This is a genomic window from Shewanella sp. 0m-8, from assembly GCF_052977265.1.
The window spans coordinates 1-89,816 of sequence record NZ_JBRIMB010000014.1; the positions used below are offsets into that span (position 1 = coordinate 1).

An 89,816-nucleotide genomic window follows, 5' to 3' on the forward strand; every position below is an offset into this window, starting at 1 on the left:
TTTTAAAGTTATCCATAACCACAAATGAAGAGAATACGATGAATGCAATTAGATCATATTTTTACTTAGATTGGTATAACCAGCCATAAGGCTAGGCTAAAGTTTGATTTATAAGCACAAAAAAGCGCGTTAAGTAAACGCGCTTTGGATCAGTACAACTGACTCTGTTGCTATGCAGCTAACTCGGTATCGATGAGTTTATTCCAACCAGGCAGCCAAGCTAACGCTTCCACTTCAGGCTCCATAGTTTCACCAGCATCAATTTTCAGAAAATGACCAAGACGCTTAGCACCTAAGTCTTCAAAGAGAGCCAATAACTGCTCACCTGCGCCGCAGTATGTTTCGTAACTGGAGTCGCCAAGTGCAATTAAGCCAAATTTAAGTTGTGGCAAGTAAGGGGCTTTTGACTGCATCTCATAGAACCAGGGCTGGATATCATCAGGTAAGTCACCTTGTCCAGTTGTTGAACATACTATCAATAGCAGTTCATCTTCTGGTGGTACAAAACCTGATAACTGCTCGGGTTGATGCAGCACAGCATCACGCCCAAGCTCGATTAACGCTTGCTGTAGTGTCTGTGCCACAAACTGCGCGCCACCATAAACTGTTCCAAAAACTAGATTCACTTTTTTCATGTTTTACTTCGCCTAAAAGCTATTTAGTTATATCCTTAACATACTGTATCAATGAATATTGCTGCAAGCTTTGCTGCAATAATAAAAGTTACCTCAAGAAGGACAGGCCGTAATGAAGCATTCTTGTAGACAAAGGCACCGAAAACACCTTCAACGCAGTGCCCATATCCGAAGAATGTGTTACTTCCATTCGGTACAATATCTAAAGTCCAATATGACGCCCCTTAGTCGTCTTAGCGATAACAATCAAAGCGAAGAAATAATCAACAAGTTAACTAAAAGTTCAACTTCATGAGACTGTGCGTATCGAGAGCTTAGTTAATCGTTAACAGGCTCTGGTATCAATTAAGCGATGATGAGTGGCTGCTTGTCATCAGATAAAATATCATCGTGCCAGCCTAAACCTTCAAATAATTGTAACCATTCAGCTTCTAGCTCTGTCTCAATTTGGATCCTCTCCCCTGTTCTAGGGTGATTAAAGCTCAGTTTCTTTGCGATAAGCCATAACCGGTTAATTCCAAAGTGAGAGCGGAAAAACTTATTTTGTTTTCCATCACCATGGGTTGTGTCACCAAGGATCGGGTGACGTAAGTGCGCCATATGACGTCTTAGCTGGTGCTTACGCCCGGTGTGTGGAGAAAGCTGAACTAACGCGAAACGGCTCGTGGCATAACGGCCGGATGAATACGGGATCTCACTATTTAGCAACGGCTGATAACTTGTCACAGCATCTTGCGCAGGCTTGTTAGGATCGACATCTTTATCACCTAGATCATCAAGCTCCTCTTTTAATGCATAATCAAGAGTGCCAGCCTCATGCATATTGCCACGAACAATGGCCAGGTACTCTTTATCGACGCTATGTTCGGCAAATTGCCCACATAGTGCGTTGGCCATTTCACTACTTTTGGCAAACAACAATATTCCCGAAGTTGGCCTATCTAGCCTGTGTACCGGAAATACATGACAGCCAACTTTATCGCGCGTGAGCTGCATGGCAAAAAAACGCTCACGACGAGCAAGATAACTACGGTGAACCAAAAGACCGGCAGGCTTATGAATAGCCACCACATCATCATCTTCATATAACACTTCAATATGAGGGGCGACTTCTTGCTCAACCTCAATATCAAGTTGTTCGTTATCTGCTACTTCTCTTGTCTCTTCACTCATTTTAAATCTCTCTTAACAGCACTATTGTGTTTGACTCAATAGCGCATCTAAATCAGTTAAAATACTAATTAGATTTTGTAACTTAGGCTCACTAGCCCAGACATGTTGTGCCATTGGCGCGATGGCCATCGCTTTTGGTAACGGTATATTATTATCGAGCATATAACGCATTTTGGGTAAAAAAATAAACTGCAACCAGTGCTCAAAGGGCATCACATCGCACGCAAAAGGTGTGGTACTGGCTAATGCCTCTAATGATGGGGCGTGTAAGCTTAATAAATCTTGTTTAGCTAACTCAGCCTCTAAAGCATCCAGTTTCTCGCTTGTTTCAACTTCTATCAAGGTAGCCTCTTTAGTTGATATGAGCTGCATTTAATCGCCATTATTCAGTCCATATTCGATGCCGTTACTTGGTAATCACTCAATAAATGGTCATTTCACACTCTAAACGCTGTCACTTATCGATAGCAACTACATGCCGTTTAGGTTAATACAACTCAGGAAATTTAACGCGCGATGATACCATCTAGCCTGACTTATCCCTATAATATGTGCCAATTAACCTACACTTGAAAACGATATGACAGAAATAACGACCCTCAGCCAATTTTTAAAAACTGCTAACACTCAATTCCAAGTTTATGACATGGGCCGTCGAGTACAACATATCGATATGATGGCATTTCATCAGATTGAAGAGCTTAATTCACCTTACCCATCACCCATTCAAGGTCACGCTCAATTTGCCATCGTATTCTGGGATGCGAGTCAGCAACACTATATTTGGTTTATTAAACTGCCGTTAGATGAACGCGGGCTATTGTCTCCTGCACCACGCACACAGTTTATTAAGATGATTGTCGAAGCGTTAGGCAGAGATCCAACCAAAACGTTAACCGAACAAGAGCAAGAGCAGCTAGCAAATCATCCATTCAATTTTAAGCCAACCCAAGAAAAGCTGGCTGTATTTAACGCATTAGTTAGAAAACAGCTAGGACAAAAAGCGTCACCCCAGTATGAGTTTGCATACCAGTATCTATCGGGGCAACACCCGACAGAAGAATGGCAGAACATTGGCTTACAGGGTATTGCTGATGTCAGTGTTAGAGCCGATGAGCTTGACCATCAAACACATCTAACAAACGGCTTTGATAACTGGGCAACAGAGGTTCAAATTGCCGCATGTCAATGTTTAGAGCACTTGAATATCGATAATGAGCTAGCTCAAAAACTACTCGAAAAGCTGTATAGTGCAGACCAAACTGAAAAAGCTTATTTCCTTAGGGCATTGGCTTCTCAGCCGCAGTTAAGTCAACAAGCCATCGTTCACTTACATGAAACGAACAACTTATCTTTAGACATGCTCATCACCATAGCCGCTCGTAATTGGTCAGCATTAAAAGATGAGCAAACTCTCACTATCTACTTAGAAGCTTTAGCAAAGCAAGAACAGCACTTCTTTAACCAAATTTTTGCTGATATTGTGGCTATTCCATTAATTCGCACTCAGCTACTGGCTCAATTGCGAAATCCTAATCGTAGCGCAGAGCTTGCAGCCGCGATTGGCGGCTTGTTTAAGGTAACGAAAGGATGATGACAGACTTTTTAATCATTGCAGCAGTAATTCTTATTGCAGCTTTTTTTTGGCAACTCAGGCAAATGGCTGAGATTAGTCGTATTTTCGTAAATAAAGAATGCCAAAAACAGAAAGTACAATTACTTGCTATTGCCCAAGAGTCAGCCAAACCGAGTCTAGGGGGCAGCAGTGGTCTCACATGGAAAGTAAAGTATTTGTTTGAGTTTAGCACTGATGGGATTAATCAATACCGTGGCAACTTATGGATGCACGGCAAAAAAATACAAAAAATCCAATGGCCAATTTTCCCTGAACCTGAATGGCATGAAGCGCCAGAGTCGAAAGGTTCTTTAGGTGGTGGTTGTGGTGGCGGGCGCTCTCGTGGCAACTGCAGCTCTGGTGGGTGTAAATAACCCTGCACGTTAGGTTAGCTTTAACGTTAAAGCTGATGTAAATAAACAGAGCCCTATAAAAGAAGTAAAGGCGCGGCCCCAGAGGAGACGCGCCTTTTCTATCATTGTGTAAGCTCATCCTGCTATATGAGTGCTCCCTGCACCATCCATGCGTAACTTTGCTCCTGCATCATCCATGAGTCCTTATCTTCCTTGTATCTTACGATACGCTTCCATTCTTCTTGATAGTCCATTTACCAAGCTTGCTCTATCCTGAGCGTGTCCAACGTCATCCTTGAGAGTCCATTCCATCACTATCCTTAGCGCTCCTACCTTCCTAGGTAGCAAAACCTTCCATCCTGGATTGTTTGGCCGTTCCTTGGTAGTACCAGCAATCAGTCCTTGAAAGCCTCGTCCATGATAGTCATCCATTAAGTGCCGTAGTCTCGACACTCGCTCGTCCGTGAACCTTCCTTAATAAATCATGCTTCCTTGCACATCTAAATAGTAATTCAAAATGTAAGATAAATACGTGACCAAACATTTATTTAACACGCACCTTAACAAACCATTAAACAACCAACCAAGCTAACACATTGTATTTAAATTGTTTATGCTATTTAGATACATTTAAACAGCTTAATTTAGGACTAATTTCTCACGAACCTGTAAGAGATCTCTTACATCAATCGAAGCGAATAATCTGATCTCGCCCAAAATAGAAAGGGCGTACCAATTGGTACGCCCTAGCACAGCTTTATTTTAGCTTTCCCGCTATATATGTGCGATCCTTGCATCATCCTTGGTTAACTTGCTTCCAGCATCTTCCTTGTAAGTCCTTTTATATCCTTGTACTAAACGTACTGAGTCCATTCATTAGCCTATCCTAAGCTAAAATCCTCTTCCTGAGGTTGTCCTATTTGCATCCTGCAAAATCAATCACTTTCTGGTTTCCAGTTTACTCACTCGCTATAGCAATTACTTAACAGTTTTATTAAAAATACAAAGTGGCAACCAAACACTAACAACAAAATAAACCCGAAAAACCTTTAAAAACAACAGCTTGATAACAAATAAAGACTCGTATCTCTATGAGACTTTACTGATATCCCACAATTGCGTGAGAGATCTCTTACAAGAATCCTATCTCAAAGCGAGTTTCTTACTGATTTTTATGAGTTAACGCCCTAAATAGCATTACCCAATCAGCTAAAAAACTGTATAAGGGATACTCAAATGTTGCGGGACGATTTTTTTCAAAAATAAAATGGCCTATCCAAGCAAAGCCATAGCCAATTACAGGTAACAGCCATAACATCCACCATTGACCACTCAATAAGGCATAAATCATCGTTAAGATAACTAGGCTACTACCTACATAATGCAAAGCTCGACAGGTTTGATGCTGATGTTGAGACAAGTAAAAAGGATAAAACTCCCAAAAAGACTCAAAGCGCTTACTCATTGTTCAGCCCTCGATAAAACAGTAGTTCTCCGCTTACTTTTCCAATCGCTGACTGCTCTAGACTTTCAAAGCCATGTGCAGCAAACAAACCAATATGAGATGCCGTGCTGGCAAAAACACCCACGCCATCAAGATGCGGCTGTTCATCACACCAACTTTGAACAGCTTTTACCAGTAAGCTGCCATAGCCTTTGCCTTGCTCGTTATTTGCTATCGCAATAAATTGCAAAATGCCACATTGATTACTCGGCAAATTATCGATTATTTGATTTTCTTTATGAATAAGTGCCTGAGTCGATTGCCAGCCCGTACTTAACAGCATTTTTAAACGCCAATGCCAATAACGCGCCTCACCTAACGGTATTTGCTGAGTCATGATACAAGCAACACCTACCAATCTTTCTCCAGCAAACATACCAATTAGTGCCTGTTCTTGCTGCCAGATCTCATTAAGTTCTTCTCGAATCGCACCTCGAAGTTTTTGTTCGTACTGCGCTTTATCGCCATTAAATAAAGCTTCTAAAAAGAAAGGGTCATCATGATAGGCGTTATATAGAATAGAGGCTGCAATGCGTAAATCTTCAGCGGTTAAGTAAACTGCGCGGCATTCTTCCATGGTTTGATTTTCCATTGTTATTTTCCTTGTTCTCCATCACACAACTCCAATGTAGCAAGCCCTTAGAAAAGTGCAATTAATAATCAATTCCAAAGCGCAATGTCAAAAAATGAGTGACGGTTTTGCCGATAAATCGCTTTATCGTCCATACTGAGATAAAGCGAGAAATCATTAACGCAAGGTAAAATATGTTATGGATACCACCCCACAAGATCTCACCCAGCTCTTTTTACAAATGGGTTTAGAAAGTCATGAAGAAGCCATTGAAAAGTTCATTGCTGAACATGGATTAGCAGCTGACGTACGGCTACATGAAGCGCCGTTTTGGACAGCTTCACAGAAACATTTTTTAGTTGAATCGTTTAATGAAGATGCCCAGTGGACTGAAATAATCGACCAGCTGGACACCCTTTTAAGAAAATAAGCCTATTGCGATCTAAATTTTGCTGTAGGCCATTTCTCCCCAGCCTACTACCGCATTATTACTGATCACCACAGGTGTACATTCATCCTTTGTAGTCTTGCCATCACCATGGGTGCGTTGAGTTCGATAAAAAAGCACGTATACCTCTTTATCTTGCTGAATGTATGCTTCATTAAAATCAGCCGTTCCCATTAGCGTCGTTACTTGGTTCTTAGACATACCAAGAGAGATTTTTGACAAATTGTCGCGGTTTTTATCCTGAACCTTTTCCCATGAACCATTCTCTGATCCGCCATCACCAACGTTGACCACGCAGCCAGTTAGCCCTAAGCTTGCAATCCCAAAAAACACTAAACCTAATAAATTATTTTTCACTTTAACTTCCTGTATTAACATTGTTTTAATTTTATTTAAAAAGCAATTAACATGCCAAACACTAAGTTACTGTTTTAACAATACTTTATTAATTTCATCGTTTTAGCTTCGCTAATAGATTAACGAAAATGCTAACGAGTAAGGAATTTGACGAACCATGAGTCCAATAGAACAAGTACTAGCTGCCGCCAAAAGGCTCGATGATGAAGGCAAAGCCGCAACACTGGCACTCATAAAGACTAAACTCGGCAATAGCATAGCAATGCCTATATTGATCCAAGGGTTGCAACAGTTTAAATCCATGAGTACTGAAGACAAAAAAGCCTTGTCGGCGCTGATATCCACTGCAAAGGTAAGCGATGACAACGCCGCATTAAGTCACTCAGAGCAAGCAAATAAAATCACTCAACTTGAGCAAGATTTTAGCCTGTTAAAAGGTGAGTTCAGTGTTCTAAAACAGCAGTATAGCGAACTAAAGCAGCAACTTAGTGAAGTTAAAACACACCAAAATACCAGTGAAGGAAACAATATCTAATGCATGTGATTGAGTTACGATTTGAATGCTTTGATAACACTACAATCACAGCCGCAGAAAAAGCGATTAATGGCTTACTTGAAGCGTATCGCGCTAATGGGCAAATTTTAGGCCGTGAATTTGCCGTCGCCTTTAACGATGGCGAATTTAAAGTCAGGCTGCTAACGCCAGAGAAAAGTAGCTTATCTAAGCGCTTCAACAGCCCATGGGTTGAAACAGCACTCAGTGAACTGACCGAAGCCAAGCTATTAGCCCCACGAGAGAAGTATATCGGCCAGGACATTAATTCTGAGGTCTCAAGTCAAGAGACTCCTAGCTGGCAGCTGTTATATACCAGTTATGTGCATATGTGCTCACCGCTTCGAAACGGCGATACCCTGCAGCCTATCCCGTTATATCAAATCCCAGCGACAGCCAATGGCGACCATAAACGCCTGATCCGTTGGCAAACTGAATGGCAAGCCTGTGATGAGCTGCAAATGGCTGCTGCAACCAAGGCTGAGTTTGCAGCGCTTGAAGAGTTAACTAGCCACCAAAGTGACCTCTTTAGACGTGGCTGGGATCTACGGGGCAGAGTTGAATACCTAACCCAAATTCCAACTTATTATTACTTGTACCGCGTTGGCGGTGAAAGCCTTGCCGTTGAAAAGCAGCGCCCCTGCCCTAAGTGTGGTAGCAAAGACTGGTTACTCGATGAGCCATTATTAGATATGTTTCATTTTCGCTGCGAGACCTGCCGCATCGTGTCTAATATCTCTTGGGATCACTTATAAAGCTCGATAGCTTTCCTAAAAAAATAGCTTTGCTATAAATTTCCCCATAAAAAAATGGCTCAATTAATATTGAGCCATTTTTCTTTATACAATGAATAAATCGATTACTTGCCGCGTAGATTGCGCCACATTAATTTCATACGCTGCCAAATACCTGGGTGATCGAGCTCTGGCATAGACTCTTCAATCAGCTTTACTGGCGGCGTCACTCTGGGCGTTAATTGCTCAATAAATTCATTCAACGACTTAGCAAGCATAGTACTCTGCGCTTCACCTGGGATCTCAATCCACACACTGCCGTCGGCATTATTCACCGTCAGCATGTTATCAGCTTCATCGAGAACGCCAATAAACCAAGTTTGCTCTTGCTTAAGCTTCTTCTTCATCATTAAGTGACCAATGATATTTTGCTGCAAGTATTCAAAGTCTGTTTGATTCCAAACTTGAATAAGCTCACCAGTGCCCCACTTTGAGTCAAAAAACAGCGGCGCAGAAAAGTGACGGCCATAAAAAGCATTAATTTCAGGGGTCAAGCTAAGCTCTAGTGCTGTTTCAACATTATCAAACTGACCAGGCTCGTCTCTGATCACAGCTTGCCAAAAAACCGCTTCATCGGCATCAGGTTCACTCGTAATGCAGTCAGACTCTTGCTGCTGGGCGTAATATCGAGGCTGCTCACCAAGCTTTTCTACATAGGCTTGTTGATATTTAGATAAAAAAAGATCTAAAGCGGGTAAAGAAGACACTTAAGCCAGTTCCAAAATCAGTTATAATAGGGGTCTATTTTGACATGGAAACCGTATTGATGACACAACATCATGATCCCTATAGTAACGCACCCGAACTTTCAGAATTAACGCTTGGAAAGTCGACAGGTTATCAAGAGCAGTATGATGCATCTTTACTTCAAGGCGTGCCGCGTAAGTTAAACCGTGATGCTATTGGCCTGACTCAAGAATTGCCGTTTCATGGCAGTGATATTTGGACTGGCTATGAGCTTTCCTGGTTAAATGCGAAAGGCAAGCCTATGGTGGCTATTGCTGAGTTTAGTCTCAGTTTTGATAGTAAGAATCTTATCGAGTCTAAATCGTTCAAGCTGTATTTAAACAGCTATAACCAGACTCGATTCGATAGCCTGCAAGCGGTACAAGAGCGCTTAACCCAAGATTTATGCGCCTGCGCCGATGGCGAAGTCACTGTTAAAGTTATCGAGCCGAAACAGTTTAGCCACCAGCGCATTGTAGAGCTACCGGGTACCTGTATCGATGATCTAGATATTGAAGTTGATGACTATAGCTTCAACCCTGACTACTTAGTTGACAGCGTCGATAGTAAAGCGATTGTCGCAGAGACCTTGACATCAAACTTGTTAAAATCAAACTGCCTAATCACTTCACAGCCAGACTGGGGCACAGTGATGATCCGCTATCAAGGGCCAAAGATTGACCGTGAGAAGTTACTTAGATATCTCATCTCATTTAGACAGCATAATGAGTTTCACGAGCAATGTGTTGAGCGAATTTTCGTTGATCTCAAACGTTTCTGCCAATGTGCGAAACTAACCGTTTACGCCCGTTACACTCGCCGTGGTGGTTTAGATATCAATCCGTATCGCAGCGACTTTGAACATCCGGCAGAGAACCAACGTCTAGCCAGACAGTAAGTATCTCGGCTTTAAAAATGCCTGTACAGCATGAGCTGACAGGCATTTTTTACACCCATACCAACCAGTATAATAAAGTGATCTACCTAGAGTGTTTTTTGGCTAACTCATTCAGGCAAAGAGATGGTGGAATGCTTGTTCCCGTATGAAATCAATCAACACAGAAGTAAAAAGCCCCCGTCCCTCAAGCCAGTCCTCTAAGTTCAATGGCTAAATTTAACGTATCCCTAAGCCAGATATTCGCCGGACTTAGCTGCAATTTGTGACTCCATACCATGTAATACTCGATAGGCTCCACATCAAAGGGCAACTCAAATACCTGTAACCCTAACAAGGCTGCATATTCATCAGTATAGGATTTAGAGGCGATAGCTAGTGCATCACTTTTAGAGGCCACTGCCATCATACTTAAAATCGATGATTGCTCACTGTGCATCTGTCTCGCCGGTAAAACATGTTTAGTCAGCAGTTCGGCAACACTTAAGTTATAGCGGCGCATTTTAAAAATAATATGCTTTTCACTAAAATATTGATCCTGGGTCATTGTGCCATTGATCCGTGGGTGATCTTTTCTTGCCACACACACCAATTTATCCTGCATCACCTTCTGACTTTTAAACGATGTCGACTCGGGTAGCCAGATATCCAGTGCTAAGTCGATTTTCTCTAGCTGCAGATCCATCTGCAACTCTTCCTCTATTAACGGCGGTTCACGAAATACAATATTGATTGAAAGGCCATGTAAGACTTGCTCAACCAAGCCTTGCAGAAGTTGTATCGCCGACTCGCTCGCATACACATAAAAGGTACGCTCGCTTGAGTGGGCATCAAATGCTTCAAAACTCGTCGCCACCTGTTCAATCGTTGACATTGCTGGTGCTAATTGTTGATACAGATTCATCGCACTGGCGGTGGGTTTCACTCCTCTTCCCACCCGAATGAACAACGCCTCTCCGACTATTATTTTTAACCGGGCTATGGCGTTACTCACTGAGGACTGCGTCAAGTCGAGCTCCTCTGCAGCCTGGCTAAATGATGACGTTCGATATACGGCAGTAAAAACCCGAAATAGATTAAGATCGAATGCTTTTGCTGTGACATAAGACACTCTCGCTCCCATAAAAGATTAACCCAACATATTACATCCAAGCCTATCGGATCTTGATAGACCGATTCACAGAGCCTAATCACAGGCCCTAATCACAGAGCCGAATCAAACTATGTCATTAACTCAAATCTTCAACATTGCAGGGTGAAAATAAAGTCCAACGCTTTAGTAAACCATGATTAGTCGTCACAAACATAGAGGGCCCACTCATTCATATTATAAATACTAAGTTCTAAGTTAGCGCTAATTATTAATCCTTCCAAGATCAATATACTGGCCTCAATCAAGCAAAAGTCTCGTTACAGCATCACAAGTTAATGCCAGCACAGAGACTTAACACTTTGAACCTATTCAATCTTAAAAGGGTATCCTATGAAACAGACACTACTTGCTATCTCAATCGTCTCTATTTTCTCGTTCAATGCTGCCGCAGCCCAGCACGAACATGATCACATAACAGTGCATTATCAAGGTAAAGATGCGACTAAACACACTATCGCCCACAATCAGGCCGTAGCGGACACCCTTAATTTTACCGATACTCGCGCTTTCGAGCAGTCCTCAAAAAACCTCGTAGCCAAATTTGATAAAGCCACAGCCGACATTCTCAGAGCTGAATTTGCCTTTATCAGCGACAAGACTCCCGACTCAGTGAACCCATCACTCTATCGCCAAGCCCAGCTCAATATGGTACCGAATGGTTTATACAAGGTTAGCGATGGGATCTACCAAGTTCGCGGGACTGATTTATCGAACCTAACCCTTATTCGCAGTGACAATGGCTGGATAGCCTACGATGTCTTGCTAACTAAAGAAGCTGCAAAGGCATCACTTAAATTTGCTTTAGCTAACTTGCCTGAAGACGGCGAGCTTCACGTGGTTGCCATGATTTACTCCCATAGCCATGCCGATCACTTTGGTGGCGCTCGTGGGGTACAAGAGATGTTTCCTAATGTCAAAGTCTACGGCTCAGATAACATCACCAAAGAGATTGTTGATGAAAACGTGCTCGCTGGTAATGCCATGAGCCGCCGAGCCGCTTACCAATATGGTGCAACACTAGGCAAGCATGATCACGGTATTGTTGACGCCGCATTAGGTAAAGGCTTATCAAAAGGTGAGATCACTTATGTGGCACCTGATTACACCTTAAATGGCGAGGGTAAGTGGGAAACACTCACTATTGATGGTCTAGAAATGGTGTTTATGGACGCATCTGGTACTGAGGCTGAATCAGAAATGATCACCTACATTCCATCAAAAAACGCACTTTGGACTGCAGAGCTGACTTACCAAGGAATGCACAATATTTACACCTTGCGTGGCGCGAAAGTACGTGACTCACTCAAATGGTCAAAAGATATTAACGAGATGATTAATGCCTTTGGTAATGATGTTGAGGTGCTGTTTGCCGCTCACTCAGCGCCGGTCTGGGGTAACCAGGAGATCAATGAATTCTTGCGCCTACAACGAGATAACTATGGCTTAGTGCATAACCAAACCTTGAGGTTGGCAAATGATGGCGTAGGCATTCAAGATATTGGCGATGCGATTCAAGATACAATCCCAGAGTCCATCTATAAAACTTGGCACACTAACGGCTATCACGGCACTTATAGCCATAATGCCAAAGCGGTATATAACAAGTATCTAGGCTACTTTGATATGAATCCAGCCAACCTAAATCCGCTGCCAACTCAACAAGAGTCGGCAAAGTTTGTCGAATATATGGGCGGAGCAGATGCTGCGGTTAAACGTGCTAAAAATGACTACGCTCAGGGTGAGTATCGCTTTGTCGCTACGGCACTAAATAAGGTCGTGACCGCCTATCCTGAAAACAATGAAGCGCGACAACTTCTTGCCGATTCTTACGAGCAATTAGGTTATCAGTCTGAAGGCGCAGGGTGGAGAAATATCTATCTTACTGGTGCGCAAGAGCTAAGGGTCGGCATTCAAGCAGGTGCACCTAAGACCGCATCAGCAGATGTCATTAGTGAAATGGATATGCCAACACTGTTCGACTTCCTTGCCGTTAAAATTGACAGTCAGCTCGCCGCAAAGCACGGCTTAGTTAAGATGAATATTATCACCCCAGACACTAAAGACATTCTTTACGTTGAACTTAGCAACGGCAACCTAAGTAACGCCGTTGTCGATAAGGAGCAACAAGCAGATGCCAACCTCATCGTCAACAAAGCGGATGTTAATCGCATTCTACTCGGGCAGGTAACCCTTAAAGCGCTATTAGCAAGCGGTGATGCAAAGCTGACAGGCGATAAAGAAGCCTTTGGCAAAATAGCCAGCAGCATGGTGGAGTTCAATCCTGACTTTGAGATTGTACCGACCCCAGTAAAGTAAGCGGTTAGCTCACTAGCGCAAAGCTCAGTAAGGTAAAGTTCGCTAACAAAAGTGGTTAAACATAAAACGGGGCTATTTGTTGAGGCCCCGCTTTTATTACTCAAAATCCACAAATCACTCTGCTAATATTAATCCGCTAGCATCAATCGGCTAATAGTGACTTTAAGTTAACCTCTGCCGCGTTAATGCTTGCCTGATGGCAGGGGCCAATACTCAGCGCAAAACGATAGTTAGCATCCAAGTGCCCAAGCCAGCAGTGCCAATCTTTAGCAACCGTCATCTGCTGTGGCCGCGCCTTCATTGCGTCTTGCCCATCCCCATGACCTTGAGCTATCGAGAGGCAAATGCTCTGCTTAAGAGGAATGCCCTGTTTAAGGTCAATATTGTGTTTAACTGGAATGTTCTGATTAACAGGAAGATGAGCTGTATCGAGCTCACTTGTAGCAGTCTTTATTGTCGGGCTAATGCTGACTGCTCCATCAAGCTCTAATGACGTTTCAATCAAGGGCGCAAAATCGAAGGCGAAAGATTTCAGCGACAAAGCTAAACCTAAGCCTTTAGCTTTAATGTATGACTCTTTAAGTGCCCATAAGTCGAAAAAGCGCTCGCGCTGTAACGCTGTTGGTAATGCCAACAATGCAGTCTTTTCAGGCTCAGAGAAATAATGACTTAAAATCGAATGAATATTGGTACTACTGCGGCAACGCTCAATATCGACCCCAAACTCAATTGCACCAGTCTGGTTAGCATGCTCAGATCGGAAATTTGATTGAGAATTTGAGTGGGAGTTTGACTGAAAGATCCCCACCAGTAGCCAGTCGCCGCTATGGCTGATATTAAAATGGATCCCGGTTTGTTTAAACTGGGCTGCACTTAGCCTAGGCTTGCCTTTATCACCATACTCAAAACACCATTCATGGGGCTTCAAGCTAGCCTGTTTGGATACTTGTCTAGATAAAAGTGCACGCAGATAGCCTCTCACCATCAAGCCTTGATCTTTAGCTTCTTGCTTGATGTAACGATTAACTTTATCGGCTTCATCTTGCGGTAGCCAAGTCTTAATTAAGGCCGCAGAGTCAGCATCGAGGGTCCCTAACCTTAACGGACAAAAATACAGTTTAATTGAAGTAAATTCAGACAAGACGAGCTCAAATGTAAACTTAGGTAGTAAGGCTATTGTGGCCTGTTTTAATTAAAAACAACAGTCACAAACTAAAATGGCACCACAATAGCCAAAACCACTGAAATCAATCTTTTAACGCATTAACGAAGACTGCACTCTATCGGGAACCACATCGTAACGGCTAAAGCTCATTGAAAACTGCCCCTCTCCTCCTGTCATAGATTTAAGCCTGGTGGAATAATCTGCAACATTTGCCAGTGGCGCTTCCACACTCACCTCGACCATGCCATTAGTTTGCGCCTGTGTACCACACACTATGCCTCTGGATGCGCTAATATCGCCAGTGATATCACCGACCTGATTCTGTTCAACGCAAATCTGCATATCTACAACTGGTTCAAGAATGACTGGCTGCGCCAATGTGACCGCCTCCATAAAAGCCCGCTTGCCCGCCATCACAAATGCGATCTCTTTTGAATCAACGCTATGGTGCTTACCATCTAATATAGTGACCTTAATATCTTGCATTGGGAAACCACCTAAGCCTCCAGCTAACATCGCTTCACGCACCCCTTTCTCTACTGCGGGGATATATTGACTCGGTACAGAACCACCCACCACTTTACTCACAAACTCAAAGCCCGCGCCACGGGATAGAGGCTGAACCAGCAACTCCACTTCACCAAATTGGCCAGAGCCTCCCGATTGCTTCTTATGACGGTAACGATATTTGGCTTCTCCCAAAATCGTTTCGCGATAAGCAACTGCCGGTGTATCGGTATCCATATCAACGTTAAATAAGGTTTGCGCTTTTTCTAGAGCAATTTGAAGATGTAAGTCTCCTTGGCCTTTCAACACCGTTTGCCCCTCAGCGTCACTTCGACTGATCTGTAAACTCGGATCTTCTGCCACTAACTTGTTCAGCACTTCCGATATTTTTTGCTCATCGCCACGTTTTTTGGGTGATACAGCTAAACCAAAAATTGGCAGAGGCAGAACGAGCTCAGCCAAGTGCAACTCATCTTCATCGTGGCTATCATGTAAAACGGTGCCCACCTCTAACTCTTCAACTTTAGCGATTGCACAAATATCCCCAGGGATAGCCTGGCTAACCTCAATATGTTTATCACCTTGTAGCTTCGTCAGGTGAGTCACTTTAAAGGGCTTGCGGCCACGACCAAGAAACAACTTCATCCCTACGTTTATCGTGCCTTGATAGAGACGAAATACGCCCATGCGGCCAAAAAATGGGTCTATCGACACTCTAAATACATGCGCTAATACATGATCGTTGGCTGACTGGCTAACATCAATTGGCTTAGCCTCATTGGCAAAGCCCTTAAAAAATTGCGGCGGGTTTGCCTCTAGCGGACTCGGCATTAATTTAACCAATACCTCAAGTAATGAACTGATCCCAATATCTCTTTCAGCGCTGGTAAAACACACTGGCACTAAATGCCCCATACGTAATGCAGTTTCTAACGGTGCATGCAGTTGCTCTGGTGTTAAAGATTCGCCCTGCTCAAGGTAGAGCTCCATTAATTGCTCATCTTCTTCAAGTACGGTATCGACCAGTTCATCTCTTGCCGATTGCGCCCCAATAAATGCGGTTTCAGTGTGATGGTCGTAATGAAGATAGCAATCAACAACGCCATCACCTGCAGTGTTAGGTAGATTAACGGGTAAGCATCGGTGGCCAAACTGAGTTTGAATACTTTGCAATAACGCCGCCAACCCCGCCTCATTGCCGTCGATATGATTGATCGCAATCAGTACCGCCTTACCTTGACTTCGGGCGGCATCAAAGGCTCTTTTCGTCACAGGTTCAATACCGACTGCCGCATGGATAACCAAGATCACCGACTCTACACCGGGTAACGGCAATAAAGCGCGTCCAAAAAAGTCAGGCAGACCGGGAGTATCGATGAAGTTGATATGGTGAGAGCTGTAATCAAGATTAAGAAAAGAGGGTTCTAAACTGTGACGGTGGGATTTTTCTTGGGCAGTGAAATCAGCATGATTTGTGCCCCTATCGACCCTGCCCTTTAATGTTATCGCTTTAGCGCGAAACAGCAACGCCTCCAATAGCGATGATTTCCCTGAACCTGTGTGTCCGAGCACCGCAAAATTGCGGATTTGCTCAGTCGTAAACGTAGCCATATTGGCCTCCTTTTATCACATTATTAAATCATTCCATATTTCATCAAGACACGTGTTTCACCTTTGTTAATTGCAAGTATAGACCTGTTAAAAAGCTTAATGCTTGACCTAGATCACCCTTTAATCCACCTACTTAATTCACACAACAAAACAACAATCTAACTTACAAGTGTTCGCCGAATCTGGTCGTATCAGCAATTATTAAGTCCCAGGTGATTGTATTGCCTTATCAGCTCAGGTAGTCTGCTCTGCCATTAGCTTGAAATTATCGACGAAATTGTGATGACAGCAGACTTAGAACTGGGGTTCTAGCGCTATTTGACCATGTAGTCCCAACAGATTATTAACGGATACCCGCTAAACTGATGGCAGAAATAAATAGTGCATACATAAAAGAAGTTAACAACAACTCGAATAAGTGTACGCAAGTTGACAACGAAACAAGGCATCGCAATGCCACTACGACTCCTGAGATGCGTCGATTCATTCAAGGATCCGATCTGGGGGTGAGTCAACTCTCAAAAATATTGAATATCAGTGAAGCCACCGTTCGTAAATGGCGCAGACGCGACTCTGTCGAAAATACCCCCAATACACCGCATCACCTCAATACCACGTTAACCCCGCTACAAGAATATGTGGTAGTAGGATTGCGTTATCAATTGAAGATGCCGCTAGACACCTTATTAAAAGCCACGCAGAAATTTATTAACCCTAATGTGTCGCGCTCTGGTTTAGCTCGGTGTTTAAAGCGCTATGGGGTCTCACGGGTCAGTGACATTACTAGCCCTAACGTGCCGATGCGTTACTTTAATCATATTCCGGTCACCCAAGGCAGCGACGTGCAAACCTATACCTTGCATTACGAAACGCTCGCTAAAACCTTAGCTCTTCCGAGCACCGACGGCGACAACGTAGTACAGGTGGTTTCACTCACCATTCCGCCAAAGCTAACACAGCAGCAACCTAGCTCTATTTTACTCGGCATCGATCCCCATAGTGATTGGATCTATCTCGACATATATCAAGATGGCAATACTCAAGCCACCAACCGTTACATGACCTATGTCCTTAAACATGGGCCATTCCATTTACGAAAGTTACTCGTGCGTAACTATCACACTTTTTTACAGCGCTTTCCTGGTGCGACGCCAAATCGCCACACCACAAAAGATAAGCCTAAAACAAACAACAAGACGCCTGATAATCAGGCATCCAGTGGAGACTCATAATGAGCCAGACCTCTAAACCTACACAATCAGCTAAAGCGACTGAGCAAGCACAAGAGTCACAAGCTGATTCACGCTTAAACAAGCGCCTTAAAGATATGCCGATTGCCATCGTTGGCATGGCGAGCATCTTTGCTAACTCTCGTTACTTAAATAAGTTCTGGGATCTTATTAGTGAAAAAATTGATGCTATCACCGAGCTACCATCGACTCACTGGCAACCAGAAGAATATTATGATGCCAATAAGAGTACGCCAGACAAGAGTTACTGTAAGCGTGGTGGCTTCTTACCAGAAGTCGATTTCAACCCAATGGAATTTGGCCTGCCGCCAAATATCCTAGAGCTAACAGATTCTTCACAGCTACTTTCGCTTATCGTGGCGAAAGAAGTCTTGGCCGACGCCAACCTACCTGAAGGTTACGACAGAGATAAGATTGGTATCACCTTAGGTGTCGGCGGCGGTCAAAAAATTAGCCACAGCCTAACAGCGCGCCTGCAGTACCCAGTGCTAAAGAAAGTATTCGCTAGCAGTGGCATCAGTGACACTGACAGCGAAATGCTGATCAAGAAGTTCCAAGACCAATATGTGCATTGGGAAGAGAACTCATTCCCAGGCTCTCTAGGTAATGTAATTGCTGGTCGTATTGCCAACCGATTTGATTTTGGTGGCATGAACTGCGTCGTTGATGCGGCATGTGCAGGCTCACTCGCCGCGATGCGTATGGCGCTCACAGAGCTGACCGAAGGTCGCTCAGAGATGATGATCACAGGTGGTGTCTGTACCGATAACTCACCATCTATGTACATGAGCTTCTCAAAAACCCCCGCCTTTACCACTAATGAAACCATTCAGCCATTTGATATCGACTCTAAAGGCATGATGATTGGTGAAGGTATTGGTATGGTGGCGCTTAAGCGCCTTGAAGATGCCGAGCGTGATGGCGACCGGATCTATTCAGTGATCAAAGGTGTAGGCTCATCATCTGATGGTAAGTTTAAATCTATCTACGCCCCTCGTCCGTCTGGTCAAGCAAAAGCGTTAAACCGCGCTTATGATGACGCAGGTTTTGCACCGCACACACTTGGACTTATCGAAGCCCATGGTACTGGTACGGCAGCAGGCGATGCAGCAGAATTTGCCGGTCTTTGTTCAGTGTTTCGCGACGACAATGACACCAAACAGCACATTGCACTGGGCTCAGTTAAATCTCAAATTGGCCACACTAAATCAACTGCAGGTACTGCGGGGCTTATTAAAGCCGCACTTGCACTGCATCATAAAGTGCTACCGGCAACAATTAACGTTAGCCAGCCAAGTCCAAAGCTTGATATCGAGAACTCGCCGTTTTATCTAAACACTGAAACCCGTCCGTGGTTACCACGTACTGATGGTACGCCGCGCCGTGCGGGTATTAGCTCGTTTGGTTTTGGTGGCACTAACTTCCACTTTGTATTGGAAGAGTACAATAATGAGCATAAACGCGATGATAGTGAGAAGGCTAATTACCGCCAACGCCATGTAGCTCAAAGCTTCTTAGTCAGCGCTAGCGATAAAGCGACATTGATAAAGGAGCTAAACACACTTGCAGCATCAGCAGAGCAAGCTGAATTTAACCTCAAAGATGCTGCTGCAAACTACGCCTTACGTGAGCTTGATACAACTGCGCCACGTCTTGGTTTAGTGGCAAACTCTCGCGAAGAATTAGCCAACCAAATTAAGCAAGCGATTGCAAAACTGTCATCGAGTGATGATGCCGCATGGCAGCTGCCTGGTGGCACGAGCTACCGCACAGCCGCGATTGAAGGTAAAGTCGCCGCATTATTTGCAGGCCAAGGCTCTCAGTATCTGAATATGGGCCGCGAGCTTGCCTGTTACTACCCAGAGATGCGCCAGCAGTTTGTGACTGCCGATAAAGTTTTTGCCGCCAACAACAAAACACCATTGTCGCAAACGCTATATCCAAAGCCTGTATTTAATAAAGACGACTTAACAACCCAAGAAGCGATTCTGACCAATACCGCCAATGCACAAAGTGCTATCGGCGCGATCTCTATGGGTCAGTATGAGCTGTTCACCGCTGCAGGTTTTAATGCCGATATGGTGGCGGGTCATAGTTTTGGTGAGCTAAGCGCCTTATGCGCCGCAGGTGTGATTTCAGCTGATGATTACTACAAGCTGGCTTTTGCTCGTGGTGATGCCATGGCCACTAAAGCTAAAACGAAAGACGGTCAAGATGCTGATTGTGGCGCCATGTTTGCGGTTATCCATAAAGCGGATGATTTAGGTACACTTGAAAACACAATCGCCAAGTTCGACGGCGTAAAAGTCGCTAACTACAACGCCCCAACGCAATCGGTTATAGCCGGCCCAACCGCCACCACAGCGGATGCCGCCAAAGCACTAGGCGAGCTTGGTTATAAAGCGATTAACCTACCCGTATCTGGCGCTTTCCACACCGAACTTGTTGGTCATGCTCAGGCGCCATTTGCCAAAGCGATTGATGCCGCCAAGTTTACTAAAGCGAGCCGTGCGCTTTACTCAAATGCAACTGGCGCACTTTATGACAGCACTGCAGCAAAGATTAAAACCTCGTTTAAGAAACATATGCTTCAATCGGTACGCTTTACCACTCAACTTGATGCTATGTATGAAGCGGGTGCACGCATATTTGTCGAATTTGGCCCAAAAAACATCCTGCAAAAGTTGGTACAAGGCACCCTTGCAGAGCATATGAGCGACATTTGCGCCATCTCAATTAACCCAAGCCCTAAAGGCGATAGCGACCTACAGCTAAAGCAAGCTGCAGTTCAATTAGCGGTTGCCGGTATCAAGCTTGATAATATCGACCCATACCAGGCCGATATCGCAGCGCCAGCGAAAAAGTCACCAATGAGTATTTCGCTGAACGCTGCCAACCATATCAGTAAAGCAACACGGGCTAAAATGGCTAAGTCACTAGAGACGGGCATAGTAACGTCTCAAATCGAACGTGTGATTGAGGAAAAAGTGGTTGAAGTTGAAAAGCTTGTTGAAGTCGAAAAAATTGTAGAAAAAATCGTTGAAGTTGAAAAGATTATTGAGGTTGCAGCCCCAGCGGGTGCAATGCAAGCCAATGCAGTCCAAGCCCGTTCAGTTGTAGATCCAGTTATAGATTCCGGTATAGAGAGCCAATTTGTGTCTAAAAACAGTAAGCCAGCAGCTCATAGCATTAGCCGTGATGCATTAAGTAACTTCTTTGCCGCGCAGCAGCAAACCGCTCAGCTGCATCAGCAGTTCTTGGAGATCCCGCAGCAATACGGCGAGACTTTCACAACCTTGATGACAGAGCAGACTAAACTGGCAAGTTCAGGTGTTGCGATCCCTGAGAGCCTACAGCGCTCTATGGAGCAGTTCCACCAGCTACAAGCGCAAACACTGCAAAGCCATACCCAATTCTTAGAAATGCAAGCGGGTAGCAATATTGCAGCATTGAACCTACTCAATGGCAACCAAGCAACTTATGCGCCTGTCATTCACAATGAAGCTATTCAAAGCCAAGTTGTTACTCAACCTGCGATTGAAGCTCCGGTAAACAGTGCGCCAGTGCAGCCGACTCAAGCTCCACAAGCACAGCCTGCACCTGTAACAGCACCTGCTCCGATTCAGACTACGCCGGTACAATCAGCTCCTGTTCAAACTGCCCCAGTACAAGTTGCTCGTCAAGCAGCGCCAGCTCAAGCTGCTATCGTACCGACTCATACAAGTGCTACAAGCCCAGCTGTCGCTATTAGCGCTGAATCAGCCTTGAGCTCGCAAACAGCCTTGAGCGCTGCAAAAGTGCAAAGCACTATGATGTCTGTGGTTGCCGAGAAGACAGGTTACCCAACTGAAATGCTAGAGCTTGAAATGGATATGGAAGCCGACCTAGGCATTGATTCTATCAAGCGCGTTGAGATTTTAGGTACAGTACAAGACGAGCTACCGGGTCTGCCTGAGCTTAGCCCTGAAGATCTAGCAGAGTGTCGTACCCTTGGCGAGATCGTGGCTTATATGGGCAGTAAACTGCCAGCTGAAGGCTCTGCGCTTTCAACAACTGCCGCCGCGGCGCCTCAAGTAGCTGCTGCACCAGCAGTAAACGGTCTGAGCGCTGAAACAGCCTTGAGCGCGCAAAAAGTACAGGCTACTATGATGTCAGTGGTTGCCGAAAAAACCGGTTACCCAACTGAAATGCTAGAGCTTGAAATGGATATGGAAGCCGACCTAGGCATCGATTCTATCAAGCGCGTTGAAATTCTTGGCACAGTACAAGATGAGCTACCGGGTTTGCCTGAGCTTAGCCCAGAAGATCTTGCTGAGTGTCGTACCCTTGGCGAAATCGTGGCGTACATGAATAGCAAGCTTTCATCAATTCCAGTTACTACTGCTGCGACTGTTACGCTAGTGGCCACAGCAAACGGCCTTTCTGCCGAAAAAGTACAGGCTACTATGATGTCAGTGGTTGCCGAAAAAACCGGTTACCCAACTGAAATGCTAGAGCTTGAAATGGATATGGAAGCCGACCTAGGCATCGATTCTATCAAGCGCGTTGAGATTTTAGGTACAGTACAAGACGAGCTACCGAGTCTGCCTGAGCTTAGCCCAGAAGATCTTGCTGAGTGTCGTACCCTTGGCGAAATCGTGGCGTACATGAATAGCAAGCTTTCATCAATTCCAGTTACTACTGCTGCGACTGTTACGCTAGTGGCCACAGCAAACGGCCTTTCTGCCGAAAAGGTACAGGCTACTATGATGTCAGTGGTTGCCGACAAGACCGGTTACCCAACTGAAATGCTAGAGCTAAGCATGGATATGGAAGCCGATTTAGGTATCGATTCGATTAAGCGCGTTGAAATTCTTGGCACAGTACAAGATGAACTACCGGGTTTGCCTGAACTTAATCCTGAAGATTTAGCAGAGTGTCGCACTCTTGGCGAAATCGTGGCTTATATGGGCAGTAAACTGCCAGCTGAGGGCTCTAGCGCTGCGGCGGTTCTTAATGTTAGTGCCGCTGAAGGCTCTGCGCTTTCATCTACACCAGCTGCAAACGGTCTAAGTGCCGACAAGGTACAGGCTACTATGATGTCTGTAGTTGCCGAGAAAACGGGTTACCCAACTGAAATGCTAGAGCTAAGCATGGATATGGAAGCTGATTTAGGTATCGATTCGATTAAGCGCGTTGAAATTCTTGGCACAGTACAAGATGAGCTACCGGGTCTGCCTGAACTTAATCCTGAAGATCTAGCTGAGTGTCGCACTCTTGGCGAAATCGTGGCTTATATGGGCAGTAAACTGCCAGCTGAGGGCTCTAGCGCTGCGGCGGTTCTTAATGTTAGTGCCGCTGAAGGCTCTGCGCTTTCATCTACACCAGCTGCAAACGGTCTAAGTGCCGACAAGGTACAGGCTACTATGATGTCTGTAGTTGCCGATAAAACCGGTTACCCAACTGAAATGCTTGAGCTAAGCATGGATATGGAAGCTGATTTAGGTATCGATTCGATTAAGCGCGTTGAGATTCTTGGCACAGTACAAGATGAGCTACCGGGTCTGCCTGAACTTAATCCTGAAGATCTAGCAGAGTGTAGAACACTGGGCGAAATCGTGGCTTATATGGGCAGTAAACTGCCAGCTGAAGGCTCTAAGCTCGCTCCAAGTGCAGCTGAGGGCTCTGCTAATACAAGTGCAGCTGAAGGCTCTGTTAAGCCAGCGCCATTGTCTGCAGAACCAAGAGTAGAACTTCCTCCTCATAGCGAGGTAGCGCTAAAAAAGCTTAATGCGGCGGACAAGCTACAAGACTGTTTCGCCGCAGATACAACCCTTGTGATCAATGATGATGGTCATAACGCGGGTGTTCTTGCAGAGAAACTAACAAAACAAGGTCTTAAAGTTGCCGTTGTGCGTCTTGCTGCTGGCCAGCCACAATCGCCACTTTCAAGCGATGTTGCCAGCTTTGAACTTGCCTCAAGCGAAGAATCTGAGCTTGAAACAAGTATTACTGCGGTTATTGCAGAGATTGAAACTCAGGTTGGCACTATTGGTGGCTTTATCCACTTACAACCTGAAGCCAATGCCACTGAGCAAACAGCAGTCAACCTAGATGCGCAAAGCTTTACTCACGTTAGCAATGCGTTCTTGTGGGCAAAACTGTTGCAACCAAAGCTAGTACAAACACCGCTTGTAGATGCAAAAGCTGACGCTCGTCGCTGTTTCATTACCGTCAGTCGTATCGACGGTGGCTTTGGTTACTTAAATACCGATGCATTAAAAGATGCCGAACTTAACCAAGCTGCACTAGCAGGCTTAACTAAAACCTTAAGCCATGAATGGCCACAGGTTTTCTGTCGTGCGCTGGACATTGCAACAGATGTTGATGCAACACACTTTGCTGATGCCATTACTAGTGAACTATTTGATAGCCAAGTTCAGCTGCCAGAAGTAGGGTTAAGCTTAGTTGAAGGCCAAATTAACCGCGTAACACTCATTGCCGGTGAAGCCTGCAATAAAACCGCTCCAGCCGAGCTAAACAGTACAGATAAAATACTGGTGACCGGTGGCGCAAAAGGTGTGACATTTGAATGCGCGCTGTCATTAGCCGCTCGCACTCAATCACACTTTATTTTAGCTGGCCGTAGCGAATTACAAGCATTGCCAAGCTGGGCTGAAGGTAAGCAAACTAGCGAGCTAAAATCTGCGGCGATTGCGCATATTATCTCAACAGGTCAAAAGCCAACGCCAAAGCAAGTTGAAGCGGCTGTTTGGCCAGTACAAAGCAGTATTGAGATCAACGCTGCCCTAACCGCCTTTAGCAACGTTGGCGCTTCAGCTGAATATGTCAGCATGGACGTGACCGACAGCGCGGCAATCACAGCAGCGCTAAAAGGTCGCTCAAGTGAAATCACGGGTCTTATTCACGGCGCGGGCGTGTTAGCTGACAAACACATTCAAGATAAAACCCTTGCTGAGCTTGCACGAGTTTATGGCACTAAGGTCAATGGCCTTAAAGCACTACTTGCTGCACTTGAGCCAAGCAAGATCAAACTGTTAGCTATGTTCTCATCTGCAGCGGGGTTCTACGGTAACACAGGGCAAAGCGATTATGCGATGTCGAACGATATTCTCAATAAGGCGGCATTGCAGTTCACTGCTCGCAACCCTCAAGCTAAAGTCATGAGCTTTAACTGGGGCCCTTGGGATGGCGGTATGGTTAATCCTGCACTGAAGAAGATGTTTACCGACCGTGGTGTGTACGTTATTCCACTTAAAGCGGGCGCTGAATTATTTGCGACTCAGCTATTAGGTGAAACCGGCGTGCAATTGCTAATTGGTACGTCAATGCAAGGCAAAAGCGACACAAAAGCAACTGAGGCTGCTTCTGTAAAAAAGCTTAATGCGGATGAGGTGCTAACAACATCGCATCCGCGTGCTGATGCACAAAATTCACCACTGCAAGCTTTCACCGCAACGCGCCTACTAACCCCAAGTGCGATGGCCTTCATTGAAGATCACCGCATTGGCGGTAACAGTGTGCTGCCAACGGTATGTGCTATCGACTGGATGCGAGAAGTGGCAAGCGACATGCTTGGCGCTCAAGTTAAGGTACTTGATTACAAGCTATTAAAAGGCATTGTATTTGAGACTGATGCGGCGCAAGAGCTAACCCTTGAGCTAACCCCTACAAGCTCTGACCCTGCAACGCTGCAAGCATTGATCAGCTGCAATGGTCGTCCGCAATATAAGGCGACGCTTGTCAGTGACCAAATAAGTAACAAGATCAGTGAGCGCACTAGCAAGCAATTTAACTTAGGTGCCACTCAAGTGATCACCACGGCTAAAGAGCTTTATAGCAACGGGACTCTGTTTCATGGTCCACGCCTGCAGGGCATCGAGTCTGTTGTTCGTTTTGACGAGCAAGGCTTAATCGCAAAGGTTGCCTTACCAGCAGTAAACCTCGCTGATTGTGGCGAGTTTTTACCGCAAAATCATCTGGGTGGTAGCCAGCCTTTTGCCGAAGATCTACTGCTGCAAGCCATGCTCGTTTGGGCACGACTTAAAACCGGATCGGCAAGTCTGCCTTCGGCAATTGGCGAGTTTGTTTCCTACCAGCCTATGGCCTTTGGTGAAACAGGTGTGATTGAGCTTGAAGTGATTAAACACAACACGCGCTCACTTGAAGCCAATGTGATGCTATACCATGACAATGGCGAGTTAAGTGCCATGTTCAAGTCAGCTAAAATCACCATTAGCAAAAGCTTGAACTCAGCGTTTTTGCCTGCTGCGCTAACAAACAAAACGTTAGCAACTGACAGTGAGGCGACATAGTGGAACAAACGCCTAAAGCAAGTGTGATGCCGCTGCGCATCGCACTGATTTTGCTGCCTGCGCCACAAATGAGTGCTGATAACTTATCAGCACTCTTGCCTGAGTTAAGCGCAACTAACATCTTGAGCCAATCGAGTGAATTTGAACTGGTCAAGCTTCTGGTCGATAACGCAACTGAACACTCAAGTGACAGCTTTGATAAGCTGCTAAATACCAGTATTAACGCGATAAATGCCGGTAAATGGGTACAGCTAGCAACTGCTAAGCAATCTCTGTTGATGCTACCGGCCCTTAAAGCTGCCCAGTTGCGCTTGCACCCACATGCAGTGCTAAGTGCGATGCAGCAACTTACTGATATAACTTCAGATATGAGTTCTGGTACCAGAGCTGCGAGTACAACTGAGCGCACCGATACCATTAATGACGTTCTACGCGCGGCTTTTTCCCAGGCAAAACGTGAGCTCAATAGTGACTGTCATATTGAGTCTTACAGCGAGCTCAGCAGCCGCGAACAATTTTCGAAGGTGTATCAACTGATTGAAAAGTTGGCGACTCGCACCCATTACCGAGAAGCAACCAACCAAGGTGTGGCGTTAACCTCCAAACAGGCTAAGAGTCATTTTTGGTTTAGCGGTTTTCATCAAGCGCGGGTTGCAGCAATTAGCTTTACTCATGGCTTAAGCAGTGCCCTTAACTGCACCAGTTATGTGTTAACACAAGGCACAGGCTTTATTGCACCTAAGTCGTTACTGAACGCCAATAGATTGATGTTTATCTTAGCGGGTCACACTCAAACCGAGCTAAAAGCTGAGTTAGATAAGCTAAGTAATGCGTTAAAGCCAATTAGCAGCGCACACGCGCTAGCCTCGAACATGATTACGGATGCTAGCCAACTTGCGCTATTAGGTTTAATGCAAGATAACTTGCAGCACGCCAGCAACTATCTTGAACAGAACCTTGAACAGAACCAGCGACAAAATCAGCAAGCAGCCTATCAAGCGGTGATCCAGGCGAGTTCGATTGATAGCTTACAGCAAGAGCTAAGCGCATTTGATGATGCCTTAGCCAAACAGTTTGAGATCTCGAAAGCACCTGAGCAGCTGCTGCAATATAAAACCCCAGCGGGGAGTTACTTTACCAGTACCCCTTTAGGTTGCACGGAGCAGTCAGGTTTAGCCTTTGTCTACCCAGGCGTTGGTACGGTTTACGCCGATATGCTTAGCGAGCTCCATCAGTACTTTCCAGCGCTTTATGCTCGCCTTGAACGTGAAGGTGACCTTAAGTCGATGTTGCAAGCCGATAGCATCTATCACTTAGATCCTAACGTTGCTCCAGCAATGGATCTTGGCTCGCTGGCCATCGCCGGTGTCGGTAGCAGTTACCTATTAACTCAACTGCTCGTCGATGAGTTTAAGGTTCAGCCTAACTTTGCGCTAGGCTACTCTATGGGTGAAGCCTCTATGTGGGCGAGCCTTGGTGTTTGGACAAAGCCCCATGAATTGATCAGCAAAACTCAAACCGATCCCCTGTTTACTTCAGCGATATCAGGCGAGCTAACGGCAGTCAGACGCGCTTGGCAGCTAAAAGAGCAAGACGCTGATATTGTTTGGAATAGCTTTGTGGTAAGAAGCGAAGCGGCGCCAATTCAGGCCTTACTCGGTCATTACCCTCACGCATACCTAGCCATCATTCAGGGTGATACGTGCGTTATCGCAGGTTGTGAGCAGCAATGCAAAGCGTTACTGGCTGCATTAGGCAAACGTGGCATTGCAGCTAATCGCGTCACGGCAATGCATACTCCACCTGCTATGGAAGAGCATGCTAACGTGACGCGCTTTTACACTGAGCCGCTTAATGATGAACTGCCGTCGGCAATTCAATTTATCAGCGCAGCCAATCTAATTGGCAGCACAGATAAGCCTGTTAATTCACAGCCACTCACCAGTGAAATGCTTGCTCAGTCGATTGCAGACACTTTCTGCCATACCTTAGACTTTACTGCACTTATCCATAGCGCTCAGCGCCAAGGCGCTAAGTTATTTGTTGAGATGGGGGCTGACAGGCAAAACTGTACTCTGATAGATAAAATTGCCAAGCAAGATAGCAAGAGCGCGCAGCAGCCATGCTGCACTGTGCCAATGAATGCCAAAGGCAGCAGCGATGTAACCAGTTTACTTAAAGCGCTCGGGCAATTGATAAGCCATAAAGTGCCGCTATCTTTGCAACCATTTATCGATGGACTTCAACGAGAGCTGGCTCTATGTCAGTTACAAGCTAATCAGGTAGACCAAATTAGCTCTCAAGAAAATCATTTACTTAAAGGGGAAGTCTAATGTCTTTAACAGACAACACTTCTAACCACCCAGTATCAAATAGCTCGGAGCAGCGCACGAGCAAGCAGAGCAAAATTGCCATTATCGGCTTAGCGACACTTTATCCCGACGCCAAGAGTCCTGAAGAGTTTTGGCAGAACTTACTGGATAAACGCGACTCTCGCACCACATTAACGGATGAAAAGCTCGGGGCAAACAGCTGCGACTACCAAGGCGTTCAAGGACAATCAGACCGTTTTTATTGCGATAAAGGCGGCTACATTGACAATTTTAACTTTGATGCCCGTGGCTACAAACTCCCCGAACAAAGCTTACACGGCTTAGATGATAGTTTTCTGTGGGCGCTCGATACCAGTCGCAAAGCCTTACACGATGCAGGGATCAGCCTAGACGATACCAACCTCGCCCGCACAGGTGTGGTGATGGGCGCATTATCATTTCCGACTACCCGTTCAAACGACCTATTTCTGCCGATTTATCACAGTGCAGTTGAAAAGGCGCTACAAGATAAGTTGGGCTGCAAAGGGTTTAAACTCAATCCGACCAATGCCCATAGCCAGCGCGCAGCAAGCGAGAAAAGTCTCTATGCTGCTAACGGCGCAATTGCCCATAACAGCTCAAAATTAGTTGCCGATGCACTCGGTCTTGGCGGCGTACAACTGAGTCTTGATGCCGCCTGCGCAAGCTCTGTTTATTCACTAAAGCTCGCCTGTGACTACTTAAGCACTGGTAAAGCAGACATCATGCTCGCGGGCGCAGTATCGGGTGCCGATCCCTTCTTTATCAACATGGGGTTCTCTATCTTTCACGCCTATCCAGATCATGGTGTGTCAGTACCGTTTGATGCTAGCAGTAAAGGCCTGTTTGCCGGTGAAGGCGCTGGCGTACTGGTACTTAAGCGTCTTGAGGATGCTGAACGTGTTAACGATAAAATTTATGCCGTTGTCAGTGGCGTCGGTTTATCAAACGACGGCAAAGGTCAGTTTGTATTAAGCCCAAATCCAAAAGGTCAGGTAAAAGCATTTGAACGTGCTTACGCCGCCAGCGATATAGCGCCTAAAGATATCGAAGTGATTGAATGTCACGCAACCGGTACGCCACTGGGTGACAAAATTGAGCTGACCTCAATGGAAACCTTCTTTGAAGATAAGCTAGAGGGCAGCGACGCGCCGTTAATAGGCTCAGCTAAATCTAACTTAGGCCACCTGCTTACTGCAGCCGGAATGCCGGGGATCATGAAGATGATCTTCGCCATGAAAGAGGGCTTTTTACCGCCGAGCATCAACATTAGTGATGCCATCTCTTCACCGAAAAAACTGTTTGGAAAACCTACTCTACCTAGCATGGTACAGGGCTGGCCAGATAAACCATCGAATAATCATTTTGGTGTGAGAACCCGTCACGCGGGGGTGTCGGTATTTGGCTTTGGTGGCTGTAATGCGCACCTTTTGCTTGAGTCATATAACGGCAAAGGCACTGTTGTAACACAAGCAGAGCAAGCAATTCAGCCTACTAAGCCCGCTCGTCAAGCTCAGCCGCTAAAAGTGGTTGGCCTTGCCTCGCACTTTGGTCCGCTCAGTAGCATCAATGCGTTAAACAATGCAGTGACCCAAAACGGTAACGGCTTTATCGAGCTACCGAAAAAACGCTGGAAGGGCCTTGAAAAGCACAATGAACTTTTAGCTGAATTTGGCTTAGCATCGGCGCCTAAAGGCGCTTATGTCGATAACTTCGAGTTAGACTTCTTACGCTTTAAACTGCCACCAAATGAAGATGACCGTCTGATTTCACAGCAGCTTATGCTGATGCGTGTCACAGACGAAGCCATTCGTGATGCCAAGCTTAAGCCAGGGCAAAAAGTTGCGGTATTAGTGGCAATGGAAACCGAGCTTGAGCTGCACCAGTTCCGTGGCCGCGTAAATCTGCATACCCAACTGCAAGAAAGCCTTGCCGCTATGGGCGTCGATTTAAGTGATGATGAATACCAAGCACTTGAAGCGATTGCCATGGACAGTGTTCTTGATGCAGCAAAGCTGAATCAGTACACCAGCTTTATTGGTAATATCATGGCGTCACGTGTGGCATCATTATGGGACTTTAATGGCCCAGCCTTTACCATTTCTGCTGCAGAGCAGTCAGTTAGCCGCTGTATCGATGTTGCGCAAAACTTGATCATGGAAGATAACCTCGATGCTGTGGTCATTGCCGCCGTCGATCTATCGGGTAGCTTTGAGCAAGTGATTTTGAAAAATGCCATTGCTCCGGTTGCCCTTGAACCTAACCTTAGCCCAACCTCTACAACGTGGAATGTGGGTGAAGGTGCTGGCGCAGTGGTGTTAGTTAAAGATCAAAGTACATCTGGCAGCTCATATGGCCAAATTGATGCACTTGAATTTGCTAAAACGGCTGAAGCGGCTTTGGTCACCGACAAGTTACTCAGCCAAACCGCTATCGATTTTAATGCGATTAAAGTGATTGAAACTATGGCCGCGCCAGCGAGCCAAATTCAATTAGCGCTGAGTGCTGCTTCACAAGTGACTCATACTGCTGCCGAGCAACGTATTGGTCACTGTTTTGCTGCAGCGGGCATGGCAAGTCTATTACATGGCTTACTAAACTTAAATAAACACCCTCTAAAGCAACACTCTGTAGCCAAAGCAGGTAGCGTTAATTGCGCGCTGATCAATAACATCAGCGAGAATCAACTATCACAGTTATTGATTAGCCAAACGGCCAGCGAGCAACACGCATTAACCGAGCGTTTAAGCAGTGAGCTTAAATCTGATGCTAAACACCAACTAGTTAAGCAAGTCACCTTAGGTGGCCGCGATATCTACCAGCATATTATCGATACGCCGCTTGCAAGCCTTGAAACGATTACGCAAAAGTTGGCGCAGGCGACAGCATCGACCGTGGTAAACAAAGTTAAACCGATTAAGGCAGCTGACTCAGTCGAAACGGCTGACTTAGTAGAGCCACAAATAACAATTGCAGCACAACAGACTGCAAACATTGGCGTCACCGCTCAGGCACCCAAACGTGAATTAGGTACCCCACCAATGACAACGAATACAATAAGCAATACAACAGGCAAGACTCTCGATATTGCCCCTGGCGACCTGGCCAGTTTTCAACAGAATCAACAGTTAACTCTGCAAGCTCACCAAGCATTTTTACAAAGCCGCAATGCGGGTATGAAGGTAGCTGATGCGCTGCTAAAACAGCAGTTAGCTCAAGTGACAGGTCAGGTAGCAGAAGCTGTGACAACACTAGCACCAGCTCAAGTTGCCGCTTTTCAACAATTCGATACACCTGCAGCTGTTGTTGCTCAAGCGGCAGAGGTTGCAGCATTAGTGCCCGATCACGCTAACGTGCCGCCATATTCTCCGCCAGTACCTGCACTTAAGCCATGCATCTGGAGCTACGCTGATTTAGTCGAGTATGCAGAAGGTGATATCGCCAAGGTGTTTGGCAGTGATTACGCTATCATCGATAGTTACTCACGCCGCATACGCCTACCAACCACAGACTACCTACTGGTATCACGTGTAACCAAACTCAATGCGACTATGAATGAGTTTAAGCCGTGTTCAATGACCACCGAGTACGACATCCCAGTTGATGCTCCGTATCTTGTAGATGGCCAAATTCCGTGGGCAGTCGCGGTTGAATCAGGTCAGTGCGACTTGATGCTAATTAGCTACTTAGGCATCGACTTTGAGAACAAGGGCCAGCGCGTTTATCGTTTACTTGATTGCACCCTCACCTTCTTAGGCGATCTGCCTCGTGGCGGCGACACACTGCGTTACGACATTAAGATCAACAACTATGCTCGCAATGGCGACACCTTGCTGTTTTTCTTCTCATACGAGTGTTTTGTTGGCGACAAGATGATTTTGAAGATGGACGGCGGCTGCGCTGGCTTCTTTACCGACGAAGAGCTTGCTGACGGTAAAGGGGTGATTCGCACCGAAGATGAGATAAAAGCCCGCAGTCTTGTGGTTAAGCAACGCTTTAATCCGTTATTAGATTGCCCTAAAACGCAATTTAATTATGGCGAAATACATAAGCTGTTAACTGCGGATATTGAAGGCTGTTTTGGCCCAACTCATCAAGGCGCTCATCAACCATCACTGTGTTTTGCTTCTGAAAAGTTTTTGATGATAGAACAAGTCAGCAAGATTGATCGCACTGGCGGCACTTGGGGGCTTGGCTTAATCGAAGGTCATAAACAACTGGAAGCTGACCACTGGTATTTCCCGTGTCACTTTAAGGGCGATCAGGTGATGGCAGGCTCGCTCATGGCCGAAGGTTGTGGTCAATTGCTGCAGTTCTATATGCTGCACCTTGGTATGCACACCCAAACTAAAAATGGTCGTTTCCAACCATTAGAGAACGCCTCACAGCAAGTTCGCTGCCGCGGCCAAGTGCTGCCGCAATCTGGCGAATTAACTTACCGTATGGAAGTGACTGAAATAGGCTTTAGCCCTCGCCCTTATGCAAAAGCTAACATCGATATCTTGCTCAACGGCAAAGCGGTGGTAGATTTCCAAAATCTAGGTGTGATGATCCGCGAGGAAGATGAGTGCACTCGTTACCCAACTTTTGCTAACGTCACTGCTATTGAAAACACTCAAGCGCCTGCGGCTAGTAAAGAGTCTGAGCCTTCAGCGTCTCTTAACAAAAAGTCATACCAGCCTGCATCAGCAAACGCTCCGTTAATGGCGCAAATTCCTGATCTGAGCAAAGAGCCAAACAAGGGCGTGATTCCTATCTCGCACGTTGAAGCGCCCATTACCCCAGATTACTCGAATCGTGTACCCGATACCGTGCCGTTCACGCCGTATCACATGTTTGAGTTCGCCACAGGTAACATCGAAAACTGTTTCGGGCCTGAGTTCTCAATCTATCGCGGTATGATCCCGCCACGTACGCCATGTGGCGACCTGCAGGTCACCACTCGCGTCATTGAAGTTAACGGCAAGCGCGGCGAATTTAAAAAACCATCATCGTGTATCGCTGAGTATGAAGTACCTGCTGATGCATGGTATTTCGACAAAAATAGTCACCAGGCTGTAATGCCTTACTCTATTTTAATGGAAATATCACTGCAGCCTAACGGCTTTATCTCAGGTTACATGGGCACAACCCTTGGTTTTCCGGGCCTTGAGCTATTCTTCCGTAACTTAGACGGCAGCGGTGAGCTACTGCGTGATGTTGATTTGCGCGGCAAAACCATTCGTAACGACTCACGTTTGTTATCAACGGTGATGGCGGGCACAAACATCATTCAGAGCTTTAGCTTTGAGCTCAGCGTTGATAATGAGCCTTTCTATCGCGGTACTGCGGTATTTGGATATTTTAAAGGTGACGCCCTTAAAGATCAGTTAGGTCTAGATAACGGTAAAGTCACTCAACCTTGGCATGTGGCTAACGGCGTTGCAGCAAGTGATAAGATCAACCTGCTCGACAAAGGCTGTCGTCACTTTAACCCACCTGTAGGCAAGCCTCATTATCGCCTTGCAGGCGGACAGCTTAACTTTATCGACAGCGTTGAAATTGTCGATAATGGTGGCACCGAAGGCTTAGGTTATCTCTACGCTGAGCGCACTATCGATCCAAGTGATTGGTTCTTCCAATTCCACTTCCACCAAGATCCAGTCATGCCTGGCTCGTTAGGTGTCGAAGCGATTATCGAAACCATGCAGACATATGCTATTAGTAAAGACTTAGGCGCTGGCTTTAAAAACCCTAAGTTTGGCCAGATTTTATCGAACATCAAGTGGAAGTATCGCGGTCAGATCAATCCGCTCAACAAACAGATGTCGATGGATGTGAGTATCACCTCGGTTAAAGATGAAAATGGTAAGAAGGTGATCACCGGTAATGCCAGCTTAAGTAAAGATGGATTGCGTATTTACGAAGTGTTTGATATAGCCATCTGCATCGAAGAATCTCTATAAACCGGAGTGAGTGACTGGCTATTTTACTCAATTTCTGTGTCAAAAGTGCTCACCTATATTCATAGGCTGCGCGCTTTTTTCTGGAAATTGAGCAAAAGTATCTGCGTCCTAACTCGATTTATATAATGAATGATTTAATAGCAACTAGCTGCGTTCTAAACCATTAAAAAGTAAATGAATTAGATTGAAAATTTAGTTAAAAGAATAGCTAAGAGCCGCAAGCTCGATATAAATGATTAAGGGTCTTACAAATAATGAATCCTACTACAACAAGTGAAATGCTTTCTCCATGGCCATGGGCTGTGACAGAGTCAAATATTAGCTTTGACGTGCAAGTGATGGAGCAACAACTTAAAGATTTTCGCCGTGGCTGCTATGTGGTAAACCACAGCGAACATGGCTTTGGTATCGCGCAATCAGCAAATATCGTCACTGAACAAGCCGCTAACAGCACAGATTTACCAGTGAGTGCTTTTACCCCAGCTTTGGGTACGGAAAGCCTTGGCGACAGTAATTTCCGCCGTGTTCATGGTGTGAAATATGCCTATTACGCTGGCGCAATGGCGAACGGTATTTCATCAGAAGAGCTCGTTATTGCACTGGGTCAGGCCGGTATTTTGTGCTCATTTGGCGCCGCGGGTCTTATCCCAAGCCGTGTAGAAGCCGCGATTAATCGCATTCAGGCGGCGCTGCCAAATGGCCCATACATGTTTAATCTTATCCATAGCCCAAGTGAGCCAGCGTTAGAGCGTGGCAGCGTGGAATTATTTTTAAAGCATAAAGTACGTACCGTTGAGGCGTCGGCTTTCTTAGGCTTAACACCGCAAATTGTTTATTACCGCGCCGCGGGTTTAAGCCGTGATGCACAGGGTAAAATTGTTGTCGCCAACAAGGTGATAGCCAAGGTGAGCCGCACCGAAGTGGCTGAAAAGTTCATGATGCCTGCCCCAGCCAAAATGCTGCAAAAACTGGTTGATGACGGCTCTATCACAGCCGAGCAGATGGAACTGGCACAACTTGTGCCGATGGCGGATGACGTAACTGCAGAAGCAGACTCGGGCGGACACACTGATAACCGCCCATTAGTAACGCTTCTACCTACGATTTTGGCCCTAAAAGAAGAGATCCAAACCAAGTACCAGTACGACACACCGATTCGTGTCGGTTGCGGCGGTGGTGTTGGCACTCCCGATGCGGCGCTAGCGACATTTAATATGGGCGCCGCGTATATTGTGACAGGCTCAATTAACCAGGCTTGTGTTGAAGCGGGCGCCAGTGAGCATACCCGTAAACTACTTGCCACCACCGAGATGGCCGATGTCACCATGGCTCCTGCTGCTGATATGTTCGAAATGGGCGTAAAACTGCAAGTGGTGAAGCGTGGTACCTTATTCCCGATGCGCGCGAATAAGCTTTACGAGATCTACACTCGTTATGACGCTATTGAAGCTATCCCTGCTGATGAGCGTGAAAAACTCGAGAAACAGGTGTTCCGCTCAAGCTTAGATGAGATCTGGGCGGGTACCGTTGCCCACTTTAATGAACGCGACCCAAAACAGATTGAGCGTGCAGAAGGTAATCCAAAACGTAAAATGGCATTGATTTTCCGCTGGTACTTGGGGCTTTCAAGCCGCTGGTCAAATTCAGGCGAAGTTGGCCGCGAGATGGATTATCAGATTTGGGCAGGTCCAGCACTAGGTGCTTTCAACCAGTGGGCTAAAGGTAGCTACTTAGATAACTACCAAGAGCGTAACGCAGTCGATTTGGCTAAGCATCTTATGTATGGCGCAGCTTATCTTAACCGCGTCAACTCACTAACGGCCCAAGGCGTTAAGCTTCCAGCTCAGTTACTGCGCTGGAAGCCGACTCAAAGAATGGCATAAGCCCAGCCTTTAGATAAAACGACCTTAAAAAGCCACTAACTTCTGTTGGTGGCTTTTGCTTTATATGCACGCTTTGCGCTTCTTTACCTCATCAATTACCCGTCAGCTATACAGCTTCAATCTATAGTCAAACTCTACATTTCAATTCTACATTTCAATTCTATATTTCAATTCCACATATAGAATCACCTTTAAAATCGACAGATAAATGCCACAGCTCTTACTCGCTTGCATCCATAACGGCAAAGTAAGCAGACCTGTTTTAAAAAGTTGGCTCCACACCATTTAATAAGCTTTACTTAAGTAATGCTCTGTTTTAAAAGGTTTCTAACTATCGTTAAATTAAAACCCCAAACCTTTAATCAACTACAGCTACGGATTTCGGTTGCGATATTTGTATTATTCGCCAGTGCGGTGTTTGCGTTTAGAGTTTGGGTACAGATCCCTCTTGTTGAAAAGTCACTATTAAAAGTCTCAGAACAAGAGCTCATCGCGCTAGACTTTGCCTTTAAGCAGATGATTAAACCACTGCATACCCTTAATTATGATTACGCTGTTTGGGACAGAACTTACAGCTACATGAAATCAAAAAGTGCTACTGCCAAGCAGTTTTATGAGCAGCATGAATACCCTGATGACACCTTTAAAAGTTTAGAAGTGGATGGCGTCTTTATTTTTAACAACGCTAATAGGTTGGTTTTCTCTAAAGGGTTCAATCACAGCAGTGATCAGTCTCTTGAGTTTGGGTTTACCAATTTCACCCTATACCCACAAAACAAAGCGCTGTCTCCACAGCAAAAACAGGCCCTGCCGCCAATCGATGAGCCCATAAGCAGCCCTGAAGATGTACCATCAAAAACCGGGGTTATCTCGACAAAGTATGGGCCTGCACTGTTTAGCTCAACCTCGATTTTACAATCCAACCGCAGCGGCCCAGCTTTAGGCTATTTAGTGTTTATCAGACTCATAGATAAAGAGTTTATCAGCGAGCTATCTCAATATACCTCAGCAGGTGTAGAGATGAGCTTATTGAGTGCACAAGACAATGCTACATCTATGTTTAATTTAGGCTCACACAGAGTACTCAATAACCTCTCGCCAACATCAGAGCGCATTGTTCGCAATATCGATGGTAAACCGCTGTTCAAACTCATCCTTAAGCACACCAATACCATGCCGCCTCCCGTTTTAACCGTTGGCGTATTTGTCTTACTTGCAGAAATGACCACCCTACTGCTTTTGGCCTATTTGTTATATTCCTATTTCTTAGTGCGCCCGGTACAAAAACTGGCAAATGATATCGAAGAGATGGAAAGAAGCAGAGAGATAAAAAGGTTGCGGTACCGCTACCCCATCACAGAGCTCGTCAATGTCGCGACCCATTTCAACGCCCTTATGGGCACGATTCAAGAACAAACTCAACTGCTCAATGAGCAAGTCTACATCGATAATTTAACCAAGATCCCCAATCGCCGCGCGTTTGAGCAACGGCTTGACACCTATTGCCAGCTGCTTGCAAGACAACAGATAGGTTTTACGCTGATCATTGCCGATGTTGACCACTTTAAGGAGTATAACGACACCCTTGGTCATTTAGCTGGAGATGATGCCTTGAGTAAAGTCGCGCAAACCCTTACACAGCAATTTTACCGTGCTGAAGATATCTGTGCTCGATTTGGTGGAGAAGAATTTATTATGCTGTTTAGGGATATTCCCGATCAAGCATTACAAGGTAAACTAGAGGCGATACTCAACGCGTTTAAAGAGATGGCATTGCCTCATCCTTGTAGCCAAACAGCCCCATTTGTCACCATCAGTCTTGGGGTTTGCAAGGTCATTGCAGTTGAAGGTTTTGAGTTTAAAAACGACGTGCACATTATTGCTCACCAAGCCGCGTTACTTGCAGATAAAGCCTTATATCAAGCCAAAAAAGCAGGTCGTAATCAATATAAACAGATCACAATATCAGTCGATGTGATTGAAGCATTAGAGACCAATCACGCAAGCGACGAATAAGGTTATAAGGTTATAAGGTTATAAGGTTATATAAGTCAGTTACTCAACCCACACTCCCCTGTCACAGACGCAATCACTATCCGTTATCCACGAGCGTTCAAATCGAACTGGCCACTTCACGGTTGTTATATTCAACAATCAACGATGGCGAATTATTAGCAATGGATCAAATAAAATACACCATTAAGAATGTAAACTTGTGTCTAAATTTAAACTCCCATATATGAAGAGTATCAATGAAGCCTAATGCAAAAGGATTTACACTGATAGAGTTGGTCGTAGTGATTATCATCCTAGGTGTGTTAGCCGTTATAGCGCTCCCTAAGTTTATCAATTTGCAAGACGATGCCAGAACCGCTGCAATGGCAGGCCAGTTTGGCGCTTTTAAAAGTGCTGTTGCACTTTATCACAGCGGCTGGGTAACTGCTGGCGATACGGGGGCCGTCGATAAACTGCCGAGTTTTGGCGAGGGTAATGTGTCATCAACTCCAACAGGTTTCCCTTACTCTACCTCTGGAACCGATACCGAAGTATTTACAGCCTGTAAAGAGGTTTGGCATGGCATTACCTCAACAGACTTCACTATTGCCCATGTAACTGATGCTGATTTAATGACTGCAGATGTCGATATTGCATACACCTATGGCGCAGACAGGTGCATCTATCGTGATCTATTCTTTATTCAACGCGGCGAAACAACACAAGTAATGGAGTATTACTTCAATACTGGCGTGGTTACCGTAAAAGACGCTTTTTATCATTCTGACGGGAGCTCTAGCAGTACTGCTAGGCCGTAATCACTTTCAGCCCTTCATAACGGCCAGTAATCGACAACACTCAGTAAAAAACTCCCGATAAGACTCCTCAACAAAGAGCTTTATCGGAAGTCATGCTTACCATATGGCAAGTCGCTACTCGTTAACCTGCTTTGCTAAGGGCGTTATTTGCAATTGATGAATAATCTCACCGGGTAACAAAGGGGTACTTTGTTGGCTCACATATTCGTCAAAACCTGCACGATAGAAATCGGATAACGGATGCCCAGATTGCCCACCTGGAATTGTCATAATCCCATTTCCCTCATCACCCGCCTGTACGATAAAGCGCTGCGACGCACCAAATGACGCCCCTTGCACTGCTGGCATAAAGCTGTCGCCAAAGCCTGCAACTACCGGCATATCGAGCAATGCGCTTAGACTTGGGATCTGTTTAGAAAACGGATGCTGGATCTTCAGCTGGTTTACCTTTCCCCAGGCTAAGTCAGCCATATCGCCGCTATTACTGTCACTGTCACTATGTTTAGCCAGAAGCTTCGCCTTACTCTGCAAATACATATCCGTTATGTATGATGACCAATCATCTTGTTCCTGAGGTAACCAGCTTTGCGCTTGGGAATGAATTAGCTGCCACATACCTGGCTCTAAATAACGTTTAATCGGCGATAAACTCAGGTCATATTTAGCCAGTTCTGTTTCCAATGGCGCAAAAGTGCTATCAATTAATTGGCTACGAAAATTACGCACTAAGCTATAACCCACAGAGTCAGCGCAGGCACAAGCCTGCCATGATTTCAAATAAGCAATATCTTCAGCAAAACGCTCAGGTTGCAAAGTGAGTTCATTGAGTAACAACTGATGCCAGTCTTGCAAAAATCGCGCTTGATTATCGAGCTGTAGCTGATAAAAGTCCTGCACAGAAAAATCTTCAGTCTCAAATAATCGGTCTCGTATTTGCGTGCTGCGAGCCCCAAGAGCATAACCACCGTCACCAAGACGTTGATGTTCTTGAACAGATACGACTCGAGAGTTACCTGTCCATAATCGGTTATTTTTAGGGTTGATCAGCTGTGGCAATGCAACACTCTCTTGTAACCAATTCAGGTTCTGAAAAGCTGAAGTTGCGATTGCGACATTACTTGGGTTAGTCCTTGATGGGAACGCCCCGGTTGGTTTCCAGGCCGCGCTCCCAGCGTTATCCACCAGCAACATATTTTGTACTGGGATCCCCATGTTATTGGCCACCTCAATACCTTGTTCAACGCTGTTAATACCGTCTAACTCAATTAGATCCATGTCTACCGCATAGTCGCTATGACCCACCCATGATAATGCGTACCTTTGGTCACCCATCTCTTGAACTGGACCATAAGGCGAGATTTGAACGGTGTAACTCACCTCTGAATCGGGTAAAGCAATTATTTCATTTTCCAGATAGATAGGCGTTTGCTCATCAATCGCCACCCAATCGGCAGTGTCGATATAGGCGTTAGTAAAGCCCCATGCCACCTTACCATTACTGCCAACGACAATAGCGGGAGCCCCCGGCAATGATACGCCGGTCACTTGCACATTTTCGCCGGCTTTTTGATAGTTCAGCTGGGCGCGATACCAGATGATGGGCACAGCAAAAGACAGGTGCATGTCATCAGAGAGCATAGCGTTGCCGTTCGCGGTCAACTCACCTGTCACCGCCCAGTTATTACTGCCAATATCCAATGGCTCGGCAATTTCTATATGCTTGGCTTGAGTGAGTAGCTTTTTAGCTAGCGTAGGGACGGGTATGTCAGCTAGTGCAAATTGACTGCCATCTAGCGCCGCTTGATATTGGCTAGGCTGAATGAGAAAATCCACCATATCACGACCAAAAAGTACCTGAATTTGAGTTAAGGCTAAATCACGCTTAATCGTGTTGCCTTGTAAATCCAGATACATGCTGTAAATAACCAGCAAGCTGTCGGCTGGCACCCAAAATCTCGGCGTTGCGCCCGTCACTATGTATTCGAATGATTCAAGAGATTGCGCAGCAAGTGCATCGTTCACCCCCTGAGCATATGTGGTCAGTACGTTTAAGTGCTCAGCATCCAAGTTGCTAATAATCAGCTCGGCGCGTTTACGCAGTTGATGAAAACGACGACGCTTATCTAAATCTAATGCTTTTTCGCCGAAGATCTCCGCTAGCTCACCGGCAGAGTTTCTTCGCAGCAGATCCATTTGAAAGAACCTATCTTGCCCATGAGCGTAGCCTAAGCCATAGGCTGCATCTTGTCGGTCACTGGCATGAACAACTGCGGTGCCAAGCCTATCGCGCCCAAGAGTCACAGTTTGCTTAACGCTATCACTGGTCACACTTTTATCGAGTGCGGGTAAGCTCAAAGATAACGAGAGGTACACACCCCCCAAGGCGGCTACGGCAGCTGACGAGGTGCCAATAAGTGCTATTTTTATTATTTTATGCATTTAGCTATTCCCTGCGCTATATTCCCTGCGCGATTAAAGTAAGCTTTTTCCTATCATAAACGCCGTTACAAAAATGTTAAACAAGCATTTGAATTTTATCCACACCGATAACCAAAGCAGCACGTCTTACTCATTTACCCCGATGAAGGTAATTTATGGCAAAATAGCCTCGCCCCTTTAGATGCTATTAGTAGAAATTAATATGGCTAAACCCAATAAAAAAGGTCCAACACAAACAGTCGAAATCTTTTGCGCAAAATGTAAAGCTCAACTGTTTAAGTATCGAAAAGGCGGAAAAGGGACGCTGGTAAAATGTTTCAAAGAACGCATCGTCGAGGACTTCACTCAAACGCCTTGCCAATGCCCTAATTGCGAGCAGCTATTCGCTCGAGATACACTTATCCGCGGTGCGCCTGCATTTAAAATGATTGGCGGCAAGGTCACGATGAAATAAGCAAAGTGGCAGTTCATCAAGCAAAAAGTTAAATATCAGAATTAATCAATTCGCGCCCAACTTCAAACATACTGTTATAATGGTTTGCAGCAACACCGTTATCGGCGAAATTCATCGCCATAACCGCTAACCATATTGATATCTATCAGACACCTAATTGAGACTCGCATGCCGTTTTCTAAGCTTGGATTAAGCACTCCCATCGTTAAAGCCGTTACTGAGCAAGGCTACACTAGCCCGACTCCGATTCAAGCTAAGACTATTCCCGTTATTTTAAGTCAGCGTAACCTGATTGCGGCTGCGCAAACTGGTACCGGTAAAACGGCCAGCTTTGTACTGCCAATCTTAGAGATGCTAAGCCCAGCCGAGACTCAACGTAAAAAGCGTATTCGTGCGCTGATTTTAACCCCAACCCGTGAGCTTGCGGTGCAGGTTGAAGACAACATTAGCCAATATGGTAAGCACCTAAATCTAACCTCAATGGCCATGTACGGTGGCGTTGACTCAAAGCCGCAACGTCAGGGCTTAATTGATGGTGTCGATATCTTGGTTGCCACGCCGGGTCGCCTACTCGATATGTACACCCAACGTGCTATTCATTTCGATGAACTAGAAATTTTAGTGCTTGATGAAGCCGACAGAATGCTTGATATGGGCTTTATTGAAGACATCAATAAGATCATCGAAAAGCTGCCTGTAGATAGACAAACGCTGCTATTTTCAGCAACCCTATCTAGACAAGTCAAAGAGCTGGCAAGAGCGACGATTGTAAGACCTATCGAAATTTCTGTCACTCATAACACTGACAACAAGCCTAAAATTGAACAGTGGTTAGTTACCGTTGATAAAGACAAAAAATCTGCGCTACTAAGCCATTTAATTCAAGAGAATAACTGGCAACAGGCGCTTATTTTTATCGAAACTAAGCAAGGTGCCGCTAAGCTTGTTAGCCAACTTGAAAAACGTGGCATTGTTGCAGAATGTATTCATGGCGGCCGTAGCCAGGAGATCCGTGAGCAAATCCTTGCAGACTTTAAATCCGGCAAAATTGGTTTATTAATCGCAACAGGAATTGCGGCACGTGGATTAGATATCGATGAGCTGCCACTGGTGATTAACTACGACCTGCCTTACCCTGCTGATGATTATATTCACCGTATTGGTCGTACCGGACGAGCTGGCGCCAGTGGTCAAGCCGTTGCGTTAGTCTCAAAAGATGACTTTAAGAATTTATGTATGATTGAAAGCCGTTTAGGCCATTTGATTGAGCGTAGAGAAATTGAAGGCTTTGCGCCAAGAAAAGAAGTTCCGATTTCAATTTTAAATTTTAAACCTAAGAGCAAACAACTTGCTGTTGGTGATAAAGCGCCGCGTAAAGAGGCTAATTCTAAAGATGTTAGCTCTAAAGGCGCTAGATCGAAAGATGCGAGGCATTCAGACACTAAGCCAAGCCATAACGATAAAGCAGACCAAAACAAGAGTAATAAACTACCGCCAAACCCTTGGAATTTATAGACTACTTCTGCCAGTACTTCTGCCAGCACTCCTGTCAGTATTATTAGCTCAATACAACTGAAGTTATCGGTTTAGCAGTAAGCATACAAGCAAAAAGGGTTTAGCAGCAGCTAAGCCCTTTTTTAATATCAGCTAATACTTATTAAAAATAGTACTCATAAACAATTTCATTTTAAACAAGAGTACTCAGGCATAGTAATACTTATACGTAATAATACTCAGCCATAGTAAAACGCTATCAAGCCTCCTAGCTATCAGCCTGCGCACTATGCCAAAAACCCATACTGTACTACTCGTACTAACAAACCATACTGTCCCGCCCGAGCTATAAACCTCATGCTATTAAACTCATGCTATAAACACTGTGCCCAACAACCATTTGTTAACCACTGCAACTATTTGTTAACCTAGTGAACTATATAATGTTTAACCGGTTCCCCTAGGAGCATCATGCTTGCATTTATGCAGAAGAACACTTCAAGACCACGCCTGCTTATCGCCGCCATCGTATTAACCGGCTTACTGGCTATCAGTGTTTTTTTTGCCATTAAGGATCGGCAATCGCCTCAATTAGCACCGGGCTCAATTTTGATATTACCCGTTAGTGTTGAGTTAAATGCTCTTGAATTAGATAGCCTTGAGTTAGCTAGCCCTGAGTTAGAGAGTGATAACAATGACTGGCAAGCCTATGCACAAATGGAGCAAGTGATATTAGCCCTTGGCACCTCAGCTCAGTATCCGGTGCTCCAGGTTGAAGATGTAATATCGATGCTGTCACAAGCGGAAAGCTATATTCAAGACCCAGAACCTATCGATCTTAATCGGCTTTTTACTCTTTCAGGTAGCAGCTTGATTGTCGAAAGCTCGCTGTCATTGGAAGCAAAGCAGTATCGACTTCAATACCGTTTTTTGAGCGCTAAAAAAGTGATTACAGGCTCAATCAAAGGCGCTTCAATCTCTGCTGTCCAAAAAGAACTCGCTGAACGTATACAAGACTTTGCAGGACAGCCTTTTAGCCAGAATGCACAGCGCCAGCAAGCTTGGTTTAGCAACCCCCAACTCATCAATGCGCTAGAACAGATCCAATACGCACAACTTGACGATGCACAATCGAGCCTTAATGAGCTGTTAGCACAATCTCCTAATAATCTTATTGCCATAAGGCGACTGGCCGAACTAATCATGGCTCAAAGTGAAGAGCTAGATGATAAGGGGGCACAAGAAAAATTAGCTATAAGCAAGCAGTGGCTTGATCGTGGGATCAGCGCTGCCAATGACACCAACAATCAACGCCAGCTGGCGCGATTAAAGTTCGCATTAGCACAAAACAAGCTTAAAAATGGTGAGCTTGAACTGGCAATTAGTGAGCTTTCACAAGCAAGAATATTAGCCGCCAATACCCAGGATTGGCTATATTTAGGCTATATTTCTAACTGGTCTGGACATATTTATCAGCGACTAAATCGCTATAAAAATGCCAATGCACAATATCAGCTTTCATTCGATTACCAGCAAAAAGTAGGTTACCCAGCAGGCCAAGTTGCAGCACTTAACAACTTAGCTAAGCTGCAGATGTTGCAGCACAATTATAGCCTCGCCTATAAAGCGATAAAGCAATCCGTAGCCATAGTGACCCAAAGAGATTTGAGTCAGCTTCGCGAGCCAACATTTACACTATTAGCGCAAATAGAAGATAAGCTTTAACTTTAGCGCAAATAGAAGATAAGCTTTAACTTTAGCGCCGTTTAAATGGCCGGCATAACAAGCCGTTATCAAGCTATCACCAACAGTATCGCAAGCAAACAAATCACACTTAAACACTTGATTTTAAGCAGATATAAACTACAAAACATCAACAGGATCACGCTTCAAGACCTAAATACTCTAAGCTCGCACTGCAGCTGGGGGGATAAATCCGCACACACTAAATCATCCGGTTAAGGAATGTTCACCCCTTAAGGGGTCAAGCCCGCCCAAGCCGTAACAAATCAATACACCTGTTAATAATAGTGACACTTGCGAGCAATAACTAGCCAGTTGATTTTTATCAGAAATAGATAAATGTGATCAACTTTAAAAATTTGTTTTTTTATCAGATAAAGCAGGGAAATTAGCTCACTCTAAACAAGACCCTACCTAAATTAGAGTATAAAATGTCGCCTGCTAAAGAGAATCATTCTCATTTTGTTGTAATCAGTTAAGGTGCGTCATGAATAAGCTCAAAGTTAGTGTACTGGCGATAGCTGTCAGTACGATACTCAATGCCCAGGCTCAAGAAGCTGTAGTGGAATCAAAGTCAAACCCAGAAACGAGTGCACAAAAGCATGAAGTGATCGTTATTTCTGGCTCTCGTATGGAGCAAGATATCGAGCAGGTTGCTGGCTCTATTTTGGTCATTGATGAAGATGCCATTGAAAAAAGCATGAGTAATGACTTTGGCAGCCTATTTAGAAATGAATCGGCTATTGGCGTTAAAGGCGGTGCAGGTAAACCGACCACTGTGACCATTCGTGGTATCGGTGGCAACCGCGTGATGATGGTTAAAGACGGTGTGCGCGTTAACAACCAGTACGCCTCACCATTAGGCCCTGGCGCTGAAGGTACTGGCCGCGGCCTTACTGAAGTACAGAGCCTAAAACAAGTGGAAGTGGTTAAGGCTGCGGCATCGACCATGTATGGTTCTGACGCACTAGGCGGCGTAGTGGTTATGCGCACCAAAGATGCTAGCGATTACCTAATGGGTGATGACTATTATGTGTCGCTTAATACTGGCTATGCGGGGATCAACAACGAATACAGTGCAGGTTTTACCAGTGCAGCAGCTTATGGCGGCTTTGAAAACCTGCTGACTTATCAGCACCGCAAAGGCGAAGAACTGCCAAACTTCTATGACACTCAACCAGACAGTGATCTAGTGCAAGACAGTGTGCTGTTTAAGAGTAAATACCATTTCAATGACTACACCTCAGTACAGCTCACCCTAGACTACCTAGAGCAGACTCTTGAGCGCTGGGAATACGAGTTTGATGATGCTGGAGCACTGGACGAAAATATCGATAGCGACCGAGACACTCAAGTCATTAATGGTGCCGTGCAGCTGGTGTCTGACAAGCCAACCCAAATGCATGATACGCTGACGGTTACAGCCTATTTTGGCCAAACCGAGCAATTAGAGCACAGAGACTATTTTGAATGGAATAAAGCTGAAACTGTTTACGGTTTGAGTGAAGTTCGCGACTACAGCTTTGAAGATCAGCGTATAGGTCTTAACAGCACCTTTAGTAAGTATGTTGGCGGCGACAACTATGGTCATCAGATCACCTATGGTTTGGACTACGAGTTTTCGACCATGTCTCGTCATCGCGAGGTCAACGACCCGCAAACAGGCGAAACAAATACGCCATTTACCTTTGCCACTACCGACAGCCAGCGCCTAGGTATTTTTATGCAGGATGATGTCACTCTACTTGATGGCGATTTGAATTTAATTGCGGGTTTGCGTTATGACTATTTCCGCAATACCCCAGATCAACAACAAGCCGTTGACGCAGGTAAAGATGCCGCAGACTTCCAGAGCATGAGTGACAGTTTCTGGTCGCCTAAAGTGGGTTTAGTCTATCAATTATCAGACTCAGTCAGCGTTTATGGTCAGTACGCCTATGGCTACAAGATGCCAACGCCAGATCAAAAATGGGGTGAGTTGGAAGTCGATGCAGGCTCGATGACAGATGTGATTATTCAGGCTAACTATGACTTAGAGTCTGAGCAGTCTCATACCTGGGAAATCGGTGTTCGCGGTAATCACAGCGACACCCAATATGAACTGACAACATTCTACACGCTGGCCAAAGACTTTATTGACTGGCAGTATGTCAGCTTTAAACCACCAGTGTTTATTCCTGGCTTCCCGCCAGTGATGGAGCCAATGGAGTTTAAGTATCAGTACTACAACCGCGATGAAGTGATTCTGTATGGCGCTGAAGCTCAAGTTAACCATTGGCTAACAGATAGCGTTGAGCTGTGGGGTAACATCTCTTACACCTATGGTGAAGATGAAAACGGTGATTACCTTAATAGTGTCAGTCCGCTAAAAGGTAACGTAGGTGCTAATTGGTATACTGATATTGCTGATATGGAAGCAGATTTTGGTGCGGTAGTGCGCTGGGCGGATGATATGAGCCGTACCAATGATATCGAGCTAGCCGAGGAAGATATTTGTGCCATGGGCATGTGCATTCCTAAAGAGAAGTTTAATGAGGTGTACGGTACGCCTGGTTATGCGGTTATGGATCTCACCTTTGGTTTAAGAATTAACGACAGCTGGAAACTACGTGCTGGCGTTTATAACCTATTTGATAAAGAGTATATCGATTACGCCGATGTTGCAGGCCAATCGGTATTCTTACTCGGCGCAAGTATGGATCTTGAAAAAGAAGACTTTACTCAACCAGGTCGCTACTTCAACGTGAGTGTGAACTATCAGTTCTAACCCTAGTTTAATGATATAGCACGCATAAAAAATGCAGCCTTGGCTGCATTTTTGTTCATTACCTTTAAATCATCTAAGCCTGTTGCCACTGACTAAAACTGACAACTGCGCGAGTATCGTCTTATCGCAAGTAAACTAAATAGTGCTAATAACAAACCCACTGATACACTTCCGCCATAGTAATCCTCTTCGATATACACATCATCCCTATCGCTACTCTCCAATGGCAGCGCATATAAGCTATCAAAGTCATTCGAGCTCACGGTCGCCACTATGTCACCGTAACCGACTTCATAGAGATCAATTAACACATCGTAATGATCGGTTCGGTAACCTGACTCCAGCGTTGTTAGCACCTCAAAATCATCATCGGTGGCATCACCATAAATACTAAAAATGTCCGTGGTGTAGTAATGCTCCCACGGCCCACCATTGCGACTTAGATATAACTCAGCAAACACATCCGCCCGTTCATTGACATAGCTCCCCTGCACATCGGCATCAAACGTCACACTAAAGGTCTGATAAAAACCGTCATAATCGTTATCAATAAACAAACGGCTATAGGCATCGTAGATATAAAAATCTCGGTAGATGCCATTTGCAAATTGCTTAACCGAACCGCTCTTTACTAGGCTCTGCTGCGCCTGAGCCGCCTTATCGATATGGGACTGGATGATTAGTTCTCTGCTCAACTCTCGCATCTGCTTTTCAGGGCTAGCTCCCCCTTTTGCTTGCAACGCCTGTTCTGCTAGCACTTGCTTAGCTCTTTGGGCATCTAGCTGACTGATTTGCTGCTCAGATAAGCTGTTAGAGTTGTTTATTACTTCAGCCTCTGCCGAAACAGTTTTAGCAACCGAGACACTTTTCGGCGGCGAAAGCGGGCTAATATCCGAACTGGCATTTGCACTGGCAGCCAGTGTCGCACTCATTGATAAGGTTAACAGGCCAATACTCGCCGCTCGCATCAACATGCACTTTTGCTCACTTATATGAGTTGTATGAGCCTTATGATTTTGTTTTGTGTTCATCTTCACCTCGAAGTTCTTTCTTAATGAGGCCATTAGAGTCCACAGAGTGTGAACACAAGCTGAACGTTAAAAATCGTAATGATTGGACTTCTAGCCTAGAAAATAAAATTGTTTAGTTTGAGCAGTAAATACAGGGAAAGTAAGGCAACATCTTATAGCACTAATCTCACCACGAAGCGCTTCGCTTTCACGGAGGTAAAGATGAAGAGCTTAAGCTAATATCTCAAAGCAGAAACCAAGATATTATCATTAAAAGCATACGTTGGCTTGTGTAGCGCCACGCTACCACAAGCACCGCCATTAATCCCAAGCCCCTGTGGTTGCAATGTATGTCAGTAGTTTGATGCTCCTAAGATTGAGGGAACTATCAGATACTGGCTAGCGTATTTTCTTCCATACCCAAAAGCTTATTTTCCTTTACCTAATATACCTAATCTCATATTCAGCGAATAAAAACTGATATTTGCACTAACATTAAACAATTAGTATCAGGTAATACGCAAAAAAAATGGCAATACAAAAGGAAACCTAATGGCTAAGTTAAAACAGTATTTAGTTAAAATTTGGCATCTAATGAAAAGACCGAGCGTACATTATAGTGTTGCTTTTCTTGTGTTAGGTGGCTTTGTTGCTGGTGTGATTTTCTGGACAGCTTTCAACAAAGGTTTGGATATGACAAGTACAGAAGAATTTTGTAGCAGCTGCCACCAAAACGTATACGAAGAGATGGCGCTAACAGCTCACTTTACTAACGCCAGTGGCGTTACCGCAGAGTGCCATGATTGTCATGTTCCCCATAACTGGACAGATAAGATTGCCAGAAAAATGCAAGCCTCGAGAGAAATATGGGGCTACCTCACGGGTGCTATTAATACCCAAGAAAAATTTGAAGCTAAGCGACGTGAAATGGCTGAACATGAATGGGTAAGGTTGCAAGCTAACAACTCTCAGGAATGTCGCAATTGTCATAACCTCAATTCTATGGATATCACTTTGCAGTCTCCGCGCGCTGCCAATATGCATTCTACCTACCTGCTAACAGGTGAGAAAACCTGTATTAATTGCCACAAAGGTATTGCCCACAACTTACCAGACATGAAAGGTGTTGATGGTTTTTAGCGCTGCGACAAAAGCATTTAGTACAACAAATTCTATGGATTAGGTTACTCACCTTAACTGGAGGACACATGAATACAAATGATAGCCATGACAAAGGGCAAGAGTTAACAGTGGTTTTCTTGCTGGCAGTGGTAATCGGTCCACTAGCGACATCAATATTAATTTCAATCTATGGCTTTATTGTGTGGTTTAGCCAAATTCTAACGAGTCCACCAGGTCCAACTTTTTAAGAGTGAACGCTATGGAACAGGAATTTCATGTAACAAGCATGGTTGTGCAAGTAAGGCCCGCTCAAATGTCGCAAGTTAAACAGACAATTGCACTAATGGATGCCGCTGAAATAGCGGTAAGCAATGAAATGAAGCTTGTTGTTGTACTTGAAGGAGACAGTCAACGCACCCTAATGAAGAGCATAGAAATGATAAATGGTCTCCCAGGGGTGTTATCTGCTGCTATGGTTTATCAACAAAGCGAAATACTGGAAGAGGGTGAATAATGAAGATGAATCGACGCCAATTTATCAAAGCGAATGCCGCCTTGTCAGCTGCCAGCGTGGCTGGGCTCGCCTTACCCAGTAGCGCTAGTAATTTAATCACGAGTACAGAAAAAACCAAGATTGAATGGAACAAAGCTCCTTGTCGATTTTGTGGTACAGGTTGTTCCGTCATTGTCGGTACAAAGGACGGTAAAGTTGTAGCCACCCATGGAGACGAAAAAAGCGAGGTTAACAGAGGCCTCAACTGTATCAAAGGCTATTTTCTTTCAAAAATAATGTATGCCGATGATCGACTACAAACACCCATGCTAAAAATGAAAGATGGCAAACATAACAAAAACGGTGAGTTTACCCCTATAACCTGGGATGCCGCTTTTGACATCATGGCTGCAAAGTGGAAAAAAACACTGAAAGAGAAAGGGCCTACTGCCGTTGGTATGTTTGGTTCTGGTCAATGGACTGTGTGGGAGGGATATGCCGCAGTTAAATTGATGAAGGCGGGGCTTTGTTCAAATAACTTAGAATCTAACGCTCGTCATTGTATGGCCTCTGCTGTAGGTGGCTTTATGCGTACCTTTGGTATCGATGAACCTATGGGTTGTTATGATGATATCGAAGCCGCAGATGCATTTGTGTTATGGGGTTCAAACATGGCTGAAATGCACCCTATTCTATGGTCCCGCTTAACAGATAGACGACTTGGTCATGACCATGTAAAAGTTAACGTGCTATCGACCTTTGTAAATCGCTCATTCGAACTGGCTGATATGGATATTATTTTTACTCCACAAACTGATTTAGCCATTCTGAACTTTATAGCGAACTATATTATTCAAAATAACAAAGTTAACTGGGACTTTGTAAATAAACACGTGAACTTTCGAAAAGGTGAAGTCGATATTGGTTATGGCTTACGCCCTACTAATCCACTACAGGTCAATGCTAAAAATGCCGATAAGGCCAATGACTCAACCCCTATCGATTTTGATGAATTTAAAGCATTTGTTGCTGAGTATAATGTGCAATCGGTAAGTGAGTTATCTGGCGTACCTGAAGAAAAATTAATTACCCTCGCAGAGCAATATGCCGACCCAAATATCAAAGTGATGTCTTTCTGGACCATGGGATTTAATCAGCATACTCGAGGAGTATGGTGTAACAACCTCATTTACAACATTCACTTGCTGGTTGGTAAAATATCGACCCCAGGCAATAGCCCATTCTCATTAACCGGGCAACCATCAGCTTGTGGTACAAGCCGTGAAGTCGGTACCTTCTGTAATCGTTTACCAGCAGACCTTGTCGTCAACAAAGCTAGCGACCGCGCTAGAGCAGAAGAAATCTGGAAAATTCCAAGTGGGGTAATTCCACCTAAGCCGGGGTTTAACGCTGTTGAGCAAAATCGAAAGCTCAAAGATGGCGAATTAAATATGTACTGGATCCAGGCCAATAACAATTTACAAGCAGCAGCAAACCTAAATGAAGAAAGTCTACCCGGTTACCTTAACCCTGAAAACTTCATTGTAGTATCTGATGTTTACCCTACGGTAACGACCCAAATTGCAGATTTAGTCTTACCTGCTGCTATGTGGGTTGAAAAGGAAGGGGCGTATGGTAACGCCGAACGTCGAACCCAGTTTTGGCGACAAATGGTCAAAGCGCCGGGTGAAGCACGCTCGGATCTGTGGCAACTAATGGAGTTTTCAAAGCGATTTACTACTGATGAAGTTTGGCCTAAAGAGGTACTTGCTAAACATCCTGAGTTTAAGAGTAAGACCATTTTTGAAGTGTTATTTAAAAACGGTAATGTGGATCAATACCCAGAAGATTCGCTTAATCCAAATTACCTTAATGATGAATCACATTACTTTGGGTTTAATGTACAAAGAGGAATGTTCGAAGAATATGCAACATTTGGACGCGGCCATGCCCATGATCTTGCTCCCTTTGAAGATTACCATAAAGCCCATGGTTTACAGTGGCCAGTAGTTAAAGGTAAGCAAACCAAATGGCGCTTTAGAGAAGGCACAGATCCTTATGTCAAACCAGGCAGTGGCTTTGATTTTTATGGCCATGCCGATGGCAAAGCGGTTATTTTTGCTCAACCTTATGAGCCTCCAGCAGAGTCACCAGATAATGAATATGACATGTGGCTATCGACCGGTCGCGTACTTGAGCATTGGCATACCGGTTCAATGACACAAAGGGTGCCGGAGTTGTATCGAGCCTTTCCCGATGCGCTGTGCTTTATGAACCCAACAGATGCTAAAAATCGCGGTTTACGTCGTGGCGATGAGGTGAAAATAATCTCCCGGCGCGGTGAAATGAAATCTAGAGTCGAAACTCGTGGACGAAACAAAATGCCACTGGGTATGGTTTACGTGCCATTTTTCGATGCAAGTCAGTTAATCAATAAAGTGACCTTAGATGCTACAGATCCAATTTCTAAGGAAACTGATTACAAAAAATGTGCAGTGAAAGTACTCAAGGCATAAGGAACAACATGATGAAAACAGTGATCCAATTATCTTTGTTAATAATGCTTAGTTTGCCTCTATTGTATGCTTCAGCAAATGATAGTAATGCCAAAACTATCGCTGTTGATCAGATGGCAACACTGAGAAAGGCACCAATTAATGTCGAACCCACTCCACCTAATATGCCTAAAGTGATTAACTTGGATATAAAGGAGATGAGAAATTACCCTATGCAGCCTCCAGTGATCCCACATAAAATTGATCATTATCAGGTTAATCTTAATGTAAATAAATGCATGTCCTGCCACGCACGTAAACGTACCCGCATGTCACAAGCACCAATGGTGAGTGTGACCCACTTTAAGAGTTGGGATGGCAACTTTTTAGCGGAGTTGTCACCTACACGTTATTTCTGTAGCCAATGCCATGTGGTTCAAACTGATGCAAAATTACTTGTACCGAACAATTTTGTTGATATGGATAGCTTAGTGAAAGAAGAAGACAAGGTTATCGATACGCAATCGAGTAAGTAACGACATACACTAATCCTCCCCCGAAAAGTAGCAACAGTTTCGATAGGGGGCATTGATGGAAGCAAGGGTGAAGTCCATTTTTATGGACTTTATGAGCGAGAGCCTCCGACGGCGAACGGGTCGTTAAACAAGGTGTTGTTGATCAGGCAATTCTTTAACATCCAGACATCTCTGCATTCTTCATAAATAAATAGAAGGAGTAGAACAGCCGATAGAGCTGATTCAAGAAAGCCATTTTATAGCCAATCTACCTGTAGCCAACCTGCCACATTCAGCCAGCGTTCATCTAACCTTATGTATATCTATGCCCTAACTTGGCATAGACAGGATAATTCTAGGCTTATGGCTATCTAGGCTTTGGCTTGGCATAGGCAGGTAATGACTAATCGAATAGGATCTTTTAAACTGGCTGTATCTCAACCCTTTGGTGCCTTTAATGAAAACTGCTTTATCTATCATATTGATCTCGCTCTCACTATTAGCCGCACAGCCTGCTGCGGCGAGTACTGTGCATGCCGTCACATCTATGATGTCGGTCTCTATGAAGGCCAATAGTAATCAGCAGCAGAAATTAAAAGTTCGCAGCAAAGAGCTGGCTGTACAGTTGGCGAAACGCCAGTATCGCGGCAAAGTGCTGAAGGTGCAGTCTAGCCGGGTTAATGGCAATCCAGGTTATAGCGTAAAGCTACTATCGAATGACGGTGTGGTTTTTTATGTCAACGTCGATGCCAAAACAGGCCGTGTTTCTCGCAACTAACTTTAGGCTATTGCTTGCAACGTTTTATTATCGAGCCGTACAACAAGGAGCCAGACCATGAGATTGTTATTAGTTGAAGATGATTTAGAGCTGCAATCAAACCTTAAGCAGCACCTTATCGAGGCCAATTACACCGTCGATACTGCCGATGACGGCGAGATAGGGCTATTTCAGGGCCGCGAATATAATTACGATGCAGCGATAATCGATGTAGGCTTACCTAAACTTGATGGTATTGCGCTGATTACTCAGTTAAGAGCACTTGAGATTGGCTTTCCTATTCTTATTTTGACCGCCCGCGATAGCTGGCAAGATAAGGTTGAAGGCTTAGATGCTGGCGCCGATGATTACCTCACTAAACCCTTTCATCCTGAAGAGCTCGTCGCGCGTTTAAAAGCCCTTATCCGCCGCTCTGCAGGTAAAGCCAGCCCTATTATCACCAATGGCCCCTTTAGCCTGAACACCAGTAGCCTTGAGATTATAAAATCAGGCGAGGTGATCACGCTCAGCAGTTCTGAGTACAAGCTGTTTGAATACTTGATGCTACATATTGGCGAAGTGAAATCAAAAACGGTGCTAACAGAGCATATTTACGACCAAGATTTTGACTTGGACTCTAACGTCATTGAGGTGTTTATTCGGCGCTTACGCAAAAAGCTCGACCCTGATAATCAAATAGGTCTTATCGAAACCCTTCGTGGCCAAGGTTATCGTCTTGTGTCACTCGATGACGACGCGAAACAGTAAGCCAATGATTAACCTCAAGCGCTTGCCCACTGTAATGCACTCTTTAAAGGCACGTCTTATCGTCAGCGCCATGCTGCTGAGTTTAGTCTTGATCCCTATCGTGGGCTTAACCCTAAACGATGCGTTTAAATTGCAGGTCAAGAGTGCCTCGGTCAAAGAGCTGAAAGCCTACGTTTATTCTATCTTGGCGGTGACCGAAGTCGACAATCAGCAACTGTTTATGCCAGAAGTGTTATTGGAAAATCAGTTTAACGTGATCCAGTCGGGGCTTTACGCCTTAATCACTATTCCCGAAGGCCTACAACAGACGCTCGCATCGACAAGTGACCATAAACAAGACTCTAGCTTCGATGCTAAATTTGTTGGGCCTGAAACCCTAAGGCCGGCAAGCGATCAGATTATCGCCGAGCAACAAGTCACAGCCGGAACAGAGGTCGCTTGGCGATCTAACTCATTGCTTGGCATCGACCTCACTTCGGCAATCACCACTGCGGTTCATACTGACCCGGCCTTTCCACAACCAGAAAAAGGCCAAGGCCAGTTCAGTGAGATTATGCTTAATGGCGAACCTCATTTGGTCTATGGCTTTAGTGCGAGTTTCGAAACCCAGCAAATTGATAAGCACGGGGATGAGCAGATCACCCGTTTTCCTGTCACGATTTATATCATTAAAGATCAAAGTGACTACCAGCTACAGGTTAATGAGTTTAATCAGCAACTTTGGCGCTGGTTATTGATCTTGATGGCCGCCCTGCTTTCAATTCAAATGTTATGGCTATGGTGGACACTAAAGCCCCTCACTCGTTTACAAAATGAATTAGCCGCGATTGAAAACGGAAAAGCCGATCACTTAAATGATAACTACCCCACCGAACTCAGTGCCGTTGCCAAGCAGCTCAACACCCTGCTCAATACTGAGCAAAATCAACGTAAACGCTATCGTAATGCCTTAGCGGACTTGGCCCACAGCCTAAAAACACCGCTGGCGGTTATTCAAAGCCAGAAAGATTTAAGTCCACAATCATTCGAGCAGATATCTCATATCAATCGCATAATCGGCCACCAGCTCAAACGAGCGCAATCGGCAGCAGGCTCTGCCTGGCACTTAGGCGTAGAGGTGGCTGAAGTCTCAGATAAACTGGTGCGCAACCTGCCCAAAATATACTGCCAGCCAGCAATCACTATCAATCAAGATGTCGACAGAAGCGCCGTCTTTAAAGGCGATTCCAGCGATTTGACTGAAATTCTAGGTAACCTGCTAGATAACGCCTGTAAGGCCGCAACCTGCCAAGTGCTATTAACAGTAAAGTCTGTCGACTCTTGCTTAGTTATCGATATCGAAGATGATGGAAAAGGGATCGATGAGGCGCTGCATTCACAAATATTTGAGCGTGGCATTCGCGCCGATTCTTACCAACAAGGTCATGGTATAGGTCTGGCAATTGTGCGCGACTTAGTCGATAGCTATCAAGGCCAACTCATTGTCGGCCAGTCGGCCAAACTCGGTGGTGCTCAATTCGAGCTGCGCTTTAACAGCTAATTTAACGGCACTCATCTAACGGCTCTAATCTACCCGCTTTTTGGCTTTCAGCTTCTGTTCATCTTGGCTTTTTTATACTGATGCTAACGTATAAGGAGAGCATATGAACAGATTCAAAAAATGGCGCAGGCCATTTGTCATCACACTTGTCATTGCAATGCCTTTGATATTGTCTGCAGCCACAGTCAACGCACAAGATCACGACGCCGAGCGCGCTCAATACAGTGAAAGTCAGTACAGTGAGGGCCAGTTAGCGCAAATGCTTGCGCCTATCGCCCTCTATCCCGATAGTTTGCTTACTCACATTTTGATTGCCGCGACCTATCCATTAGAGGTGGTGCAAGCTCATCGCTGGCAACAATCTCACCAACATTTAAGCAGCCAAAAGCAGATAGACAAGGCACAAGATAAAGACTGGGATCCCAGTGTGGTCGCGCTTATCGCCTTTCCGAATGTGCTACAAAAGCTCAGTGAAGATCTCAATTGGACCCAGTCTATTGGTGATGCCTTCTTGCAAGATGAAGCACTGGTTTTAGACAGTATTCAAACTCTGAGACAGCAAGCTGATAATGCCAACAGTCTTGAGCAGATGGATAATATGCAGGTCACTCGGGTGAATAATCAGATAGTGATTGAGCCGGTGAGAAAAGAAATTGTTTATGTGCCTTACTATGACCCAAGATCAGTTTACGGTTATTGGCGCTGGTATAACTATCCGCCAGTCTATTGGGCGGTTTACCCTGGATATATCAGACCCAGTTACGGCCACTTTTATTGGCGAGCGGGTGTACATATCAGCTTTAACTATTACTTCAGCGCATTCCACTGGCACAAGCGTCATGTGGTCGTGGTGCATCACCATAACTCGCATAAATACCGTCATCGCGGCCGTATCGTAACCAGCCATGGTGCAAAACGCTGGGCCCACAAGACTCAGCATCGACGCGGTGTGGCTTACAGTAATAATGCGCTTAGGCACAAATATAACAGCCATCATCCTAGTCGCGCTCAGAGTAAAGCGTTACGACGAAACGATAGCAAGCATGTGGCCAACAACATGGTAAACAGTCGTGAGCGGAATAACAGCCATGAGCGGATCAATCGTCATGATCCAATTAAGAACCATGACCGCATTAAAAATCAGATGCAAAACAAAAGCCGTGAGCGCGTGCAAACTCACCAGCAGAACACCCATAAACGTGAACAGCAGATGCGCACTAAGCTACAACCCAGCTCAAAGGCAGACAGCCGACACAATATATCAACAAACAGTCGGCCCCAACATGCTGCGACCAAGGTTCAGCAACCAAGAGTCAATAAAAGCCATACCAATAAGCCGCGCCCCGCCCCTAGTAGCCATGCATCTAGAGGCAATTCGCCAAGGAACGACTCGCCAAGGAGCAATTCAACAAGGAATAACCAGCACAAACCAAGGAAAAATTAAGCTATCACATCACTAGCGACATAAAAAACGCCGTCAATCGATGGAGTTTTTTTGTTTACAAACAAAAACTTAACGTTAAGTGTTTGTTATTTATGTACTATACACCTAGATGCTTAGAGAATAAGATAATTAGATGCTTAGACATTGCTCGCGCTCAAGCAGCTCGGTGCATTGCAGTAGTCGCGTATCAATCTCTTTAAAGCGTGGACGTAAGCCGATGCTGGGCTGTAAACATGCGAGTTTTAACTGCAACAGCTGGGCAAGAATCGCTTCACTGCTGTCTAGTTTAGATTGTGAGCCTGTTTTTACTGGTAAGCATTGCCCAAGTAAGTCCTCTATTAGGCACCCTAAGGCTCGCACTTCAATTGCTTCCATCGCTTCTTGTTGCAGTAAAGGCAATTGGCTTAAATTGGTCGCAGCGCCAAAATCACCAAATAGGATCTCAGCATTATCATTGTACATAGTGTTATGGGCGTAGATATCACCATGACTCACTTGGTTATGGTGCAAATGAGTTAGGCCTGATGCCATCTGTTTCAAGATAAGCAATATCTGTTTTAGTTCAAATTGAGTGCCAGCAGTGAAGGTGTCTCGCGTGCAAGTATCCAGTGATGGCGGCAGGCCTAAGTTTTGATAGTGACTAGGAATAAGCTCCATCACTAAACCAGAGCGTTCAGCTTGACTAAGCTGGGCTACAACCTTAATGAGATTGTGATGGTGCCCAGCCTGTAAGCAATTAGCTAACTCATCTTTGGGGTAACCATCGCTAGTGACCTCGCCTTTAAATATTTTAACGGCAATATCAACTGGGGTAGCTGTTAACGCTGCTGGTTGCTTAAGCCATTTAGCGCGGTAAATAACGCCCGACGCACCTTGGCCAATAACCTCTTTAAGTTCAATATCATCAAGACTCACACTAGGCATAGTGACAACAGCTAAGCCTGGTTCATTGATTAAGCCAGTTCCACTCACTAAGCCCGACTCTGCCACTAAGGCTTGTGGCTGCGGTTTTAACGGACTTCCGTCAAGCGCTAACCAGCTTAGGCATGGCAACTGAAATAACCAATCTGGCAACGACTTAAAGGCATTAGCCGATAGGCGAGCTAATTCTAGTTTGGTGCATTTGGCCATACTCACAGGTAAAGCCGTCAGCTTATTGCCCGCCAAAGCTAACTTTTGTAATCGATGTAAACGCCCCATATCCTCAGGTAAAGATTCGAGCTGATTGTCGGTTAAAATAAGCCAGCGGGTATTTTCTGGTAAGGCCTTTTCTGGCAGGCGTTTTAAATTGTTCGACTTAAAGCTGATCATTTCCAGCTTAGGGCACTGTGCAAGTACCTGTGGCACAGATTCAAAGCTGTTATTGGTGAGAAACAAAATCTTTAATTGATGCAAATCACTTAAATTATCAGGCAACTCACACAGTTTGTTGTCAGATAAATCAAGTACCTCCAAACTATCTGCGAGGGAAAAAATCGCTGCTGGAAACTGTGTTAAGCCTTCAGAGATCTGTAGGCGTTTAATTCCCTTTAACTGGCCAGAGGTTAACTGCTCAATGGTGTGCAAAATCTTGTTCCTAATTGCCGCTGAAAAATAGCCCGCAATACTATACGATTCACGGGCATAGAGAAAGGCATGCATAAACCGACCTGCCTTAATGTGTTTGGCTATCGGTTCAATGATCCATACTCGCTTTATCGCGTATTGACAGAGCGTATTGATATAACATTGTATTTTGACTTAACCCTACTCCACTTTGGATAAAGGCCTACAGATGAAAAAATCCCAAACAGCTAAAGTCCCCAGTAGTCGGCTATCGCGACTCACCTCCTTAGGCGGTTTAGCGTCGCGATTAGCGGGAAGTATTGCTGTCGAGGGCGCCAAAAAACTGAGTCAGGGTCAATCACCTAAGTTACAAGATTTAGTGCTAACACCGACAAATATTGGCCATATTGCCGATAAGCTTGCTCAGATGAGAGGAGCGGCCATGAAAGTCGGCCAAATGCTGTCTATGGATTCTGGCGAGCTAATGCCAAAAGAGCTGAGTGCTTTGTTAGCAAGGCTAAGATCTGACGCCAAAATCATGCCCCATAAACAACTCGTCGCCGTGTTAAAACAAAACTGGGGAGAAGATTGGTTAGCACCTTTAGCACATTTCGAATTACGTCCATTTGCAGCGGCGTCAATCGGTCAGGTACATCAAGCAACCCTCGCAAATGGCAACAAACTTGCGGTAAAAGTCCAGTATCCTGGGATCCGTAATAGTATTGATAGCGATATCGACAACGTCGCAGCTCTGCTGCGTATATCGCAATTAATCCCTCAAGGTCTTCAGTTTGAGGCATTACTATTAGAAGCTAAAAAACAGTTACATATTGAGGCCGATTACCACGCCGAGCTCACCATGTTAAAACGCTACAAACGCCTTATTGCCGATGAAGAGACATTTGTGTTGCCATCAACCTATGATGAATTATGCACGGCAGACATTCTGGTTATGGACTTTATCGAAGCACAGAGCATTGAGTCTGTCGCGAACTTAAGCCAAGGCGTGCGCAATAGGGTTGCCAGTGAGCTGCTAAGGCTGTTTTTTAGAGAATTATTTGAATTTAAGCTGGTGCAAACAGACCCTAACTTTGCCAATTTTCAGTATCAACACTCACAGCAGAAAATAGTGTTACTCGATTTTGGTGCCACCCGTGATATTCCGGCTCCGCTATCGGACAATTACAAACAGCTCATGAGTGCAGCCAAAGTTAATAACAGAGAGTTAATGGAAGAGGCAGCCCAAAAGATTGGCTTCTTTCAAGAGGCCATTAGTGAACAGCAAAAAACGGTTATTCTAGATATTTTCTATCAAGCCTGTGAACCACTCAGAAGTGAGCAAGCCTATCATTTTGGCGACAGCACGCTCGCGACACGGATCAAAGCGGCGGGTATGTCGATGAGCACAAAAGCTGACAAATGGCATACCCCGCCTGCCGATGCGATTTTCGTTCATCGAAAATTAGCGGGTATTTACTTACTTGCTTCAAAACTCGATGCACAGGTTGATGTTAAATCTATTTTCGAAGCCGCTATTAGGACACCTTAGCCCGATTATCTCGCTCAAGCTTTAACAGATCTTGGCCTTTGGTGATCGCAACAACAGCCTTTGATTTAAACTCGCGTAGGTAAAGGATAATGACAACCAAAATACTCGCGCAAATCAACACTAATGGATGATAGAACCAACACAGGGCTGCCATCGAAAAATAATAACAACGTAAACCATAATTATAAGAGTGTGCAGCTTGATCTTGTACCACAGCCATCTGCTTAGCGTAAGCACAAAGGTTTTCATTGTTCCCAAGCTTATCAACAGGCGCGGCTCCCACCATCACATTTAAAAAGCCATATTGACGCATTGACCAAGTAAATTCGAAAAAAGCCAACACAAAGATAAAGGTCAGCATACCTAGCTTGACTTGAACTAATGCATGATTTGGGGCGGCCGCAAACGGTATCGTTGCTATAACAGCCTCAAGTCGCTCAGCCTGAGCAAACAGGGTTAACACACCCGCGAGCACAAACATGGTGGTCGAGGCAAAAAAAGCGATATTGCGCTCAAGGTTTGCCAGCAGCGCCGCTTCACTAACTCGCACTTCTCGCTTTAGCAACTCATACATCCAGTGAATACGATGCTGATGCAAGCAGCGGGCAATACAGTTAGTGTTTTTAGCTTTGCGTTTGGCAAAGAGTGCATAGCCGACCCAGCTAGTTATAAAACAAAATAGTGCAAAAAGGTCGAGTAGCGAAATAGTCATGCTTGGGTCCGTCAAGAGGAAAACGCATCATAATTTAAATCTATCAGCAGCAGTAATAGCAGGGCTTAAGTCTGATAAATGGTTAATAGGTGTTAAATAGGCAAAATCTAAATTAATATTTATTTTACTCGTTTTGCTTGTAGATCCTTTTTTACAATCTCTAACGCAGCCAATGCAACGTCAGTAGCAATCTGGTTATTCTCCAGTAGAAAGATAAGATCGACTGCGAGCTTTACTTCCTCAGGAGCCTTATCGAGCGCATTAATTGGCTTATTTTCACTCATGATTTTTAGATTCACGTTCTTCGATAACAATTAGCGCACCATTATACTCAGACAACCCCATAGCCTCAATTAAGAAACTTGATGTAGATCTTTAGTTTTGCACCAGAATATCTATTTGTCGTGGCTGTAGGGCTTTATTACCTCTGAAAGCCTAGATATACTCGGCGTTAGAAGACACAATCAATATTGTGAATAGTGAATACAAAGGTAAATAACTCCTATGGCAAAAATGGATTTCTCGGTGATCAATGACACCACAGCAAAATCTTTTATCGAACAAAAAAACCTTATTAAAAGAGTATTTAAAGGTAACACTGTTCTGTGCCCTGTGTGCAATCAAGCACTTGAAATGAAGCTACCAGTTAGGGGTCAAGAAGAGAGTGTTTCAGGTATTTGCTGCAAGAAAGGTTGTACGGATATAGAACTTGATATGGAGCTTGTGCTTTAGCACTGAACGCTCTATTGCGGAAAATATGCTATTTGGGGATAGTATGCTTTTTCGAGCAGTACGCTTTTTAGAACAGTACTAGCTATCAGTAATAATGGCTGCCAACTTAAGATGTTGAGCAGCCACTTTTTATCTACTCGCCACGTTTTTGATAGTAATAGTGATAAGCCCTGTGGCGCTGCGTTACCGCTAAGCCAGCTAAAGACTCACTCTCACTCGGCCAGTATGGGTAATAGCACTTCGAATACACAGCACAAGAGTGGTTGATACCGATATTGACAGGGTGACAAAAATCGCAACTGAAATCACTATCTGATACTTGATGGCGATTAACGGATCGACTCCCCCTAAAATCTGTCCCGTCATCATGCCGGGCAGCGTCACTAACCCCATGGTTGCCATTGAGGCCAAGATCGGTGCGAAAGATTGCTGCATCGCCATTTGCACAAATGGCAAGCTTGCCTGACTCGGTAAAGCGCCCAGCGCCAATGCACCTTGATATTCAGCCTTTCTATCATTAAAGGCTCCAAACAACCGCTGCAGCGCCACAATATTGCCGCTTAAACAGTTACCCAGCAACATACCTGCGGTAGGAATTAAGAATTGCGCGGCATAAAGGGGCTCTGGCGATAATAGATAGACCATCATCAACCACAGTACAGGGAACATTCCCAAAGCTAAGCCTGATAAAACCGGAAAGTAGAGTAACTTCTTAGGTAACTTTGCTTTGCTGATAATCGCACTCGCTCCCACAAGTAACATCACCATTAGCCAAGCTAAATTGACCCAAAGATTATTGAGTATAAATAAATACTGTAGATACAAGCCCACCAGCACCAGCTGAGCAGTCATACGCAGCACCGCCCAAGCCATATCAAAAGTGAGCGCTAGACGAAAATATCGACCTATCGCGATAGGGATCACTAGCACTAACATAAATAGGCCTAACTGCAGCCAACCTATATCCATCTCATTTTTCTCTAATCACTAAGCCCGTGCCACAATATAACTGAAATAGCGTTAATGACACTCAATTGTGGCGGTTATCCATAACGAAATATTCACCCATTAGGAAAAACTTGATCAATATCTAATGAATTCACAATTGCCCTTGTTAGACTCTGGTCACTTTTTGCTATTTTAGAAACCATGATTATGAAGCAGCAACTACTTGAGCGATTCTTAAGCTACGTCAGTTTTAATACTCAATCTGACGGCAATAGCCAAAGTGTACCTAGCACAGACAGCCAATTTGTTTTTGCACAGCATCTTCGTCAAGAGCTTATTAGCCTTGGATTTGACGATGTGCAACTCTCTGACAAAGGCTACTTAACCGCAACGGTACCTAGCAACGTAGAAGGCGCTCCTTGCATCGGATTTATTGCGCATTTAGATACCGCTCCCGACTACAGCGGAGAGAATGTATCGCCGCAAATCATTGAAAAATATGATGGCAAAGAGATTCAATTAGGCCTTGAGGCTGTACTGTCGCCAGAGAAATTTACCAGTCTAAAGCAATATATCGGCCAAACCCTTATCACCACCGACGGCAACAGTTTACTCGGCGGAGACGACAAAGCTGGCATCGCAGAGATCATCAGTGCATTGCACCACCTTGTAACTCACCCAGAGATCCCTCACGGTAAAATAAGACTTTGCTTCACCCCAGACGAAGAGATTGGCCGCGGCGCCGATCATTTTGATGTCGAGGGCTTTGGTGCCCAGTGGGCTTACACTGTTGACGGTGGTCAAGTTGGCGAGCTTGAATATGAAAACTTTAACGCTGCCACAGCAATAATCACCGCCACGGGAAACAACTGTCACCCCGGTACCGCCTATGGCGTGATGGTTAATGCCCAAACTATTGCGGCGCGTTTCCACGCAAAAATGCCGCTAAAAGATACACCGGAATACAGCCGAGACTATGATGGTTTCTTCCACCTACTTGGCATGGAAGGCGTTACCGAGAAAGCGACACTGACTTATATCATTCGAGATTTCGACTTTGCGCTTTTTGAGCAGAGAAAACGCTGGTTGGCTGAGGTTGTTGAAAAATATAATGCCGAGCTTGCTATCGGTAAATTAACCATAGATATTCAAGACTCCTACTTGAATATGAAACAACAAGTTTTACCCCACCCACATATTATCGATATCGCTAAACAAGCGATGCAAAACTTAAACATAGAACCCATTATTAAGCCGATTCGTGGTGGTACAGACGGCTCACGCCTGTCATATATGGGCTTGCCTTGTCCAAATATATTTACTGGTGGGCATAACTTCCACGGCAAGCATGAATACCTGTGTCTTGAGTCGATGGAGCAAGCTAGCAAGACGATTATTGAAATCGCTAAGCTGACCGCATTACATAAATAGACGCGTCGCCAAGATCAAAATATAAAAGGCCTGTGATTACAGGCCTTTTTGGTCAATCCGGTTAATCGCGCTATTTTCCTTGGCAGCAAAAAGTATTTGCTTCCCTCTGCGCGCTCTCTACACTTAGGCTATTCATATTCAACTCGACACTACCAAAATGAACGCTGCTATCATAGGTGCCACAGGACTCATAGGCCAATTACTGCTACAAAAATTGATCGATTCAGGATGCTATGAGCACATTTTAGTACTCGGTAGAAATCAGCCAAAATACCGATTAACACAAAACACTCAAGTCACATTTTTACAATGCCAACTTAATGAACTTTCCTCTCTCGAGCTTCCATTTACAGTCGGTCATGCCTTTTGTTGTCTCGGCACCACCATCAAGCAAGCTGGTAGCCAACAAGCCTTTATCGCCGTGGATAAAACAGCCTGTATCGATTTTATTGCCAAGTGCGAAGCCAGTAACAACTATGTCGTGACCGCCCTTGGTGCAAACAGCCAGTCAAAAACATTTTATAATCGCGTCAAAGGCGAAACCCAAGAGGCTCTTGCGAGCTTATTGAATAAAAACCAACAACCCACATCACCTAAGCGATTATGGTTATTTCAGCCAAGCCTGCTTTTAGGAGAGCGTTCGAATACACGAGTATTAGAAGATCTGGGTAAGTCATTATCTCGCTTAGTCTCACCGCTATTTATTGGCGCGCTGAGACAATATCACCCCATTGAGGCTGAAAAAGTGGCGAATGCCATTTTGGCGCATGCTCTATCAGCATTAGAGTCCAATGCAGCATCGCCTCAACGTGTCACTTTGGTTGCTAATAAAGAGATGCTATAGCCGGCATGACTATTGACTCCATACCTATAACATCCTTTAAAATAGCATCCTTTAAAATAATGGCCCTTAACATAGCGGCCTTTTACCCTGTCATCGAGAATACCTTTGAAGCTCAGCAAACGCCTCCAATATATCAACAGCCTGATTAACACCCACTATGATCAGATTTGGGATTGCTGCTGCGATCATGGCTTGTTAGGCGCGGCATTACTACAACGAGGCGCGGCAAGTCATATCCACTTTGTCGATGTAGTGCCAAGCTTGATGGCTGAGGTGAAAAGTAAACTACAGCGGTTTTATCCCGATGCAAACAAAGAAGAGCAAACGCCTGTAACAAGTCCTAAAAGCTGCTGGCAAGTGCATTGCTTAGATGTGGCTAAACTCGATTTAGGCGCTAAAGAGCAGCGTCAATTGATTATCATCGCTGGCGTTGGTGGCGAACTGACGGTTGAACTCGTGCAGCAAATTGTTACACGCCACCCAGAGCATTCACTTGAGTTTATCCTTTGCCCTGTGCACCATATTTATACCGTCCGTGCACAGATGCAGAAACTAGGTTTAGGCCTAGTGCATGAGCAATTAATCCAAGAAAATAAGCGTTTCTACGAGATCTTGCATTTATCAAGCAGCAGCCAAGAAACAATAAGCCCTGTTGGCTCAATAATGTGGGATCATAGCCGTGAGCTAGATAAAGCTTACTTACAGAGTACCTTAAAGCATTACCACAGAATGGCTCTAGGTTTAGAAAAGGCTAATTTAACAATCGAGCAGCAAAATGAAAAAGCAGAGATTGAACTGATTATTGCAGACTATCGAGCCTTAACCGCTCAATAAGTTTCCCTGCACGCAACTGGTAAACAGCCCGTCATTTGCAGCGGTAAGCCGGTTACCCCCACTTTGTCGCTATAGGGTATAATCCCGCATCTTTCATTTAGTCCCCCTTAACCAATACGAGCTGAGCTGACCCATGCGCCTGTTAAAATCGACCATTCACGCCGACATCGCCCACCTTGCCACAGATGAACTTGCGACTAAAAGCTTTCACCGTCAAGCGGCTCGAGGGGTTATTCTTAAAGGCGAAGAGATCTTAATGCTCTACACCGAGCGCTACCATGACTACAGTATTCCAGGTGGTGGCGTTGATGACGGTGAAGATATTCAAAGCGGACTTATTCGTGAATTAGAAGAGGAAACTGGGGCGAAGCATATCGAGATCATCAGTGAATTTGGCCTATATGAAGAGTTTAGGCCCTGGAATAGAGATGGTTTTGATGTGGTACATATGGAATCGTTCTGCTTTGTTTGCGATATTCATGCCGAGCTTGGCGAAACAAAATTAGAGGCCCATGAGATCCAAAATGGTATGACCCCAGTGTGGATAAATATTCACCAGGCCATCGCCCATAACGAGCACACCATGGCTAACAGCCCTAAAAAAGGTATGTCGATTGAACGAGAAACCTTTTTGCTCAAGCGTATCGTGGCAGAGCTTTTATAAGCAATTGTACATTTTGGTTTAATATAGAAAAGCGTGGACTTTTAACCCATCCACGCTGTAATCACTCTTTGTCGCCTTGAAGTTTCACAACCGCTAATTCAAGCCTTTTAATCTCTCGTGCAGTCGCATTACGATTCATCTCGTTATAGATCCACATCTTAATCGCGATCTGCATCATACTTGCCAACAGCAACGTCACCCCCCACTTGATTAGCGCCACCGAACTGACGACGACAAAAAAGAATTGATAGCCTGACCACAACATAAGCAAGCTCAGCACAAAGGCAATAATGCTCATTAATATCATCCAGCCGCCCAAACGCCCTTTATAAGCATCGCCCAACATAGTAAACAGGCTTGGGCCGCGTTTAAGTTGACTACTTAGCTGCTCAGATTCTTTTAGTAATTGCTTGCGGATTTTCTCATCGATATCCATAAGTTTGCTCCTATTTGTGTCTCTTGTGCTAACGCTTCTTTCTAGATGTCTTTTCTAACCGCCGGGCTCTAACACTTGCTTTAGCAGCTCTCAGGCTCTGAACAAACGCGACTTAATCGTTCCATGTTGAATGCAGATAAACGGCTCCTTTATCTGTTTGAATAAAGACGATGCAGCTGAGTAAAAGGTTCACCCAACCTAATAAAAAAAGGGAGCATTTGCTCCCTTCTACCTGCCGCTTTGGTAATTTAAAAATGATTTAAGCTTAAAAGAATAAAACTTAAAAATAGACGAACAAGTTGATGATCATGGCATTGATAATATCGATAAAGAAGCCGCAGACTAACGGTACGATAATGAAGGCCCTGTGGGCGGCACCATATTGCTGTGTCACCGCGGTCATGTTAACAATCGCCGTTGCTGTCGACCCAAGTGTGACGCCACCAAAACCAGAGCAGATCACCGCAGCCTCATAGTCTTTACCCATCATTCTGAACACCACGAAAATGGTAAACATCACTGACAAGAATACCTGCACAGACATAACCACCGAGATATACAGTAAGCTACCTTCTAACTCCCAGATTTTAAGGCTCATCAAAGCCATGGTTAAGAACATACCTAGGCAGATATCTTGAATAAGTGACAAGCCTTGTGAAGCATCATCTAAATAGGTTCTATCTTTGACCGCTCTACGGTTGATAATAACCCTGCCCACATTACCGATAATAATGCCGGCTAATAGACAGGCAACGAACATCGGCAGCTTAACGCCAGCTTCTTGCAGCGATAAATCAATAAAATAGCCAATAATTAGTGTAACGTTGAGCCATAACCAAGCACGTAACACACCAAAATAATCGACCTTAATATGCGATGAGCCGGCTTGATGGCTGGTACCAATATCAAGATCTGAGTCTGGATTGGCTTTCACATTGTGTCGCTTCATCAAATATGCCGCAATTGGACCACCAATCACACAGGCAGATATAAGCCCTAACGTATTTGATGCTATACCGAGCTCGCTGGCATTCACAATCCCAAGCTCTTCAACAAAGGTTGGCGTCCAAGCCATTGCGGTTCCCACTCCGCCAATCAATGAAATAGAACCCGACATCAAGCCAGCCTTTGGATCTAGGCCAAATAAGGAGGCAATGGTTACGCCGGTGAAGTTTTGTAAGAAGATGAAAACACTGGCTAGAACGATGAGAATAAGTAACGGTTTGCCGCCCTTAATTAAGGTCGCAAAATCTGCCTTTAAGCCAATACCCGCAAAAAAGTATAAGAGTAAGGTGTCTCGAACACTCAAGTTAAACTCAATTTGAATATCAAAGGCATAATAGAGAATACCCACGATTGCAGCGCAGGCGAAGCCACCAACGACGGGTTCAGGAATACTGTACTTCCTGAGCAATTCGTAGCGAGAAATAATGCTTTTACCAATAAACAAAGCAATTATCGCTAAAGTAAAAGAGACAAAATCTTTAATTTCAATTAACTGGGGTTCCATGACAATGAGTTCATCCCTAAGCAAAAGTAAAAAGAAGTATCAGTAAATAGCCAAGATTTCATATCTTTAATATCACCTAATACCCACTTAACGCCCAATCCTTATCGAACTAACGACCATTAACGACTGAGTAGCGATATCATAAACAAATTGCAACATCTATTCACCCCTTGATATCACTATGTATATCAGTAACGAGCCAACTGTTTGTCTCCCCCTCACGAGCAGCTCAAGGTAAGCGCCTGTTGATGACATATCAATCATACCAGTACGACTAAAGTGACAGCGTCAAGCGCAAGCCCAATAAATGCTCACCGACAACAATTACGTTAACCCACTAAAAAATTAGATAAAACACTGAAACCCCAACAAAAGGCAGTAGACAAAAATACTAGCTTACGAATCTAAATTAGTAGTTAAGAATCACAGCTTTAATACCAATGCTGGACGCTACAAACACTCCTGACCTGCATACTCATCGGCAAGTACAAAGCTCATAATGCCGCTAAAACACAGATCTACAGAATTTAAAACTGGACTTTTACATTAATCAAATTAAGGATATGACTCATGAGAAAGCTACTCCCTATTGCAGCCGCTGTCGCAATCGCTCTAAATCCAGCGTTAGCCCTAGCTAATAATGCAACTATTAGTCAAGATGGCAACTCAAACACAGCATCTACAACTCAATCTGGTGCAGCTCAGCTCGCTAATACTAGCCAGGTAGGTAACGGTAATACCGCTACAGCACTCCAGTCTGGTGCAAACCAAACAGCGACAATCACTCAAGAAGGTGATAACAATACCACTAACACGACACAGTCGGGTTCAGCTCAAACTGCAACAGTGAGCCAAGTGGGTGACGGTGATGGTTCAACAGTCAATGTGACTCAGTCTGGCCTGGGTCCAAATTCTGCGATAGTAAACCAGGAGCATAACTTCAATAGCACGGCTGATGTTATCCAAGACGGTAACAACAATAGCGCGATAGTTAATCAGTTACATGTCAATGATAGCGCTGCAAACGTAAGCCAAACAGGCGACACCAACAGCGCTGATATTCGTCAGCATGGTTTTGGTATTCATAACCCAGCAGGCGCAACAATTAGCCAAAGTGGTCAGCGCAATACGGCTTCAACCAATCAAGATCTATCTACAGATGCATTGGCAGACGTAACACAAACAGGTAACGATAACACTGCAACCGTTAACCAATTAGCCGATTCTGTAAATTCAAAAGTATTTGCAACTCAAACAACAAACAACGCCTCAGTTATTGCGACGCAAACAACGGCTGATAACTCTACCATTACGACATTGCAAGAGAGCGACTCTAACTCAAGCATTACCGCAAGCCAGTCTAACGGTACAGCTAACACCATCAATGTGACTCAAACTGATTACACGACAGACTCTACAGCCTCTGTTAGCCAAAATGGCAGTAATAACAGCATGACTGTTTTCCAAGAGCACGCCTACACCTCTAACGTTACCGTTTCACAAGACGGTACAGGTAACATGGGCTCAGTCAATCAAGAGCACGTAGATAACAGTGCAGCCTCTATCAGCGCAACGGGCAACGACAATTCAACGGTTATTCGTCAGTTTGGTTTTGGCTGGCACGAGCCTGCATCAGCAACAATTACCACAACGGGTAACTCGAACAACGTCAATATTAATCAAGACACTTCGTTTGAAGCTATGGCTACTGTAGAGCAAAATGGTGATAGCAACATTGTTGATATTGACCAAGTAAACGAGTCAGATAACTCTGTTGTCACAGTAAAGCAACTCAATGCGAGTGTTAGCGGAAACGTGACTGCACAACAAAATGCAGCTGCGGATTCAAGCATTACAGTTGAACAATCAGGTGTTAGCGGTACCTTTACTACCGTTAACCAGCTAAACGGCTCAGAACTAACGGCTTTAGTGACTCAAACAGATACTATTGGTGGCTCAGTACTCATCAACCAAGAAGGTGTTGATTTAGATGCGACGGTTACTCAGAGTGGTGAAGCTAACAACGCGGATATTATGCAAACCAGCACGTTAAACGTCGCTAGCGTTCAACAATACGGTGAATTTGGTATGGCCGACATAGACCAAACAGGCGCTGATAACGAAGCTTTCGTTAACCAACTTGGCGGTGAATATAACGATGCGTATATCGATCAGCAAGGTGATGGCAACCTAGCTAATATCACCCAAGACGGTTTTGGTGATATTGCTGCACATAATACTGCAACGATTACTCAGTATGGTACAGGTGATACAGCATCTATCACTCAAACGGGTGGATTCGGTAACACGGCAACTATCCTACAGAACTAATATTTTTGTAGCAAAAAAGGGGGAGCTAATTAGCTCCCCCTTTTTTATTTTTACTTTCAAAAACAGTTTACTTCGCGTATTCAACCGCAATGCTAGCCGCTAGTTTTGCGTTATTAAACACAAGTTCAATGTTAGCCGCTAAGCTGACGCCTTTTGTGGTTTCTGCCACTTTAGCCAGTAGGAATGGCGTTGAAGCCTTACCAAAAATACCTTTACTGTCCATTTCAGCAACAGCATCTGCAATCACCTGGTCAATCATAGCTCGGTCTAGCTGGTGTGCTTCTGGAATTGGGTTAGCGATAACCAATCCGCCCTTTAGGTCCATATCCCATTTAGCTTTCATTGCTGCTGCAATTTGCGCAGGGGTATCTAGCTGGTAATCAACACCGAACTCACTTTCACGGGTATAGAAAGCGGGTAAAGTACTGGTTTGATAACCAACAACAGGTACACCTTGAGTCTCTAGGTATTCAAGGGTTAAACCGATATCCAAAATAGACTTAGCACCAGCGCACACTACCGCTACGTCGGTACTGGCTAGCTCTTGAAGATCGGCAGAAATATCAAACGTTTGTTGTGCACCACGATGTACACCACCAATGCCACCAGTAGCGAACACTTTTATCCCTGCCATTTGAGCTAAGATCATCGTCGATGCGACAGTCGTTGCACCATCAACTTGCTTAGCAACAATAAATGGAATGTCACGACGGCTTGTTTTAATCACATCTAAGCCGGCTTTACCTAGGTATTCGATCTCTTCATGAGTCATACCCACTTTCAAGCGACCCTTTAAAATAGCGATAGTTGCGGGTACGGCACCGTTATCACGAATAATCTGCTCTACTTTAAGCGCCGTTTCTACGTTTTGCGGGTAAGGCATGCCGTGAGAAATAATGGTCGACTCTAATGCAACGACTGGCTTACCTGCTGCTAATGCGGCTGCAACTTCTGGATTAATATCTAGGTACTGCTCTAACATAACGACTCCTTGATAACGCGCTTAACGGAAATTTCTGACATATTAGGGTTTATAGTGGCTAAGTGAGATAACGCGACAACCGCGGCTCCCATAGCAAATTGTGTAGATTCTTCAGTGTCCCACTCTTGGATCCAGCCATGGGCTAACCCCGCGAGGAAAGCATCTCCCGCGCCATTTGCGTTGACCATAGACACCGTCATAGCAGGGACTAAGGCTTGTATGCCCTCATCGCTATAAAACACGCCATCTGCGCCTAGACTTAAGAAAATGCGTTTCACGCCTTGGCTGTGGAACCAATTAGCTAATTGAGGTAATTCATCATGACTCTTAATACTAATTCCAGAAAGTTGCTCGGCTTCTTTAAGGTTTGGTTTGAGGGTGTGAATGGAGCTTAAGAATGGCGCTAATTTCTTGGCCTTTGCACAAGAAACGGTATCAACAAAAATAGGTCTGTCGGAGAAGTTACTTAAAATATATTCCAAAGACTCTGCCGAAAGGTTGGCATCGACAATAATCAGCTCTGCTCGTCTTAACACTTCTTCGTGAGTCTTTAGCACAGCTACGCTTAGCCTGTCTAAAATAGCCATGTCATTGATCGCAACATGCATATCGCTGTCACCATCTAGCACTGAAAGGTAAGTTGATGTGGCAAATTCATCCAGATGAATACAGCCTTTCATATCAATGCCGGCTTGCTGACACTGACTCATGATCATCTGACCATAAGTGTCTTTTCCTAACGCACTAATAAGGTGAGTATCAGAGCCTAATCTAGCTAAGTTTTCTGCGATATTTCGGCCTACCCCACCCGGTGAGCAAGTTACGCTACCAGGATTAGAGTCGCCTACCTGTAGGGTATGTAGAGGGCGCCCAAGAATGTCCATATTGGCACCACCGATAACGATGGCGTAGCGTGATTCAGCAAGAATATACCCTTTACCTTTTATCACACCTTTATGGGTTAAATTCATGATGTGCCCGGCTACAGCAGAGCGACTAATCCCTAATTGATCGGCAATGTTTTGCTGCGGGATCAAAGGATCTTGTTTAAGTAGTGCTAGTATCTCGAGTTCGCGTTCTGTCATTGTTATTATCCCGTCGACACGGCCAAACAAACATTTGTTTGGATACCAAACTTTAGTTCAAACTTATGCTAAGGGTATGCTTAATAAACTGAATAATCAACAGCTACGATCTGTAAAAAAGGGATTTGTGATCAAAGTAGTGAAACGACTTTGTCTAATATTTGGCGGGTATGACGTAATAGGAGTGAGTTACCTGTTCGGAAATCACGAGATAAAACAATATTCCTTGCCAAGAACCAAGCCTGTCGCAAAGGAGTCGGCGCAGCAGCTGATCTCAAAGCTATTAATAACCAAAAAATAAAAATGATAGAATAAAAATAGAATACGAAGGGGATTATCGGGGATATAACTCAATAAAAATTAATCGTTCAGAAGGCTAGCTCACTATTGATCAAACTAACGAGTATAAAAAGGCCATCTTGGTAGATGGCCTTCAAATTAGTTAACCGTGATTAAAGCCGGATGACTCTTCAGAATCACTATTATGTGAAATAGGATGTTTAGCAAAAAAGTCCACACAGTGCTTTAAGTCTACTACGAGCAAATCTGCTTGGTCGCGGCTAAAGCCATGACGAACTAAAATACGCATAATGACAAGGTCTTCTCTTTTAGGCGGCATAGCATACGCCGCTATCTGCCAACCTCTAGAGCGAATACGATCTGATAGATCAAATAAGTTAAACCCTGGGTCAACCCCTTCTTTTAATGACCAACTCATCGCAGGGATCCCGCCATGGCCATCATAAATAATTTCGAACATACCCAACTTTTCAATCTCACTCGACAGGTATTGAGCAGTGTCATAACAAGACTGATGGATCTTTCTGTAGCCTTCTTTACCTAAGCGTAAGAAATTATAGTATTGCGCCACGATCTGCCCACCAGGGCGAGAGAAGTTTAGCGCGAAGGTAGGCATGTTACCGCCCAAATAATTCACGTTAAAAATGAGGTCTTGATCTAATGCTGAAGCATCTCGCCAAATAACCCAACCGACACCTAGAGGGCTCAAACCAAACTTATGCCCTGACGCATTAATCGACTTAACGCGTGGAAGTCTAAAGTCCCACTCAAGATCTGGTTCGCAAAATGGCGCTAAAAACCCACCACTGGCCGCATCCACATGGATTGGGATATCGAGACCGGTATCTTTTTGTAATTGATCAAGCGCATCATGCACCGCTTTGACAGGCTCATATTGACAAGTAAACGTCACACCTAAAGTAGGCACGACACCAATAGTATTTTCATCGCATCGCTTAATCACTTCTTCAGCGTTCATAATTAAGCGATCCCCTTCCATTGGGATCTCACGTAATTCAATATCCCAATAACGTGCAAATTTATGCCAACACACCTGTACAGGGCCACAGATCATATTGGGTTTATCAGTCGGCTTACCCAGCGCTTTCATTTTCTTGCGCCAAGCCCATTTAAGTGCCATACCACCTAACATCGCCGCTTCGCTTGAACCTGTAGTCGAGCAACCTAAGGTGTTTTCTGCATCCGGTGAATTCCATAGTTCTGCGAGCATATGGACACAGCGAGCTTCAAGTTCTGCAGTTTGAGGGTATTCATCTTTATCGATCATATTCTTATCGATACATTCATCCATCAATTGATGGACTTCATCTTCAACCCACGTTTGACAAAATGTCGCTAAGTTTTGGCGAGAATTACCATCCATCATTAGTTCATCATGTACGATTTGATATGCATGACGGGGATTATTCTCCTGATCCGGCATCTTATATTTCGGCATTGATAATGACAAATCTGACGATGAGTAAATATCATCTAGAAGGTCGTCACGTACAGAATCTTTTGCATGAAGAGGCATTGTATTTTACTCCATTGAATTAAATAAAATTTCCTACAGCTGATGATGCACAGCTGATGATGCACAGCTGATGATGCACAGCTGATGATGCACAGCTGATATAACCAACATAAAAGATAGTTGGTTGTGCTGCAAGACACAATCAAAAATAAATCGTAAATAAATGATAAAATTTCAAGATAAAAAACCACATAACGTTAAATATGCAGCGACAAATAACACAACTAAAACCAACGCTAGGCTTTTCATCTAAAAAGGTAACCTTAAAATAACCTTAAAACAACTATATAGGTCACCAATAAGCTTAATTTACAACCAACTAAACAGCCAGTAATTAGAATAATTTGTTCAAAAAATGTAGATATATAAGCTAAGCAAATTAGTGATAAGCACTTCGATACTTTGCAAACTCTATTCAATAAGGCTGCTTTTCCATTTTTTATTGACATTAATAGTGTCGATTTACACTGAAGTAAGTTGTTTGTAACAAAGTCGAATGATGGTTTGGAGTGATGCAGACACGTGTCCTATTACAATAGGCCTTACTACAATATAATAAAGTGCAGCACACTTTAGTTTTTATGCAAACGACTTATAACGAGAGCTTTGCCCCTACAATACCCAACGCCTAAATGATCACGACCTAAACAAGTGACTGCTGAAGCGATTACCTTAAATGCGATGTCTCACATTTTATAACCATCAAATAAAACTAAGCTTATTAGAAGTCGTCGCGACGATGACAGTCGCTCTTTCGCATGTCTGCTTGCTTATGCCATTAAGCATCTTCTTCATGCATATAGCTTTCAATTAAGGTAATTTGCTCAGCGAGTTGCTCCTCAATCTTGACTAATCTATAGCAACCATGTGGTAATGTTTCGAGCCTAATGCTATCACCAGCTCCGATGTTCAATTGCTCCACGACTTCAGCCGGTAATATTAAGCCTAGATCGGTACCTATTTGGCGGATTTTAATTTCGGTCATTTTGCTACCTACTCTATGAAAAGTACCTCAAGCCATTCATTGCTAATACACAGAACAACTATCCACGTACTATTATCAACTTCGATTACTGACATTATAGTAAAAGCTAATCAGCTCGCCTGGACAGTTTTCTTATCTAACATAAAATCGACAAAATACGACTGATAAAAAGTGATTCGCTGCCTGTACAAAAAGTCACCTCCTAAAAAAGCATTAGGGCTAAAAACTAAAAAAGGAGAGCTATTTGCTCTCCTTTCACACTTTCAAATATTATTAAACATCTCTAGCATTCGTTTGCCGCTACTATCACTTAGTCACTTAGTCATTTAGTCATTTAGTCATTTAGTCATTTAGTCATTTAGACGTTAGGGCTTATGATGTTTGGTAATAAACCGATCTAACTGATTACCGAATGCTTGCTTATCACTCGCACCTATCGCAGCTGGCCCACCCGTTTGAACGCCACTGGCACGCATAGTGTCCATAAAATCACGCATATTTAAAATTGATTTGATGTTTTGTTCGGTATAGAGCTCGCCGCGAGGGTTGAGTGCCACACCGCCTTTGTCGATAACTTCTGACGCCAGTGGAATATCTGCTGTGATCACTAAATCACCTGCGGTTAACAGTTTGACGATTTCATCATCGGCCACATCAAAGCCTGAAGAAACAGTAACAAGGTTGATATAGGGAGATGGCGGTATACGCATCCAATGGTTAGCCACCAGCGTTACTTCTACTTTGGCTCTGTCTGCCACTCTAAATAACATCTCTTTAATTACACCCGGACACGCGTCTGCATCGACCCAAACTTTCATTACTGCTCCTAATTTGTTCTTTATAGATGACCGATTTAATGATTGAGCTATGACAGGCAATATGCCATGTCGCTAGGCCCAAGGCTTGAGATCAAGTACAGGCCAGATTTAATCAGCCACATTTTAACAGCTATCGCCCTTGAATGAGTAGCAACAAGTACATTGACTAAGTTAGTATTTATTCTGACTGGTATTATTTAACAGCTTCATCTTTCCCCCATCAACCAAGGTTGTGTTTTCGAATGAGCGTATTTACTCCTGAGTGTTTTGATTTTTTAAACGAGCTTTCAGTCAATAACGATCGAGAATGGTTTAAGGCGAATCAAGCTCGCTATGAGGATAATGTACGTACACCTGCGCTAACATTTATCGAAATGATGCAGCCACATATACTCGCACTTTCACCCAGATTAACCGCAGTCCCGAAAAAGGTGGGTGGCAGCATGATGCGACCGCAACGAGACAGTCGTTTTAGTAAAGATAAAACCCCCTACAAAACCAATGTCGGCATCCAGTTTAGGCATTTTCAAGCCAAAGATGTGCATGCCCCCGGTTTATACCTTCATCTAGCCAACGATAGCTGTTTTATCGGGGCTGGAATTTGGCAGCCACAATCACCAGCCCTAAACGCTATTCGCAGTTGCATTGATGAAAACCCCAACGGCTACAAAAAAGCACTGCGGGAACTCACTCACTATGACTTTGAAATGCAAGGCAGCCAACTTATTCGACCACCGAAAGGTTATGATAAAAATCATCCTTTGCTTGATGAGCTAAAGCGAAAAGATTTTATCGCAATAAAGCCGCTAACTATCGAGCAAGTGTGCGCGCCTGACTTTGTTGAACAATGTGCGAGTGAGTTTGTCTCTTGTCAGCAATTGATGCGCTATTTGTGCTTCGCATTAGATTTAGATTACTAAACGAATAAGCGAATCATTAGAGTCAATAACCTCAGTATCGATAGCGGTGGCTCGTCACACATTCAAGTCGCACCGGGTTGAGTCTGTTACTATTAGCTACTTTCTCAGTTCATTAGCAAATACCATGAGGCGTTTCTATTAAGCGCCTCTACACTCAGCAACAATCTCTGCTACAATTGCGCCAGTTTTTATTTCCAGCCCAATACAGGCTACTTCAGGCACACTCTAATGATAGAACCGTCATCATCTCCTCAAGATGCTTTCCAAGCACAATCTCCGGCGCAAAAACGAGCGTTAAGCTATAGCAATACCATACATCAGCTCTTTTTAAGTGTGATGCATGAAAAACTGCCCGCCGACCGCATTGTTGGAGAGTACTTCAGAACCAACAAGAAACACGGTTCTAAAGATAGACGTGTCATTCGAGAAAGCCTATTCGCACTGTTTCGATGGTGGGGTTGGCTCAAGCAGATCCACACTAGCGAGCAACAAGATCCTAGCTGGTTTGCCTGCTTAGCAATAGTGGCGGAGTTAGAGGCTCATAAGTGGACTCAGTTTAGCGATGCCTGGCGTGAATTTGCCAATCAGTCAGAGCAATTTAACTTAAGTGCCACAGAGCAATTGTTCCCAAGTATCGGTGAAAAGTGCCAACGAGTAAGACAGCAGCTCAATGATGACAGCATTAATGAGCAACAACTATTACCTCAATGGTTTTGGCAAGTCGCTCAAACTGATCCCACAAAACAACTCGCAATTGTTGAGGCTATGTGCACTCGCCCGCCAATTTGGGCTCGCGCGCAAACACTAACCCAACAGCAACTTATCGAGTCACTTGCTACCGATGACGTTACCGCTATCGCCAGTGAATACTTTGATGATGCAGTAAGCCTTGGACATAAGAGCATTAACCTCAATGCTATTGGCGCCTATCAACGCGGTGAACTAGAGATCCAAGATCTAGGTTCACAAGTCATTGGCCGAATTTGTAACCCTAAAGCTGATGAAAAGTGGTGGGATACCTGTAGCGGTGCCGGTGGCAAGTCACTACAACTACGCTCATTAATGCTTAAGCAGGACCATGAGGCTCGCGGTAACATCGTCTCATCAGATATTCGTCGAAAGCCGTTAGAGGAATTAACCAAACGTGCTAAACGTGCAGGTTTTAACGCTATAAGTATTGCTCCGTGGAAGAGTGAAGCACTGCCAGTACAAGCCGAGTCTTTCGATGGTGTCTTAGTCGACGCGCCTTGCAGCTGCACAGGCACATGGCGACGTAACCCAGATATGCGTTGGCTCGATGATGCAAGCGTGGTGACAGATAAGCACACCCTGCAGTTAGATATATTAAGTCGCAGTGCTAAGGCCGTTAAGCTGCAAGGACAACTCGTGTATGCAACCTGCTCGCTCTCGCCGATTGAAAACGAGCAAGTGGTCAATGCCTTTTTGCAATCTAACCCTGAGTTTGAATTACAAACATTGACTCACCCATTCACCGGTGAGCAAGTCAACATGCTGACTATCTGGCCTCAAGAGGCCGACACTGACGGCATGTTCGTTGCAAAAATGTCCAAACGATAACCGTCGTTAGCGGGGCTCTTTGCCTTCAAAGACATTTTCAATCCAGATGTTTCAATAAAAACGCCATCTCTTGTATGGCGTTTTTTTTCGAGCAATATTCTCACCTGTATTTCATCATTTACTTGTCACTTTATTTTGCTAAACTCAAACCGAAACTAGGCTGGCTTCAAACCGTTACAGCCCGCTTAAAATAAGGTTCTATTTAACTGGAATGTAGAGCATGAGAAATACATACGATTTTGTTCAAGACAATGACTGGGATGATGATTTTGGTCCAGATTTAGATGAAATCAGCAAGAGTAAGCGTAAAAAGCAGCGTCGACGAGAACAGAGAAAAAACTCTAAACGCGTTGATAATGATACTGAGTTTTCACCTTATAACGGCAATGAATTAGTTTAAAGAAGCCAACTAAAACTAAGTTTACAGGCTCTTTCTCTCTAACGATTGATTAAGAGCTGTAAACGTCTAATTGTAAGGCGTAACACTCAGCCTATATTTGACTTAAGCTTTGTGCATAACGTTCTCGGCGCTTAACACTTTGATCTTTGTATAAACGCTGCTCAGCTTGCCTTAGCCATTGACTGCTATCATTCACATCCGTATTTAAGCTAACACCAAGATGGATACTCATATCACTATAATGTTCGATTAAATAACCAGATTGGATCCGTGAAACTCGCTGCTGTATCTTTTGCAACAACTCAGCCTCACACACAATAACGAAACTATTGTCTGCTATGCGATAGGTATCGATTAACTTACTGTCGGTGTCGTCATAAGCCTGGCGGAGATAATCAGCCACACCACAAATAACCTTATCGACCTCATTATGACCCAGCTTTCGAGTGAGTAGCGTCACCCCCTCTAACGACACTAAAACCAAACATAATTGATTCGATGCTTGAGCACCAAAAGGGATCCCCTTCTGCATACCTTCATCAAATGCAAAACGATTCGGTAATCCTGTGAGCTTATCGGTGCGGGCATTTTTCCTAGCGACTTCTAATGTTTCGATGTGGCGCTCTTTCTCTTCGGACAGCAGACGAATTTTATAGGCTAACGCAAATGATAATAACAACGCATCGGCAGTACCTCCCACTAAAGTAGCCAGTTCTGCGTTATCAAAAAAATCAGGTGTCAGCCCCATATTTCCCGGCAAGATAAGTACTGCCGGTAACAGCAAACAAGTAAAGGCTAACAAGAAATATCGCGCTGGGGGAAACCCTTTTAATAGACAGACATTACCACAAACCATCGCCAACCCTATCCATAACATGATCAATACTGAAGCGATTATCGCCGTATAAGAGACCAGGTATATACTCGTTGGCAGGGCTATAATACATAACCACATTAGCCCTAAGCTTAGACGCCATAGTTTCGGTGACAACTCAGCAAGCTGCAAAAAGTGTATGTAAAATAATATATTAAATATTGGTAAGCTAATAAAAAACAGGTGGTGTAACTCCAAGCCATGAAAATCAAACAGGTGTGCAGGTAGATGAAAAGTGAGCGCCCAGCCAACCAAATAACATAAAACGTAACAAGCATAATAAAGAAATGCTTTATCACGAATAGACACAAAAATGATCCCGTTATATAGCGCAATAAACAGTAATCCACCTAAACAAAGAATAATAAACAAGGCATAGAGATCTGACTGGTGCTTATGTTCTTGGTATTGTTGAACTTGCAGTTTCGGCTGAGATGAGAAGTAACGACTATTGACTCGAGCAACCAACCAGTAATTAACACCTATGTTCATCTCTACGCTTCTTGCGTAATCAAACAAGAACTCGTAAGGGGCATAATAACCACTGCTGAAATATTGAGTTGAGCCGTCCTCGCCGATTAACCAATAATCGACGGACTCAATAATAGAATTTTTGACATTAACCACCCAGTGCGTGTCATAGCTGTTAACCATAACACCTGCCACCATCCAGTAGTCACCACCATTAAGAGATACGCTACCGAGTGGTTTTTTTGTTTCCAACCAAGAGATAGTCTGCTCAAAATCTTGTGGCGCTTCATCTTCTGCTTCGGCACTAAAAATTATGGTCTGTTCGAGCATGGCTTCTTGCTGAGCATAACTCACATCACTCAATCCAAATACTGACAGTAACAGCAGAAGTCGCATTAATATTTTTATTGGCATTAACCAAGTAACCTATCAGTTTTATATCGGTCGAAGGATGCGTTAACTCGCACTTAAGCAACAAAGTGTGACAACAGTTTACATAAACAACAAATAAGCAGCAATTCAATTAACTGGCTCACGCTCGCCTATTTCACTTAAGGTTGAAGTTTTGAGCGCTGCTCACAAAGAGGCATTCGCGGTTTGAATGCACAGCTTTGTGCAGCCAAGAATGGAGTAAGTTATAACGAGGAAAACTCTAGCTCCAAAAAAGCATAACTGATTGATACAAATGAAATTGGCCCGATGCGCAATAGGAAAGTAAGAAGTTTATCTGCTCTGGTCTTGAGGCAGTCTTGATATGGTATTGATATGGTATTGATATGGTATTGATATGGTATTGATATGGTATTGATTTATATTAGAATCGCTTAGGCTCGCTCATGGCCAGCCTAAGCAGGGTTAACATCTCATAAAATCGAGAGTAAGCCGTTCTTTAGAACGATGCTTTGGCTCCAATATAGAAGCCCGAATCTAGCGTCGAATTTGATGCATTATCATACTGCAGACGAATATTTCTATAACCCGCAAATAGGGCTAACGCAGGGTTAAGTGCATATTGCACCTTACCATCTAACTGCCAGGATCCATCGATATCGCCAAATGATAATACCGAAGGAGAATAGTAGCCCGAACCATGAAGAGACACATTTGAGCCTAGGTGCATGGCATAACGCCCGCCTATCCCGACAAAATTGCCATTACTGCTGCGCTTCGACCACACTTGAGAAAACTTGGCGCCTAACTCAAATTGGTGGATCCCAGCGTCATGTTCAATATGCATCGCACCAGACAACATTTGCCCGCCCGTATCAGCATAGATATATTCAACAGATGCATTAACATCTTTATTGACATTAAACTTCAGCTCGGTCGACAACATGTCGTCATTAAGCCCAAAGGTAAAGTCTGTCGCATAGGCATTGATAGACAAAGCACTCAGTAAAAGTGTTGCCATTAAGGTTTTAGCTGTCATTTATGATCCCGAAACTTGTAAACTTTCGGCAAGCATACACAAAGGATTAGCGCTTTTTTATATAAACCTTGTCTGAAACCTTGCTTTTAAATAAACATCAACACAAACCAAACCAACAGGCAACAAGTAAAACTTAAGTAACACATCCGCATCCAGATGTAACAAACCAAGAAATGTTAATTTTGCCTGTTAATTCTTTATGTTAGCGAAAGCGCTAGCACTACAGAAATCTTTTACTGAAAAAAGGCTAATCTCGTTTTCTTAATGTGATAATTTAAGCCCCGCTTTATCGATTATTCATCCTCAAAGCCTTTACCAGCTTAGGATTGAAACAAGTCTAGTTGAATTTAAAAAACGCGATAATAGTAGGCAACAACTATACAACTACTATACTAAGTTATTAGAAAGAAATGCTTTGGAGTACAGATAAAACAGTTAACATTATCCCCTCTCGCAATGGCTATCACCATGGGCTTGATATTATCAGCTTGTGGCTCCGACGGTGACGCTAGCAACCCAGTGCCAGATCAAGGCATATTTAGCCTTGGGGTGTCAGACAATCCAGCAGACGCAAACATTGTTAACGTGGCTTTTAAGCAAGTTGTGTTAAAAAACAGTGACGGTGCGATCTCATTCGATGTTTCCACGGATGATGACGGGCTACAGCACGTCGACCTGTTAAGTTTTCAGGGACAAGCCGTTGAAACTCTAGTCAGTGGCCAGTCCGTTCCTGTGGGTGAATACCAGATGTGTATTTACATGGAGAATAACACCATCTCTAGCGATGACAGTTCCTACGTACTTAGTGGCGCAACTGAAAATGAAAATGGTGAGTTTGTTGGTGGTGACATTGAAGGCTTAGTCACCAACAGTAATGTTTCTTGTGGCGGTATTGGCGCCGAGGAAGACAACACGGGTCGCCTCTTCTTCAATAAATCATTTACTATCGCAGCGGGTAACAATAACTTTGTGGCTGAGTTCAACCTCGCTAAAGGCCTTCAAGCGCCACATGGCAATAAAGAATATTGGACACTAAAACCCACTTCAGTGCAGCTCGTTAATGCATCTGAGGTTGGTGCTATTCAAGGTCAGATCAGCCAACAAACCATGACCAACTGTGAAACTAGCGCTGGAGGCTCAGTGTTTAGCCCTGCGGTATACCTGTACCCAAGTGAAACAGAGCTAGATCAGATGGCAGATTTTAGAACCGGTCCAAATATTTTAACTCAGGTCGCCCCCATCACATCAGCGAGAGTTAACCCTATCCTAAATGGCAGCGATAATGTCACTGGTTATGAATACGAATTTGGCTTTGTGGTCGCCGATACCTATAGTCTTGGGTACACCTGCCTAGCACAAAACGATGATCCAGAAGAGTCTAATGTGCGTGAACCTGATGATGGTAGCCTGCCATTCTTTATTGACTCAGCAGAGCAAGCTGTCACTGTGACCGCTGGCGAAACGACGGAACGCAACTTTCCCGAGTCATTTGCCCCTGTAACACCTTAAGTCCCACTTTAGTACAGCGATTAAATAACCACGATAAAGGGCGCTCATAGCGCCCTTTCACTCTCATTTTATTGCTTACTTCAAGGGTAACAATCAGCAGCCAGTTGTTCATCTTCCATCAAACTCATTGCACAAAAGTAAAAAATGTCGATAGAGTATGACTAACGACACAAGGAGAAAATGATGACAAGTTCAATTTATGATTTTGCAGTTAAGGATATTCAGGGGAAAACGGTTTCACTGGCGGACTTTAAAGACAAAGTAGTCTTGATCGTCAATACTGCCAGCGAGTGCGGTTTTACCCCTCAATATAGAGAGCTTGAGGCTTTGTACCAGAAACTTCAATCGCAGGGGCTTGTCATACTCGGGTTTCCCTGCAACCAGTTTGGTGAGCAAGAGAAAGGGGATAGCCAAACCATTAGCTCATTTTGTGAATTAAATTTTGGCGTGACGTTTCCACTATTTGAAAAAATTGAAGTCAATGGCACTAACACGTCACCTCTCTATGCGTATTTAAAGCATTCCGCTAAAGGCTTACTCGGCTCTGAAAGAGTAAAATGGAACTTCACTAAATTTCTAGTCGATAAACAGGGCAAAGTAACCCAACGCTTCGCACCAACCACTAAACCGATGGCGATTGAAGCTGATATTTTAAAACTACTGTAGCTCTTAAAATTAGCTCTTAAAATTAGCAGCTTAGAATAATCTTAAAAAAAGATTAAATATTACACGTTATTTTTTGAACTTTAGCGAAATACTCGCCTCTAACTTTTTGAGCATTGAGTTTTTCATGTTCATCATTCTCCCTGGGGCTTCTAGCGCAGCCCCCTTGATCTCAATGTAGATCAATCAGGCAACCCCTTGGGTTGCCCTTTTTTTTGCTCGTCATTGGCTGTTTTGAAAATATTTTTGAAAATATTTGAAACCCAACTGAACTAATCTGAAATTTCACACTCTGACTATATGAACCGATTCTCGTTAAGTGAATATTTAAGTCTTGAGGCTTTAGATGTTGGCTTAACCTTAGTTTCATTGTTCATCATCATTCCCTTGGCATTCCCATTAGGTTTGCCCTTGGAGATAAACGGTTAGCTAGCGCATAAGCTGTTTATTTCTACTTAGATATTGTTATGGCAACCTGCTTAGGTTGCCATTTTTTTATCTGCAACTTGAAGAAATCCACCCCGCAATCATACCAATCAGTATAGGAAAGCGATCGACTACTCTAGCCGCTTATCAGCGCCTCAGTGCATAATCCTTCTCTTAAGAATAATCTATCTCATGGCTTAGCACTGCTAGTTATTCCCCACAACACCGTCATTGAAAACCGTCACAAAGAAAACCTGATGAGTCTTAGTCTTTAACATTTGCCTTTAAAAAGTCTTTGACAATAGCCGCTAAAACGATTGAGTAAGCTCAATCGGCACCTAATCCTTATCTTTAATTAACATCATAAAATCAGCGATTTAATTAAAAATGATGCGCGCGCGGGAAAATAAATTCAGACAAATTGCAACTTATGAGGAACTAACTCAGATTTATCGACTCTGACTATATGAACCGATTCTCGTTAAGTGAATATTTAAGTCTTCAAGGATTTAGATGTTGGTTTAACCTTAGTTTCATTGTTCATCATCATTCCCTTGGCATTCCGATTAGGTTTGCCCTCGGAGATAAACGGTTAGCTAGCGCATAAGCTGTTTATTTCTACTTAGATATTGTTATGGCAACCTGTTTAGGTTGCCATTTTTTTTGCCTGCAACTTGGGTGAAACCCGAGTACTCAACGCCATAAAGTGCCTCTAGCCTCTAAAAGTGAATCTCTTTTCTAATAATGCATCTCTTTATAGTCACTCTGTTTTAATCCCTTTTTCAAAATACTTTTTTCTTAACGCCTTTTCTTAATGCCTTTTGGGGATATATTTGTTCAATAGGTTCGCAGAGTAATATTCCGGTCATGGCCTAACACTGCAAGTTAATCCTCGCAATACCGTCATTGAAAACAGTCACAGAAAAACCTGATTAGTCTTCGCCTTTAACACTAGCCGCTGAAACGATTGAGTAGAATTAACACCAAACTATTAGCTTCAATCACGTCAATCACTATCTAGCTTTTAATTTTAAATTAGCGCTTGAAACCGGAGTGTTAATTATCCTTTTAAATTAGTAGCTTATATGAATAATATTTCGATGGTGGAAAATAAATGCAGATAAATTGCAACTTATGGGGAACTAACTCAGATTTATCGACTCTGACTATATGAACCGATTCTCGTTAAGTGAATATTTAAGTCTTTAAGACTTTAGATATTGGTTTAACCTTAGTTTCATTGTTCATCATCATTCCCTTGGCATTCCAATTAGGTTTGCCCTCGGAAATAAACGGTTAGCTAGCGCAAGAGCTGTTTATTTCTACTTAGATATTGTTATGGCAACCTGATTAGGTTGCCATTTTTTTTTGCTTTTTTACTTACGTTTCAGTAGTTGATCTAACATCACCGCAATCGAAGGGTGATAGCCATCTCGTGCTTTAGCATATATTTGCTGTACTTGACTCTCAAACCCAGCCTTAATGAGCTCTGCGTAAAGTGGTTTCACAAACTTGCCTCGACCAATTTTGATAAGGTATGCGCTCACCGCATCGAGCACCTGCTCATAGCGGTTACGAATAGCGACTCTAAACCAATCACAGGCGATCTCTGCATTGGTTGTCTGTGTTAGACCAAAGGTATTATCTAAATCGGCCAAGGCGTCATGGGACAATTGCTGTGGTAAGTTGGTTAAAAAGTACTGCCAATGATGCACGCGCCAGCCCTCAGTCATCAGGCTAGAGGCACTAGCGCCATCATCAAAGGCACGTAGCGCCATGGTCACCTTATCTAAGCTGGTTGATTTTGGCTCAACAAACCAGCTTGGCATGCCTTCACCATAAATCCACTCCATCATCTCAGCTTCACTGATCTTATCGGCGTGAGTTTTTAACAACGTTTGCTTAGCATACTCAACAAAGGTTTCGGTAGTGATCGCTTCAAATGCAAAGGCTTGCACGTAATCATATAAAAATGCATCAAACGCTGTTCGCCCAAGACGCTTTTCAAGATCATGAACAAACATCGAGGCTTTATCGTAGGTAAATCGATTAAAAGCTTCATTAGGATCTTGCTGCTGCATATTTGCAGGTAGTGTCTGCGCTTTTATTGCTGTCGTAGAAATCGCCTCTTGCAGACGACCATTTTCGAGTACCACTTCAAGCTCAGCGAGCTCTTTACCATAAACCTCTTCAACAATACGATTAGTAAAATAAGTGGTAAAGCCTTCATTTAACCAAAGATCACGCCACGTCGCATTACTCACAAGGTTTCCGGTCCAAGAATGCGCCAGCTCATGAGCAACTGTCGAGACTAGACTCTTATCACCCGCAATCAAGGTCGGGGTCATAAAGGCCAGCCTAGGGTTCTCCATGCCACCAAATGGAAAGCTAGGCGGCAACACTATCATGTCATAGCGACCCCACGGATACGGCCCGAGCAGCGATTCTGCAACCTCTACCATACTTTCCGTGTCTTCAAACTCTGCTACCGCAGCGCCAACCACTTCAGGCTCAGCATACACACCTGTTCTAGGGCCTAATTCACCAAACGCTAAGTCACCAACTGCAATAGCGAGCAGGTGGGTAGGCATCGCTTTTTCCATGGTAAAACTAAATTGCCCCGTTAATGGCGCATTAGCATCATTCATTGCACTCATCACCGCTCGCATGCCTTTTGGCGCATTAATTACCGCATCAAAGGTGATTCTCGCTTTAGGTGTATCTTGCAAAGGGATCCAACTACGGGCGTTAATGGGTTGCGACTGACTAAATAAAAACGGTAAGGTCTTGCCACTGGTTTGTTGCGGCGTTAACCATTGTAGGCCTTGCGCCCCCGGCGATGTACGGTAATGGATAACCACACTCGCTACACTTTCTGAAAGTTGAATATTAAGTCGTTGCCCTAAGATCTCATCTTGCTTATCCAGGGTAAATGCTAATGCTTGTTGAGAGTCAGAGTAAATCCCTTCGATGGTTAGATCACGGGTATCTAACCATAGCTCGCTTGTCTGTTTGTCAATGTAATCTAGCTGTAATTCGACCTGCCCTGCTAATTGCTTAGTATCAAAATCCACATCGAGTAAGAGCGACAAATGCTTAACTCTGACCTGTTCGGTATTCGCAAACGAGTGGTAATCATGATTATTATCCCATTGCTTTAACACGGCATATCCTTTTTAAGTAACTGATTATTTGATTGCATTTTAACGCTATTTGATGTGAATTAAAGCCCAGTTTGACATCAATAGAGCTAAATGAAACACTTGTGAATATTGTATGCAAAACTATAAATCAGAGAAAGCCTCAATGAAAAATAAACATGCCTTACCCGTCCTTGCTTTTATGTCACTACTTCCTACAGTCGTTCAAGCTGATGAAAACGCTAGCCTAGAGAGCGTGTTAAACCAAAACCATGCCTGTAGTGATACTATCGTTATTCGCTCGCAAGCCTTAACAAAAGATCAGATCAGCTCTGCGTGCGAATTGTTAGTAAGACAGGAAACTAACTTCCATAAACTATTTGGCACACAAAACAAACCTGTTGCCGATGACAACAATCACAGCATGCGTGCCAATGTCTATCACTCAAGGGAAGATTATGTTGATCATGTCACTAACCACTTCGACGTGCCTAGCGACAACGGTGGCATGTACTTAGAAGGCTTGCCTTGGAAGAGCGATAACCAAGCTGAATTTGTTGCCTATGAGAAAAAAGGCCAAGTCTGGAATCTAGCACATGAATATGTGCATTACCTCGATGGTCGTTTTAATCTCTACGGCGATTTTTGCCTCTCACTACATGACTCCCACAGTGGCCCAGAGTATTGCCCTAAGCCTGCGCCGCTTTACCCACACACGGTTTGGTGGAGCGAAGGTGTCGCTGAGTATATATCCCTTGGTGATAACAACCCTAAAGCCCTGGCTTTAATTGGCAGTGAACAAAGCTACACCCTGAGTGAGATCTTCAATACAAGCTACGAGCAAAATGGCGGCACCGATAGAGTTTATCGCTGGGGTTACTTAGCTGTGCGCTTTATGATTGAGAACCATAAAGATAAGGTTGATACCATGCTTGGCTTTACTCGAAAAGGTGACTACCCACGTTACCAGGCATTGCTGGCGGGTTGGGGAACAGATATGGATGCTGAATTTGATGTGTGGCTTAAACAGCTTAAAGCTGCGCAAAAGTAGTTACCTCTATTAGCAATGATAGCGCAGGCTAAAGAAATCATTAAAAAAGGCCTCTATTTAGAGTAATGCCGATCATTTAGCAGTTTATTGATCGGTTGACCGATCTTTATAAGATGGCAAAATCCGAGTGTTTTTAAA

At 44.2% G+C, this 89,816-nt stretch carries 66 protein-coding genes; 40 read left to right on the top strand and 26 right to left on the bottom strand.

The annotated features are described in order from the left end of the window. Positions 1-170: 170 nt before the first annotated feature. The 3 genes from ACVBIO_RS09220 to ACVBIO_RS09230 all read right to left on the bottom strand — a co-directional run bounded on the left by ACVBIO_RS09220 (position 171) and on the right by ACVBIO_RS09230 (position 2,180). Positions 171-635 (bottom strand): flavodoxin, encoded by a 465-nt coding sequence (locus ACVBIO_RS09220; protein WP_447160600.1) that lies wholly within the window; start codon positions 633-635, stop codon positions 171-173. Positions 636-980: 345 nt separating this feature from the next. After that, positions 981-1,808, bottom strand: a complete 828-nt coding sequence (gene truC, locus ACVBIO_RS09225; RefSeq protein ID WP_447160601.1) for a tRNA pseudouridine(65) synthase TruC — start codon at positions 1,806-1,808, stop codon at positions 981-983. A 21-nt stretch (positions 1,809-1,829) separates the two neighbouring features. Then, positions 1,830-2,180 (bottom strand): YqcC family protein, encoded by a 351-nt coding sequence (locus ACVBIO_RS09230; RefSeq protein WP_447160602.1) that lies wholly within the window; start codon positions 2,178-2,180, stop codon positions 1,830-1,832. Positions 2,181-2,388: 208 nt separating this feature from the next. On the opposite strand from ACVBIO_RS09230, the gene ACVBIO_RS09235 reads away from it, so the two are divergent. Beyond that, positions 2,389-3,402 carry a DUF3549 family protein gene (locus ACVBIO_RS09235; protein ID WP_447160603.1) on the top strand — a complete coding sequence of 338 codons (1,014 nt, stop codon included), beginning with the start codon at positions 2,389-2,391 and terminating at the stop codon, positions 3,400-3,402. Continuing rightward, entirely contained in the window at positions 3,399-3,797 is a 399-nt protein-coding gene (locus ACVBIO_RS09240; RefSeq protein WP_447163616.1) for a DUF3301 domain-containing protein, read from the top strand. The genes ACVBIO_RS09235 and ACVBIO_RS09240 overlap by 4 nt, the downstream gene beginning before the upstream one ends. 1,141 nt (positions 3,798-4,938) lie before the next feature. Here the strand turns inward: ACVBIO_RS09240 and ACVBIO_RS09245 are convergent. Further along, positions 4,939-5,241 carry an Mpo1-like protein gene (locus ACVBIO_RS09245; protein WP_447160605.1) on the bottom strand — a complete coding sequence of 101 codons (303 nt, stop codon included), beginning with the start codon at positions 5,239-5,241 and terminating at the stop codon, positions 4,939-4,941. Next, the gene (locus ACVBIO_RS09250; protein WP_447172454.1) at positions 5,234-5,872 is read right to left on the bottom strand and encodes a GNAT family N-acetyltransferase; all 639 of its coding nucleotides are present in this window, start codon (positions 5,870-5,872) and stop codon (positions 5,234-5,236) included. The genes ACVBIO_RS09245 and ACVBIO_RS09250 overlap by 8 nt, the downstream gene beginning before the upstream one ends. Positions 5,873-6,050: 178 nt before the next feature. On the opposite strand from ACVBIO_RS09250, the gene ACVBIO_RS09255 reads away from it, so the two are divergent. Continuing rightward, positions 6,051-6,281 (top strand): DUF2789 domain-containing protein, encoded by a 231-nt coding sequence (locus ACVBIO_RS09255; RefSeq protein WP_447160607.1) that lies wholly within the window; start codon positions 6,051-6,053, stop codon positions 6,279-6,281. Positions 6,282-6,293: 12 nt separating this feature from the next. Here ACVBIO_RS09255 and ACVBIO_RS09260 read toward each other — a convergent pair whose 3' ends face one another. Further along, positions 6,294-6,677 carry a DUF3192 domain-containing protein gene (locus ACVBIO_RS09260; protein WP_447160608.1) on the bottom strand — a complete coding sequence of 128 codons (384 nt, stop codon included), beginning with the start codon at positions 6,675-6,677 and terminating at the stop codon, positions 6,294-6,296. Between the two features lie 136 nt (positions 6,678-6,813). Between ACVBIO_RS09260 and ACVBIO_RS09265 the strand changes: the two genes are divergently transcribed. Further along, entirely contained in the window at positions 6,814-7,191 is a 378-nt protein-coding gene (locus ACVBIO_RS09265; protein ID WP_447172455.1) for a hypothetical protein, read from the top strand. After that, a complete protein-coding gene (locus tag ACVBIO_RS09270; RefSeq protein WP_447160610.1) occupies positions 7,191-7,964 on the top strand; it encodes a Zn-ribbon-containing protein in 774 nt (257 codons plus the stop codon). The genes ACVBIO_RS09265 and ACVBIO_RS09270 overlap by 1 nt, the downstream gene beginning before the upstream one ends. Before the next feature lie 104 nt (positions 7,965-8,068). Here the strand turns inward: ACVBIO_RS09270 and syd are convergent, their stop codons facing one another. Then, positions 8,069-8,710, bottom strand: a complete 642-nt coding sequence (gene syd, locus ACVBIO_RS09275) for a SecY-interacting protein (protein ID WP_447160611.1) — start codon at positions 8,708-8,710, stop codon at positions 8,069-8,071. Between the two features lie 59 nt (positions 8,711-8,769). Here syd and queF point away from each other — a divergent pair, with 59 nt between their 5' ends. Beyond that, positions 8,770-9,627, top strand: a complete 858-nt coding sequence (gene queF, locus ACVBIO_RS09280; protein WP_447160612.1) for an NADPH-dependent 7-cyano-7-deazaguanine reductase QueF — start codon at positions 8,770-8,772, stop codon at positions 9,625-9,627. Positions 9,628-9,811: 184 nt separating this feature from the next. Here queF and ACVBIO_RS09285 read toward each other — a convergent pair whose 3' ends face one another. Beyond that, entirely contained in the window at positions 9,812-10,735 is a 924-nt protein-coding gene (locus ACVBIO_RS09285) for a LysR family transcriptional regulator (protein ID WP_447172456.1), read from the bottom strand. Positions 10,736-11,107: 372 nt separating this feature from the next. Between ACVBIO_RS09285 and ACVBIO_RS09290 the strand changes: the two genes are divergently transcribed. Continuing rightward, positions 11,108-13,093: an alkyl/aryl-sulfatase gene (locus ACVBIO_RS09290; RefSeq protein WP_447172457.1), complete on the top strand. Its 1,986-nt coding sequence runs from the start codon at positions 11,108-11,110 to the stop codon at positions 13,091-13,093. A 142-nt stretch (positions 13,094-13,235) separates the two neighbouring features. Here ACVBIO_RS09290 and ACVBIO_RS09295 read toward each other — a convergent pair whose 3' ends face one another. Both ACVBIO_RS09295 and fusA read right to left on the bottom strand, forming a co-directional pair. After that, positions 13,236-14,234 carry a 4'-phosphopantetheinyl transferase family protein gene (locus ACVBIO_RS09295; RefSeq protein ID WP_447172458.1) on the bottom strand — a complete coding sequence of 333 codons (999 nt, stop codon included), beginning with the start codon at positions 14,232-14,234 and terminating at the stop codon, positions 13,236-13,238. 114 nt (positions 14,235-14,348) lie between these two features. Further along, positions 14,349-16,376 (bottom strand): elongation factor G, encoded by a 2,028-nt coding sequence (fusA, locus tag ACVBIO_RS09300; RefSeq protein WP_447172459.1) that lies wholly within the window; start codon positions 16,374-16,376, stop codon positions 14,349-14,351. A gap of 365 nt (positions 16,377-16,741) precedes the next feature. Between fusA and ACVBIO_RS09305 the strand changes: the two genes are divergently transcribed. The 7 genes from ACVBIO_RS09305 (at position 16,742) to ACVBIO_RS09335 (ending at position 38,933) form a co-directional block, all read left to right on the top strand. Further along, complete coding sequence (locus tag ACVBIO_RS09305; RefSeq protein WP_447172460.1) at positions 16,742-17,608, top strand: transcriptional regulator; 867 nt, start codon at positions 16,742-16,744, stop codon at positions 17,606-17,608. After that, positions 17,608-25,941, top strand: coding sequence for an eicosapentaenoate synthase subunit PfaA (gene pfaA, locus ACVBIO_RS09310; RefSeq protein ID WP_447172461.1), 8,334 nt, complete (start codon positions 17,608-17,610; stop codon positions 25,939-25,941). The genes ACVBIO_RS09305 and pfaA overlap by 1 nt, the downstream gene beginning before the upstream one ends. Next, the gene (locus ACVBIO_RS09315) at positions 25,941-28,274 is read left to right on the top strand and encodes a PfaB family protein (RefSeq protein ID WP_447172462.1); all 2,334 of its coding nucleotides are present in this window, start codon (positions 25,941-25,943) and stop codon (positions 28,272-28,274) included. Before pfaA ends, ACVBIO_RS09315 begins: the two co-directional genes overlap by 1 nt. Further along, positions 28,274-34,237 (top strand): eicosapentaenoate synthase subunit PfaC, encoded by a 5,964-nt coding sequence (gene pfaC / locus ACVBIO_RS09320; protein ID WP_447172463.1) that lies wholly within the window; start codon positions 28,274-28,276, stop codon positions 34,235-34,237. The genes ACVBIO_RS09315 and pfaC overlap by 1 nt, the downstream gene beginning before the upstream one ends. A 254-nt stretch (positions 34,238-34,491) precedes the next feature. Beyond that, positions 34,492-36,120: an eicosapentaenoate synthase subunit PfaD gene (gene pfaD, locus ACVBIO_RS09325; protein ID WP_447160621.1), complete on the top strand. Its 1,629-nt coding sequence runs from the start codon at positions 34,492-34,494 to the stop codon at positions 36,118-36,120. Positions 36,121-36,426: 306 nt separating this feature from the next. Next, a complete protein-coding gene (locus tag ACVBIO_RS09330; RefSeq protein ID WP_447163623.1) occupies positions 36,427-38,136 on the top strand; it encodes a sensor domain-containing diguanylate cyclase in 1,710 nt (569 codons plus the stop codon). Positions 38,137-38,372: 236 nt separating this feature from the next. After that, positions 38,373-38,933, top strand: a complete 561-nt coding sequence (locus tag ACVBIO_RS09335) for a type II secretion system protein (protein WP_447160623.1) — start codon at positions 38,373-38,375, stop codon at positions 38,931-38,933. 114 nt (positions 38,934-39,047) lie between these two features. Here ACVBIO_RS09335 and ACVBIO_RS09340 read toward each other — a convergent pair whose 3' ends face one another. Continuing rightward, positions 39,048-41,372 carry a penicillin acylase family protein gene (locus ACVBIO_RS09340; RefSeq protein WP_447172464.1) on the bottom strand — a complete coding sequence of 775 codons (2,325 nt, stop codon included), beginning with the start codon at positions 41,370-41,372 and terminating at the stop codon, positions 39,048-39,050. Between the two features lie 202 nt (positions 41,373-41,574). Here ACVBIO_RS09340 and ACVBIO_RS09345 point away from each other — a divergent pair, with 202 nt between their 5' ends. From ACVBIO_RS09345 to ACVBIO_RS09360, 4 genes are all read left to right on the top strand, one after another. Continuing rightward, positions 41,575-41,826, top strand: a complete 252-nt coding sequence (locus ACVBIO_RS09345; RefSeq protein WP_447160625.1) for a hypothetical protein — start codon at positions 41,575-41,577, stop codon at positions 41,824-41,826. A gap of 168 nt (positions 41,827-41,994) precedes the next feature. Continuing rightward, positions 41,995-43,341, top strand: coding sequence for a DEAD/DEAH box helicase (locus ACVBIO_RS09350; RefSeq protein ID WP_447172465.1), 1,347 nt, complete (start codon positions 41,995-41,997; stop codon positions 43,339-43,341). Between the two features lie 450 nt (positions 43,342-43,791). Next, the gene (locus tag ACVBIO_RS09355; RefSeq protein ID WP_447172466.1) at positions 43,792-45,045 is read left to right on the top strand and encodes a hypothetical protein; all 1,254 of its coding nucleotides are present in this window, start codon (positions 43,792-43,794) and stop codon (positions 45,043-45,045) included. A gap of 505 nt (positions 45,046-45,550) precedes the next feature. Further along, on the top strand, positions 45,551-47,830 hold the full coding sequence (locus tag ACVBIO_RS09360; RefSeq protein WP_447172467.1) for a TonB-dependent hemoglobin/transferrin/lactoferrin family receptor: 2,280 nt from the start codon (positions 45,551-45,553) through the stop codon (positions 47,828-47,830). A 92-nt stretch (positions 47,831-47,922) separates the two neighbouring features. Here ACVBIO_RS09360 and ACVBIO_RS09365 read toward each other — a convergent pair whose 3' ends face one another. Further along, positions 47,923-48,861: a choice-of-anchor H family protein gene (locus tag ACVBIO_RS09365; protein WP_447169455.1), complete on the bottom strand. Its 939-nt coding sequence runs from the start codon at positions 48,859-48,861 to the stop codon at positions 47,923-47,925. A gap of 531 nt (positions 48,862-49,392) precedes the next feature. Between ACVBIO_RS09365 and ACVBIO_RS09370 the strand changes: the two genes are divergently transcribed. From ACVBIO_RS09370 to ACVBIO_RS09410, 9 genes are all read left to right on the top strand, one after another. Further along, the gene (locus ACVBIO_RS09370) at positions 49,393-49,980 is read left to right on the top strand and encodes a NapC/NirT family cytochrome c (RefSeq protein ID WP_447160630.1); all 588 of its coding nucleotides are present in this window, start codon (positions 49,393-49,395) and stop codon (positions 49,978-49,980) included. Between the two features lie 68 nt (positions 49,981-50,048). Further along, positions 50,049-50,210 carry a periplasmic nitrate reductase, NapE protein gene (locus tag ACVBIO_RS09375; RefSeq protein WP_447160631.1) on the top strand — a complete coding sequence of 54 codons (162 nt, stop codon included), beginning with the start codon at positions 50,049-50,051 and terminating at the stop codon, positions 50,208-50,210. Between the two features lie 11 nt (positions 50,211-50,221). Further along, positions 50,222-50,476, top strand: coding sequence for a chaperone NapD (locus ACVBIO_RS09380; protein ID WP_447160632.1), 255 nt, complete (start codon positions 50,222-50,224; stop codon positions 50,474-50,476). A gap of 5 nt (positions 50,477-50,481) precedes the next feature. Further along, positions 50,482-52,971, top strand: coding sequence for a nitrate reductase catalytic subunit NapA (gene napA, locus ACVBIO_RS09385; RefSeq protein ID WP_447160656.1), 2,490 nt, complete (start codon positions 50,482-50,484; stop codon positions 52,969-52,971). Positions 52,972-52,982: 11 nt separating this feature from the next. Then, a complete protein-coding gene (locus ACVBIO_RS09390; protein ID WP_447172468.1) occupies positions 52,983-53,486 on the top strand; it encodes a nitrate reductase cytochrome c-type subunit in 504 nt (167 codons plus the stop codon). Between the two features lie 436 nt (positions 53,487-53,922). Next, on the top strand, positions 53,923-54,243 hold the full coding sequence (locus tag ACVBIO_RS09395; protein WP_447172469.1) for a PepSY domain-containing protein: 321 nt from the start codon (positions 53,923-53,925) through the stop codon (positions 54,241-54,243). Between the two features lie 57 nt (positions 54,244-54,300). Next, positions 54,301-54,990: a response regulator transcription factor gene (locus tag ACVBIO_RS09400; RefSeq protein WP_447160635.1), complete on the top strand. Its 690-nt coding sequence runs from the start codon at positions 54,301-54,303 to the stop codon at positions 54,988-54,990. Between the two features lie 4 nt (positions 54,991-54,994). Further along, the gene (locus ACVBIO_RS09405; protein ID WP_447172470.1) at positions 54,995-56,530 is read left to right on the top strand and encodes an ATP-binding protein; all 1,536 of its coding nucleotides are present in this window, start codon (positions 54,995-54,997) and stop codon (positions 56,528-56,530) included. Between the two features lie 103 nt (positions 56,531-56,633). Continuing rightward, complete coding sequence (locus ACVBIO_RS09410) at positions 56,634-57,974, top strand: DUF3300 domain-containing protein (protein WP_447172471.1); 1,341 nt, start codon at positions 56,634-56,636, stop codon at positions 57,972-57,974. A gap of 129 nt (positions 57,975-58,103) precedes the next feature. Here the strand turns inward: ACVBIO_RS09410 and ACVBIO_RS09415 are convergent, their stop codons facing one another. Then, entirely contained in the window at positions 58,104-59,540 is a 1,437-nt protein-coding gene (locus tag ACVBIO_RS09415; RefSeq protein WP_447172475.1) for a protein kinase, read from the bottom strand. Between the two features lie 208 nt (positions 59,541-59,748). Between ACVBIO_RS09415 and ACVBIO_RS09420 the strand changes: the two genes are divergently transcribed. Further along, positions 59,749-61,068, top strand: coding sequence for an ABC1 kinase family protein (locus ACVBIO_RS09420; protein WP_447160638.1), 1,320 nt, complete (start codon positions 59,749-59,751; stop codon positions 61,066-61,068). On the opposite strand, the gene ACVBIO_RS09425 is transcribed toward ACVBIO_RS09420, so the two are convergent. After that, complete coding sequence (locus ACVBIO_RS09425) at positions 61,055-61,780, bottom strand: DUF599 domain-containing protein (protein WP_447160639.1); 726 nt, start codon at positions 61,778-61,780, stop codon at positions 61,055-61,057. The two genes, ACVBIO_RS09420 and ACVBIO_RS09425, sit on opposite strands and share 14 nt — an antisense overlap. 119 nt (positions 61,781-61,899) lie before the next feature. Next, entirely contained in the window at positions 61,900-62,094 is a 195-nt protein-coding gene (gene rsmS, locus ACVBIO_RS09430; protein ID WP_447160640.1) for a pleiotropic regulatory protein RsmS, read from the bottom strand. A gap of 190 nt (positions 62,095-62,284) precedes the next feature. Here rsmS and ACVBIO_RS09435 point away from each other — a divergent pair, with 190 nt between their 5' ends. Further along, positions 62,285-62,512, top strand: coding sequence for a hypothetical protein (locus ACVBIO_RS09435; protein WP_447160641.1), 228 nt, complete (start codon positions 62,285-62,287; stop codon positions 62,510-62,512). A 198-nt stretch (positions 62,513-62,710) separates the two neighbouring features. Here ACVBIO_RS09435 and ACVBIO_RS09440 read toward each other — a convergent pair whose 3' ends face one another. Next, positions 62,711-63,481, bottom strand: coding sequence for an ABC transporter permease (locus ACVBIO_RS09440; RefSeq protein WP_447163635.1), 771 nt, complete (start codon positions 63,479-63,481; stop codon positions 62,711-62,713). A gap of 186 nt (positions 63,482-63,667) precedes the next feature. On the opposite strand from ACVBIO_RS09440, the gene pepT reads away from it, so the two are divergent. From pepT to ACVBIO_RS09460, 4 genes are all read left to right on the top strand, one after another. Continuing rightward, positions 63,668-64,891, top strand: a complete 1,224-nt coding sequence (gene pepT, locus ACVBIO_RS09445) for a peptidase T (protein WP_447163636.1) — start codon at positions 63,668-63,670, stop codon at positions 64,889-64,891. Positions 64,892-65,048: 157 nt separating this feature from the next. Then, on the top strand, positions 65,049-65,735 hold the full coding sequence (locus ACVBIO_RS09450; protein WP_447172472.1) for a nucleoside-diphosphate sugar epimerase: 687 nt from the start codon (positions 65,049-65,051) through the stop codon (positions 65,733-65,735). A 105-nt stretch (positions 65,736-65,840) separates the two neighbouring features. Further along, positions 65,841-66,569 carry a tRNA (adenine(22)-N(1))-methyltransferase gene (locus ACVBIO_RS09455; protein WP_447172473.1) on the top strand — a complete coding sequence of 243 codons (729 nt, stop codon included), beginning with the start codon at positions 65,841-65,843 and terminating at the stop codon, positions 66,567-66,569. A gap of 133 nt (positions 66,570-66,702) precedes the next feature. Next, positions 66,703-67,233, top strand: coding sequence for an NUDIX hydrolase (locus ACVBIO_RS09460; RefSeq protein ID WP_447160646.1), 531 nt, complete (start codon positions 66,703-66,705; stop codon positions 67,231-67,233). 61 nt (positions 67,234-67,294) lie between these two features. Here the strand turns inward: ACVBIO_RS09460 and ACVBIO_RS09465 are convergent, their stop codons facing one another. Both ACVBIO_RS09465 and gltS read right to left on the bottom strand, forming a co-directional pair. Further along, positions 67,295-67,669, bottom strand: coding sequence for a DUF6768 family protein (locus ACVBIO_RS09465; RefSeq protein WP_439267719.1), 375 nt, complete (start codon positions 67,667-67,669; stop codon positions 67,295-67,297). 280 nt (positions 67,670-67,949) lie between these two features. Further along, entirely contained in the window at positions 67,950-69,179 is a 1,230-nt protein-coding gene (gene gltS, locus ACVBIO_RS09470) for a sodium/glutamate symporter (RefSeq protein ID WP_447160647.1), read from the bottom strand. Positions 69,180-69,749: 570 nt separating this feature from the next. Here gltS and ACVBIO_RS09475 point away from each other — a divergent pair. Further along, a complete protein-coding gene (locus tag ACVBIO_RS09475) occupies positions 69,750-71,510 on the top strand; it encodes a beta strand repeat-containing protein (protein WP_447163638.1) in 1,761 nt (586 codons plus the stop codon). Positions 71,511-71,577: 67 nt separating this feature from the next. Here ACVBIO_RS09475 and ACVBIO_RS09480 read toward each other — a convergent pair whose 3' ends face one another. The 5 genes from ACVBIO_RS09480 to ACVBIO_RS09500 all read right to left on the bottom strand — a co-directional run bounded on the left by ACVBIO_RS09480 (position 71,578) and on the right by ACVBIO_RS09500 (position 77,217). Continuing rightward, positions 71,578-72,492 (bottom strand): pseudouridine-5'-phosphate glycosidase, encoded by a 915-nt coding sequence (locus tag ACVBIO_RS09480; protein ID WP_447160649.1) that lies wholly within the window; start codon positions 72,490-72,492, stop codon positions 71,578-71,580. Further along, positions 72,486-73,577 carry a PfkB family carbohydrate kinase gene (locus ACVBIO_RS09485; protein WP_447160650.1) on the bottom strand — a complete coding sequence of 364 codons (1,092 nt, stop codon included), beginning with the start codon at positions 73,575-73,577 and terminating at the stop codon, positions 72,486-72,488. Before ACVBIO_RS09485 ends, ACVBIO_RS09480 begins: the two co-directional genes overlap by 7 nt. A 442-nt stretch (positions 73,578-74,019) precedes the next feature. Continuing rightward, the gene (locus ACVBIO_RS09490; RefSeq protein ID WP_447168345.1) at positions 74,020-75,414 is read right to left on the bottom strand and encodes a glutamate decarboxylase; all 1,395 of its coding nucleotides are present in this window, start codon (positions 75,412-75,414) and stop codon (positions 74,020-74,022) included. Between the two features lie 778 nt (positions 75,415-76,192). Continuing rightward, positions 76,193-76,399, bottom strand: a complete 207-nt coding sequence (locus ACVBIO_RS09495; protein ID WP_447160021.1) for a hypothetical protein — start codon at positions 76,397-76,399, stop codon at positions 76,193-76,195. Between the two features lie 365 nt (positions 76,400-76,764). Next, positions 76,765-77,217, bottom strand: coding sequence for a YaiI/YqxD family protein (locus ACVBIO_RS09500; RefSeq protein WP_447160022.1), 453 nt, complete (start codon positions 77,215-77,217; stop codon positions 76,765-76,767). Between the two features lie 242 nt (positions 77,218-77,459). Here ACVBIO_RS09500 and ACVBIO_RS09505 point away from each other — a divergent pair, with 242 nt between their 5' ends. The 3 genes from ACVBIO_RS09505 (at position 77,460) to ACVBIO_RS09515 (ending at position 80,115) form a co-directional block, all read left to right on the top strand. After that, entirely contained in the window at positions 77,460-78,137 is a 678-nt protein-coding gene (locus ACVBIO_RS09505) for a DUF2461 domain-containing protein (RefSeq protein WP_447160023.1), read from the top strand. A gap of 228 nt (positions 78,138-78,365) precedes the next feature. Next, on the top strand, positions 78,366-79,715 hold the full coding sequence (locus ACVBIO_RS09510) for an RsmB/NOP family class I SAM-dependent RNA methyltransferase (protein ID WP_447160024.1): 1,350 nt from the start codon (positions 78,366-78,368) through the stop codon (positions 79,713-79,715). Positions 79,716-79,935: 220 nt separating this feature from the next. Further along, entirely contained in the window at positions 79,936-80,115 is a 180-nt protein-coding gene (locus ACVBIO_RS09515; RefSeq protein ID WP_447160025.1) for a hypothetical protein, read from the top strand. 91 nt (positions 80,116-80,206) lie between these two features. On the opposite strand, the gene ACVBIO_RS09520 is transcribed toward ACVBIO_RS09515, so the two are convergent. Continuing rightward, positions 80,207-81,874 (bottom strand): sensor domain-containing diguanylate cyclase, encoded by a 1,668-nt coding sequence (locus ACVBIO_RS09520; RefSeq protein WP_447160026.1) that lies wholly within the window; start codon positions 81,872-81,874, stop codon positions 80,207-80,209. Between the two features lie 475 nt (positions 81,875-82,349). Beyond that, positions 82,350-82,889, bottom strand: a complete 540-nt coding sequence (locus ACVBIO_RS09525) for a YfaZ family outer membrane protein (RefSeq protein WP_447160027.1) — start codon at positions 82,887-82,889, stop codon at positions 82,350-82,352. A 468-nt stretch (positions 82,890-83,357) separates the two neighbouring features. Between ACVBIO_RS09525 and ACVBIO_RS09530 the strand changes: the two genes are divergently transcribed. Both ACVBIO_RS09530 and ACVBIO_RS09535 read left to right on the top strand, forming a co-directional pair. After that, positions 83,358-84,398 (top strand): DUF4382 domain-containing protein, encoded by a 1,041-nt coding sequence (locus ACVBIO_RS09530; protein ID WP_447172474.1) that lies wholly within the window; start codon positions 83,358-83,360, stop codon positions 84,396-84,398. 183 nt (positions 84,399-84,581) lie between these two features. After that, positions 84,582-85,064: a glutathione peroxidase gene (locus ACVBIO_RS09535; protein WP_447160029.1), complete on the top strand. Its 483-nt coding sequence runs from the start codon at positions 84,582-84,584 to the stop codon at positions 85,062-85,064. A 1,799-nt stretch (positions 85,065-86,863) separates the two neighbouring features. Here the strand turns inward: ACVBIO_RS09535 and ACVBIO_RS09540 are convergent. Then, positions 86,864-88,651 carry a M1 family metallopeptidase gene (locus tag ACVBIO_RS09540; RefSeq protein ID WP_447163643.1) on the bottom strand — a complete coding sequence of 596 codons (1,788 nt, stop codon included), beginning with the start codon at positions 88,649-88,651 and terminating at the stop codon, positions 86,864-86,866. 142 nt (positions 88,652-88,793) lie between these two features. On the opposite strand from ACVBIO_RS09540, the gene ACVBIO_RS09545 reads away from it, so the two are divergent. After that, entirely contained in the window at positions 88,794-89,678 is an 885-nt protein-coding gene (locus tag ACVBIO_RS09545; protein WP_447160031.1) for a collagenase, read from the top strand. Positions 89,679-89,816: the final 138 nt, after the last annotated feature.

Excerpts from the sequence above, each read along its gene's own strand:
- ACVBIO_RS09485 (WP_447160650.1), bottom strand. The coding sequence starts at position 73,577 with ATGACAGAACGCGAACTCGAGATACTAGCACTACTTAAACAAGATCCT.
- pfaC (WP_447172463.1), top strand. The coding sequence starts at position 28,274 with ATGTCTTTAACAGACAACACTTCTAACCACCCAGTATCAAATAGCTCG.
- ACVBIO_RS09505 (WP_447160023.1), top strand. The coding sequence starts at position 77,460 with ATGAGCGTATTTACTCCTGAGTGTTTTGATTTTTTAAACGAGCTTTCA.
- ACVBIO_RS09400 (WP_447160635.1), top strand. The coding sequence starts at position 54,301 with ATGAGATTGTTATTAGTTGAAGATGATTTAGAGCTGCAATCAAACCTT.
- pfaA (WP_447172461.1), top strand. The coding sequence starts at position 17,608 with ATGAGCCAGACCTCTAAACCTACACAATCAGCTAAAGCGACTGAGCAA.
- ACVBIO_RS09220 (WP_447160600.1), bottom strand. The coding sequence starts at position 635 with ATGAAAAAAGTGAATCTAGTTTTTGGAACAGTTTATGGTGGCGCGCAG.
- queF (WP_447160612.1), top strand. The coding sequence starts at position 8,770 with ATGACACAACATCATGATCCCTATAGTAACGCACCCGAACTTTCAGAA.
- ACVBIO_RS09375 (WP_447160631.1), top strand. The coding sequence starts at position 50,049 with ATGAATACAAATGATAGCCATGACAAAGGGCAAGAGTTAACAGTGGTT.
- ACVBIO_RS09480 (WP_447160649.1), bottom strand. The coding sequence starts at position 72,492 with ATGTTAGAGCAGTACCTAGATATTAATCCAGAAGTTGCAGCCGCATTA.
- ACVBIO_RS09425 (WP_447160639.1), bottom strand. The coding sequence starts at position 61,780 with ATGACTATTTCGCTACTCGACCTTTTTGCACTATTTTGTTTTATAACT.
- fusA (WP_447172459.1), bottom strand. The coding sequence starts at position 16,376 with ATGGCTACGTTTACGACTGAGCAAATCCGCAATTTTGCGGTGCTCGGA.
- ACVBIO_RS09255 (WP_447160607.1), top strand. The coding sequence starts at position 6,051 with ATGGATACCACCCCACAAGATCTCACCCAGCTCTTTTTACAAATGGGT.
- ACVBIO_RS09465 (WP_439267719.1), bottom strand. The coding sequence starts at position 67,669 with ATGGATATCGATGAGAAAATCCGCAAGCAATTACTAAAAGAATCTGAG.
- ACVBIO_RS09545 (WP_447160031.1), top strand. The coding sequence starts at position 88,794 with ATGAAAAATAAACATGCCTTACCCGTCCTTGCTTTTATGTCACTACTT.
- ACVBIO_RS09410 (WP_447172471.1), top strand. The coding sequence starts at position 56,634 with ATGAACAGATTCAAAAAATGGCGCAGGCCATTTGTCATCACACTTGTC.
- ACVBIO_RS09490 (WP_447168345.1), bottom strand. The coding sequence starts at position 75,414 with ATGCCTCTTCATGCAAAAGATTCTGTACGTGACGACCTTCTAGATGAT.
- ACVBIO_RS09245 (WP_447160605.1), bottom strand. The coding sequence starts at position 5,241 with ATGAGTAAGCGCTTTGAGTCTTTTTGGGAGTTTTATCCTTTTTACTTG.
- truC (WP_447160601.1), bottom strand. The coding sequence starts at position 1,808 with ATGAGTGAAGAGACAAGAGAAGTAGCAGATAACGAACAACTTGATATT.
- ACVBIO_RS09420 (WP_447160638.1), top strand. The coding sequence starts at position 59,749 with ATGAAAAAATCCCAAACAGCTAAAGTCCCCAGTAGTCGGCTATCGCGA.
- pfaD (WP_447160621.1), top strand. The coding sequence starts at position 34,492 with ATGAATCCTACTACAACAAGTGAAATGCTTTCTCCATGGCCATGGGCT.
- ACVBIO_RS09370 (WP_447160630.1), top strand. The coding sequence starts at position 49,393 with ATGGCTAAGTTAAAACAGTATTTAGTTAAAATTTGGCATCTAATGAAA.
- ACVBIO_RS09335 (WP_447160623.1), top strand. The coding sequence starts at position 38,373 with ATGAAGCCTAATGCAAAAGGATTTACACTGATAGAGTTGGTCGTAGTG.
- ACVBIO_RS09500 (WP_447160022.1), bottom strand. The coding sequence starts at position 77,217 with ATGAAAGTTTGGGTCGATGCAGACGCGTGTCCGGGTGTAATTAAAGAG.
- ACVBIO_RS09535 (WP_447160029.1), top strand. The coding sequence starts at position 84,582 with ATGACAAGTTCAATTTATGATTTTGCAGTTAAGGATATTCAGGGGAAA.
- ACVBIO_RS09305 (WP_447172460.1), top strand. The coding sequence starts at position 16,742 with ATGGCAGAAATAAATAGTGCATACATAAAAGAAGTTAACAACAACTCG.
- ACVBIO_RS09510 (WP_447160024.1), top strand. The coding sequence starts at position 78,366 with ATGATAGAACCGTCATCATCTCCTCAAGATGCTTTCCAAGCACAATCT.
- ACVBIO_RS09345 (WP_447160625.1), top strand. The coding sequence starts at position 41,575 with ATGGCTAAACCCAATAAAAAAGGTCCAACACAAACAGTCGAAATCTTT.
- ACVBIO_RS09520 (WP_447160026.1), bottom strand. The coding sequence starts at position 81,874 with ATGCCAATAAAAATATTAATGCGACTTCTGCTGTTACTGTCAGTATTT.
- ACVBIO_RS09450 (WP_447172472.1), top strand. The coding sequence starts at position 65,049 with ATGAACGCTGCTATCATAGGTGCCACAGGACTCATAGGCCAATTACTG.
- ACVBIO_RS09230 (WP_447160602.1), bottom strand. The coding sequence starts at position 2,180 with ATGCAGCTCATATCAACTAAAGAGGCTACCTTGATAGAAGTTGAAACA.
- pepT (WP_447163636.1), top strand. The coding sequence starts at position 63,668 with ATGAAGCAGCAACTACTTGAGCGATTCTTAAGCTACGTCAGTTTTAAT.
- ACVBIO_RS09530 (WP_447172474.1), top strand. The coding sequence starts at position 83,358 with ATGGGCTTGATATTATCAGCTTGTGGCTCCGACGGTGACGCTAGCAAC.
- ACVBIO_RS09395 (WP_447172469.1), top strand. The coding sequence starts at position 53,923 with ATGAAAACTGCTTTATCTATCATATTGATCTCGCTCTCACTATTAGCC.
- ACVBIO_RS09435 (WP_447160641.1), top strand. The coding sequence starts at position 62,285 with ATGGCAAAAATGGATTTCTCGGTGATCAATGACACCACAGCAAAATCT.
- ACVBIO_RS09265 (WP_447172455.1), top strand. The coding sequence starts at position 6,814 with ATGAGTCCAATAGAACAAGTACTAGCTGCCGCCAAAAGGCTCGATGAT.
- gltS (WP_447160647.1), bottom strand. The coding sequence starts at position 69,179 with ATGGAACCCCAGTTAATTGAAATTAAAGATTTTGTCTCTTTTACTTTA.
- ACVBIO_RS09270 (WP_447160610.1), top strand. The coding sequence starts at position 7,191 with ATGCATGTGATTGAGTTACGATTTGAATGCTTTGATAACACTACAATC.
- ACVBIO_RS09350 (WP_447172465.1), top strand. The coding sequence starts at position 41,995 with ATGCCGTTTTCTAAGCTTGGATTAAGCACTCCCATCGTTAAAGCCGTT.
- ACVBIO_RS09525 (WP_447160027.1), bottom strand. The coding sequence starts at position 82,889 with ATGACAGCTAAAACCTTAATGGCAACACTTTTACTGAGTGCTTTGTCT.
- ACVBIO_RS09235 (WP_447160603.1), top strand. The coding sequence starts at position 2,389 with ATGACAGAAATAACGACCCTCAGCCAATTTTTAAAAACTGCTAACACT.
- napA (WP_447160656.1), top strand. The coding sequence starts at position 50,482 with ATGAATCGACGCCAATTTATCAAAGCGAATGCCGCCTTGTCAGCTGCC.
- ACVBIO_RS09495 (WP_447160021.1), bottom strand. The coding sequence starts at position 76,399 with ATGACCGAAATTAAAATCCGCCAAATAGGTACCGATCTAGGCTTAATA.
- ACVBIO_RS09260 (WP_447160608.1), bottom strand. The coding sequence starts at position 6,677 with ATGTTAATACAGGAAGTTAAAGTGAAAAATAATTTATTAGGTTTAGTG.
- ACVBIO_RS09515 (WP_447160025.1), top strand. The coding sequence starts at position 79,936 with ATGAGAAATACATACGATTTTGTTCAAGACAATGACTGGGATGATGAT.
- ACVBIO_RS09355 (WP_447172466.1), top strand. The coding sequence starts at position 43,792 with ATGCTTGCATTTATGCAGAAGAACACTTCAAGACCACGCCTGCTTATC.
- ACVBIO_RS09360 (WP_447172467.1), top strand. The coding sequence starts at position 45,551 with ATGAATAAGCTCAAAGTTAGTGTACTGGCGATAGCTGTCAGTACGATA.
- ACVBIO_RS09440 (WP_447163635.1), bottom strand. The coding sequence starts at position 63,481 with ATGGATATAGGTTGGCTGCAGTTAGGCCTATTTATGTTAGTGCTAGTG.
- ACVBIO_RS09405 (WP_447172470.1), top strand. The coding sequence starts at position 54,995 with ATGATTAACCTCAAGCGCTTGCCCACTGTAATGCACTCTTTAAAGGCA.
- ACVBIO_RS09290 (WP_447172457.1), top strand. The coding sequence starts at position 11,108 with ATGAAACAGACACTACTTGCTATCTCAATCGTCTCTATTTTCTCGTTC.
- ACVBIO_RS09365 (WP_447169455.1), bottom strand. The coding sequence starts at position 48,861 with ATGAACACAAAACAAAATCATAAGGCTCATACAACTCATATAAGTGAG.
- ACVBIO_RS09390 (WP_447172468.1), top strand. The coding sequence starts at position 52,983 with ATGAAAACAGTGATCCAATTATCTTTGTTAATAATGCTTAGTTTGCCT.
- ACVBIO_RS09340 (WP_447172464.1), bottom strand. The coding sequence starts at position 41,372 with ATGCATAAAATAATAAAAATAGCACTTATTGGCACCTCGTCAGCTGCC.
- ACVBIO_RS09475 (WP_447163638.1), top strand. The coding sequence starts at position 69,750 with ATGAGAAAGCTACTCCCTATTGCAGCCGCTGTCGCAATCGCTCTAAAT.
- ACVBIO_RS09240 (WP_447163616.1), top strand. The coding sequence starts at position 3,399 with ATGATGACAGACTTTTTAATCATTGCAGCAGTAATTCTTATTGCAGCT.
- ACVBIO_RS09250 (WP_447172454.1), bottom strand. The coding sequence starts at position 5,872 with ATGGAAAATCAAACCATGGAAGAATGCCGCGCAGTTTACTTAACCGCT.
- ACVBIO_RS09460 (WP_447160646.1), top strand. The coding sequence starts at position 66,703 with ATGCGCCTGTTAAAATCGACCATTCACGCCGACATCGCCCACCTTGCC.
- ACVBIO_RS09380 (WP_447160632.1), top strand. The coding sequence starts at position 50,222 with ATGGAACAGGAATTTCATGTAACAAGCATGGTTGTGCAAGTAAGGCCC.
- ACVBIO_RS09330 (WP_447163623.1), top strand. The coding sequence starts at position 36,427 with ATGCTCTGTTTTAAAAGGTTTCTAACTATCGTTAAATTAAAACCCCAA.